The sequence below is a fragment of the Bacillus crepusculi genome (assembly GCF_014764715.1).
GTDB lineage: Bacteria > Bacillota > Bacilli > Bacillales > Bacillaceae > Bacillus.
The window spans coordinates 1-115,343 of sequence record NZ_JACXXE010000005.1 but is presented as its reverse complement, the minus strand read 5'-3'; the positions used below and the strand labels follow the sequence as shown (position 1 = coordinate 115,343).

Annotated in this window: 118 protein-coding genes, 1 pseudogene, 1 riboswitch and 2 other annotated features; of the genes and pseudogenes, 41 read left to right on the top strand and 78 right to left on the bottom strand. The window is 41.6% G+C overall.

Going from position 1 to position 115,343, the window contains the following annotated elements:
• Positions 1-325: 325 nt before the first annotated feature.
• Complete coding sequence (gene hisJ, locus IEE86_RS10970; protein WP_191097263.1) at positions 326-1,141, top strand: histidinol-phosphatase HisJ; 816 nt, start codon at positions 326-328, stop codon at positions 1,139-1,141.
• On the opposite strand, the gene refZ is transcribed toward hisJ, so the two are convergent.
• Complete coding sequence (refZ, locus tag IEE86_RS10965) at positions 1,111-1,776, bottom strand: forespore capture DNA-binding protein RefZ (RefSeq protein ID WP_191097262.1); 666 nt, start codon at positions 1,774-1,776, stop codon at positions 1,111-1,113. The genes hisJ and refZ overlap by 31 nt on opposite strands.
• Positions 1,777-1,902: 126 nt before the next feature.
• On the opposite strand from refZ, the gene IEE86_RS10960 reads away from it, so the two are divergent.
• The 3 genes from IEE86_RS10960 (at position 1,903) to IEE86_RS10950 (ending at position 4,107) form a co-directional block, all read left to right on the top strand.
• Positions 1,903-2,403, top strand: coding sequence for a GAF domain-containing protein (locus IEE86_RS10960; protein ID WP_191097261.1), 501 nt, complete (start codon positions 1,903-1,905; stop codon positions 2,401-2,403).
• A gap of 293 nt (positions 2,404-2,696) precedes the next feature.
• Positions 2,697-3,299: a 30S ribosomal protein S4 gene (gene rpsD / locus IEE86_RS10955; protein WP_099726852.1), complete on the top strand. Its 603-nt coding sequence runs from the start codon at positions 2,697-2,699 to the stop codon at positions 3,297-3,299.
• Between the two features lie 244 nt (positions 3,300-3,543).
• A complete protein-coding gene (locus IEE86_RS10950) occupies positions 3,544-4,107 on the top strand; it encodes a hypothetical protein (RefSeq protein ID WP_191097260.1) in 564 nt (187 codons plus the stop codon).
• An 8-nt stretch (positions 4,108-4,115) separates the two neighbouring features.
• On the opposite strand, the gene IEE86_RS10945 is transcribed toward IEE86_RS10950, so the two are convergent.
• The 8 genes from IEE86_RS10945 to acsA all read right to left on the bottom strand — a co-directional run bounded on the left by IEE86_RS10945 (position 4,116) and on the right by acsA (position 16,016).
• The gene (locus IEE86_RS10945) at positions 4,116-4,685 is read right to left on the bottom strand and encodes a cysteine hydrolase family protein (RefSeq protein ID WP_191097259.1); all 570 of its coding nucleotides are present in this window, start codon (positions 4,683-4,685) and stop codon (positions 4,116-4,118) included.
• 309 nt (positions 4,686-4,994) lie between these two features.
• Entirely contained in the window at positions 4,995-8,153 is a 3,159-nt protein-coding gene (locus tag IEE86_RS10940) for a type I restriction endonuclease subunit R (RefSeq protein WP_191097258.1), read from the bottom strand.
• 18 nt (positions 8,154-8,171) lie between these two features.
• Positions 8,172-9,386, bottom strand: a complete 1,215-nt coding sequence (locus IEE86_RS19615; protein WP_191097257.1) for a restriction endonuclease subunit S — start codon at positions 9,384-9,386, stop codon at positions 8,172-8,174.
• The gene (locus IEE86_RS10930; RefSeq protein ID WP_191097256.1) at positions 9,376-10,968 is read right to left on the bottom strand and encodes a type I restriction-modification system subunit M; all 1,593 of its coding nucleotides are present in this window, start codon (positions 10,966-10,968) and stop codon (positions 9,376-9,378) included. Before IEE86_RS10930 ends, IEE86_RS19615 begins: the two co-directional genes overlap by 11 nt.
• A gap of 20 nt (positions 10,969-10,988) precedes the next feature.
• The gene (locus tag IEE86_RS10925) at positions 10,989-11,555 is read right to left on the bottom strand and encodes a restriction endonuclease subunit S (RefSeq protein WP_191097255.1); all 567 of its coding nucleotides are present in this window, start codon (positions 11,553-11,555) and stop codon (positions 10,989-10,991) included.
• Positions 11,556-11,772: 217 nt separating this feature from the next.
• Entirely contained in the window at positions 11,773-12,351 is a 579-nt protein-coding gene (locus IEE86_RS10920) for an esterase/lipase family protein (RefSeq protein ID WP_224740945.1), read from the bottom strand.
• 320 nt (positions 12,352-12,671) lie between these two features.
• Positions 12,672-13,940: a tyrosine--tRNA ligase gene (gene tyrS / locus IEE86_RS10915; protein WP_191097253.1), complete on the bottom strand. Its 1,269-nt coding sequence runs from the start codon at positions 13,938-13,940 to the stop codon at positions 12,672-12,674.
• A 53-nt stretch (positions 13,941-13,993) separates the two neighbouring features.
• Positions 13,994-14,232 (bottom strand) — a binding site (T-box leader).
• Between the two features lie 59 nt (positions 14,233-14,291).
• Positions 14,292-16,016, bottom strand: coding sequence for an acetate--CoA ligase (acsA, locus tag IEE86_RS10910; RefSeq protein ID WP_191097252.1), 1,725 nt, complete (start codon positions 16,014-16,016; stop codon positions 14,292-14,294).
• 155 nt (positions 16,017-16,171) lie between these two features.
• On the opposite strand from acsA, the gene IEE86_RS10905 reads away from it, so the two are divergent.
• The 3 genes from IEE86_RS10905 to IEE86_RS10895 are packed head-to-tail and all read left to right on the top strand — an operon-like array spanning position 16,172 to position 18,642.
• Positions 16,172-16,804, top strand: a complete 633-nt coding sequence (locus IEE86_RS10905; protein ID WP_191097251.1) for a GNAT family N-acetyltransferase — start codon at positions 16,172-16,174, stop codon at positions 16,802-16,804.
• Between the two features lie 39 nt (positions 16,805-16,843).
• Positions 16,844-17,485, top strand: coding sequence for a CBS and ACT domain-containing protein (locus IEE86_RS10900; RefSeq protein WP_191097250.1), 642 nt, complete (start codon positions 16,844-16,846; stop codon positions 17,483-17,485).
• On the top strand, positions 17,482-18,642 hold the full coding sequence (locus IEE86_RS10895) for an acetoin utilization protein AcuC (protein WP_191097249.1): 1,161 nt from the start codon (positions 17,482-17,484) through the stop codon (positions 18,640-18,642). Before IEE86_RS10900 ends, IEE86_RS10895 begins: the two co-directional genes overlap by 4 nt.
• Before the next feature lie 44 nt (positions 18,643-18,686).
• Here the strand turns inward: IEE86_RS10895 and ccpA are convergent, their stop codons facing one another.
• From ccpA to IEE86_RS10840, 11 genes are all read right to left on the bottom strand, one after another.
• Entirely contained in the window at positions 18,687-19,688 is a 1,002-nt protein-coding gene (gene ccpA / locus IEE86_RS10890; RefSeq protein WP_191097248.1) for a catabolite control protein A, read from the bottom strand.
• Positions 19,689-20,135: 447 nt separating this feature from the next.
• Entirely contained in the window at positions 20,136-21,212 is a 1,077-nt protein-coding gene (locus tag IEE86_RS10885; RefSeq protein WP_191097247.1) for a bifunctional 3-deoxy-7-phosphoheptulonate synthase/chorismate mutase, read from the bottom strand.
• 217 nt (positions 21,213-21,429) lie between these two features.
• Positions 21,430-21,753 (bottom strand): bacillithiol system redox-active protein YtxJ, encoded by a 324-nt coding sequence (ytxJ, locus tag IEE86_RS10880; protein WP_191097246.1) that lies wholly within the window; start codon positions 21,751-21,753, stop codon positions 21,430-21,432.
• A gap of 30 nt (positions 21,754-21,783) precedes the next feature.
• Positions 21,784-22,254 carry a YtxH domain-containing protein gene (locus tag IEE86_RS10875; protein ID WP_191097245.1) on the bottom strand — a complete coding sequence of 157 codons (471 nt, stop codon included), beginning with the start codon at positions 22,252-22,254 and terminating at the stop codon, positions 21,784-21,786.
• 26 nt (positions 22,255-22,280) lie between these two features.
• Positions 22,281-22,700 carry a DUF948 domain-containing protein gene (locus IEE86_RS10870; protein ID WP_191097244.1) on the bottom strand — a complete coding sequence of 140 codons (420 nt, stop codon included), beginning with the start codon at positions 22,698-22,700 and terminating at the stop codon, positions 22,281-22,283.
• 224 nt (positions 22,701-22,924) lie between these two features.
• Positions 22,925-24,223 carry a UDP-N-acetylmuramate--L-alanine ligase gene (gene murC / locus IEE86_RS10865; protein ID WP_191097243.1) on the bottom strand — a complete coding sequence of 433 codons (1,299 nt, stop codon included), beginning with the start codon at positions 24,221-24,223 and terminating at the stop codon, positions 22,925-22,927.
• 304 nt (positions 24,224-24,527) lie between these two features.
• Complete coding sequence (locus IEE86_RS10860) at positions 24,528-27,278, bottom strand: DNA translocase FtsK (RefSeq protein ID WP_191097242.1); 2,751 nt, start codon at positions 27,276-27,278, stop codon at positions 24,528-24,530.
• Between the two features lie 198 nt (positions 27,279-27,476).
• Positions 27,477-28,082 carry a YtpR family tRNA-binding protein gene (gene ytpR, locus IEE86_RS10855; RefSeq protein ID WP_191097241.1) on the bottom strand — a complete coding sequence of 202 codons (606 nt, stop codon included), beginning with the start codon at positions 28,080-28,082 and terminating at the stop codon, positions 27,477-27,479.
• 19 nt (positions 28,083-28,101) lie between these two features.
• Positions 28,102-28,911, bottom strand: a complete 810-nt coding sequence (locus IEE86_RS10850; protein WP_191097240.1) for a DUF1444 domain-containing protein — start codon at positions 28,909-28,911, stop codon at positions 28,102-28,104.
• Positions 28,912-28,930: 19 nt separating this feature from the next.
• On the bottom strand, positions 28,931-29,251 hold the full coding sequence (locus tag IEE86_RS10845) for a thioredoxin family protein (protein ID WP_191097239.1): 321 nt from the start codon (positions 29,249-29,251) through the stop codon (positions 28,931-28,933).
• Entirely contained in the window at positions 29,238-30,266 is a 1,029-nt protein-coding gene (locus IEE86_RS10840) for a PTS sugar transporter subunit IIC (protein ID WP_191097238.1), read from the bottom strand. Before IEE86_RS10840 ends, IEE86_RS10845 begins: the two co-directional genes overlap by 14 nt.
• A 200-nt stretch (positions 30,267-30,466) precedes the next feature.
• Between IEE86_RS10840 and IEE86_RS10835 the strand changes: the two genes are divergently transcribed.
• Positions 30,467-30,913: a YtoQ family protein gene (locus tag IEE86_RS10835; RefSeq protein WP_191097237.1), complete on the top strand. Its 447-nt coding sequence runs from the start codon at positions 30,467-30,469 to the stop codon at positions 30,911-30,913.
• Positions 30,914-30,958: 45 nt separating this feature from the next.
• On the opposite strand, the gene IEE86_RS10830 is transcribed toward IEE86_RS10835, so the two are convergent.
• Entirely contained in the window at positions 30,959-32,032 is a 1,074-nt protein-coding gene (locus IEE86_RS10830) for a M42 family metallopeptidase (RefSeq protein WP_191097236.1), read from the bottom strand.
• Between the two features lie 199 nt (positions 32,033-32,231).
• Between IEE86_RS10830 and IEE86_RS10825 the strand changes: the two genes are divergently transcribed.
• Positions 32,232-32,546: a PepSY domain-containing protein gene (locus tag IEE86_RS10825; RefSeq protein WP_099726831.1), complete on the top strand. Its 315-nt coding sequence runs from the start codon at positions 32,232-32,234 to the stop codon at positions 32,544-32,546.
• A gap of 45 nt (positions 32,547-32,591) precedes the next feature.
• Here the strand turns inward: IEE86_RS10825 and IEE86_RS10820 are convergent, their stop codons facing one another.
• The 3 genes from IEE86_RS10820 to trmB form a co-directional block, all read right to left on the bottom strand.
• Positions 32,592-34,289 carry an NAD-dependent malic enzyme gene (locus tag IEE86_RS10820; RefSeq protein ID WP_191097235.1) on the bottom strand — a complete coding sequence of 566 codons (1,698 nt, stop codon included), beginning with the start codon at positions 34,287-34,289 and terminating at the stop codon, positions 32,592-32,594.
• 73 nt (positions 34,290-34,362) lie between these two features.
• A complete protein-coding gene (locus tag IEE86_RS10815) occupies positions 34,363-35,211 on the bottom strand; it encodes a YtnP family quorum-quenching lactonase (RefSeq protein WP_191097234.1) in 849 nt (282 codons plus the stop codon).
• Positions 35,212-35,328: 117 nt separating this feature from the next.
• Positions 35,329-35,970: a tRNA (guanosine(46)-N7)-methyltransferase TrmB gene (trmB, locus tag IEE86_RS10810; protein ID WP_191097233.1), complete on the bottom strand. Its 642-nt coding sequence runs from the start codon at positions 35,968-35,970 to the stop codon at positions 35,329-35,331.
• 188 nt (positions 35,971-36,158) lie between these two features.
• On the opposite strand from trmB, the gene IEE86_RS10805 reads away from it, so the two are divergent.
• Positions 36,159-36,434 (top strand): YtzH-like family protein, encoded by a 276-nt coding sequence (locus IEE86_RS10805; RefSeq protein ID WP_034322465.1) that lies wholly within the window; start codon positions 36,159-36,161, stop codon positions 36,432-36,434.
• Here the strand turns inward: IEE86_RS10805 and IEE86_RS10800 are convergent.
• From IEE86_RS10800 to thpR, 4 genes are all read right to left on the bottom strand, one after another.
• Complete coding sequence (locus IEE86_RS10800) at positions 36,431-37,231, bottom strand: phosphotransferase family protein (RefSeq protein ID WP_191097232.1); 801 nt, start codon at positions 37,229-37,231, stop codon at positions 36,431-36,433. The two genes, IEE86_RS10805 and IEE86_RS10800, sit on opposite strands and share 4 nt — an antisense overlap.
• A gap of 286 nt (positions 37,232-37,517) precedes the next feature.
• The gene (locus IEE86_RS10795) at positions 37,518-38,447 is read right to left on the bottom strand and encodes a YegS/Rv2252/BmrU family lipid kinase (RefSeq protein WP_191097231.1); all 930 of its coding nucleotides are present in this window, start codon (positions 38,445-38,447) and stop codon (positions 37,518-37,520) included.
• A gap of 48 nt (positions 38,448-38,495) precedes the next feature.
• Entirely contained in the window at positions 38,496-39,431 is a 936-nt protein-coding gene (locus IEE86_RS10790) for a hypothetical protein (protein ID WP_191097230.1), read from the bottom strand.
• 29 nt (positions 39,432-39,460) lie between these two features.
• Complete coding sequence (gene thpR / locus IEE86_RS10785; RefSeq protein ID WP_191097229.1) at positions 39,461-40,012, bottom strand: RNA 2',3'-cyclic phosphodiesterase; 552 nt, start codon at positions 40,010-40,012, stop codon at positions 39,461-39,463.
• A gap of 94 nt (positions 40,013-40,106) precedes the next feature.
• On the opposite strand from thpR, the gene cysK reads away from it, so the two are divergent.
• The gene (gene cysK / locus IEE86_RS10780) at positions 40,107-41,036 is read left to right on the top strand and encodes a cysteine synthase A (protein ID WP_411955695.1); all 930 of its coding nucleotides are present in this window, start codon (positions 40,107-40,109) and stop codon (positions 41,034-41,036) included.
• 54 nt (positions 41,037-41,090) lie between these two features.
• On the opposite strand, the gene IEE86_RS10775 is transcribed toward cysK, so the two are convergent.
• Both IEE86_RS10775 and pepV read right to left on the bottom strand, forming a co-directional pair.
• On the bottom strand, positions 41,091-41,711 hold the full coding sequence (locus IEE86_RS10775) for a Type 1 glutamine amidotransferase-like domain-containing protein (protein ID WP_191097227.1): 621 nt from the start codon (positions 41,709-41,711) through the stop codon (positions 41,091-41,093).
• 24 nt (positions 41,712-41,735) lie between these two features.
• Positions 41,736-43,136 (bottom strand): dipeptidase PepV, encoded by a 1,401-nt coding sequence (pepV, locus tag IEE86_RS10770; RefSeq protein ID WP_191097226.1) that lies wholly within the window; start codon positions 43,134-43,136, stop codon positions 41,736-41,738.
• A 94-nt stretch (positions 43,137-43,230) separates the two neighbouring features.
• Here pepV and IEE86_RS10765 point away from each other — a divergent pair, with 94 nt between their 5' ends.
• Together IEE86_RS10765 and IEE86_RS10760 are read left to right on the top strand one after the other, a co-directional pair.
• Positions 43,231-44,529, top strand: coding sequence for an NCS2 family permease (locus IEE86_RS10765; RefSeq protein WP_191097225.1), 1,299 nt, complete (start codon positions 43,231-43,233; stop codon positions 44,527-44,529).
• A 369-nt stretch (positions 44,530-44,898) separates the two neighbouring features.
• A complete protein-coding gene (locus IEE86_RS10760; protein ID WP_008356419.1) occupies positions 44,899-45,120 on the top strand; it encodes a DeoR family transcriptional regulator in 222 nt (73 codons plus the stop codon).
• 69 nt (positions 45,121-45,189) lie between these two features.
• Here IEE86_RS10760 and IEE86_RS10755 read toward each other — a convergent pair whose 3' ends face one another.
• Both IEE86_RS10755 and IEE86_RS10750 read right to left on the bottom strand, forming a co-directional pair.
• The gene (locus tag IEE86_RS10755; protein WP_191097224.1) at positions 45,190-45,906 is read right to left on the bottom strand and encodes a pseudouridine synthase; all 717 of its coding nucleotides are present in this window, start codon (positions 45,904-45,906) and stop codon (positions 45,190-45,192) included.
• 16 nt (positions 45,907-45,922) lie between these two features.
• A complete protein-coding gene (locus IEE86_RS10750; protein ID WP_191097223.1) occupies positions 45,923-47,545 on the bottom strand; it encodes a putative polysaccharide biosynthesis protein in 1,623 nt (540 codons plus the stop codon).
• Between the two features lie 175 nt (positions 47,546-47,720).
• Here IEE86_RS10750 and IEE86_RS10745 point away from each other — a divergent pair, with 175 nt between their 5' ends.
• The 4 genes from IEE86_RS10745 (at position 47,721) to IEE86_RS10730 (ending at position 51,514) form a co-directional block, all read left to right on the top strand.
• Entirely contained in the window at positions 47,721-48,992 is a 1,272-nt protein-coding gene (locus IEE86_RS10745; protein WP_191097222.1) for a BaiN/RdsA family NAD(P)/FAD-dependent oxidoreductase, read from the top strand.
• Positions 48,989-49,186: a hypothetical protein gene (locus tag IEE86_RS10740; RefSeq protein ID WP_191097221.1), complete on the top strand. Its 198-nt coding sequence runs from the start codon at positions 48,989-48,991 to the stop codon at positions 49,184-49,186. Before IEE86_RS10745 ends, IEE86_RS10740 begins: the two co-directional genes overlap by 4 nt.
• A 140-nt stretch (positions 49,187-49,326) precedes the next feature.
• Positions 49,327-50,859 carry a glycine betaine transporter OpuD gene (opuD, locus tag IEE86_RS10735; protein ID WP_191097220.1) on the top strand — a complete coding sequence of 511 codons (1,533 nt, stop codon included), beginning with the start codon at positions 49,327-49,329 and terminating at the stop codon, positions 50,857-50,859.
• A 130-nt stretch (positions 50,860-50,989) separates the two neighbouring features.
• Complete coding sequence (locus IEE86_RS10730) at positions 50,990-51,514, top strand: CbrC family protein (RefSeq protein WP_191097219.1); 525 nt, start codon at positions 50,990-50,992, stop codon at positions 51,512-51,514.
• A gap of 44 nt (positions 51,515-51,558) precedes the next feature.
• Here IEE86_RS10730 and IEE86_RS10725 read toward each other — a convergent pair whose 3' ends face one another.
• The 7 genes from IEE86_RS10725 to IEE86_RS10695 all read right to left on the bottom strand — a co-directional run bounded on the left by IEE86_RS10725 (position 51,559) and on the right by IEE86_RS10695 (position 56,842).
• A complete protein-coding gene (locus IEE86_RS10725) occupies positions 51,559-51,741 on the bottom strand; it encodes a sporulation protein Cse60 (protein WP_003217582.1) in 183 nt (60 codons plus the stop codon).
• 101 nt (positions 51,742-51,842) lie between these two features.
• Positions 51,843-52,154, bottom strand: coding sequence for a rhodanese-like domain-containing protein (locus IEE86_RS10720; RefSeq protein WP_191097218.1), 312 nt, complete (start codon positions 52,152-52,154; stop codon positions 51,843-51,845).
• Between the two features lie 56 nt (positions 52,155-52,210).
• A complete protein-coding gene (locus IEE86_RS10715; RefSeq protein ID WP_191097217.1) occupies positions 52,211-52,894 on the bottom strand; it encodes a YesL family protein in 684 nt (227 codons plus the stop codon).
• A gap of 23 nt (positions 52,895-52,917) precedes the next feature.
• Positions 52,918-54,207, bottom strand: a complete 1,290-nt coding sequence (locus IEE86_RS10710; protein WP_191097216.1) for a Gfo/Idh/MocA family protein — start codon at positions 54,205-54,207, stop codon at positions 52,918-52,920.
• 17 nt (positions 54,208-54,224) lie between these two features.
• Positions 54,225-54,749, bottom strand: a complete 525-nt coding sequence (locus IEE86_RS10705) for a lipoprotein YteS (RefSeq protein ID WP_191097215.1) — start codon at positions 54,747-54,749, stop codon at positions 54,225-54,227.
• Positions 54,746-55,858, bottom strand: coding sequence for a glycoside hydrolase family 88/105 protein (locus IEE86_RS10700; RefSeq protein WP_191097214.1), 1,113 nt, complete (start codon positions 55,856-55,858; stop codon positions 54,746-54,748). The genes IEE86_RS10705 and IEE86_RS10700 overlap by 4 nt, the downstream gene beginning before the upstream one ends.
• 18 nt (positions 55,859-55,876) lie before the next feature.
• Positions 55,877-56,842, bottom strand: a complete 966-nt coding sequence (locus IEE86_RS10695; RefSeq protein WP_191097213.1) for an ABC transporter permease — start codon at positions 56,840-56,842, stop codon at positions 55,877-55,879.
• Positions 56,843-57,073: 231 nt separating this feature from the next.
• Here IEE86_RS10695 and IEE86_RS10690 point away from each other — a divergent pair, with 231 nt between their 5' ends.
• Positions 57,074-59,374 carry a helix-turn-helix domain-containing protein gene (locus IEE86_RS10690; RefSeq protein WP_191097212.1) on the top strand — a complete coding sequence of 767 codons (2,301 nt, stop codon included), beginning with the start codon at positions 57,074-57,076 and terminating at the stop codon, positions 59,372-59,374.
• 38 nt (positions 59,375-59,412) lie between these two features.
• Here the strand turns inward: IEE86_RS10690 and IEE86_RS10685 are convergent, their stop codons facing one another.
• Positions 59,413-59,784, bottom strand: coding sequence for a winged helix-turn-helix transcriptional regulator (locus IEE86_RS10685; protein ID WP_003217763.1), 372 nt, complete (start codon positions 59,782-59,784; stop codon positions 59,413-59,415).
• Positions 59,785-59,939: 155 nt separating this feature from the next.
• On the opposite strand from IEE86_RS10685, the gene IEE86_RS10680 reads away from it, so the two are divergent.
• A complete protein-coding gene (locus IEE86_RS10680; RefSeq protein ID WP_411955694.1) occupies positions 59,940-61,127 on the top strand; it encodes an MFS transporter in 1,188 nt (395 codons plus the stop codon).
• Positions 61,128-61,140: 13 nt separating this feature from the next.
• Positions 61,141-61,980 carry an aldo/keto reductase gene (locus IEE86_RS10675; RefSeq protein WP_191097210.1) on the top strand — a complete coding sequence of 280 codons (840 nt, stop codon included), beginning with the start codon at positions 61,141-61,143 and terminating at the stop codon, positions 61,978-61,980.
• Positions 61,981-62,031: 51 nt separating this feature from the next.
• Here the strand turns inward: IEE86_RS10675 and IEE86_RS10670 are convergent, their stop codons facing one another.
• The 6 genes from IEE86_RS10670 to IEE86_RS10645 form a co-directional block, all read right to left on the bottom strand.
• Positions 62,032-63,531 (bottom strand): extracellular solute-binding protein, encoded by a 1,500-nt coding sequence (locus IEE86_RS10670; RefSeq protein ID WP_191097209.1) that lies wholly within the window; start codon positions 63,529-63,531, stop codon positions 62,032-62,034.
• Positions 63,532-63,556: 25 nt separating this feature from the next.
• Positions 63,557-64,417: a carbohydrate ABC transporter permease gene (locus IEE86_RS10665; RefSeq protein ID WP_191097372.1), complete on the bottom strand. Its 861-nt coding sequence runs from the start codon at positions 64,415-64,417 to the stop codon at positions 63,557-63,559.
• A 219-nt stretch (positions 64,418-64,636) separates the two neighbouring features.
• Positions 64,637-65,389 (bottom strand): NAD-dependent epimerase/dehydratase family protein, encoded by a 753-nt coding sequence (locus IEE86_RS10660; RefSeq protein ID WP_191097208.1) that lies wholly within the window; start codon positions 65,387-65,389, stop codon positions 64,637-64,639.
• Between the two features lie 46 nt (positions 65,390-65,435).
• Positions 65,436-66,338 carry an alpha/beta hydrolase family protein gene (locus IEE86_RS10655; protein WP_191097207.1) on the bottom strand — a complete coding sequence of 301 codons (903 nt, stop codon included), beginning with the start codon at positions 66,336-66,338 and terminating at the stop codon, positions 65,436-65,438.
• Between the two features lie 130 nt (positions 66,339-66,468).
• Positions 66,469-68,883 carry a leucine--tRNA ligase gene (leuS, locus tag IEE86_RS10650; protein ID WP_191097206.1) on the bottom strand — a complete coding sequence of 805 codons (2,415 nt, stop codon included), beginning with the start codon at positions 68,881-68,883 and terminating at the stop codon, positions 66,469-66,471.
• Between the two features lie 97 nt (positions 68,884-68,980).
• Positions 68,981-69,204 (bottom strand) — a binding site (T-box leader).
• A 103-nt stretch (positions 69,205-69,307) separates the two neighbouring features.
• Positions 69,308-69,637, bottom strand: coding sequence for a DUF4257 domain-containing protein (locus IEE86_RS10645; RefSeq protein WP_223249904.1), 330 nt, complete (start codon positions 69,635-69,637; stop codon positions 69,308-69,310).
• Between the two features lie 421 nt (positions 69,638-70,058).
• On the opposite strand from IEE86_RS10645, the gene ytvA reads away from it, so the two are divergent.
• Both ytvA and IEE86_RS10635 read left to right on the top strand, forming a co-directional pair.
• The gene (gene ytvA, locus IEE86_RS10640) at positions 70,059-70,862 is read left to right on the top strand and encodes a YtvA family blue-light photoreceptor (RefSeq protein ID WP_191097205.1); all 804 of its coding nucleotides are present in this window, start codon (positions 70,059-70,061) and stop codon (positions 70,860-70,862) included.
• Between the two features lie 84 nt (positions 70,863-70,946).
• Positions 70,947-71,648 (top strand): sunset domain-containing protein, encoded by a 702-nt coding sequence (locus IEE86_RS10635; protein WP_191097204.1) that lies wholly within the window; start codon positions 70,947-70,949, stop codon positions 71,646-71,648.
• A 63-nt stretch (positions 71,649-71,711) separates the two neighbouring features.
• Here the strand turns inward: IEE86_RS10635 and IEE86_RS10630 are convergent, their stop codons facing one another.
• The 7 genes from IEE86_RS10630 to IEE86_RS10600 all read right to left on the bottom strand — a co-directional run bounded on the left by IEE86_RS10630 (position 71,712) and on the right by IEE86_RS10600 (position 76,588).
• Positions 71,712-73,022: an ABC transporter permease gene (locus tag IEE86_RS10630; protein WP_191097203.1), complete on the bottom strand. Its 1,311-nt coding sequence runs from the start codon at positions 73,020-73,022 to the stop codon at positions 71,712-71,714.
• Positions 73,012-73,710: an ABC transporter ATP-binding protein gene (locus tag IEE86_RS10625; protein ID WP_191097202.1), complete on the bottom strand. Its 699-nt coding sequence runs from the start codon at positions 73,708-73,710 to the stop codon at positions 73,012-73,014. The genes IEE86_RS10630 and IEE86_RS10625 overlap by 11 nt, the downstream gene beginning before the upstream one ends.
• Before the next feature lie 21 nt (positions 73,711-73,731).
• Entirely contained in the window at positions 73,732-74,715 is a 984-nt protein-coding gene (locus tag IEE86_RS10620) for an ABC-2 transporter permease (protein ID WP_191097201.1), read from the bottom strand.
• Complete coding sequence (locus IEE86_RS10615; protein WP_191097200.1) at positions 74,709-75,587, bottom strand: ATP-binding cassette domain-containing protein; 879 nt, start codon at positions 75,585-75,587, stop codon at positions 74,709-74,711. The genes IEE86_RS10620 and IEE86_RS10615 overlap by 7 nt, the downstream gene beginning before the upstream one ends.
• Positions 75,580-75,972 carry a GntR family transcriptional regulator gene (locus tag IEE86_RS10610; protein ID WP_019743690.1) on the bottom strand — a complete coding sequence of 131 codons (393 nt, stop codon included), beginning with the start codon at positions 75,970-75,972 and terminating at the stop codon, positions 75,580-75,582. Before IEE86_RS10610 ends, IEE86_RS10615 begins: the two co-directional genes overlap by 8 nt.
• 17 nt (positions 75,973-75,989) lie before the next feature.
• Entirely contained in the window at positions 75,990-76,169 is a 180-nt protein-coding gene (locus IEE86_RS10605) for a hypothetical protein (RefSeq protein WP_008342991.1), read from the bottom strand.
• A gap of 143 nt (positions 76,170-76,312) precedes the next feature.
• Positions 76,313-76,588, bottom strand: coding sequence for a YtzC family protein (locus tag IEE86_RS10600; protein WP_191097199.1), 276 nt, complete (start codon positions 76,586-76,588; stop codon positions 76,313-76,315).
• A gap of 152 nt (positions 76,589-76,740) precedes the next feature.
• On the opposite strand from IEE86_RS10600, the gene mnmL reads away from it, so the two are divergent.
• Together mnmL and mnmM are read left to right on the top strand one after the other, a co-directional pair.
• Entirely contained in the window at positions 76,741-77,706 is a 966-nt protein-coding gene (gene mnmL, locus IEE86_RS10595) for a tRNA modification radical SAM protein MnmL/YtqA (RefSeq protein ID WP_034322567.1), read from the top strand.
• Positions 77,703-78,278, top strand: a complete 576-nt coding sequence (gene mnmM, locus IEE86_RS10590; protein WP_191097198.1) for a tRNA 5-(aminomethyl)-2-thiouridylate-methyltransferase MnmM — start codon at positions 77,703-77,705, stop codon at positions 78,276-78,278. The genes mnmL and mnmM overlap by 4 nt, the downstream gene beginning before the upstream one ends.
• Positions 78,279-78,293: 15 nt before the next feature.
• Here mnmM and IEE86_RS10585 read toward each other — a convergent pair whose 3' ends face one another.
• On the bottom strand, positions 78,294-79,373 hold the full coding sequence (locus IEE86_RS10585; RefSeq protein WP_191097197.1) for a tetraprenyl-beta-curcumene synthase family protein: 1,080 nt from the start codon (positions 79,371-79,373) through the stop codon (positions 78,294-78,296).
• 29 nt (positions 79,374-79,402) lie between these two features.
• Positions 79,403-80,182, bottom strand: a complete 780-nt coding sequence (locus IEE86_RS10580) for an alpha/beta hydrolase (RefSeq protein ID WP_191097196.1) — start codon at positions 80,180-80,182, stop codon at positions 79,403-79,405.
• Positions 80,183-80,227: 45 nt separating this feature from the next.
• Here IEE86_RS10580 and IEE86_RS10575 point away from each other — a divergent pair, with 45 nt between their 5' ends.
• Positions 80,228-80,743 carry a gamma carbonic anhydrase gene (locus tag IEE86_RS10575; RefSeq protein ID WP_191097195.1) on the top strand — a complete coding sequence of 172 codons (516 nt, stop codon included), beginning with the start codon at positions 80,228-80,230 and terminating at the stop codon, positions 80,741-80,743.
• A gap of 142 nt (positions 80,744-80,885) precedes the next feature.
• On the opposite strand, the gene asnB is transcribed toward IEE86_RS10575, so the two are convergent.
• Both asnB and metK read right to left on the bottom strand, forming a co-directional pair.
• Positions 80,886-82,784 carry an asparagine synthase (glutamine-hydrolyzing) gene (asnB, locus tag IEE86_RS10570; RefSeq protein ID WP_191097194.1) on the bottom strand — a complete coding sequence of 633 codons (1,899 nt, stop codon included), beginning with the start codon at positions 82,782-82,784 and terminating at the stop codon, positions 80,886-80,888.
• A gap of 148 nt (positions 82,785-82,932) precedes the next feature.
• Positions 82,933-84,135 carry a methionine adenosyltransferase gene (gene metK / locus IEE86_RS10565; protein ID WP_191097193.1) on the bottom strand — a complete coding sequence of 401 codons (1,203 nt, stop codon included), beginning with the start codon at positions 84,133-84,135 and terminating at the stop codon, positions 82,933-82,935.
• 193 nt (positions 84,136-84,328) lie between these two features.
• A riboswitch (SAM riboswitch) is annotated at positions 84,329-84,464 on the bottom strand.
• Between the two features lie 226 nt (positions 84,465-84,690).
• Here metK and pckA point away from each other — a divergent pair.
• Positions 84,691-86,277, top strand: a complete 1,587-nt coding sequence (gene pckA, locus IEE86_RS10560; protein ID WP_191097192.1) for a phosphoenolpyruvate carboxykinase (ATP) — start codon at positions 84,691-84,693, stop codon at positions 86,275-86,277.
• A 45-nt stretch (positions 86,278-86,322) separates the two neighbouring features.
• On the opposite strand, the gene IEE86_RS10555 is transcribed toward pckA, so the two are convergent.
• The 6 genes from IEE86_RS10555 to IEE86_RS10530 are packed head-to-tail and all read right to left on the bottom strand — an operon-like array spanning position 86,323 to position 91,459.
• Complete coding sequence (locus IEE86_RS10555) at positions 86,323-86,565, bottom strand: DUF2584 domain-containing protein (protein WP_003217584.1); 243 nt, start codon at positions 86,563-86,565, stop codon at positions 86,323-86,325.
• A 39-nt stretch (positions 86,566-86,604) separates the two neighbouring features.
• On the bottom strand, positions 86,605-87,399 hold the full coding sequence (locus tag IEE86_RS10550) for an alpha/beta hydrolase family protein (protein WP_191097191.1): 795 nt from the start codon (positions 87,397-87,399) through the stop codon (positions 86,605-86,607).
• Positions 87,400-87,425: 26 nt separating this feature from the next.
• Positions 87,426-88,907, bottom strand: coding sequence for a phytoene desaturase family protein (locus tag IEE86_RS10545; RefSeq protein ID WP_191097190.1), 1,482 nt, complete (start codon positions 88,905-88,907; stop codon positions 87,426-87,428).
• The gene (locus IEE86_RS10540; protein WP_191097189.1) at positions 88,904-90,031 is read right to left on the bottom strand and encodes a glycosyltransferase family 2 protein; all 1,128 of its coding nucleotides are present in this window, start codon (positions 90,029-90,031) and stop codon (positions 88,904-88,906) included. The genes IEE86_RS10545 and IEE86_RS10540 overlap by 4 nt, the downstream gene beginning before the upstream one ends.
• On the bottom strand, positions 90,016-90,762 hold the full coding sequence (locus IEE86_RS10535) for a lysophospholipid acyltransferase family protein (RefSeq protein WP_191097188.1): 747 nt from the start codon (positions 90,760-90,762) through the stop codon (positions 90,016-90,018). Before IEE86_RS10535 ends, IEE86_RS10540 begins: the two co-directional genes overlap by 16 nt.
• A complete protein-coding gene (locus IEE86_RS10530) occupies positions 90,731-91,459 on the bottom strand; it encodes a carotenoid biosynthesis protein (RefSeq protein WP_191097187.1) in 729 nt (242 codons plus the stop codon). Before IEE86_RS10530 ends, IEE86_RS10535 begins: the two co-directional genes overlap by 32 nt.
• A 174-nt stretch (positions 91,460-91,633) precedes the next feature.
• Here IEE86_RS10530 and IEE86_RS10525 point away from each other — a divergent pair, with 174 nt between their 5' ends.
• From IEE86_RS10525 to IEE86_RS10515, 3 genes are read left to right on the top strand one after another with little or no spacing between them, the layout of a single operon-like run.
• The gene (locus tag IEE86_RS10525) at positions 91,634-92,635 is read left to right on the top strand and encodes an ABC transporter substrate-binding protein (RefSeq protein ID WP_191097186.1); all 1,002 of its coding nucleotides are present in this window, start codon (positions 91,634-91,636) and stop codon (positions 92,633-92,635) included.
• 15 nt (positions 92,636-92,650) lie between these two features.
• Positions 92,651-93,421, top strand: a complete 771-nt coding sequence (locus IEE86_RS10520; RefSeq protein ID WP_191097185.1) for an ABC transporter ATP-binding protein — start codon at positions 92,651-92,653, stop codon at positions 93,419-93,421.
• Between the two features lie 34 nt (positions 93,422-93,455).
• Positions 93,456-94,202: an ABC transporter permease gene (locus IEE86_RS10515; protein ID WP_411955697.1), complete on the top strand. Its 747-nt coding sequence runs from the start codon at positions 93,456-93,458 to the stop codon at positions 94,200-94,202.
• 30 nt (positions 94,203-94,232) lie between these two features.
• Here the strand turns inward: IEE86_RS10515 and ytkD are convergent, their stop codons facing one another.
• Entirely contained in the window at positions 94,233-94,709 is a 477-nt protein-coding gene (gene ytkD, locus IEE86_RS10510) for an RNA deprotection pyrophosphohydrolase (protein WP_191097183.1), read from the bottom strand.
• A gap of 249 nt (positions 94,710-94,958) precedes the next feature.
• Between ytkD and IEE86_RS10505 the strand changes: the two genes are divergently transcribed.
• A complete protein-coding gene (locus IEE86_RS10505) occupies positions 94,959-95,612 on the top strand; it encodes a TerD family protein (RefSeq protein ID WP_191097182.1) in 654 nt (217 codons plus the stop codon).
• A gap of 21 nt (positions 95,613-95,633) precedes the next feature.
• Positions 95,634-96,425, top strand: coding sequence for an AIM24 family protein (locus IEE86_RS10500; protein ID WP_191097181.1), 792 nt, complete (start codon positions 95,634-95,636; stop codon positions 96,423-96,425).
• Between the two features lie 150 nt (positions 96,426-96,575).
• Here IEE86_RS10500 and IEE86_RS10495 read toward each other — a convergent pair whose 3' ends face one another.
• The 4 genes and pseudogenes from IEE86_RS10495 to IEE86_RS10480 form a co-directional block, all read right to left on the bottom strand.
• A complete protein-coding gene (locus IEE86_RS10495; protein ID WP_191097180.1) occupies positions 96,576-96,884 on the bottom strand; it encodes a hydrolase in 309 nt (102 codons plus the stop codon).
• Between the two features lie 44 nt (positions 96,885-96,928).
• Positions 96,929-97,330 (bottom strand): annotated as a pseudogene (locus tag IEE86_RS10490) (phage holin family protein).
• A gap of 153 nt (positions 97,331-97,483) precedes the next feature.
• Positions 97,484-97,675 (bottom strand): hypothetical protein, encoded by a 192-nt coding sequence (locus tag IEE86_RS10485; protein WP_099681569.1) that lies wholly within the window; start codon positions 97,673-97,675, stop codon positions 97,484-97,486.
• Between the two features lie 126 nt (positions 97,676-97,801).
• Positions 97,802-98,239 carry a Dps family protein gene (locus IEE86_RS10480; protein ID WP_191097179.1) on the bottom strand — a complete coding sequence of 146 codons (438 nt, stop codon included), beginning with the start codon at positions 98,237-98,239 and terminating at the stop codon, positions 97,802-97,804.
• Positions 98,240-98,370: 131 nt separating this feature from the next.
• On the opposite strand from IEE86_RS10480, the gene ytzI reads away from it, so the two are divergent.
• Positions 98,371-98,517, top strand: coding sequence for a YtzI protein (ytzI, locus tag IEE86_RS10475; protein ID WP_191097178.1), 147 nt, complete (start codon positions 98,371-98,373; stop codon positions 98,515-98,517).
• Between the two features lie 8 nt (positions 98,518-98,525).
• Here ytzI and IEE86_RS10470 read toward each other — a convergent pair whose 3' ends face one another.
• The gene (locus IEE86_RS10470) at positions 98,526-98,963 is read right to left on the bottom strand and encodes a FixH family protein (protein ID WP_191097177.1); all 438 of its coding nucleotides are present in this window, start codon (positions 98,961-98,963) and stop codon (positions 98,526-98,528) included.
• Positions 98,964-99,085: 122 nt separating this feature from the next.
• Complete coding sequence (locus IEE86_RS10465; RefSeq protein ID WP_003217624.1) at positions 99,086-99,559, bottom strand: S-ribosylhomocysteine lyase; 474 nt, start codon at positions 99,557-99,559, stop codon at positions 99,086-99,088.
• 126 nt (positions 99,560-99,685) lie between these two features.
• Between IEE86_RS10465 and yidD the strand changes: the two genes are divergently transcribed.
• Positions 99,686-99,910: a membrane protein insertion efficiency factor YidD gene (yidD, locus tag IEE86_RS10460; protein ID WP_191097176.1), complete on the top strand. Its 225-nt coding sequence runs from the start codon at positions 99,686-99,688 to the stop codon at positions 99,908-99,910.
• A 1-nt stretch (position 99,911) separates the two neighbouring features.
• On the opposite strand, the gene IEE86_RS10455 is transcribed toward yidD, so the two are convergent.
• Positions 99,912-100,478 (bottom strand): beta-class carbonic anhydrase, encoded by a 567-nt coding sequence (locus IEE86_RS10455; RefSeq protein ID WP_191097175.1) that lies wholly within the window; start codon positions 100,476-100,478, stop codon positions 99,912-99,914.
• A 215-nt stretch (positions 100,479-100,693) separates the two neighbouring features.
• On the opposite strand from IEE86_RS10455, the gene IEE86_RS10450 reads away from it, so the two are divergent.
• On the top strand, positions 100,694-101,656 hold the full coding sequence (locus tag IEE86_RS10450) for a metal ABC transporter solute-binding protein, Zn/Mn family (RefSeq protein WP_191097174.1): 963 nt from the start codon (positions 100,694-100,696) through the stop codon (positions 101,654-101,656).
• Positions 101,657-101,777: 121 nt separating this feature from the next.
• Here the strand turns inward: IEE86_RS10450 and IEE86_RS10445 are convergent, their stop codons facing one another.
• Positions 101,778-102,020: a type B 50S ribosomal protein L31 gene (locus tag IEE86_RS10445; protein ID WP_191097173.1), complete on the bottom strand. Its 243-nt coding sequence runs from the start codon at positions 102,018-102,020 to the stop codon at positions 101,778-101,780.
• A 176-nt stretch (positions 102,021-102,196) separates the two neighbouring features.
• On the opposite strand from IEE86_RS10445, the gene IEE86_RS10440 reads away from it, so the two are divergent.
• The 4 genes from IEE86_RS10440 to IEE86_RS10425 all read left to right on the top strand — a co-directional run bounded on the left by IEE86_RS10440 (position 102,197) and on the right by IEE86_RS10425 (position 105,039).
• Positions 102,197-103,528 (top strand): cytochrome ubiquinol oxidase subunit I, encoded by a 1,332-nt coding sequence (locus IEE86_RS10440; RefSeq protein WP_191097172.1) that lies wholly within the window; start codon positions 102,197-102,199, stop codon positions 103,526-103,528.
• A 22-nt stretch (positions 103,529-103,550) separates the two neighbouring features.
• On the top strand, positions 103,551-104,597 hold the full coding sequence (locus IEE86_RS10435) for a cytochrome d ubiquinol oxidase subunit II (RefSeq protein ID WP_191097371.1): 1,047 nt from the start codon (positions 103,551-103,553) through the stop codon (positions 104,595-104,597).
• A 66-nt stretch (positions 104,598-104,663) separates the two neighbouring features.
• On the top strand, positions 104,664-104,822 hold the full coding sequence (locus IEE86_RS10430; RefSeq protein ID WP_008360682.1) for a DUF1540 domain-containing protein: 159 nt from the start codon (positions 104,664-104,666) through the stop codon (positions 104,820-104,822).
• 25 nt (positions 104,823-104,847) lie between these two features.
• Positions 104,848-105,039, top strand: a complete 192-nt coding sequence (locus IEE86_RS10425; protein WP_191097171.1) for a hypothetical protein — start codon at positions 104,848-104,850, stop codon at positions 105,037-105,039.
• Between the two features lie 106 nt (positions 105,040-105,145).
• Here the strand turns inward: IEE86_RS10425 and menC are convergent, their stop codons facing one another.
• From menC to IEE86_RS10395, 6 genes are all read right to left on the bottom strand, one after another.
• Entirely contained in the window at positions 105,146-106,270 is a 1,125-nt protein-coding gene (gene menC / locus IEE86_RS10420) for an o-succinylbenzoate synthase (RefSeq protein ID WP_191097170.1), read from the bottom strand.
• Positions 106,267-107,718, bottom strand: a complete 1,452-nt coding sequence (locus IEE86_RS10415) for an o-succinylbenzoate--CoA ligase (protein WP_191097169.1) — start codon at positions 107,716-107,718, stop codon at positions 106,267-106,269. The genes menC and IEE86_RS10415 overlap by 4 nt, the downstream gene beginning before the upstream one ends.
• A gap of 70 nt (positions 107,719-107,788) precedes the next feature.
• A complete protein-coding gene (menB, locus tag IEE86_RS10410; protein ID WP_191097168.1) occupies positions 107,789-108,607 on the bottom strand; it encodes a 1,4-dihydroxy-2-naphthoyl-CoA synthase in 819 nt (272 codons plus the stop codon).
• A gap of 14 nt (positions 108,608-108,621) precedes the next feature.
• Complete coding sequence (gene menH / locus IEE86_RS10405; RefSeq protein WP_191097167.1) at positions 108,622-109,449, bottom strand: 2-succinyl-6-hydroxy-2,4-cyclohexadiene-1-carboxylate synthase; 828 nt, start codon at positions 109,447-109,449, stop codon at positions 108,622-108,624.
• Positions 109,434-111,176, bottom strand: a complete 1,743-nt coding sequence (menD, locus tag IEE86_RS10400; protein WP_191097166.1) for a 2-succinyl-5-enolpyruvyl-6-hydroxy-3-cyclohexene-1-carboxylic-acid synthase — start codon at positions 111,174-111,176, stop codon at positions 109,434-109,436. The genes menH and menD overlap by 16 nt, the downstream gene beginning before the upstream one ends.
• Positions 111,169-112,587 carry an isochorismate synthase gene (locus IEE86_RS10395; protein ID WP_191097165.1) on the bottom strand — a complete coding sequence of 473 codons (1,419 nt, stop codon included), beginning with the start codon at positions 112,585-112,587 and terminating at the stop codon, positions 111,169-111,171. The genes menD and IEE86_RS10395 overlap by 8 nt, the downstream gene beginning before the upstream one ends.
• Positions 112,588-112,968: 381 nt before the next feature.
• Between IEE86_RS10395 and IEE86_RS10390 the strand changes: the two genes are divergently transcribed.
• The 3 genes from IEE86_RS10390 (at position 112,969) to IEE86_RS10380 (ending at position 115,327) form a co-directional block, all read left to right on the top strand.
• Positions 112,969-113,907, top strand: coding sequence for a 1,4-dihydroxy-2-naphthoate polyprenyltransferase (locus tag IEE86_RS10390; RefSeq protein ID WP_191097164.1), 939 nt, complete (start codon positions 112,969-112,971; stop codon positions 113,905-113,907).
• Between the two features lie 117 nt (positions 113,908-114,024).
• A complete protein-coding gene (locus tag IEE86_RS10385; RefSeq protein ID WP_191097163.1) occupies positions 114,025-114,759 on the top strand; it encodes a TraR/DksA C4-type zinc finger protein in 735 nt (244 codons plus the stop codon).
• 91 nt (positions 114,760-114,850) lie between these two features.
• Complete coding sequence (locus tag IEE86_RS10380) at positions 114,851-115,327, top strand: TspO/MBR family protein (protein ID WP_191097162.1); 477 nt, start codon at positions 114,851-114,853, stop codon at positions 115,325-115,327.
• The last annotated feature ends 16 nt before the right edge of the window (positions 115,328-115,343 follow it).

The window sequence follows — 115,343 nt, the reverse complement described above, 5'->3', positions numbered from 1 at the left end:
TGTGATCTAAGTGATGTCAGGGTAAATGTGTCCCGAGTAGACCTGAGAACCCTTTCGTGTCCGCTTTGCATTTGTTTTTTTATAGCAGGATTGTATATTTCCCAATACCATCCATTCACGGTTTTATGTATGTTTTTTCAAGAAAGTGTTTGAGCGCTTTCTATCATTTGATCACACGTATCGATGTGACCTGCTTTTATGTATGCGGAAGCTGTCGTTTTCATTGTTATTATGATACCATGTAACCAGCATTTTTGGTCATGATTTTTCATTATTTTCGCTCATACACATCACGTTTTTCAAAATATCGACAAGAGGTGACGACATGTTGAAACAAGATGCACATTTACATACACCGTTTTGCCCGCATGGCTCGCTTGATCCTTTTCATTCTTATATTGAAAAAGCCATCAAAAAGGGATTTGATTCCATCACCTTTACCGAGCATGCCCCGCTGCCTCCTTCGTTTCGAGATCCAACGCCTGAGCAGGATAGTGCCATGAAGCTCCAAGATCTTGAAGCGTATTTGACAAAGCTGGATCAGCTGAAACAAGAGTACAAAGGACAATTAATAGTAAAAACTGGGCTTGAGGTTGACTATATCAAAGAGTATGAAGAGGAAACAAGTGCCTTTTTAGACTGCTACGGTCCAGAACTAGACGATGGTATTTTATCTGTTCACTTTCTCCCTGCTGGCGATGATTATATTTGTCTTGATTTTGATGAACATGCCTTCCAGCAGCTAATGAACATCTATGGCAGCATTGAACAGGTCTATCGCAGCTACTACGACCAAGTCTATTCTTCTATTCTATCATCTTTAGGCGACTATAAGCCAAAGAGAATCGGTCATATCACCCTTGTCCAGAAATTCAAACAGCTTTTCCCATATGAGATGTCGCCTGAACTCTGTCAAATGGTCACCCTTTGCCTTGAAGAAACGGAAAAAAAAGGCATGTCCTTAGATTTTAATACATCGGGTCTTCGTAAAACATATGCCAGAAGTATCTATTTAGATCAATGGATGATTGATCTTGCAAAACAGAAAAAAATCCCGCTCATATTCGGGTCTGATGCCCATCAAGCGGAAGATCTCGGGTATGCGTATGATCAATTTGAAGACATCATGAGTTTCAGATGAGGATCTAATGTCGGTTCTTTTGGTTCTAGTAAATGATGAAGCGAGCGGCTTAGCTCCTTGAAATACATCTGATAGAAGTACGGCTCACTTGGATTCAAATAAAGCACCTCTGTTAAATATTGCGGCTGCAAATATGGCATCATCAGAAGTGATTTCAGCTGAATCATAAAGGATGAGAGCGATAGCTGCTCACAAATGACGTGGGTGTTTTTCCCTTTTTCAATGATGAGCTGAAACAAATATTTTTCCTTTGTTAAATAGGTCGACATAATTTCTCTAATGAGCGTCGAATCAATCGTCACCTCTCGATACACGAAACGGGTTAATTGACGGTGCTTGTGCTGATAAGATAAAATATCAAAAACCACATCAAGTAAACATTCTTTTGCGTGACGGGTTTCCATGTGATGGATGTGCGATTCAATCATGTGAATGTAGCCTTCATAAAAATCAGAGACGAGCTGCTCAAGCAGCCCTCCTTTTCCTTGAAAGTAATAAGATATGTGGGCAACATTGACTTTTGCTTCCTTCGCAATCTCACGGACAGAGGTTCCAGAAAATCCTTTTTGGTTAAAAAGTCTGATGGCAGCTTCAATAATACGGTCTTTTGTTTGCATGCTTGTTGATGTTTTCATCCGCTCACCCCTCTTCATGTGTACATACTTCAAGATGAAGGCGGAAGTTCCTTTTACAATTGCTCGACAAATCCCACATGTGAGACGCAAGTTATGTATTTTTAAGATAGAAAGTAGGAGATTTTCATGATTCATGTCGAAAAACAGTCTGGCGACCCATCAAAAGACTATCAATTGCTTGTCAAACAGGTAGAAGCCATTACAGATGGTGAACCTGATCTCATTGCCAACCTAGCAAATGCTGCGGCGTTATTGTATCATTCCCTTCCTGAAGTCAATTGGGCAGGATTTTATTTGGCAAAGGACGGAGAGCTCGTGCTTGGACCATTTAATGGACTGCCTGCTTGTGTACGCATCCCTTCTGGAAAAGGTGTTTGCGGCACAGCATTTGCAACAGGTGATGTGCAGCGTATCGCTGATGTGCATGCATTCCCTGGACATATTGCATGTGATGCAGCATCGCAATCTGAAATTGTCATCCCGCTTAAAGTAAATGGGCAAATCATTGGGGTTCTTGATATCGACAGTCCAGTGAAAGACCGCTTTAGTGAAGTAGATGAGACCTACTTAATTCAATTTACAGAGGTTCTCCAACAGGCGTTATCCGTCTCTACGGATGCGGAATGATGCAGAAAAAGTAGGCAGATTGTCTGCTTTTTCTCTTTTTCTTCGTCTGAATAGGATTGTCTTCCTCTAAATAGGTTGACTTCTCCTATTCAGCGTCATATAATAGAGTTTGTGTGAAATATGGCAGCCTTTTTGTTCGGCTTTTTTGTATCATTTTGTTCCTTCTATATGGAGGTGCATCTTGTAACTCCCTGCTGCTGGAGCGAGGATGCATGAAAACATAATGACGAAAAAGAGGAAGAACAGACGGTTTTTATTTTTCACAAATAAAAACAATAAGGAGGAGTCACATTATGGCTCGCTATACAGGTCCAAGTTGGAAGATTTCCCGCCGTTTAGGCATTTCATTAAGCGGAACAGGTAAGGAACTTGAAAAACGCCCTTACGCTCCAGGCCCACATGGTCCAGGACAACGCAAAAAACTATCTGAATATGGTTTACAATTGCAAGAGAAGCAAAAGCTTCGTCACATGTACGGTGTCAACGAACGTCAATTCCGTACACTATTTGACAGAGCTGCTAAACTTCCTGGTAAACAAGGTGAAAACTTCATGATCCTTCTTGAAACTCGCCTTGACAACCTAGTATACCGTCTTGGCCTTGCACGTACTCGCCGCCAAGCTCGTCAGCTAGTAAACCATGGCCACATCCTTGTTGATGGAAGCCGTGTAGACATCCCATCTTTCTCTGTGAAACCAGGTCAAACGATTGCTCTTCGTGAGAAATCTCAAAACCTTACAGTTGTGAAAGAATCAGTTGAAGTAAACAACTTCGTTCCTGAATACCTTTCTTTCGATGCTGAAAAGCTTGAAGGAACTTTCACTCGTCTTCCAGAGCGTTCTGAATTAGCGCCTGAAATCAGCGAACAACTAATCGTTGAGTTCTACTCTCGTTAATTTCATGACTCTCTAAGAGAGTGATCAAACAAACCCTAGAGACCTTGATTATTCAAGGATTTCTAGGGTTTTTTGTTTGGTCTTTTGTACGATACTCTCTAGCTGCAAATACCTTATTCGCACCAAAAGAAAAATAGAATAACGATTACTCTTTACCCTTTTTCATTTTTTCCTTATAATTACATATACTGAAGAATTCACAACTTAAAACAATGATTCAAGGAACGATAGGGAGGTAAGCAATTTGTCTATTATCTCATTTATGTTAGCACTTATGCTCATTTCAATTGTTATCTATGTGATTTTGAGAAAGACAAAAGTTGTCGATGAAGCGCCTGGAGCTATCACTGAAATTCTCCTCATTTTACTCATCTTTTTTTCGATTAGTTTTGTAATCATCATTCCAAGTTCCGTACTTTATGTCGTTTCATTAGGAGTGAATTTTCTTTTTGGAGAATATATTACCTATGAATCATTTCTTTCATTGTTGACCTTCTGTCTATTAGTCAGTGGGATTGTTCTTTTTTGGTCGATCTTTTTAGTATTCATTGGTAAAGGGATTTCCTCTTTGCTAAAATTTTCTGAATGGGTCAAGTTTATCTTTGAATTTCTACTCTCATGGATCGTTGTGCATTTCTCAATCAAGTTTGTACTTTATATGAACATAGTAAACGTCTCCATTTGGGAGCACGGCACATTCATTTTATCTTTCTTTGTCAGCTTCTTATTTATTGGAATAGATCTCATATACTCAAATATTGAACAACGAAAACAGCCGCTGGATGAACAGGCAAGCGAAAGCTCCTAGATATGATTCTAGGAGCTTTCGCTTGCCCAATTTGTCATTAGCTGCTCAGTTGTCAGGACAGTCGCAAATTCGTCATGCAGTGTGGCAAGTGAGAGGCGATGGATCGTTTCGGGATCATAATATGTACCGATTTGATCTGTTAGTCCAAAGGCGGCGGTTGCATCTGAAATGAGATACGTGTCAAAGCCAAGATTCCCGCTCATTCTTGTTGTTGTTGATACGCAGTGAGGGGTTGTTAATCCTACGATCACAACAGTGTCTATGTGGTTTGATCTTAACTGTTCCTCTAAGTTTGTACCAATAAAGCTGCTATTGACTTTCTTTCGTATCACCATTTCTCCCTCTAGCGGTTTGGCGATCTCTTTAAAAAGATGCCCTTCATTTGCCGGATGAAATAAGGAGTCCGGCTTGTCAGAGGTATGCTGAATATGAATGACTTTCCAGCCTTTCTCTCTCCAAAACGTCAATAAACGTGTGATATGTTTCTCTGCATCTAGATTATTTCGTTCTCCCCATTTTTCATGCTCGAACGCCTTTTGTACATCTACAATGATCAAGGCCTTTTGATGATTTTGCACAAATACCCACCTCCGAAGAATCTCTTACACTACATGTAGTGTAAGGAATAGTGGTCGATTTGTACATGTTTTTATTTGGCTATGTACGATGTTTTGTCTGTTTTTGCAGTAAAAAGACAACACACACTGGCTATGATGTAATAGATGCCAATGATTGATGTACAGTTAGATATGACTCCTTCGCATTGCACTGATTTGACGATTGTCATCCAGATCATATAGATGATCAGAAATGAACATAGGAAATAGAGAAAGTAGCCTAAGAAATCATGTTTGAGTTTTTGCGTCAATTTAAACTCCTTATCAAGATTATCTTAATTCATCATCCAAAGGAACAATCACTTCGTCTAACAATGTTCTCCACGCCCGTTTCATTTCAGGACCGTATTTTAATGGTTTAGCATCTGGATGAATTGCTTTGTATTGATCAAACTGTTTACTATCAATGATATTCCCAATATTCGGAATAGGATCAGTTCCTATCATATATTGAATAGATGATAAATGGAGTTCGTTCTCATCCACAAACCATGTTTCAGCAAATTCTTGTATATGGAGATTTTTCTTTTTTGTAAAGAATGTTCGTTTGACCACTAATATATCTTCATCTGGATTCACCTGTTTATTGTCCATTTCATTGAGGATCGCACGATATACCTCTTTGACTACTTCAGCTTTTTTCAATTTTTGAAGTGCCTTTTCGATTTCTTGACGGATATCATGATTATTGGCAGAGTAATTGCCTAACAGTTGATCAATAAAAGCAGAGTCAATGTCGTATAGCTTAACAGAATTTTCACCATAAAATTCAATATCCGAGAAGTTTGGTGTTTCCTCTTCTTTCGTTCCTTCTTCTATGAGTGAGCCTTTGATCGTATTGTATATCCCGATGGTCTCCTCTATCGTCATCACCTGTTCTTGCAGGGCTTTCGATGTTTCCATATCATCATTATAATTGTCATACGTCACGAGAGCTTCATAAGCATTACTCAACTCTTGGAATGCTTTGACAAATTCCACACGTTCCTCTACTGGAGAATGCTCGTCCAATTCAGAAGGATCGATATCCAGTGCTTTTAATGTTTTATGTGCCTTTTTAAACCGTTTCAACGATTCTTCATATGTTGGGTACACAAGATTCGTTTCTTCCTGCTCGTTAGAATATAACTTAGTCGCCTGCTCAACATTTCTTTCCATTGTCCAAGGTTTTCTAAACGTCATGATGAGTCCTTTTGTTTTACCAGGATATGTACGATTTGTTCGCGAGAAAGCTTGGATTAAACCCGCATAATCTAGGAGTCGATCAACAAAAAGAGTTTGTATGGTAGGCGCATCAAATCCAGTTAAAAGGCGATCAACCACAATCACTAAATCTATATGCTTTCCAAATTGTTTGAACTCCGCTTTTTTTCGGGCTAATCTGTTGTTAATGTCCCCATTATACCGCTCAATATCTTGAATCGACCAAGCGGTACCATAGGATTGGTTATAGTCTTTGATGATATTTAGCATATCTTCTTGATCTAGTTTTGAAGTTTCTTCATTATCATTTAATGAGTAGGTGATGGCGATTCTAGGAAAATCATCATCCTCCATCGTTCGCCCTTTACGAATTGGATGACCTTCAAACTCTTTTGCCATCCAATCAGGATCTTTCGTCATCCTTTTTATCGCATCATAATATCGTTTAGCCATCGCAATAGAGTTTGTTGTTAAAATGGCGGATTTTTGCGGTCGTCCGTTTTTGAAATCAAACTTTGTATACGCATTATCAGGCCGGAACATCTTATGAATGACCTTCTGAATATGCTCATCACTTTCATAGATAGTGGATGACAAATGGGATTCTTTTTCAATCCCATCCATTTGATCAATATACGTATTTAATTCATCATCACTGAGATGAGCGTATTTGTCATTTTGACGAAGTTGCGAAAAAATATGATTGCTAAGAGAGTTTGGTTCAATCGTATCTTCATGTTCTACTTGAAACCCTAGAACTGCACCGTCATCTAATGCGTTTTTAATCGTATATGTATGAAGTACTTCACCGTATTGATCACGAGTCGTACGTGCTAACTTTCCTTTTGCTTGTTTTTTATTGACATCGAAAATGGGTGTTCCAGTAAAGCCAAACCAAGTAGAGTTAGGGAACGTTTTCTTGACAGATTCCATGCCCTCCGCACTTAATGCTCGGTGGCATTCGTCAACGACAAAGACAATATGTTGTCCGATCAGTTTTTGAAATTGGTTCTTTCCCTCTTGCTCTTCTTGATCTTTTGCATATTTGATGGCATTCTCTAACTTTTGACGAGTCGTAATAATAATGGTATTAGAATTGGCATCCGCTAATAATGTTTCACTCAGTTCTCTTGCACTGCCTGTTCCAACAATTAAACTATTAGACTTTGCCTTACCTGAAGAGATACCTGTATTAAATTCAGACGCAAACCTTGTAAATTCTGTGGTGGTTTGATTATCTAAATCTTTTCGATCAATGAGCATAATCGTCCGGTCAACGCCAGGTTTTCTTGCTAATAATTTGGTCGCAACGAAACTCGTTAATGTCTTCCCTGAACCTGTTGCATGCCATACATATCCAGATTCATGTTTCATCGCTGCCGTGAACAATGCTTCAATTGCGTGTATTTGATATGGATGTAAAACCATTAACGCTTTTTGATCATTTTCTTCGCTCACAACGGTATATTGAGCGATCAGTCGATGTGCATTTGGGATTCTAAGTACTTGTTTCACAAATTCATAGAGGTCGTTCACTTTTCGGTTATCTTTTGTCCGCCAACTAAAAACAAACTTCTTATGCATATCTTTTGGCAGAGCATTGGCAAAATAACGAGTCGTTTGTTCATTCGAAATAACAAATAACTGAAGAGTAGAAAAAATATTATTACGAAATAACCCTTCCTCTGCATACTTCTTCACTTGATTGTAGGCTTGAAACACACCATCTTTTGCCGTAACTTTTTTTAATTCAATTTGCACAATGGGTAACCCATTGATTAATAACGTCACATCAAAACGTCGATCACGTCCGTCAATGTTCTCTCTTTTTTTCGCAATTTGATGAACGACTTCATATGTAGAAATGCCTCCACCGATATCATGATTTGAATAAAGAACGAGTGACATCGAACCTAGAGACACATCATCTCGTTCAATCGTAATGCGAGCAATCCCATTTTCACCTTTTAACCATCTTGCTGCATCAAAGGGTGTTTGGGTTTTATTTAAAATTTCCGTTTTAATCTTATCAAATTCCTTATCAGAAATCGGATGTTCCCCAATTTCTGATAAGTTGTTTTGGGTGATGATCTTTCGTAAGTTCTGCCATAGGTCGGCTTCTGATTTTAAATCTGGACGATAGTTCCATTGATTACTCTCTTCACCTAGAATGTCAATTAACTGACGTTCTATTTCTGATTCATCTCTATGTTCAATCTTGATCATCTTATTTCCCCCTTTTGCTTAGACAAACATCTTTTGTAAAAAGGCTTTTTTGGTTTGTTGGAGTATATCCAATGTTTTTTTCTTTAGAGTAATTTTCTCATCAAAACTTTTAAAAAAAAGACCAATTTTGTTTTGTTCTTCAATAGAAGGTAACGGAATATTTAATTTAGTAAAATCTTTTAAATTATAATTGCTTCGTCCGTCTCCTGTCGACATTTTAATAGCATATTTTTTGTGTCTTTGAGTGTTTAAAAATGTTGCTAAATAGTTAGAATCAAGCAAATTTGAATTAGGCCTTGAATTTATTGTTGCAAAACCTATAGAGCCACACTCTCTTTTAGTAATAACTGCAGAGGTCCCTATATCGCCAGTGTGTACTGTTACTACATCACCGACAATCAACCGTCTTGTATGATGTTGTTCTGCAAAAGATTCATCTAGATGAATTGGCTCATTTGAGAATTCAAATCTATTTTCCTTGATGTCTGAGTTTCTAATTAGTAGTGTTCCTGATTTACGATAATTTTCAGTCATCGTTGTTACTAAACCTATGAACACTTTACTAACTTCTAAAATGTTGCGATGTATCCACTTCTCATTAAACCCAGGAAAACGAATTTCAGGTAAGGACTCTCCTTCTTTTGGAAACATTTTTTGTAAGAATCCTTGTTTCGTTTGTTTTAAGGTGTCTAGTTCTTGTTGTTGAATAGTAATTGTTTCGTCTAATTGTTTGAAAAAGTTGCCGATTTGAGTTTGTTCAACTTCTTTTTTGGGAACCTTAATCTCAATTTGCGCTAAATCATTAGAGTTAATTGCAGGATAGCTTGTGCCGGTACTTCTATCAAGTACATTTGAAACAAATCTACTTTCTTGAAGTCTACTTAATAGAAAGTAGCTATTTCCATAAGGTCGCAATTGTGCATAGCCTGTTGAAAAAACAAAATCAGCATAAGGCAAGTCAAAAAGAAAATTATTTTTCTGATATGGTCTAACCATTTGATAAAACACATCTCCGCGTTTTGCTAATCTCTGAGCTCTTGAGGGAGCCGTTTTCTTTAGCTCTGTTCGATATGATATCAAATTTGTACCTACAACCGAACCTAAATCAACATACCTAAATTGCTCTGGCAAACTCGATCTTGGATTAAATTCAGCAACCTCGAACAATTTACACACTTGCCATTCCTCACTAAACCCATTAAACCTCACTTCCGGCACTCTCTTACTTCCCACGTTTAAACACCTCTAAAGCACCTTTCATCCATTCTGCATTTTTCTCATCAAACTGCATGGAAGAAATCATGTCATATAAATTAGACTCTAGCTCTTCTTTTTCTTTTCGAATTTCTTGAATTTTTGCTCCTATGGCGGCCATGTCGACAGGCTCTTCTTCTTCAAATGTATCGACATATCTTGGGATATTTAAATTGAAGTCATTTTCTTTGATTTCCTCAAAGCTTGCCACATGTGCATACTTTTCTACATCTTCTCGTTTTTGATATGTCTCTACTACTTTATCAATGTTGTCAGTTGATAATTTGTTTTGATTTTTTCCTTTGGTAAATTCTTTACTCGCATCAATAAATAGTACATCACGCGTTGTACGGTTTTTCTTTAAAATGATGACAGTGGTTGGAATGCTTGTTCCAAAAAATAAATTTGCTGGTAAACCAATCACCGCATCAATGTGTCCATCTTCTAGTAATTTCTTACGGATGACACCTTCTGCTGCACCTCTAAAAAGAACACCATGTGGCAGGACAATCGCCATGGTTCCAGAATCTTTTAAGTGATATAGGCCATGCAAAAGAAAAGCAAAGTCTGCTTTTGATTTCGGTGCTAGTTTCCCATAGCGATTAAAACGTGAATCATCTAAAAATGTATCATCTGCTGACCATTTGGCTGAATATGGCGGATTCATTAGAACTGAATCAAATGTATACGGCTCATCGGTCGGCCAGTCTTTATTTAATGTATCCCCGTTACGTAGACGCATATCTTCATAATCAACACCGTGCAAGATCAAGTTCATTTTTGCTAAATTAAAAGTCGTCGTATTTAATTCTTGCCCGTGATATTTTACACTTTCTGGATAGTTAATGTAATTTCGCACATTTAACATTAAAGAACCGGAACCCATTGTAGGGTCATAGACACTAAATAATTTTTTCTCCTCTTGTCCAATTGCCACAATACGAGCCATCATGATAGACACCTCATGTGGTGTATAGAATTCACCGGCTTTTTTTCCTGCTTCTGAGGCAAATTGACTAATTAAATATTCATAGGCATCTCCAATGACATCTCCATTATGGCCAATGACATCTACATCATTTAATTTTTTTAATACCTCTGTAATGGTGATATTTCTCTGTTGATCATCTGACCCCAGTTTTTTCGATTTCAAATCCACATCATCAAACAAGCCACTAAATTGAAGATATTTCGTCGATAAATCAATGAATGCTTTATTTAAATCATTTAATTGAAAGATATTTTGTTTTGCCTGACTCGCTAACTCACTAAATAAATACGTTGGTTCGATATCATATCCTATCGTATCAACTAATGTTTCAAGTAAATCTTTATGAATATCCTCATCTGATAATAACTCTTTGTATAATTGTGCTTGTTTATCCTGCGTGTCGTATTCTTCCAACGATTCATCTGCGACTTCGACGACTTTTTCTAATAATCGATCAGATAAATATTTATAAAAGATCAATCCTAATAAATAGTTTTTATACTCTGAAGCATCCATTTTGCTTCTAAGGTCATCTGCGGCACTAAATAATTTTGTATGTAACACAGCCATTGTTATTTCCTCGCTTTTCTTTATTGATCATGTTGTTTTAATACTTCTAAAAATAGTTGTTCTTCTAATTTTGCTTGTTTCTTCATGAGCGCTTGACGCTTTCTAAAATGAAAATAGGCTCTTCCTATCATTTGTTGTTTTTCAATAGAAGGAAGATGCACTTCTAACGCACGAAAAATTCCTGGTGTTAGTTTTGGAACCGTACTTCCTTGCATAGAAATCGCCATTTGTTTTTTCATAAATTGAGATTCATTTAAAACATAACATAAATACTGCTTATCTAGTTCTTCAGTTTCTAGGATCAGCTTGGCAAAGTTTTGGTTCATGACTTTACCTTGAGTCTCAATACTGACAATCCCTGCAATCGAACTAACAAAGCTGAAGACAACATCACAAACATTTGTTAAGTACGGATCAATCGTTAATAATGTGCTTTCTTTTTCATTTACAATGGAGTCTAAATAAGCGCCATCTAAATCTTTCATTAAATCTTCATAAGAATATGTAGATAAGCTATTGTCGGCTTTTTCATTTCTTCTTGATTGGTTTTTTCCCATTTTGATCGTTATGATTTGTTCAAGCTTCATATCCCGCCCTCATTTAGTAATTCGTACGAATTACTTTATAACATATACATTCATCGTACCATAGTCTGATTTCATCGACAATCATTTCAAGTATTCACACAGATTACTTTTAATTTATAGACTAATCAATAGTTACTCCATGTTTCTTCATTAATAATAATTACTGGTAAAAATACAGAAAGCCAACTTCCATGATTGGAAGCTGGCCATTTTTATATTAATTCGTATTCTGTCCCCCGCCGTTCAGCCCTTCTTTAATATAGCCATTGACTTGGCTTGAGGCTAATAGACCGATATGACCAACGCCGTGGATGAGGACGTTTCTTGCGCCAATTAAGCGTGAGAGACTGTTGACGACAATGAGGTCGGCTGAGCTATAGACGGATGTGTAAAGAATTTTTTGATTTGGATCAGTGCCTGGTAATGCTCTGAGTGAAACGAGTCCGTTCGCTCCACCTAGTGTGACGACATTTTCAATTTTATCTCCGCCGTCTAGGTTCTTAATATAATATAACGTGTTGGCTCCGCCCATGCTATGTGCCACAATATCTACTTTTTTGGCGCCCGTTTTGGCTAACACATCTTTGACGTATCTGGATAGACGCGGGCCATTGTTCAGGTTATTACCTGTTTTGTCTATGAAATCAATTGCATATAATTGGTTTCGGTCCCAGCCCTGTGACACCAGGTATCTTTTGATCGCCGCAAAGTTATAAGAAGCACCACCCATGCCATGTACCATCACGACCGGATTATGCTCAGCCGCGTTGACCTCTTTCGGCTGGATAAAAACCATTGAACCAACCACCAATGCAAATGCAACGAGAATCTGCAAACTCCTTTTCATCAATAGTGACACGTTCATTCCCCCTTATTTATCTTGTTCGTCTTTATTTTAAACAAGAAAAATATGACAGAAAAGTGAACAAGGCACTGTTTGTCCAATCATTTTAAAGACATTAAATAATAAAAAAGCACCTTTGACTTTCGCAGCGGCCAATGCTAAAAGACTAGACAACCACTCATCTAACAGTCTATTAGGCTCTATGAGGGCTCTCATCTCTCAATTTGCATAAAAATAGCAGCCGGTTTTTCGCAGACCGGCTGCACACATTCTTACTTGTAAGTCACAAGGAAGTATTTCTTTTTGCCTCTTCTTAAGACGGTAAATTGGTTTTCAATTCGGTCTTCAGCTGAAAGAACATAGTCTTTATCGGTTTGTCTCTCTCCGTTGATGTAGACGGCACCGTTTGTGATATCTTCACGTGCTTGACGTTTTGATGGAGACAGTTTTGATTCGACAAGAACATCAACAAGTGTTAATTCTTCTGCACTGTCTTTCTCCATTGATGGCACATCTTTAAAGCCTACTTTAACTTCTTCTGCTGTAAGAGATTTGATCTCGCCTTTGAATAGCGCATTTGAGATGTTGACAGCCTGTTCTAGTGATTCACGGCCATGCACAAGTGTTGTGACTTCCTCTGCTAAACGGCGCTGTGCTTCACGTTTTTCAGGAGCTGTTTGCACTTTTTCTTCGTACGATGCGATCTCTTCTTTTGATAGGAACGTAAAGTATTTTAAGTATTTCACGACATCACGGTCATCTGTGTTGATCCAGAATTGGTAGAATTCATATGGTGATGTTTTTTCTTTATCTAACCAGATGGCGCCGCCTTCTGTTTTACCAAACTTCGTGCCGTCTGCCTTTGTGACAAGCGGCATTGTGAGACCGAATGCTTTTGCGCCTTCTGCCTCGGACTTACGGATCAATTCAAGTCCAGATGTGATATTTCCCCACTGATCACTTCCACCGATTTGCAGCTTACAGTTTTCATTTCTGTAAAGGTTTAAGAAATCTAAAGATTGCAGAATCACGTAGCTGAACTCTGTGTAAGAAATCCCTGTCTCGATACGGGAGCTGACGATATCTTTTGCGAGCATGAAGTTCACACCGAAGTTTTTTCCAATATCACGAAGGAATGTAATGACATTCATTTGGCTGATCCAGTCATAGTTGTTTACGATGATGGCTGGGTTTTCAACTGCTTCAAAATCAAGAAATTGAGACAGCTGTCCTTTGATTTTCTCTGACCACTGCTCTACGATTTCCGCTGGGTTTAGTGAGCGTTCTGCTTTTTTGAAGCTAGGATCACCGATCAGTCCAGTCGCGCCGCCAACAAGTGCAATCGGGTGATGGCCTGCTTCCTGGAATCTACGTAATGTTAAAATCGGCAATAGGTGACCAATGTGCAAGCTGTCAGCTGTTGGATCGAAGCCGGAGTATAGCTTGATTTTTTCTTCTGCTAATAATTTTGTTAAACCTTCTTCATCTGTTTGTTGCTGAATTAATCCTCTGAACGATAACTCTTCCATCAATTGACTCATATCCAAATCTCCTTTTTTTACAATTCAACATAAAAAACGCCCCTTCGAATGAACGAAGGGACGATATATATCGCGGTACCACCCTGCTTAAAAGACAAAACATCACGTCTTTTCACTTACACTGATAACGGACAGATCCGTTCTTTCACTAATTAGGACAGCATGCATGCTCCTTTTCGTAAAAGCGGTTCGTGAGGGTAATTCGAATATCTCTTTGTACTGACTCGCACCAACCGTCAGCTCTCTTGGACAGGGAAAGATGATTCTACTGAATCTCAGTCAAAACCTTTTCATATTCAACTAAAGTCATTTTTAACATACTTTTGATATCAAGTCAACTGACGGAAAAGATTAATCTTCCATTGTCGAAAGGTCGCCAGCCGGTAAATTCAGCTCCCACGCCTTTAGCACACGTCTCATAATTTTTCCGCTTCGCGTTTTTGGCAGCTTGTCTTTAAACTCGATTTCTCGCGGTGCTGCATGTGCAGCGAGTCCTTTTTTCACAAACGTACGAATCTCTTCTTTCAGCTCATCTGTCGGCTCATATCCGCTCCTAAGCGCAATGAATGCTTTAATAATTTCGCCGCGGACCGGATCAGGTTTTCCGATGACACCAGCCTCTGCAATGGCCGGATGTTCTACTAGTTTACTTTCCACTTCAAATGGACCGACCCGCTCTCCTGACGTCATGATGACATCATCGACACGTCCCTGGAACCAAAAGTATCCGTCTTCGTCCATATATGCTGAATCTCCTGAAACATACCAATCTCCCGGCATAAAGTAAGATTCATATTTTTCAGGATTGTTCCAGATCGTATGCATCATGGAAGGCCAGCCCTTTTTGATCGCAAGGTTGCCCATTCGGTATGGTGGAAGTTCATTTCCTGCATTATCTACAATCGCCGCTTCTACACCTGGGATTGGTTTCCCCATCGAGCCCGGTTTGATGTCCATACATGGATAATTACAAATCAGCTGTGCACCCGTTTCTGTCATCCACCATGTATCATGAATTCGTTTGCCAAATACAGCGTCTCCCCAGCGGATCACTTCCGGATTGAGAGGCTCTCCTACACTTAAGACATGTCGAAGCGAGCTGAGGTCATATTTTTGAATGAGGTCGTCCCCTGCCCCCATCAGCATTCTAAAGGCTGTAGGTGCACTGTACCAAACAGTCACACCAAGTGATTCAATGGTTTCATACCACGTATCAGGATTAAACCGGCCGCCTAAAATGACATTCGTCGCCCCATTTAACCATGGTGAAAAAATACCGTACACTGTCCCTGTGACCCAGCCTGGATCAGCTGTACACCAGTAGACGTCGTCATCTTTCAGGTCAAGCACCCATTTACCGGTCTGGTCTTGTTGCACCATAGCACCATGGACATGCAGCACACCCTTTGGCGTACCAGTGGACCCTGATGTGTAATGGAGCAGGAATCCGTCTTTTTCATCCATCCACTCGATTTCAAGTTCCTTCGCTGCCTGCTCAAATGCCTCTTCATAGTGAATCGTCCGCACACCACCTGCATCCTCCTTTTCACCACCGACAATGATGACGGATTCAAGCTTTGGAAGCTCTGCAAATGGAATTCGCTCAAGCAGGTCAGGCGTTGTCACAATCACTTTTGCCTCACTATTTTCTAAACGGTCTTTGACGGCCCCTTCCATAAATGCCTCAAATAACGGGCCAACAATCGCACCAATTTTAACCGCGCCAAGCAGAAGAAAATAGAGCTCAGGTGATCTTGGCATAAAGATAAACACACGATCCCCTTTTTGCACATGCGCCTTTTCTCTGAATAGATTTCCCGCTTTATTTGTATTGATTTTCATATCCCTGAACGTATACTTTTCATCCCGCTGTGAATCTTTGTAATGAAGCGCCACCTTGTTCTTACGAAACGAATCCGCATGTCTGTCAATCGCTTCATAGGCTGCATTGATATTGCCTGTTTCATACCAGGAGAAGTTTTTTCTCGCTTCCTCCCATGAAAATTCTTTGTATGCCTGCTCATAATCATTTAAATGATAGTTCCCTTTTACTGATGGTAGCGTTTCTACCTTCATCAAACAGTCCCCCTTTGCATACGTTTACAATGACCATTATAGTATAGATGACTTTTTTTCTCAATTTTTAAAAAACTTATGGTGAAACCGTTTTAATTTTTAAGAGATTTAAGCTAAAATAGAGACGACTCACTAGAATTTGAGGCGGTGGATACGTGGAGCATCCTAAAACTTATTATTCAAAAACCATTGAGCGAGAAACAGGTTCCATCCTAATTGAAGGACCAGTACCTGCATCAGAGCTTGCGATCTATACGTTTCATGAAGGACTAACGGCATTTCGCACGCCTGAGGAACAGAAACAAGCACTTGTTGAAATAGCAGATCTTCCAGAAGGACGTATTATCATTGCAAGAGTGGATGAGCTTGTCGTAGGTTATGTCACGTATTTGTATCCTGATCCGCTTGAGCGCTGGTCAGAAGGCGACATGGACAATTTAATCGAGCTAGGTGCCATTGAAGTGGCTCCTCCGTTTAGAGGATGTTCGCTCGGCAAGCATTTACTTGATGTGAGCATGATGGATGAGCAAATGGAGAATTACATCATCATTACAACTGAATATTACTGGCATTGGGATTTAAAGGGGACAAAGAAAAACGTTTGGGAGTACCGCAAAATGATGGAGAAAATGATGAACGCAGGCGGTCTTGTCTGGTTTGCAACAGACGAGCCAGAGATCAGCTCACATCCAGCCAATTGTTTAATGGCGAGAATCGGAAAAAACGTGAGCCCTGATTCGATCGAGCGTTTCGATCGTCTTCGCTTCCATCAGCGCTTTATGTATTAACGTTCAATTCGTTTTTTTGGCAAAGGGGATTGGTAAACAATGATGATTGAACAAATTATGGAGCGTGATGTCATCACGCTGCGAAAAACCGATACGATCGAAGAAGCCATTCAAAAAATGAGTGCACATCACATTCGGCATATTCCCATCGTATCTGAGCAAGGATCTGTCATTGGGATGGTGACAGATCGGGATATTAAAAATGCCAGTCCAAGTATTTTCGAAACAGAAAAAAGGCAGCTTTTTATTCAGCGGCCTGTTGAAGAGATCATGGTGTTAGAGACGATCACTGCCCATCCGCTTGATTTCGTTGAGGAGATTTCAAGTGTCTTTTTTGAGCATGGAATTGGCTGTCTTCCAGTGGTGAAACGCGGCAAGCTTGTAGGCATTATCACAAAGACAGATTTACTTCGTACGTTTGTCAGACTGACAGGTGCAGATCAACCGGGCTCACACTTAGAGGTTGAAGTGGAGCAGATGACAGAGGGGCTCGCAGACATCACAGCCATTTTAAAGGAGCAGCATATTCAAATGCTAAGTGTGCTTGTGTACCCGCATGCAAATGAAGCCTCTAAGGTGCTCGTCTTCCGCCTTCAAACCATTCATGCAGATCATGTGACGAAGCTGATTCGTGCAAAAGGCTACAAGGTGCTCTGGCCTATGGAGCAGACGATCAAATGAAGGAAGCGACCTTTGTTTTTTCACCATCTTTTCAAACGTACCAGTTTCACCAGGACCATCCCTTCAATCAGCTTCGCGTCTACTTAACATACGATCTTCTTCACAAAATGAAGGCGTTAACTGATGATGACATTGTCGCACCGCGGATGGCTACGCTGGAGGAATTAAAGCTCGTTCATACAGCAGACTATATTCAAGCTGTGCAGCGGGCAAGTGAAGGAAAACTGTCTACAGCAGAGGGTGAACGCTACGGTCTTGGCACCGAGGATACACCGATGTTTGCAGGCATGCATGAGGCAGCTTCTCTTCTTGTTGGCGGGACATTAACAGCGGTTGATGAAGTGATGCTGGGTCATTCGCAGCATGCACTCAACCTTGGCGGCGGACTTCACCACGGATTTAAAGGACGTGCATCCGGCTTTTGTATTTATAATGACAGCTCTGTGGCGATCCAATATATTCAAAAGACATATGGCGCAAGAATTTTATATATTGATACAGATGCTCATCACGGAGATGGTGTACAGTTCAGCTTCTATGACGATCCAGAGGTATGTACAGTCTCCATCCATGAAACGGGACGCTACTTATTCCCTGGAACTGGACAAGTACAGGAAAGAGGCCATGATAAAGGCTATGGCTATGCATTTAACATTCCGCTTGATGCATTTACTGAAGACGATTCGTTCCTCGAGGCATACAGAACAGCCGTGACTGAGATTGCTGCTTTTTTTAAACCAGATGTGATTTTGACGCAAAATGGGGCAGATGCTCACTATTACGATCCTTTAACCCATTTATCTGCCACCATGAAAATATATGAAGAAATTCCTAGACTTGCTCATAAGCTTGCACATCAATATTGTGATGGTAAATGGATTGCTGTTGGCGGAGGTGGTTATGATATTTGGCGCGTGGTCCCAAGAGCGTGGAGCCGCATTTGGCTTGAGATGAAAGGCATCACACCGCCAGATGAGCTTCCTCAGGACTGGATTCAGGCATGGAGTAAGCAATCGCCTGTCACCCTTCCAACCACATGGTTCGATCCTGACGATTTATATCCACCGATCCCAAGAAAAGCAGAAATCACAGAAAAAAATGCACAAACAGTAGAAAAAGCACTCATGCCTGTTAGAAGAGAAAAGAAAAAGGCATAAAAAAGCAGGCATTCACTGAAAAGGTGAGCCTGCTTTTTTCGTTTTTATTTTGTTGATTGTCTTTCTTCAATTCTGTGCGGAAGCTCTACGATTTGATCATCCACTTGTTCTTTGTTCATCAGCTTTGTCAGCAGTCTCATTGCGACAGCACCAATATCATATGTCGGCTGAACAACCGTTGTCAGCTGAGGGCGCACCATGAGAGAAAGTCTTGTGTTATCAAAGCCAATTACTTCTAAATCCTCAGGAATTGATACACCTCTGTCCTGCGCTCCGTGAATGACTCCTAGTGCCATTTCATCTGTAGCCGCAATGACTGCTGTCGGCTTGTCAGACTGCTCAAGCAGATTAGCCAGCGCTTCAATACCAGAGTCATATGAGTAGTCTCCTTCAGCAACAAGCGCTTCGTCAAACACGATACCTGCTTCTTCAAGCGCACGCTTATAACCAGCAAGCTTTCTCACAGAGTTAATTGGTTCTGACATCGGGCCAGATACGAAGGCAATTCGTTTATGTCCTTTTTCAACTAATAGCTGGACTGAATCATAAATGGCCTGCTCATAGTTAATGTTGACAGATGGTGTTTGAGCTTGCTCTTCAACAGAAGCTGCAAGAACAATCGGTACAGGAGAGCGCTTAAATTCTTCGACTAGCACATCAGTAATGTTCCCGCCCATAAAGACGATCCCATCCACCTGTTTGCCTAACATCGTATTTAACAGATGAAGCTCTTTATCTGTATTTTGATCTGAGTTGCTTAAAATGATGTTGTACTTGTACATCGTGGCGATATCTTCAATACCGCGTGCAAGCTCAGAATAAAAGATACTTGAAATATCAGGGATGATGACCCCGACCGTCGTTGTTTTTTTACTTGCAAGACCACGTGCCACTGCGTTTGGACGGTAGCCAAGACGGTCAATCGCTTCAAGCACCTTTTTTCTTGTTGTTGGTTTTACGTTCGGATTTCCATTCACAACGCGTGATACCGTTGCCATACTTACATTTGCTTCTCTTGCTACATCATATATTGTAACATTATTCACATAAATCACTCCTTCAAATACACTTCATATCTATAGCATTCACCAAATAGGTAGAGACATATCAGATACGAGAAAAATAATATCCTATTTGTCATTAAAACGATGAAAAGAGACACATAATTTTTCAATCTACATCAAAATGACATTCTTTTAAGAAATTATACACGTTTTTTTGTCATATGAAAACGTTCCCTTTCTTTTTATAACTAAATTAAACAAACTTTAATGAGCTTGTTACCTGTAAATTGAATCATATTTCATCAAAAGTCGTCGTAAACGTCAGCTATGACAATGATCTTAGCAGATTCTGTCGAATTTTAAAAATGAAAACATTGTGAACAAACGCTTTTGACGCTTGTCATGTGCTTTCTTCCTTTCATCCCTAATTTTCATTTTTTTCCATGAAAAAGCCGCCGGGCTGTTATCCGGCGGCTTTATTATCTATGATTACGCATGAATGTTGACAAGTGGTCTTAACGCATCTAACCATTTTTCGAATTGAGGAATGTCCATTTGCTGCGCTGAATCAGATAGGGCAACAGATGGGTCAGGATGCACTTCAGCCATAACACCGTCCGCTCCAATCGCAAGAGCTGCTTTCGCTGTTGGAAGAAGAAGATCTCTACGTCCAGTTGAGTGCGTCACATCAACGAAGACTGGTAAATGTGTCTCTTGTTTCAAGATCGGCACAGCAGAGATATCAAGTGTATTTCTTGTTGCTGTTTCGTATGTGCGGATACCGCGCTCACAAAGGATGATTTGGTCATTTCCTTGTGCGATGATGTATTCAGCTGCATTGATGAATTCTGAAATGGTTGCTGCTAGACCTCGTTTTAAAAGAACTGGTTTCTTCACAGATCCGGCTTCTTTTAAAAGCTCGAAGTTTTGCATGTTACGAGCACCAATTTGAATCACATCAATATGCTCGATCGCTTCTTCGATATGAGCAGGATTGACGATTTCACTAATGACAGCAAGATCGTATTCATCAGCTACACGCTTTAAAATCTTTAGACCGTCTATACCAAGGCCTTGGAAGTCGTATGGGCTTGTGCGTGGTTTAAATGCGCCCCCGCGAAGAAGTTTTATTCCCTGTTGCTTCGCTGCTGCTGCAACTTCTGCCACTTGCTCGTAGCTCTCAACGGCACACGGTCCAACGATGAAGCGTTGTTTTCCATCACCGATCGCTTCCCCATTGATATTCACAATTGTATTGTCTGGTTTTTTCTTACGAGAAACAAGAAGTGCTTTGCTATGATCATCTTCTTGAAGCTCTAGACCAGCTTTGAAAATTTCTTTGAAAATATGCTGAATTGTTGAATTTTCAAAAGGGCCATCATTTTCTTCAAGAATTTGGTTTAGCATTGTGCGCTCTCTGACAGGATCATAACGGTTGACACCTTGCGCTTCTTTCGCTTTCCCAATTTCTTTTACAATGTTTCCTCTTTCATTGATCAGTTTTAAGATTTGAAGATTTAATTCATCTGCCTGCTGTCTCAATTGTTCTAGTTCATTGTTGCTCATTTTTGTCATCCTTTCCTCTGCCTGCTCTCGCTTTTTATTTTTTCATTCACTCAGGATAGGGTTTATTATAAACAAAGATTTCGGAATTGTCACGAAAAAATTCTTTATTACCCAAACGCTTTTAAGCGATAAAGTATTATGTGTAAGATTATAGCATACTTTTGGTTCAAGTAAACCTTTTTTATCAAAAAAACGTCAGCAGCTGCTGACGTTTCTTCTACATATTATGTTCAAGCGCTTCTTTTGTAATGCTCGAGTGAGATGCATGCCATTTTACTTTTCCACCGCTAAAAATAAGTGCCTGTGGACTTTCGTGCTTTACACCCGACTGTTCAGTCACATAGGATGAAAGCTCTCTTGTGTTTTGAATTTGCAAGAAATAAGTAGGCACGTCTTCATGTGCAGACGCAAATGCTTCAAACTCTTGAAAAGCAGCTTGGCTGATTGGGCATGTCAAGCTGTGCTTAAAAAAGACAAAGGTTCCGTCTTGATTCGTTAGTTGATCAAATTGTTCTTCTGTTTCAATGAGTTGTTTTGCCATGATGTGCTCCTTCCTCACTTCAGCAGCGAGTTAGCCTTTAGTCGATTGTTCTACTTTTTCTTTGACATCTTTAATGCCGTCTTCAATTTCTGATTTTGCTTCTTGTGCTCTAACCTTTGCTTCGTCTGCTACATCTGACGCTTCGCTCGCAAGATCAGCTGCAGCGTCTTCTGCTTCACTTTTTACTTGATTAGCTTTTCCAGCTGCACGCTCTTTTATGTCTTTCACTTTGTCTAAAATCTGGTTTGACTGCTCTGCCACCAGCTGAGACAATTCAGACGTTTTATCTTTCGCAATTGTCACATATTCAGTGCCTTTTTCCTTTGCATCTGTTGTGAGTCGATCTGTTTTATCTTTTAAAGCATTCGCTTGGGTGTTCAAATCATCGCGAAGCTCTTTCCCTGACTTCGGTGCTAAGAATAATGCTGTTGTTGCACCAACAATGCCACCAATAAGTGTACCGATCAAAAAGTCTTTGCTATTGATTCCGTCTTTGCTCATGATTATTCCTCCTATGCGAATATGGTTTATTTTTGGTGTTTACGTTGTTTCCATTTTTTATAAATTTCAAGTGCTGCGTTACTCCAGCTTACCACATCCGTGACCTTTTCTTGATTCCTTTCAACGGATGAAGAAACCGCACCAGCTGCCTGCTTTATGCTTGTATTAAATTGGTTGATCGAGCCGCCAATTCCCTGCACCGCATCCACAACTGTGCCTAGTTTTGCCGATTTGTCTTGAAGATCTTCTGCAAGCTGATTTGTCTTATGTAGCAATTGTGCTGTCTCTGTGGTGATGCCTTGCATCTGTCCTTCAAGACCTTCTAAAGTTGATGCAACATTCTTTAATGTCAGCTGTAAGGATTTTAATGTTTTCGACATGTAGATGACAAGAATGAGGAAAGCAATTGCGATCAGTGCAACGCTTAGATATAGAATAATAATCATCTGATACCTCCTTTGTTGCGGGCATATTTCATTCATTACCCTCTCGTTGTATCATTCAAACATCGCCTAGAATGACCGATTGAATAATAATTCTACACTTATTCGCTGATTCCTGTCCACAGCGAACGAAAAAAAGCGGCAGATCTTGACACATTTAGCTCCTTTGTCACATTTTATTCAAAATAAAAAAGCGCCGATTGAAACGGCACTTTTCGTTTAAGTATTTATACAGCGACTTTCTCATAAGCACGCAGATATTTTTGAATGTCTCCTGCTCCCATAAAGATCAAAATCGCATCCTCATGCGCTTTCAGCACAGATGTATCGTCTTCCTCAATCAATTGGGCCTGCGGGATTTTCTCTCGTAAATCCTCGATGCTCAGTTTCCCAATGTTTTCACGAGCTGAACCGAAAATATCACAAAGATATACATAGTCGGCTTTCTTTAGACTGTCAGCGAATTCAGTTAAGAATTGCTGTGTACGTGTGAAAGTATGCGGCTGGAAGACAGCAACAATATCACGGTCTGGATATTTTTGACGAGCTGCTTCAATGGTTACCTCAATTTCAGTTGGATGATGCGCATAATCATCAATTAAGACCTGGGCACCGACTACTTTTTCATTAAAGCGTCGTTTCACACCACCAAATGTCGTTAACGCGCCTTTGATGAGTTCTACATCAATGGCTTCGTAGTGACATAACGCAATCACAGCTAACGAGTTAAGGACATTATGATTTCCGTAGGCAGGAATGTAGAAGGTATCATAAAACGTATTACGTACAAATACATCAAATGTGGTACCTTCCGTATTTTTTACAACATTACGTGCTTGGAAATCATTTTCTTCATTGAATCCGTAGTACACAACAGGTACTTTCGCTTGAATCTTCAGCAAATGCTCATCGTCTCCGCAAGCGATAATGGCTTTTTTCACTTGAAGCGCCATGTTTTGAAACGCATCAAACACGTCATCAATGTCCGAGAAATAATCAGGATGATCAAAATCAATATTGGTCATGATCGCATAGTCTGGATGATAGCTGAGGAAGTGTCTGCGGTATTCGCATGCTTCAAAAACAAAATACTCACTGTTTTCTTTCCCCATTCCAGATCCATCACCGATTAAGTACGAGGTTGGCTTTGCGGATTGCATCACATGAGCAAGCAGTCCTGTTGTCGATGTTTTACCATGAGCACCAGTAATGGCAACGTTTGTGAATGAATCCATGTATTCTCCAAGGAATTTATGGTACCGAATCACAGGAATCCCTTGAGAAAGGGCACGTTCAATTTCAGGGTGTGTATCAGGAAATGCATTTCCTGCAATGACCGTCATCCCCGGTTGAATATTATCTGGGTCAAATGGAAGGATTTTAATGTTTCTTTCTTCTAATGCTTTTTGTGTAAAGATATGTTTTTCGATATCCGATCCTTGGACAGTATACCCAGTATCATGAAGAATTTGGGCCAGTGGACTCATACCTGTCCCTTTTATTCCAACAAAATGATAAACAGTCATAATTGTACCTCCAACAAACGTCTATCTGACTTACAGTATATGACGCTCATTTCAATTTGCAACTTGTGATTTTCGTCTTTAGCGGATCACAGATCGCAGCTCCAAATAAAGATTTTTTTCCGATCTTCCTATTCTAATCAATAATAACTATGATTAGTATCCGACAACTTTCCCATTTCTAACACCTGTTTCCGCTCATTTTACATAAAAAGCGTTCAGACAGGCATGCAAAAAGTGTCCAATTCCAAAATTGCACCTATGTGCTATCATACCATGTTTATGAAAAAAATGAAGTGGTTTTTGCTTAGGTCAATTGTTCTAAATCACTAAGTGTCATGAGGACTTCTCTTGGCTTACTGCCTTTCGCACCAGAGATCATGCCCTCGCGTTCCATCATGTCAATCAATCTAGCTGCACGATTGTAGCCAATTCTAAATCTGCGTTGCAGACTCGATGTACTAGCACTATTCTGCTCAATGGCAAATCGGCAAGCATCTATAAACAATTCGTCTTCGTCTGTAATTGCAGAGCCTTGGAGCATCAATTCCTCCTGTTCGAAAAGAAACACAGGCTTTTGTTGTTTCCTCACATGTGCCACCACTTGATCAATCTCGCGGTCTGATACGAAGTTCCCTTGTAGCCTTGTTGGCTTACCGGAGCCATTTTCTAAGAAGAGCATGTCTCCTTTTCCGAGAAGCTTTTCTGCACCTGCCATGTCAATAATGGTTCTAGAATCTACCTGGCTTGAGACAGAGAAAGCAATTCTTGTTGGGATATTGGCTTTTATGAGACCTGTGATGACATCAACGGATGGTCTTTGAGTCGCAATCAGTAAGTGAATACCGCACGCTCTTGCTTTTTGGGCAATCCGGCAAATGCTTTCTTCGACTTCATTTGGTGCGACCATCATTAAATCAGCCAGCTCATCAATCACAACAACGAGATACGGGAGTTTTTCGCCCATTTGTTTTTCTTTCACCAGTTCATTGAATCGTTTAATTTCTCTCACACCAGAGTGAGCAAACAGTTCATAGCGTCTTTCCATTTCATCGACTACCCATTTCAGAGCAGCTGTTGCTGTCTTTGCATCGGTAATGACAGGACTCACGAGATGCGGAATGTGATTATACGGCGCTAATTCAACCATTTTAGGGTCGATTAAGAGCATTTTCACTTCATCTGGTGATGCTTTAAACATTAAGCTTACTAAAATGGTATTAATGCAGACACTTTTTCCTGAACCTGTTGCTCCGGCAATTAAGCCGTGCGGCATTTTTTGTAGATCAACCACGACGGGCTGACCTGAGATATCTAATCCGAGCGCTGCCGTTAAAGGAGATGGATTGTCTCTAAATGCACTGCTTCTGATCATTTCTCGTAAGAAAACCATTTTACTGTGCAGGTTCGGCACTTCGATTCCGATCGTGTTCTTGCCTGGGATCGGCGCTTCGATTCGAATATCCTTTGCAGACAAACTAAGTTTAATATCATCTGACAGGTTCGTGATTTTGTTCACTTTCACACCTGGTTCTGGATGCACCTCAAATCTTGTGACAGAAGGGCCCTGCGTGACATGGACGACACTTGCTCTTACATTGAAATTTTTCAGTGTGGCATTGAGCAGCTCTGCCCGCTCTTTCACCCATGTCCCGTCCTCTTCTTTTTGAGCTGGAGGTACGTCTAGAAGGGCTAAGCTTGGAAAAACATATCCTTGTGCAGCTGCTGCTTTCTTTTGTCCTTGCATGCGCTGATCACTTTTTAACATCATCACGTTAAATGGAACCGTTGAGGTTTGTCCGCTTGAGCGCTTCGGCTGAGGAGATGCCTGTTTCGGTTTTTCTTCCATCACTTCATGCACTTGTTCTTGCTTTTCTTGCTGCTCTATGACAGGTTCTGCTGGTTCAGTAGCATTCTGTTCATCTGCTACTTGTTCTATTGGCAACACTTGATCTTCTACTAATTCCGCTTCTTCTAACAATTGATCTTCTTGCAGATCATGCTCTGCAACTGGCTCAGTTTCTTCCAATGCATGCGGTGGTGGCACTTCTTCTTGATGATCTTCGGTGGAATCAACTTCTATTTCCTCGACCGGTTCTGCTGAGATGTCGTCTAGTACCTCTACTTCTTCTGCCGGCATGTCTACTTCCATTTCAATAGCGGAATGCGTGTCTTCCGCTGTTTCGAATGTCAATGGTTCTATTTCCTGAGTATGATCGACAAACTGCTCTACCGGCTCGTCTTGTATTTCTTCGTTTTCACTGGAAACATCCTGTACAGGCTCAGAATCTACCGGCGGTTCGTGATATACTTCGGCTTGCTGATGATGTAAGTCAGCTTCAATATGTTCTTCAGGCTGCAAAAAGGCTGGCTCTTGTTCCTCTGTTTGGATGAAAGGCTCGTCATTTAAGCGCTCCATCGTCGATTGAACATGATCCTGATAAGCGAGTTCATCTTGCAATGCATGAGACGCTGCGGCTTCTTGCATATCCGCTTTCTCTTCTGCAGGAGCTAAAGCAGCTTCCTCCAGGCGAGTTTCTTTCCGTATAGACGGTATGTTCATTTGCTGCCTGACATTCCGTTCACGCTCTGCCTCTTCTGATAACAGCGTGACGCGCTGTGCTGTTTCTTCTGTGCCCTTCATTTGAACAGAGGATGCTTCCTCTTTGCCTTCTTTTCGTTTTGGACGCATATCCTGATGATAGCCATAGATCGGTGAAGGGATTTGCTCTGGTTTGAATGGCTTTTTATTGATATCAGGTTGCACAGTTTGTTTAGGCTGATAGGTCTGCTTTGCATTTGGCTGGCTGGACCTCGGGCGCCTTCTCTCCTGCTGCTTCATTCCGTTACGAGCGGGTTCATCTGGCACGAGAGGAAAGCGGAAGTTGCCTTTCGGATATTCATAATAGACTTTCGTGTCTTCCATTTTTTTATATTCTTTATGCTGTTCAAAAGCTGTCTGCTTTCGTGCAGCCGGACCTTCAACGGGTCTTTCAGCTTTTTCTTCTTTCTTCTCTTCTCCTAAAAATACATTGAAAAATTTATCTATCCAACTCATCGTTTATCACTCACTTTAACTCCCCTTACGTTTTCTTGGGCGATTTTTAGTATACCACTGCTTTTTCATGCAGAAAAGCGAGAAAAGTGCCGCTTTTGCTGTTCGGACTGTATGTAGATGAAAAAAAGTCACTAAGTACGTACTTAGTGACTTTTGGTATAACACATTCTTCGCTCATAGGTGCCCGTTTATGGGAGGTTAAGCTTCAAAGGGTTCGCCAGGTTGGTGGCTTCCTTCTAAAACAAGAATCCCTTTTTCAGCAGGCGCATCTGGAAGGTCTAATTCTTTTGCTGAACAAATCATTCCGCTTGAAGGTACCCCTCTTAGTTCAGCATCTTTGATGACCAAACCGCTCGGCATCACCGCACCGACCTTAGCAACAACGACATATTGACCTTGATCGACGTTTGGTGCACCGCACACGATTTGTAATGTTTCTTCGCCAACATCTACTTGGCAAATGTTTAATTTATCTGCATTCGGATGCTTTTCCTTTTCCTTTACATAACCGACAACAAATTTTGGTGATAGATCGACAGTCAACGTTTCACTAACACCGTTGCGGTTTAAAATTTCATTGATATCTTGAACAAGCGTTTCAGAAAGCGGTACAGATCCGTTTTCTTCAATCTTCATGTAAGTGGATGCGTTGAAGATATTAAAGCCTGTTGTTTCTTTTGTGTCTTGATTGTAGATTCTCACGACATCTCCAAACGTCTCATGAGCTACTTCTTCTCTAGTCACATCTTTCAATGAAATAAGGAGTGTGTCGCCTACACCTTCTGCATTATAAAAAACGTTCATTCTTCAAAATTCCCTTCTACTACTGTTTTGGTCTGCTTTTTGCAAGAATAAAGATCGGTTCAAGCTTGCCCTCGTCGTATAAAAATGACAATGCGGTAATTGGAACCGTGCCGCTGGCGAAGAAGCTCATCGACATCTGTCCTAAAATATCATAGCCTGATTCATTGCGAACATCTGCAATGATGAATACATCTTGATGGGGAACAGAAATGGCCATCTGTCCTTCTATTTTTTGCGCATAATCTTGTAAAATCGATTCATTTAAAAGTCTGCTGGCATCATACCCGTCATTCGCACGGAAGAAATAAAACCGGTTGCCTGCGACCTCATCCATTTTCACCACGGTTTCAAGTGAACGGACGTTGAAGCTTGCGGTTTCTCTGATGCGCTCTTTTGTCCAATTTTCCTTTTGAAGCATCTTTTCATCAATTAATCTGTAGGTGCTTCCAAGGTCAAGCGCATAGTAAATTCTCGTTTCAGCTGTATGCTCATCAAACACGAGCGGAATCCCATCACTTGATGTCTCCGGAAAGGAAGTGGAACGAATAACCGGATAAATTTGCTTTTCTTTTCCTGAGATGTGCTGCGCTTCACCTTTCATGGCACTTAGCGCCTCTTTCACATAATAGACAATCTCATCTAGGGTTTCATCAGGCTTTACTTCCCACTTTGCAATGATTGGCGGGAGCTCTAGTAGGATGCCTTTACCTGTTTGTTTATCTTCAATACGAAGCGTGTCTTTTTCCCGGTCAAACTGATGTGACCAGCTGTCATTCGTCAGACGGCTTTTGAGTTCGTTCGCAAGCTGTCTTGATGTCATTTTCGCCATGGTTTAGACTCTCCTTTCATTATTTAGAAAGAGAATCTGTTAAAAATGCTTCAATCTCTTCCTTTGTCTTCCGATCCTTGCTGACAAAGCGGTTAATCTCTTGTCCGTTTTTAAAGACTAAAAAGCTTGGAATGCCGTAAATTTCCCATTCTGCGCAAGTGTCAATGAACTGATCTCTATCGACATAGAAGTATTCAAATTCTGGGTAGTCTGCTTCAAGCTCTGGCAAGAATGGTTCAATAAATGTACAGTCCGGACACCAGTCAGCTGAAAATAGTAATACCGTTAAGTCTTGTTGAATGACCTTTTGTAATTCTTCGTTTGATTCAATTTTTTTCATGTTTCATTCCTCCAGTTTGTATGGTTAAATCTCCGAATTGTATATAGCCTTTCTTTCTCATCCATTCTGATACTACCAAACTAATCAGTGCCGGGCCAACAATATGCAAGAGAGCAATCGCTAGGAATACGGATGGATGAAACCCCATGACTGTCAGGGTCATGAGCTGTCCAACAAGGCCGCTCGTTCCCATACCCGCCCCTGCCGCATTATTGACCATCCCAAACCCAATAATACCAATTGGCGCAAGTATCAGGCCCGCAATCGTCGGTGGAATGAGGATGAGGGGATTTTTCACAATATTCGGCAGCTGCAATTTTGACGTCCCAATACCGACAGCCGCAAGACCGCCAAATCGGTTTTCTCTAAAGCCTGCAGCGGCAAAGCCGATCATCTGCGCACAGCAGCCGATCGTTGCAGCACCGGCCGCTGTCCCGCTTAAATCAAGCATGAGTGCAAGTGCCGCACTTGAGATCGGTGAGCTGAGGGCAAGTCCAACAATGGTGGCAACTAGCATACCCATGATCAGCGGGCTTTGGTCTGTCCCCCACATGATGAGCCTGCCAAGCCCTGTCATCATAGCTTCAATCCCAGGTCCGATCAAAGCGGCGGTGAAAAAGCCTGTGATAATGGTGACAAGCGGCGTGAAGATAATATCAATTCTTGTCTCACCACTGACAAGTTTGCCGACTTCCACACCAATTAATGCTGCGACAAAGCTGCCAGCAGGTCCCCCAAGCTCTGCTCCGGCAGCGCCTGAGACTACACTTGCAAAAATGATCAAAGGAGATGCATGTAAGCGGTATGCAACCGCTACGCCAATCGCAGGGCCCATAAGCCCCATGGCGAGCGTCCCCATTTTGATCACAAGTGGAAGTGATAACAGGCCGCCTGCTGTTTTTAAGATCAGCCCTACCACTAATGTAGCAAATAGACCTAAAGCCATATAAGAGAGTGCATCAATGAAATACACCTTCGGCGAAAGGGAAATGCCCTTTCTTTTCAAATAAGTCATCAACGTCGTCTTCCCGCTTTCTCATAGGAAAGACGAAGAGGCCTGTCCTTCCCATTATATGTAGTCTTCTTACGATGAAAAATAGTCTCTACCATGAATATCATAATCATATTTTTTTTGCTTTATCAAGCACTTCTTGTGTAACATGAAAAGAAACAGGGCAAACCTTTACTAAGTTTGTGCAAAAGGAGGAGAACGTTATGCAATTAACCATCTATTTAGCTGGAGAAATTCATAGCCAGTGGCGTGATGAAATCAAGGAGAAAAGCCAATCTTTGAAGCTGCCGGTGACATTTGTTGGCCCAATGGAGAATCATGACCGCTCCGATCACATAGGTGAAGACATTTTAGGCGAGCAACCGAATGCCATTTTCAAAGACGATGCTGCTTCTGATTTGAACAATTTTCGTACTGAGATTTTATTAAACAAGGCAGATGTTGTCATTGCCCGCTTTGGTGAGAAATATAAACAGTGGAACACGGCAATGGATGCATCTGCTGCTATTGTAAAAGGAAAACCTCTTATTTTGATCCGTCCAAAAGAGCTGCACCATCCGTTAAAGGAACTATCAAACAAGGCAAATATCACTGTAGAGACAGTGAATCAAGCGATCAAGGCGTTATCTTACGTGTTTGAACAGCAATAAGAAAGAAGGCTGCCGTGATTGAAGAGGCAGCCTTTTTTATGACCTTTACACCTGTTGATAAATAGAATCCACTGTACTTTGATCACATCTTTTCACAAGACGAACAATTAATTCCTTTGCCGCAGCGTAATCATCCACATGTAAGACAGAATGACTTGTATGAATGTAGCGAGCGCAAACTCCAATGACAGCAGACGGTACACCTTGATTCGAAATATGAACACGCCCAGCATCCGTACCACCCGGTGATACGAAGTATTGGTATGGGATGTGATTTGTTTCAGCAGTATCGAGCACAAAGTCTCTCATGCCTCGGTGCGTAATCATCGTTCGATCAAAAATACGAAGAAGTGCACCTTTTCCAAGCTGACCAAATTGTGTTTTGTCACCCGTCACATCATTTGCAGGACTCGCATCTAGAGCAAAGAATAGATCTGGCTGAATCATATTAGCTGCTACCTCTGCCCCTCTAAGCCCTACTTCTTCCTGAACTGTTGCACCTGAATACAGCTGACATGAAAGAGACTCGTCTTTTAATTCTTTTAATAATTCAATGGCAAGTCCGCAGCCATAGCGGTTATCCCAAGCCTTTGCTAAGATCTTTTTTGGATTCGCCATTGGGGTGAAGACCGTTGCAGGGACAATTTGCTGCCCTGGGCGAACGCCAAGCTCTTTTGCCTCTTCTTCGCTGTCTGCACCAATATCAATCAGCATATCTGCCGGCTTTACAGGTTTGCTTTTTTGTTCTGGCGTGAGAAGGTGAGGTGGTGTACTAGAGACGACACCCGGAATTGGCCCATGATCGGTATGAACGTCCACACGCTGCGCCAGCATCACTTGACTCCACCAGCCGCCAAGTGTTTGAAAACGAATCATCCCGTTTTTCGTAATCGATGAGACCATGAAGCCCACTTCATCCATATGACCTGCCACCATAATCTTAGGTGCCTTATCCGGACCCTTGCGCACGCCAAACACTCCGCCGAGACGATCCTGAATGAGTTCATCAGAATATTTCTCAAGTTCTTTCTTCATAAAAGCACGCACATGGTGCTCATTACCTGGAGTTCCCTGTAATTCTGTTAAATTTCGAAAAAGCGACAATGTTTCTTCGTTCATTCTACAGTTTCCCTCGTTTCTATGTAATCACCATATAAATTCCTATAAAAATAACACTCACTTTATACTATAAGAATTCTTTCGGTTTTCCAAGTATCTCTCCTGAAATTTTGAATATGCTTTCAAGTATTCGGATTCCTTAACATCAATGGACAAGTTTTGTATAATGGAAAAAACAGCAATACGGAGGTGCAGCTCGTTGAAGTTAAAACATGTTCTAATTGGTGCGAGTATTGGCGTAGCCGCTGCAATGATTGCAAAGAAAGTATTTTTCCCTACGTATATCTCGTCTGAAAAAGCGTTAAAAATTGTGAAATCTGCTTTTAAACAGCGCGGTCCGATTGATGGTTCTTGGATTTATACTGTACCAGAGCCGTATACCGTAAATGGTGAAACGATTGATGTGTACAAATCTGGCATTACTCGCTCTGCCTTTGGTGAGCTTGAACAGTATGAAGTGATGATTGATGCCAAAACAGGCATGATCGTTGATGTCATTGATTCTGTTGCTTGATCAAGAAAGCTTCGCAAAGACGTGTCCTTGCGAAGCTTTCTTTTTTTATATGGCTTTGATTTTTTTGTACACAGGATGCCACATGGCGTCCTGTACAGCCTGAATGAGATCATCAGGCGTTTCTTCAGCAATCCCTTCGTCAATCGCTGCTTGTGCCACACGGACAGCCACTGTCGCTGAAACGGTTCGAAGCTGATCCACACTTGGCAGCATCGCAGCACCCGGTTTTCCAACATTGACCATGCTCGCAATGGCTTCAGCACTTGCAACAAACATGCTGTCTGTCATCAGACGGGCTTTACACACAATGGTTCCAAGACCTAGCCCTGGAAAAACGAGCGCATTATTCGCCTGTCCAATCTCATATGTCACACCGTTGTATTCGACAGGATCAAATGGACTTCCTGTTGTCACAAGAGCGCGTCCTTCCGTCCACTCGATAAGGTCATCCGGCTTTGCTTCTGAAAGAGGTGTCGGATTCGACATCGGTAAAATCGCTGGGCGCTCGACGTGTGACGCCATTTCTTTCACAATTTCCTCCGTAAATGCCCCTCCTACTGTCGAGGTGCCAATTAAAATGGTTGGTTTCGCCTGCTTGACGACCTCTAACAAATCAATGGAATGCTTTGGACCATTACGCGCATAATCCTTTACTTCATCAGAACGTCTTGCATACGGCTTTTGGAATGGCTGAATGTCTGGTGAATCATCTGTGAGCAATCCCGTTTTATCAATACACCAGAAATGATCATAAGATTCCTCTTCTTTAACACCATCTCGCACGATGGCATCACGAATTTGCTCAGCTATGCCAATACCTGCTGTACCGGCTCCAAAGATAACAATTCGGTGATCTTTCAGCGGAACCTTCGATGCTTTCGCACATGCAAGAACCGCCGCAAGTGAAACCGCCCCTGTCCCTTGAATATCATCGTTAAATGTACAAATGCGGTCCTTATATTTTTCCAAAATGGCACGTGCATTCTTTGTACCAAAATCTTCCCAGTGGAGAAGTGCATTTGGAAAAGTTGCGCGGGCAAGCTCTACATATTGATCAATGAACTGATCATAGCGCTCACCTCGAACGCGAGAGTGCTGATTCCCCACATAAAGCGGATCATTTAAAAGGCTCTCTTGGTTCGTCCCAGCATCAAGCACCACTGCCAGCACGCGGCTTGGATCAATACCTGCTGCTGCTGTATAAACAGCGAGTTTCCCAACTGAAATGGCAATCCCGCCAACACCCCAGTCTCCAATGCCTAAAATGCCTTCTGCATCAGTTGCAACAATTAAATCAATCGATTCATCAACACCATAAGCGGCGAAAATCTCTTCCATGCCTTCTAGGTCATCAATGGATAAATAAAGCCCTCTTGGCTTTCGATACTCATGACTATAACGCTGAATCGCCGTTCCTACGGTCGGCGTGTAGACAATCGGAAGCATTTCCGCCAGGTGCTCATTTAGTAATTTATAAAACAGCACTTCGTTTCTGTCATGAAGCGCTGTTAAATACACATTTTTCCCAAGCTCATCTGGCTGCGCTTGGAACTGCTCATACGCACGCTTTGCCTGGTCCTCTAACGTTAAAACCTTAGGCGGGAGAAATCCCTTTAAACCAAGCTCTTCCCGCTCTTCCTTTGTAAATGCCACCCCTTTGTTTAAATAAGGAACCGACATGACTTCCATTCCTCTTAATGTCGTCTCAATAACATCACCATGTACACGATAAAATTGGTTCACCTGCACTCTTCCTTTCACAAGTTCATTTTGTCGTTATTTTGTGTGAAAGGAGAAAAAACATACAGATGATCTCTTATCTTCCTGTTTCTCTTTTGACTTCATGTGTCATTTGCCCGTCTTCATCCCACTTTACAGCGCGGTAAATGGCATCATGATAAAACAAGTACCACGCATTGTTTTCTTCTGCAAATGCCTGCCACTTTTGCTTGGCGGGAATCGAAGTCATCGGATAATCATCATACGCCAGCACCCAAAGTGGGTTTTTATGGGCGTGTGTTGGCATAATATCAGCTAAATGAACCGCTGTTTCGCCCTGACTTGTGAGCGTTAAAATGCTATGCCCATTGCTATGACCGCCTGTGTGATGAAGGTGAATTCCCTCTGTCACTTCGATGCTTTTGTCAAAAGTGACCACTTGATCAGCTATCGGCTCCCAATTTTCTTTCCAATATGTATTTCTTGAGCGAATGTTCGGCTCTCTCATCTCATCCCATTCGATTTTGGATGTTATGATTTTTGCCTGCTGAAAAACAGACACAAGCTGATCGCCCTCGTGTTTTGTTAATCCGCTGGCATGATCGAAGTGCAAGTGAGTCATCAATACGTAATCAATGTCTGATGGGCGCAGGCCAAGGGCCGCTAGAGATTCTTCTATTTTGGTCTCTTCTGTCACGCCATAATTGCGTTTTTGTTTATCTGTCAGCTTCCCAGATCCGATGCCGGAATCCACTAACAGATGAAGACCATTCCACCGGATAAGAATTGGATCACACCGTAATTCAATTTGATTGCGATCGTTTACCGGGTATTTTTTTGACCATAATGGCTTTGGCACCACACCAAACATCGCACCGCCGTCCATGTGAGTATCTCCCCCGTTTAACCAGAACAGTTCCATTTCACCTATTTTCATTGTCTCCATTGCTGTCATCCCTCCTTTTTCTATCGTAGCAAATACAGCCGAAATTCGCATGCACCAATCTTTTCATGAAAAAAAAGCTGACTGCAATCATCCGTTGCAGCCAGCTTTTTTCTCTTGTTACTCTGGGAATTTCACTTCTGATCGATAAATGGGCTGTCCCATAGATGAGAATTTCTCTTCATATTCTGTCATCACATTTCCTTCTAGACCATCCTCATGTAAATCAAGGCTTACATACGTTAAAAGAAGACCGTAAGCAGAAAAGCTCTTTAAGGAATATTCAAATAACCCGCGGTTATCTGTTTTGAAATGTAATTCACCGCCTGGACGGAGAATATGTTCATAGCGCTCTAAAAAGGCTTTAAACGTCAATCTGCGCTTTTCGTGCCGTGCTTTTGGCCACGGATCGGAGAAATTCAAATACACCCGGTCAATCTCATTTTCCGCAAACACATCTGTCAGCGTCTCAGCGTTGATGTTTAACAGCTTTACATTTTCAACATCTGTTTCTTTGATTTTATCTACTGCTGTCACAATGACACTTTTAAACAATTCAATTCCAATATAGTTGATGCCAGGATGAAGCTTGCCCATTCCAGCAATAAAGCTCCCTTTTCCTGTCCCAACTTCGATATGGATTGGATGATCATTTCCAAACAGCTCATGCCATTTCCCTTTATATTGCTCGGGACTTGCTAAAGCAATATGAGCATTTTCAGCTAAGTAATCATCAGCCCATGGTTTATGTCGCATTCTCAATTTGATACACCTCTATTTTCTTTACATTTTATCAAGATACCATGAAACATAAAGACCCGCAAGACAGCATCTCATCAGCACATAGGAAAAAGACCAGCCCTTGCTTGAGCTGGTCTGCCGCATGTATAAATTGGGCGCTGAATGCACAGTTTAACCTCATAAATGACACGCAAGAAAGGAGCATACGTATGGGATTAAACCGCCAACATCAGCTTCAATTAATCAAAGATATCTTAACCGATCACCAGCTGGATTGCTGCGGGACTGTGGCAGAATATGAACAGGTGGGACGCGTGATTCAATTAATGCTGGCAAAAGAAGACCTTGATGCCGACGTTCGTCAGCTATTGACAGATATTTATGATTACAGCCAAAAGGGCACCTCTGTCAGTTCAATTGATGCACATATCGAGGAGCATCAATCTCACCTGTCTGAGTGGGTCGAAAACATTCCACTGTCTTAATGGACGTTTAACCGTTTTAGCAGTGCGTTTAGCTCTGCTTGCACTTCTTTTTGCGCCTTTTCATTCCCTTTTCTTTTATGCCAAACGACAAACGATACCGTTTCAGCGAGCACATACCACGCCATGCGTTTCCGCAAATTGTCTGTCAGCGGGGCGCCGTACATAGAGAGCCAGCTTTCCCAGTTTTCTTCATCCACATAATGGTATAAAAGCGGTCCAAGATCAATCGCTGGGTCCGCAATCATCGCCCCATCCCAATCGATTAAATAGAGCTGGTTTTCATCTGTCAGCAGCCAATTATTATGATTGAGGTCGCAATGACATACGACCTTATCCTCAAAATGGACAGCCTCCACATGCTTCTCTAAATACTGGATGGCACGCGTGATATCAGGTGAATCAATCTGCTCTTTTAAAATCGACTGCTTCAGATGCATCAGAATGGATTCTGGGTCTAGCGAATGCTTCTCTAATCGTTTCAGCATATCAAGCAATTCTTTAGATGTATGAATTTTTCTTAGCTGCTCCGCAACAGGACGGTCATTCATGTCCTTTGGCTTCAGCTCTCTGCCGCTCAGCCAGTGCTGCGCAGTAATGACATCCCCGTTCTCCATTCGTTTTGTCCAGACAAGCTTCGGCACAATGCCTTCAGCTGACAAAACCGCAAGAAACGGTGACGTATTGCGTTTTAAAAATAGCTTTTGGTCATTGTGTGTTGCGAAGTACGCATCTCCCGTAGCGCCTCCAGCAGGAGAGATGTGCCATTCGCTACCTAATATTTGTCCCAACCAGTTCATATCAATTTTCAACCCATCATTTCTTAAAATATTTTAAAATCTTGCTTTTTTAGTCGACAAAATTCAGCCGATTGAAGGTCAATTGGCTGTTTCTTTTTTTATTTATATGATCATAAAAACAAAAAGGACAGCTATTGAGAATGAGATGCTAAACAATAGCCGTCCTATAGATTTTATCGCTACCTTCTTATACTCGTCAAGCAAAACTAAAAAATCAGGACAAGAACCTTATGAAAAGGAAGGCTTTTTTCATGGTTCTTTTGCTGTCGCATACGACAGGAGTTATTTAAGCTCGTAATTTGAGGGACCGGTCGCTAGCCTTCACAAAGACAGGCGTTGCGCCGATTACTTCTCCATCTGCGTGAAATAAGATTTTTTCATCTGCCTCCAAGTACACTTCCTCATGCTGAAAAAGGGTGACACCCTCCATCGTCAGGTGCTTTCGAAACACCATCGCACTTAGAAACAAAAGGACTTTGAATGGATTCAAATCCGTGACTACGATCGTTTGAAAGCCTGGCTGCCTTGCACTTGCTTCTGGCGCTGCTTCCAGACCTCCCCCGTAATACGGATGATTGCATACGATCACAAACCACACTTGGCGAAAGACCTTCTTCTCATTTTCAATAAAAAGCGCAAGGTCGAACGGCTTAAATGACCATAAAGAATGGAGAAATGACAGCGGGTAGATGATAAACCCAAGCTTGAGCCTTTTCAGCCACTTTTTCCCTCTGAAATGCACCGTTTTCCTCAGGACATGCGCGTCAAACCCAGCACCAATATGATTTAGAAAGAGAACAGATTGCGGGCTTTCTGCATGGTCCTGAAAGGAACCGAGAGAAAAGGTCTTGGTAAGCATTCTCTTTTGCTTTCTCACTTCTTTTAATACATCATGACGCTGGATACCAAGGCCCTTCGCTGCGTCATTCCAATGACCAGCCGGGACAAAGCTTAGCTGCACATGATCGATTTCTTTTAAGCCATTCAGTACTTCATGAATGGTGCCGTCACCGCCAATGACGATCAGGCGCTTCAGTCTGTCATCTTGCATGGCGCTAATCTGTCTCGCCAAAACTTCTGCATGGCCTTCATGCTGTGTGAGAAATGACCGGTATGAGATCTCCACCTTTTGTAATTCTTTCTCGATGCTCCTCCAAGTGCGTAGTCCTTTTCCATGTCCTGCTGCTGGATTGACGATAAAGTACCATTCATTCATATATTAGCTCCACTCAGGTCTCATTTTACGTGACCTTTCATCATGCTTTTAATCGAGCCATTCCTGCCTTCTTTTGCTGTCTGATTCACCATAAGCAAGCAGTGCCTTTGTCGCCTTAAATTGCTGGTGCTTTGTCGGCGCCGCATTTTTCCGCTGCTTTTCAAACCATTCCTCAGCCTTTTTCTTATCGACAACCTCCATTCCATATGGCACTTCAGGCAAGTCAATATATGAGGTTCGGCTGATCAGGATTTTTTTCACAGGAAGGTCTACACCACTTTGCTGTAAAATCTTTGACACGACGGTGCCAGAGCGCAGAAGGCTTGCGCAAGGGTTCAAGACGGACTGAACAGCTTTCCCAGTCGCCCGCTTTTCCCAAAAACGTTCTTTCGTTCCAATATATACGCTGTCTGGCTCGGCCTCTAAGAAGGATAAACAGATCACTTCGAGCGGCGTAATGAGTACCGGACATAATTCCATCTCCGCTTTTTGAATGAGCAGCACCGGCTTGTACATCACAAAATAAGAATCTGGCAGCTGCCTTGCAAGCATACGCAGCTTTTCGTCATACCGAATATGATGGGATACGGTTGAAATGTGAGATAGCGTCGAGCTGGCCCATTTTAATTGAACATCGTAGAGATGATCCTTAAAAAAGTGAATCAGCTTCGTTTCATCAGTAGGAACGTTTGTAAAGACACCCTGCTCTATATCTGTAGGCTCGTTAAAAAGACTGAGGTCCCGTTCCTTTTTCATATCGGCTTCTTTTTGCTTTCTCTTTAAGGAGAATTTCTTTCTCTTTTCCTCCTCTTGTTCAGGCGTTTGTTCAGAGATTTGGTCAAACTGATGCTGCGCCTTTTCTTTAGAAGCCTTTTTTAACTCTTCCCACCTTTGTTTTTTCAATCGAATAAACTGATTGATGTAGTGATGTGGGTCTTGTTCATATCGAGATATATAATCTTGGATTTTGATAATTTGCGCCATCTGCTACTCACTCCAACTTCTAAAATCATTTATTTATGTAGTGCAAATTGTCTTATTGCGTGATAACGCGGGGTTTCTTTCGGGCGTATTTCAAATAAAGCAATACGAGAAACCTCCATCAAATATGGTTCTTTGCGTAAAGGCGCTTGTTCTGTATAAGGGTCATCCGCATTCCATTTGCGTGCGATCGTCATATGCGGATGAAAGGGTCTTTTTTCGACAGGATGACCTGCTGACAGTACGTATTCTTTCACCTTTTCTCTTACATGCATGAGAGGTGCACTATCATTTGGCTTTGCAAAAAAGACTCTCGGGCGCTCCTTCGTACCAAATTGCCCTAACTCATTCAGTTCTAGCGGAAATGCGGATGCTTCATTCGAAAGGTTTTCAAGCAACTGGATGATCTTTTCCAAACGTTCTTCTGGAATAGCGCCTAAAAATACAAGGGTCACATGATAATCATGTGGTGCTGTCCATTTTTGAAAGGACAGTCCGATTCTTTGATCAATGTCTTTTTTGATTTGATGTGCAAGTTGTTCGGGGATGTGAATCCCAATAAAATAATGACGGCTTTCTGACACGATATCACCTGTCCTTTTTTAACAAACTTTACGAATCCCCATTGATGATAGTATAACTAAAGAAATGCGGAATGAGAAGAAAGGGTGTTATATGATGAAGGTTGCACAAAATATGGCTGAACTGATTGGCGATACACCACTTGTCAAATTACAGCGACTTCAGCCAGACAATGCAGCGGCTGTTTATTTAAAGCTAGAATCATTTAATCCTAGCGGAAGTGTGAAGGACCGCGCTGCTTACAATATGATCGTTGAGGCAGAAAGACAGGGGAAGCTTACAAAAGGGGCGACCATTATTGAGCCAACTAGCGGAAATACTGGGATTGGTTTAGCGATGAACGCTGCAGCAAGAGGCTATAAAGCCATCCTTGTCATGCCTGATACGATGACAAAGGAAAGAGTGAATATTTTAAAGGCATACGGTGCGCAGGTCGTCTTAACCCCAGGAGAAGAGAAAATGCCAGGCTGTATTCGCAAGGCAGAAGAATTAGCTGCGCAAATTCCTCATAGTTTCATTCCTATGCAATTTGACAATGGGGCGAACCCAGATGCGCATAGAGGGACAACAGCTACCGAAATCATGGAAGCTGTGAAGCAACTTGGACAGCCCCTTGGAGCCTTTGTCGCAACAGCTGGGACTGGTGGAACCATTACAGGCACTGGAGAGGAATTAAAGAAGGCATTCCCCGACTTAAAGATACGTGTGGCAGAACCGAAGGGATCTCCAGTTTTATCTGGCGGAAAACCTGGTAAACATAAGCTCGTTGGCACAAGCCCAGGATTTATCCCCAATATTTTAAACGAACAGGTGTATGATGATATTGTGCAAGTAAGCGATGAAGATGCTTACGACATCACACGGCAGCTTGCCCGGCTTGAAGGAATTTTAGTCGGTCCATCGTCTGGTGCAGCTTGCTATGCTGCCATTGAAACGGCTAAACAAATGCCAAAGGATCATCTCGTCATCTGTATGACAGCAGATACGGGGGAACGATATTTATCAAGTGATGTTTTTCAAGATTAAAAAAGGAACAGGGCGATGAATCCCTGTTCCTTTTTCTTCGTTTCATGATCACGTCTATTTGACCGACTTTACCTCAGTCTGCTCTCCTGTCACGAATAAAACTTGTTCATCAGTGAGCGGGCATAAATCAAGCGTCTGCTGATACTTCTCCATGATTTGCTTAGCAGCCTCGCCTAAATAGGCATTGTGCATATGCGGAACCGGATAGCGACTCATTTCATTGAACCCTTGAAATGATGAAAGCTCTGGCGCCTTCTCCTGATCATCCATCAGGGAAATATATTCAATGCTTGGCGCCATGATGATACTCCCAGCAGATTCTCCAATGTACAGCTTGCCGTTGTTGATTTCTTCTTTCAACACAGTATCGAGACGGTTTCTTCTTAATTCCTGCAACAAATAGAAGGTGTTGCCACCTGATACATAGATTACATCATTTTGTTTTATCATCTGTGTGATCTCTTCGGCAGTCTGCTCAGCTATTTGAACAGTCTCTAGCTGCATACCTAATTGATGAAAGGCTTCTTTCGCTGCCTCCACATAATGCGTGACTTCTTCTACTGCACTGGCTGTTGGAAAAAATGTCACACGTTTTCCTTTTAATGATTCCCCTGCAAAGTCAGACAAGAGAGAATAGCTGTCTTTGAATGAAGAGCATAAGAACATGTTTTTCATTGTGAATCCTCTCTTTACCTTTTTCTATTTTGCTAATTCATACATCGCTTGTGCATATAGGGCTGTTGCTCTCAGTAAGTCATCAATTTCAATATATTCATCCTTTTGATGAGCACAATCTGGTCTGCCAGGGAATAAAGGGCCAAAGGCAACGCCTGCTTCTAAAGATCTCGCATACGTTCCTCCCCCAATAGCAATAAGAGTTGCTGGATCTCCAGTTTGTTCCTCATATACTCGCTGCAACGTTTTCACAAGTGGATGATCTTTTGAGACATGATGCGGAGGGCTGTCGTCAAATTTCTCAATAGATGCCCCTTTGATGCTTTCAATCCCTTTTTTGACGTCCTTGCCGTCTGCTGTCACTGGATAGCGGACGTTTAACCCAAGCTTTGCTTCCTCGTTTTGCGTATAGCGGATCGTTCCAACATTCAAGGTTAAGTCTCCGCTAATGTCATCTTGGCAAGCAATTCCCAGCTTGTGTCCTCGGGTGTCCTGATCAAATAAAGCGTTGATTTGGGAAGTAAAAGCAAGTCCTTGTTCATCTAATTCATGTCCACATAAGAAAGTCGCCATATGAATGCCCGCATTTGTACCATGCGACGGCTCCATTGCATGGACTGATACACCTTTTAATGTGAAATGCAGTCCATCTGCTGTGTTCTTTACCTCACCGGATAATTGATTGTCAGCAAGATAGGCTTCAAAAGCTGTTTTTAACACTTCTGCATCCTGCTCCTGTTCAGCTATCACAGTAGCAGCGGCTTCATCTGGTACCATATTGAGCCGCATACCTGATGTGAATTGCTTGAGTGTATAGCGCTTATCGTCCTCTATTGGTTGATATGTAAATGACACAATGGCATCTATGATCCCCTTTTCAGCATGAATAATTGGAAAATCAGCATCTGGTGCAAAGCCAATTTGCGGCATCGCCTCATGCTTGAAATAATGGTCCACACAGCGCCAATCGCTTTCTTCATCTGTTCCAATGATCATCCGAATCTTTTTCGATAGCTGAATTCCCGCATCTTTTAACATCTTAAGTGCGTAGAAAGCGGCCATGGTTGGGCCTTTATCATCAATAGCCCCCCTTGCAAAGATTCTATTTTCTCTGATATCCGCTGAAAATGGTGGGGTTGTCCAGCCATCACCAGCAGGCACAACGTCCACATGACATAGCACACCTACAATGTCTTCACCTTGTCCATATTCAATATGACCTGCATAGCCATCAACATTCTTTACTGTGAATCCTTCGTCTTCCCCTTTTTTCAGCATATACTGAAGGGCCTCATCGACTTTTTCACCAAATGGCTTTCCTTCTTTTCCACCTTCTTCATCAAGAACACTTTCAATTTGTAAAAAAGATTGTGTATCCTTGATCAAGTCTTCTTTTTTTCGAATCACTTCAGCTTCCCAATTCATTTTTCCATTCCTCCTTGAAAAAAGGTTGCAATCCACCCTTAAAACGAATATTATATTAATTGTTTTGTAATAATGTTCGTAAATGGAGGATTTTATGTTTCAGTTAAAAGAAAACCAAACCAACATAAAAAAAGAATTAATCGCAGGTATGACGACATTCTTTACTATGGTATATATTGTAGCCGTCAATCCAGGAATTCTTTCAAAAGCAGGTATTCCTTTTGACCAAGTTTTTACTGCAACAATTATCGCTGCTGTCGTCGGTACGCTTTGGATGGCGCTATTTGCAAACTATCCGATTGCCATTGCACCGGGGATGGGGCTGAATGTCTATTTCACCTTTACAGTCGTCGGCGGTGGCGGCATTAGCTATCAAACAGCGTTTAGTGCGGTATTTGTTGCTGGTATACTCTTTGTTATTTTATCGTTAACATCCCTTAGAAAACAACTGATTCAAGCCATTCCAGATAATTTAAAGTACGGCATTACAGCAGGAATCGGCCTTTTCATTGCGTTCATCGGCCTCCGTCAGTCTGGTATCATCACGGCTGATCCGGAAAACCTTGTGAAGCTTGGCAACTTAAGCTCGCCTGTTGTCATTTTAACGCTTATCGGCTTAATGATTTCCGTTATTTTAATGGTTCTTCAAATAAATGGCGCGCTGTTTATCGGCATGCTTGCGACCACATTGATTGCGCTCGTGACAGGTCAGCTTCATTTCCCTAAAATGCTGATGGACGTCCCTGCACTGCCTGAAGGCATGCTGATTACAAATCCAATCGCTGCCTTTGGTGATGTATTCTCTCATCATTTGTATGCAGTCGTCTTCTCCTTCTTACTGGTGACGATTTTTGATACAACCGGCACAATGATTGGGGTTGCGGAACAAGCTGGATTAATGAAAAATGGCCAGCTACCAAAGGTGCGCAGAGCCCTGCTCGCTGATTCTGTGGCAACGACGGTTGGTTCTATGTTTGGAACAAGCCCAACCACTGCTTATATTGAATCATCATCAGGGGTTGCTGCTGGCGGAAGAACTGGACTGACTTCTTTAACGGTCGCTGCACTGTTTATTGTGGCATTATTTTTTGGACCACTCGTTCAAGCCATTTCTTCTTTACCATCCATCACATCACCTGTTTTAATTATTGTCGGCTGCTTAATGATGAACTCAGTGTCACGCATTCGCTGGAACGAGCTAGACGAAGCATTCCCTGCTTTTCTTGTGATTCTTTCCATGCCGCTGACATCTAGTATTTCTACAGGGATTTCACTTGGATTTATTTCATATCCACTTGTGAAGCTGGCAAAAGGGAAATGGAAAGACGTGCATATCCTTGTTCTTATCTTTGCCGTCTTATTTTTCATTCAACTCTTTTTCTTAGATGCATAACAGAAACAAAAAAGGCACATTCTAATGAGGAATGTGTCTTTTTGAAATGATTATTTTTTATTTTGTAAATTTTCTGTGTTTATTTTTCGGATGTTCTAGCGTAGCATTCCTTATCTGATCCCTTGTGTTGATTGGGTTGTAACCGGATTCAAATCATGGTATATAACATAGTTTATTTCATGAAGACAAGTTAAAAAGCACGTAAATTTGACTTTTTGGTGGAACTAGATGCATAATAACGTGTATAATAGAATAAAACAATAAGAAACACGAACATTTACCATTGTTGCATGTCCTTATTTCGCAGTTTTAGTGTAGTAAGTTGTGGTTAGTCAAGTCCATCCGATCTTATTGATAGGGAGTGGTTTTTTGAAACCTTCAACAAACCGTATGATGACTCGAATTAAATCAGTCTATATGTTCATTCAAGAGAAAGGTCTTGTGACGACACAAGAGCTGGTTGATGAATTCGGGATCACACCTAGAACCATTCAAAGAGACTTAAACGTGCTTGCCTATAACGATCTTGTTCATAGTCCAAGCAGAGGCAAATGGGAAACAACGAGAAAAAAAGTAAAAATATCATCTTAAGCGTATAATGAATTGTCCATATAACAAAAAGAACCGGCGATATGCCGGTTCTTTTCTTTTATTCTTATGTTATTCACGATTCATTAAGCTGTCTAATTCTTCATCCGTCAATTCACGGTACTCTCCAGGTGCTAGGTCTTCATCTAATGGGACAGATCCCATCGACAGCCTTTTTAAAAAGATCACTTCATTTCCCACCGCTTGCGCCATAAGCTTTACCTGATGGTATTTCCCTTCAAAAATCGTTAAACGGATGCGTGTATCTTCGTCTTCATTTACATCTACTTCAACCTTTGCCGGCTTCGTCCGGTAGTCATCTAAAATCACGACCCCCTCTTCAAGACGCTTGATGTCTTGCTCACCGAGCGGGTATTTCAGATGAACTTCATACGTTTTTGGGACATGCTTTTTCGGAGAAAGCAATTGATGAGCAAGCTGTCCATCATTTGTGAGGAGGAGGAGACCGACTGTATCCTTATCCAGTCTCCCCACAGGGAATGGCTCCCTTGCGATATCCTCCGGCTCGAGTAAATCGACGACCGTTTCATCTCGCAGATCCTCTGTTGCCGAAATGACGCCATCTGGCTTGTTCATCATTAAATAAATAAATTCTTTATACTCAACACGCTCTCCGTGTACGAGCACTTCATCATTTGATGGATCGACATGATCTTTCACCTGCTTCGCCACTTCCCCATTCACTGTGACAGCCCGGGCCTTAACCAGCTTCTTCACATCTTTTCTTGAACCAAAGCCGCTACTTGCAAGCAATTTATCAAGCCTCATGAATATCCACCTCTTCTTAACTCTTTTTTCTTAAAAATGTCGGCAAACGGTTGCCAAGTATACGCTCTAGTAACCCAACCTTGTAAGATAAGAACATATACACACCGCCACCAGTGATCATTGAAATCAAAATAACAATACCAGCTTGTACAATTCCGCCTTCATACGAGATGAACTGATTCACAAACTGACATGTCACATAAGCCACTACAGCCATGATCGCTGTTAAAATACTTATGAGAATAAAACGCTTGAAAATCCTGCGGAACGAATAGCCTGCATGGCGCTTAATCATGATGAACATATATAAGATCGACGCACTGTAGCCTAGTGCAGTTGCAAGCACAGAACCATTTCCTTGCAGCCAGCTGATCAGCGGGATATTTAGAACCGTTTTAATGATGATCCCTAACAAAAGACTGACGATAGCAAATTTTTGTTTATTAATCCCCTGCAAAATCGCTGCGTTAATGGTGAATAAAGAAAATAGTAACGCAACAGGTGCATACCAGAACAAGATAGAGATCCCAATCTCAGGATGAACAGACGGATAGAAAAACCAATAAACCGGTCCAGCCAATGCCGATATACCAAATGAAGCAGGCAGTACGAAAAATAATATGACCTGCATCGTCTGATCAATTTGTCTATTGAGCAGTTTGTAGTTACGAGCTGTAAAGGATTCTGTAATCGTCGGAATCAATGTTAAGCCAAACGCTGTTGCAAGTGACACAGGAATCATGACGAGTTTCGGTAAATACAGCGTCACAATGGACAGGACCGCTGTACTAATGTCCTGATGTCCTGATGCAATCATGGCTCTGTTAATTGTATTTGTATCGATATAAGAATAAATTGGAATCGCAAGTCCAACAAACACATACGGTGCTGCATAGCTAAACAGCTCTGTGAACATTTGCTTATAAGACAAATCAGAGTATGCGCCTGTATTCGGCTGCATAGACAGAAGACGGTCTTTCCGCTTCAGCCAATATAAATAAAGTGTAAATAATCCGCCAAATGCGCCGATAAGCGCGGCAAATGTAGCATATCCGACAGCAATCACAAGCCCGCCGTCAAGCACCTTTAAAATAATAAACGTTGCTGTTAATAGGAAGATGATTCTGACAAGTTGTTCGATGACTTGGGAAACAGCTGTCGGCCCCATCATGGAGTGTCCTTGGAAAAACCCTCGCACAAGACTCATGATTGGTACAACCAAAAGACCTAAACTGACCATCCGAATCACATAGACCACTTGATCGACGGTCAACCCGCCTGTTTCATTCGATCCGCCAAGCTGAATCTTGGCAAAAATCGGTGCAGTCAAATATAAAAGAGAAAAGGCGATAATACCGGTGACAAGCATGACCGACATACCCGCCCTGAACATTTTTCTAGTTGTTTCATAATCGCCAATTGCATTATATTTGGAGACAAATTTCGATACCGCTGTTGGAAAACCAAGTGTAGCAATACTTAAAAAGATCGTATACTGATTGTATCCATATTGGAATAGCGCACCACCAGTCGCTCCGACCATTGCGCTAAATGGAATTAAGTAAATCATACCAAGAATACGAGAGAGATAAGTCCCAATCGTTAAAACCAACGTACCACGAAGCAGTTTATTAGACATGCGCTTAACCACCATTTTTCTAATGAATATTCAACTTAATTATTTTACCACATCATTTCATCGCACAGGTAACAATTCCAATACAGAAGTCACAAAACCAATCAATTCATATTTCAGCCTTGTCCAATCTTCGTTATAATAGAGAAATGACTGAAAGCAGAAAGAGGAATGTAACATGAAACATTATGATGTCATTGTCATTGGCGGTGGACCTTCTGGACTGATGGCCGCGATTGCATCAGCAGAGCACGGCGCAACTGTTCTGTTAATTGACAAAGGAAACAAACTTGGCAGAAAGCTGGCCATTTCTGGCGGTGGACGCTGTAACGTCACCAATCGCCTTCCAGTAGAAGAAATTATTCAGCATATTCCCGGAAACGGCCGTTTTCTATATAGTGCATTTTCTGAGTTCAATAACGAGGATATTATTCGATTTTTTGAAAACCTAGGCATCGAACTAAAAGAAGAAGACCATGGACGTATGTTCCCTGTCTCAAACAAAGCACAATCTGTTGTGGATGCCCTATTAGATAGGCTCCGCGCGCTCAATGTCACCATTCGAACGAATGAAAAGATTAAAACAGTTCTGTATCAAGACGGACAAGCAGCTGGAATTGTTACAAATAATGATGAAAAAATTTCAAGTAACGCTGTCGTCATTGCTGTTGGCGGAAAAAGTGTACCGCATACCGGCTCAACTGGTGACGGATATGCATGGGCAGAAGCCGCTGGTCATACCATTACAGAGCTCTTTCCAACAGAAGTACCGGTCACGTCAGATGAGCGTTTTATAAAAGAAAAAGTGCTTCAGGGGCTTTCATTAAGAAGTGTGGCTGTGAGTGTTTTAAATAAAAAAGGAAAACCGGTCGTCACACATGTCATGGATATGATTTTCACTCACTTTGGGTTATCAGGTCCTGCTGTTCTTAGATGTAGCGGATTTGTTGTGAAGGAACTGAAAAAGCAACAGACCGTCCGTCTACAAATTGACTTATACCCGAATTTGAATGACGAGGAGCTGTTTCAAAAGCTTCATCGTGACCTAAAGGACGAACCAAAAAAGGCGATTAAAAATGTATTAAAGTCTTGGATGCAGGAACGCTATTTATTATTCCTTTTAGAACGAAATGGTATTGATCCGCAGGACACATTTTCTGGCCTTGCCAAGGATAAGCTGCGAGCGTTTGCCCATGATTGTAAACATTTCATCGTTCATGCAAATGGTACGTTATCCTTAGACAAAGCGTTTGTCACAGGGGGCGGTGTTTCCGTGAAAGAAATTGAACCGAAAAAAATGGCATCTAAAAAAATGGCCGGTCTTTATTTCTGCGGAGAAATTCTAGACATTCACGGTTATACAGGTGGATACAATATCACGTCAGCCCTTGTGACAGGCAGACTTGCTGGTATGAATGCTGCACTTGAAGTAAAGGAGAGAGAGCAATGATCAGACGCGCACTTCCAATTGTACTTGCAGTTGTGATTAGTTTGACAGCCGCTGTTTTTATGAAGCTGTCAATTACCCCGTTAAAAGTCGCCATTATTTTGGCGTTTACCATTTTCGCAGTTTGTTTAAAAGAATATGTCTACCGTCTTCGCAAACGAATTGAAGAAAAATCATCTTCACATATCGATGGTTGATAAATGGAAGGGAATCATGTTACGGTAAAATGGAGGACGAGTGAGAAGCTCGCCTCTTTTTGTTTGAAAATAGTTGAGATAGGGGATATTAAACAAAATCCTCTGCTTAAACGTGTAGAACAACAGGAGAGTGAGATGGTGTGAAAAACGTATCAAGTGTATTTTGGATTGTGATTGCAATCACATTTGTTGCCGTTCTATGGGGAGCCTTTTCTCCAGAATCACTGCAACAAGTGACGGATCAAATTCAAACATACATTACAAATGACTTTGGCTGGTATTACTTATTAGTGGTATCACTGCTAGTCGGATTTTGTCTATTCTTTATCTTTAGCCCAATCGGCAAAATTACGCTAGGAAAGCCCGGCGAAGAGCCTGAATTCGGTCTATTTTCTTGGTTTGCTATGCTATTTAGTGCCGGTATGGGAATTGGTCTTGTTTTTTACGGAGCAGCTGAACCGATCAGCCACTATGCCATTCAGTCACCAACAGGTGATACTGAAACCGCCCAAGCCTTCCGCGATTCCCTTCGTTATACCTTTTTCCACTGGGGGCTTCATGCATGGGCTATTTATGCCATTGTTGCACTTTGCATCGCGTACTTTAAATTTAGAAAAGATGCACCTGGATTAATCAGTGCGACATTGCAGCCAGTTTTAGGAGATAAAATTGACGGATGGATCGGAAAAACCATCGATTGTATCGCTGTCTTTGCAACAGTCGTTGGGGTTGCAACGAGCCTTGGATTAGGCGCAGCCCAAATAAATGGTGGATTAGATTACCTATTTCAAATCCCGAATACTTTTAGCACACAATTGATCATTATTGCGATTGTGACGGTGCTCTTCCTTGCATCTGCACTAAGCGGTATTGGAAAAGGGATTAAATATTTAAGTAATATCAACATGGTATTAGCAGCTGTTCTGATGTTTTTCTTACTTTTGGCAGGTCCAACGGTTTTCATTTTAAATTCATTTACTGACTCGATTGGACAATACTTATCCAACATCGTTCAAATGAGCTTTCGCTTATCTCCAAATGATCCTGAAAAGAGAGAATGGATTAACGGATGGACGATCTTTTATTGGGCATGGTGGATCTCTTGGGCACCATTTGTCGGGATCTTTATCGCAAGGGTGTCACGCGGACGGACGATTCGGGAGTTTTTAGTTGGTGTCTTAGTCGCTCCTTCTATCCTTGTTTTCCTTTGGTTCTCCATTTTTGGCGTATCTGCTATGGACTTACAGCAAAAGAATATTGTCGATGTTGCGGGTTTATCAACAGAAACAATGCTCTTTGGTGTACTAAATGAATACCCACTAGCGATGGTAACATCCATTCTAGCACTCATTTTAATCGCAATATTCTTTATTACATCGGCTGATTCGGCCACATTTGTGCTTGGAATGCAGACAACCTACGGATCATTGAACCCTTCTGGCAGTGTTAAAGTGAGCTGGGGCATCATCCAATCAGCTGTTGCTGCAGTCCTATTATTTTCAGGCGGGCTGGAAGCCTTGCAAAATACCGCTAAACTCGCAGCTTTACCGTTCTCCGTCGTCATTATTTTGATGATTATATCACTGTATAAATCATTAAATGATGAACGAAGAGCAATCAAACAAGCAAACAAAGTCAATAAACCACGAAGTCCAAGAGTAAAAAAAGCATAATCTCAAGGTAAGAAAAGCCGTTCCTCATCGAACGGCTTTTTTCTATATAGACAAATGAAGATTGTCCTCACATTGAGGGTTCCGATAAAATAGTGATGAATCATCACTACTTTTCATAATGGAGGTATATATGACGTTACCTACGTTCAAGTACAACCCAGACCCAGTTGCATTAAACGTGATCAAAAAAGAGCCTACGACATGTCCTGTTTGTGAGAAAGAAAGAGATTATGTGTATCATGGTCCATTTTATACGGTTGAAGATGTGGAAGGGATTTGCCCTTGGTGCATTCAAGATGGATCAGCCGCTAAAAAATACGATGGAATGTTTCAAGACGATGTGAGCTGTGATGACGTCGATCAAGAAGAATATATAGAAGAACTGATCTTCAGAACGCCAGGCTATCGCGGGTGGCAGCAGGAATATTGGTTAAGCCATTGCGGAGATTTTTGCGCAATTGTCCAATATGTCGGATGGAAAGAGATTGAACATTTAGAAGAAGAACTCAGAGAGGATATCAATGACATTTGTAGCGGCGGAGGGTTAACGAAAGAGAACCTGAAACAATGGCTCGTCAACGGAGGAGACTTACAGGGCTATCTCTTTCAATGTGTTCACTGCAAAAAGCATCGTTTATATATTGACGCTAGTTAGTCAAAGAAAAAGGACCCTTCAAGCAGGTCCTTTTTTGATGCGATCTATTTTTTATATAAAATAAGTGCAGAAAAACAGTAGAGCTGTTCCCCTCCTTGCTCACAGATCACCGCTACATTGTACTTGATGTCAATAATTTGGTCGTCATCCATTCCTTTTAAAAAAAGATTGATTTCGCTTTGTAAATCTTTTTCGTGTTCTTCATCAAACACAGCTACCTTCAGCACATATGCCACTCTCCCTTCTCTCGCTACTCTATCTTTATGCACATAGAGAAAGGCATATGAACAAAAAAAGCCTTTCATCTCAGCGATGAAAGACCTTCTGTTTACAGCTTCGGTTTTGTTTCTCCTGTCCAAGCAAGCATCCCACCAACGACATTTGTCGCTTGGTAGCCCTGGTCCTCTAGGTAATAGCAGACATTTTCACTACGTTTACCAGAACGGCAAATGATATAATACTCCTGCGTTTGATCGAACGCATCCAGTTTCTCAGGGATATCTCCCATTCGAATATGGACAGCTTCTGGGATCATACCTTCTGCTACCTCTTCATCCTCACGTACATCGACTAGCTGAATGGCTTCTTCTTGCTCTAGTTTTTGTTTTAATTCTTCGATTGAAATTTCTTTTACTGACACGACGCTCATCTCTCCTTTTGTTCATGCGGTGACACCATTATAACAAATCATTCACATCACTGCGTATTCACCCGCTTTGATTGAAGGAAAGACGGCAATCGTTTCTTTACATCTACTGCTTCCTGCTCACTCTCAAACTCTACCTTTTTAAAGACCTGATAGGCCAGCCACATATGCCCATACGCGAGTATGCTCACGCTAAAAAATGGCACGATCCCTGGCAAATAAGCAAATAGGACAAACAGCACAGCCGAGAAAGCGAGCATAGAGAGCGTATATTGCAAATAAGAGATACCAAGCAGGAGGGAGAATTTCAAATAGAGCCGCTTTTTCCAATCGTAATGAGCAAGCAGCGGAAAAATATAAAACAAGCTGACAAGAAACAGAAAACCAAAGATATAAATGGCAAAGCGAAGCACATGTAAAAACCAGCTCGTCGGATAAATATAAGCAAGGTCTACATAAATAATGGTCCCAATCATAAGCAGCACCATGCCTATTAGATTAGAGCGTACAAACTCCTCGCGGTATACCTTCCAAAAGATGCGGAATACTTTGATTTGCTCGTGCCCTTGTATCCACTTTCTCATCACGGAAAATAACGCAGTGGTCGCTGGCATGAACCCAAAGATCCCAAGCCCCAAGATTGTGAACAAAAGCCATAGCAAATTCGTATAGGCGAGCCGCATCACCCACTCACACATCCGCAGCATTCTGCTCATTGATCCATCATGGTCCATTCTCATCCCTCCTCTCTTTCTCGTTACACCGTCTCTTTTTGAAACAATTCCTCTATTTCAATTGGGCGTTTTTCTGCGACAGAGCGCCACATGCCTTCCCCAAGTGCAATTGAATAAGCACCAGCCTCTGCTCCTGCTGAAATATCATAGGGAATCAAGGGATCTTTTCCTAAAAATAAATCTGCCAACAGCAGTGGATCTCCGCCTCCATGTCCGCCAGGCTGTTTCACGACTTCTATCGTTTCCTTTGAGCCAAACATCGGGTAGTAAGAAATGGTTTGCTCCGGGAATTGAAAAGGAATTCTAGATGGTACATGAAATTCATTTGTTTCAATGCGTCCCTTCGTCCCGTTTATCGCAAGACGGTAACCCTCATATGGTGCTGAAAATTGAATCGAATAGCTGAGCAGAGCCCCTTGGTCATATGCCACTGATGCCACATATGTATCCTCAATGTCAATGTCCTGATCAAAAATACAGGCATCTGGGCGATAATTTGAGTACTGCTGCGTTTGCTCCTGACCGGATTCGATATGGTCGTCCTCCACCTTTGAGCGTTCTACTCTCGGGTTCCACCTTGCTTCATAATGACATGTATCTTTCACATGACATGTTCCGCAATACCGGTTTTCCTTATCCTGCAATGGATTCCAAGGACTTTCGTTTCCGTAATAATTCAGCGCCCCGTAGGCAAATACTTGCTTTGGTTTTTGGTCTATCCACCAGTTGACCAAATCAAAATGGTGGGTCGACTTATGAATGGACAGTCCGCCAGAGTATTGACGCGTGCGATTCCACCTTTTGAAATAACTAGCGCCATGATACGTATCAATCAGCCAGCTCAGTTCAACAGATGTGACCCTTCCAATCTTTCCTTCTAAAATGAGTTCCTTCACCTTTCGATGAAATGGATTGTAGCGATAATTAAAGGTGACCGTCACCTTCCCTTTGCTCTCTGCCTCTTTATCCATTACTTTTTTGGCGTCTTTTGCTGTTGTTACCATTGGTTTTTCTGTGATGACATCGAGATCATGGTCAAGCGCCTGTATGATATACGTGACATGCGTATCATCCCGCCCTGCCACAATGACAATATCTGGATTTGCTTCCTTCACCATCTGATGAAATGCATCCTCATGAAAAAATGAGACCCCTCTCAGTGATGGAAAACGCTCCTGACAGAGTGTATACCGCTGCTCATCTATATCTAGAAGCCCCGTGATTCTGTAATCCTCATTGAAATCCTCTGTGAGCGGCTTGATAAACATATTGAAAGCCCGATGACTGAGCCCACAAATCACGACCCGTTTCACATTCCCCACCCCTTTTCCTATCGATTTTCACGAAGCTGTTTCATAAGAGACAGCGCCTCTTTGGACTTGTCAGCATACACGGGAATGAAAGCGACCATATCGCGGTGCAATCGAAAGGTATAGCCGTTTAGCTTTTTCGTCCCTTTCTTAATTTGTACCGCATAATCAACCGTTTTCCCTGTCTTTTGGTCCTCGACTGTATATGGTCCCGCAGCTTCATCATCTACTTTCATCTCTTCAAGCGGCTGAAAGCTTTCTGGATCATCATAAGTTCTAAACATTTCTTCTGGGACAAGCATCACATCCCCCTCTTTTGCGGTGATTTCAACAAGAAGCTTTTCAGGAATCGCCGGGAAGATATGGACGTTGTATGTCTCTTTTTCTGGCTGAAAAGCCTTCTCCACTAATTGATCTTTCATCCCCTTTGACATGTCCGAAAAAATCAGCACATCGATACCGTTTGTTTTTCCCTGACAGGCTGACAAACAAAAGACAGCGATGAAACTGATGAGACATGCCGCAGCTCTTTGATGCCTCTTCATGCCTTTTGAAAAACGGACAGCTTCTCTAGCTCAGTCAACGCCATAATAAAAGCGCCTGCCCCGTGCAAGTCATTTGTACTCCGCTCTCTTCCAACGTAGTAATCATAAAATCCCGCAGATGTTCCGATACAAATATCATTGATCGTAAAATCACCATTTTCCTTCTCCGCCGTCTTATGCTGAATCAAGCCTTGATATGCTTTGACCACATGATCGACATAACGAAGGCTTACATACCCTTCATTCATCGCTTTTGCCATAGCATACATGAATAAACACGATCCGGAGCTTTCAAGCCAATTATCGCTATGATTTCCTTTATCAATGATTTGATGCCATAGTCCTGTCTCATCATCCTGATACTTGGCCACACTTTCAAGCATGTCTGTCAGTGTTTCCTTCCACACCTTCCGCCCTTGATGCTGCTCTGGCAGATCCTCGATCATATCTGCTAATGCAAGGACATACCAGCCAAACGATCTTGCCCAAAACTCCGGGGAACAGCCGGTTTTTTGATCTGCCCATGGCATCGCTTTACGCTCATCCCAGGCGTGATAGTACAGACCTGTTTTTTCATCTTTTGTATGCTTTCTCATGAGGTGCTCTTGGTGGATGACCATATCCACGAGTGCCTCTTCACCTTTGAGCTGGGCATATTTCAAGGCAAAAGGACCGCCCATATAGAGACCATCCAGCCACATTTGATAAGCATAATTGTCTTTATGCCAAAATCCGCCCTCAGACGTTCGATTGAGCGTACGATAAAGTCCCCGTAGCTTCTCCGCAGCCAGCACATACCGTTTCTCTCCCGTTCTTTCGTAAAGAGGGAATAAAATGAGTCCTGCCTGAATCGCATCAAGCTCATCTCTGCGGAATAACAGATTTCCATGCTCATCAATGAGCGCGTCTGCATAGTCTTTCACGTAATCAAAATACGCCTCATTCCCCGTTGCCGCGTATAGCTTCATCACACCGCAAAGGAAAACGCCTTGATGATAATGCCATCTTCCAGCTGGTGGCAGCTCAATTGGTGTATGCGCTTTCATAATCGTTTGTGCTAATTTCTCTGCATGCTCAAGTGGTGATCCCTTTTCAGTCGATAATGTCATTCTTCTCATCTCCCCTTTTTAGTAAATACCTTCTTCCCCGAATTTCTTCGCTAAACGGTTCGCCAGCATGACCAAAATGAGTCCTACGGCTGCTTTAAATAAACCAACAGCGGTACTATAGCTGAATTGGCCCTGCTTGAGTCCAGCTGTATAGACATACGTATCAAAAATCTCCGCTACTTCCCGGTTCGTTGCGTTCAGTAATAGATAGACATGTTCAAAGCCAAGCTCTAACGTATCACCGATTTTCAAAATAAGCAGGACAACAATGACACTTTTAATCGCTGGCAGGGTGATATGCCACATCTGTCTCAGTCTGCCGGCTCCATCCATTTTCGCTGCTTCGTATAGCTGCGGATCTACTGCTGTAATCGCCGCAAGATAAATAATGGTTGACCAACCCGCTTCTCTCCAGATTACCTGCAAAATGTACATGGGTCTAAACCATTCTTGACTAAGAAGGAAGTTAATCTTTTCTCCTCCAAAGAAAGCAATCAATTCATTAATTAATCCACCATCTACCGTTAACAAAACAAAAGATAAGGACACGACAATCACCCATGACATGAAGTGAGGAATATAAATCATCGTCTGAACAAATTTCTTAAACAATGCCAACCTGACCTCGTTTAAAAGAAGGGCTAATAGGATTGGAATCGGAAAGAAAATCACGACATTCATGGCAAATAAAATGAGCGTATTTTTTAATAAGATGAAAAAGGTTGGTTCTGTAAACAATCGAATAAAGTGTTTGAAGCCAACCCACTCACTGCCAAGAATACCGAGAAACGGCTGGTAATCTTGAAAGGCAATAATGAGTCCCCACATTGGCACGTATTTAAACACTATGAAATAAATGAACCCTGGCAAAATCATTAAATACAAAAACTTTTGACTAAGCAATTGATTAAGTAAGCGCTTTCTATTTTCCTTTTTCAAAGCTGCCGCAGGCACACCCTTGGCAGTGACATCCTCTGTTTTCATTGATAAAGCCTCCCCTCATGCTGATGCATGTGTTAACTGTATCTTAAGGATGAAAAATCCGTCTACAATCATATCATCAGATCATATTTCCTTAGGGGAAGCTACTCAAAACGTTACATAAAACATGAGAAAATGATCCTAATCTCAGAAAATGATTATTGACAAACCTACCAGATTTTTGGATTAATAAATAAAGGGGGAAAGATTGTTTCGTTTGAAATGGGGGGTTTTATGAAAAGAAGGCAATATAAATTTTATTACAAGCTTGTGACGTTTTTTTTCATGCTTAGTACGATTCCTGTTATCATAGTCGGTATTTTTTCTTATCAGCATTCGCAAAAAGCAGCACTTGAAAATATCTCAAATGAAAAGCTGGACAGCGTCAAACAAACGCAATCCAATATTGAGCATATTTTAAAAACAGTTGATCATTCTCTCACTCACTATGTCAGTTCACCGCCTCTCCTTCAAACACTGACAGAACCTTTAAATCCAGACCAATTCCAGCTTTATAATCAAGTACAGCAGGAACTGAACTACCTGCAAACCTTTGACACCGATCTCTCCAATATCACACTTGTTAGTAAAATAGAGGATTGGTACATGAACAATTCCGGGCTTTATCATGTCACAAGCGGAGAGCAAGAAAAAGCGTTAGCCTCTTACCTCAATATTCCGAGTCATTCCAGCTGGGCACTTGAAGAGAATAACCCACTTGTTGCGACTAAAGAAGGAAAAGCGTCCTTTTGCAAGTATAATGTGAACTTAATCAAACAACTGCCCATGAACAGTGTGCAAAAAAAGGGGATCGCCGTCGCCAGCATTCCAAGCTGCGTGATTGCTGACAACATGCCTGACTTCTCTCAATCTGATAGTATGTTTGTCATTGATACAAACGGAAAAGTGCTGCTACATAATCGCAAAGAACAAATCGGTGAATCCTTGAAAAATCAAGATTTCGTCAAGCGTGTGCTGTCACTTGAAGATCAATCAGGGCAATTTGACATGAAAATTGATGAACTGAACTATCAAATTACGTTTCAGAAATCAGACTATAATCAGTGGACGTACCTATCCTTTGTCTCTATTCCAGAACTCAAGCAACAAACGAAATCAATTGGGTGGATCACCTTTATTATTTGCTTTATTTTGTTAGCGCTTTCATTACTGTTTTCATGGTTTGGGTCCAGGCACTTTTATAAACCAATCCGCTTATTATATGAGTCATTTGCCCGCAATGAATCATTTTTGCATAAACAGCCCTTCCAAAATGAATTCGAGTTAATCGAGTCGAGTATTAAACAAATGAAAGATCAAAACAATGATTTAGAGGAACGCATTGAGCAGCAAGTGACCCACTTACAGCAATACTTTATGGTGCGCCTGCTCCTTGGAAAGCTGACGGAAGAAGAGATTAACAACCGATTCCAAAGTTTAGGCTTCCCTCGTGACTGGTCTCATTTATCCATGCTTGTCACCCAAATCGATACGCTCAAAGGAACACCATATGAAAAAAAGGACGCTGACTTGCTTTTATTTGCCATCAATGGACTGATTGAGCAGATTATTCCGCAAGATGAGCACCTTCAACCAACTGTTGTTAATCAACATCAAACGACGATTGTCCTTAACCAATCGAAGTCAGACGAGGAATTCACTGAATATTTAAATCAATTAGCAGAAATCATTCAACAGCGCATCGAGGAAGAGCTTGGCTTGTCTATCAGTATCGGCATTAGCCGCCAGTTTAAGGAGCTCACGATGGCAAAACAAGCTTATATAGAAGGGAAAGAAGCCTTAAAATACAGACTCAAAGCAGAGAAAAAATCCATCATCTTATATGAACATATCAAGCAAGGAAAGACCTTTAAAACCCATTTCCCCAAACAGCTACAGCATGATTTATTTGATGCCATTAAGGCCGGAGATCAAGGAAAGGCGGATCACTATTTACATGTGCTCCTGCAATCCATTTTCTCTAAAAATGCGGGACCGCACGAATACCATATCGCCCTAGCCCGTTTTTTAAACAACTTAATTGAGCTGATGCATTTGCTTGGCATTGAATTATTTGAGGTCGAGGATAACAAAATGCTCTATGATACGATCTTTGAGTTTAAAACCTTTGAAGATACAGAGGCATGGCTAAAACATGAGATCATTCGGCCGATGATTGACCAGCTTGCCGCACGTGAGGACTCTCAATACAAAAATATTTCAGAGAAAATCATTCATATCATTCACCAAGAATTTGACTCAGATCTCACCTTGGATGAAATCGCTTCACGTCTGCATTACAATCCGAATTATTTAAGCAGTATTTTCAGAAAGGAAATGGATATCTCCTTTAGTGAATATCTCTCATCTTACAGGCATCATGTCGCCAAAAACTGGCTTGTAGAAACCGATATGTCCGTCAAAGAAATTTCGGAGAAGCTGAAATATAAAAACCCACAAAATTTCATCCGTTCCTTTAAAAAGCTCGAAGGCACGACCCCTGGGAAATACCGTGATCAGAAAAAAGGCATTTAATATAAAAGAGTCCCGCTCTTACAAGCAGCGGGACTCTTTTATTTAAACTGTTCATTTAAGATGCTGTCTTCCAGCACAGATAGCGGTTCTCCATACACACGTTCAATATGAGCTGCTCCCCAATCACATAACGCATTGAGAATTCTTTCAAGCGATTGTCCGTATTCACTTAATTCATACTCCACTTTAGGCGGCACCTGTTCATACACAATCCGGTTAATCACCCCGTCACTTTCAAGCTCTCTTAGTTGCTGTGTGAGCATTTTTTGGGTGATATTTGGCATGAGCCGCTTCAATTCACTCGTGCGTTTTTTTCCATGTGTCAAATGACATAAAATCACACACTTCCACTTCCCGCCAATGACCTCAAGCGTTGCTTCTACAGAGATATTATACTTTTTCTTTTCCATCGAATTTCACTCCTATTTGTACGGGACAGGCACTTTTTAGTACCTATATTACAAAAAAGTACGTACTTTTTTTTTCGTCATCTATGTTAGATAATAACTCATGCCGATCGGCTTCGTCTATCAACAAGTCATCACAGAAGGATGTGAACCTATTTATGAAGAACCGACAAAACCACTTTGCCCTTCTCGCACTAGCGATAAGTGCTTTTGCTATAGGAACAACTGAGTTCATTAGTGTCGGGCTTTTGCCGATGATCTCAGAGGACTTTGAGGTGAGTGTCAGTCAGGCGGGCTGGACCGTCTCCTTATATGCGCTTGGCGTGACCTTTGGTGCACCTATTCTGACCTCACTTACTTCAACCATGAAGAGAAAGACATTACTTTTGCTCATTATGCTCGTCTTTTTAATAGGAAATACACTCGCCACCATTGCCCCAACTTTTTCAGTGCTGTTAGTCGGGCGAGTGATTTCAGCCTTATCCCATGGAGTCTTTATGTCCATTGGCTCTACGATTGCTGCAAGCCTTGTGGTGAAAGAAAAGCGGGCAAGCGCCATTGCAACTATGTTCACTGGTTTAACAGTAGCGACTGTAACAGGAGTGCCATTTGGGACATTTATCGGACATGAGCTCGGCTGGCGGACATCATTTGGGGTCATTGTCATCATTGGCCTGATCGCACTCATTGCCAACTATTTTCTCGTACCCTCTCAATTAAAGCAGGGCACGAAAACAACGTTTAAGGATCAAGCTGTTTTATTAAAAACAAAAAGAATCTTGCTTCTATTTGTTATTACAGCAACAGGATACGGAGGAACCTTTGTCGTCTTTACGTATTTATCCCCTCTCTTGCAGCATGTGACAGGTCTTGCGCCTGGGACGGTTGCCTTGATCCTGCTTTTATACGGGATGACCATCGCAGCTGGGAATGTCATTGGTGGAAAAGCTGCGAATAAACAGCCAATCAAAGCACTGATCTATATGTTTGTCATCCAAAGCATCATCTTGTTTATCCTTAGCTTCACTGCTGGATTGATGATGCTTGGGATTGGAACCGTGATGCTAATGGGGCTGTTTGCTTTCATGAATGTACCTGGCCTCCAAGTAGCCGTCGTTGATTTTGCAGAAAGGTACACACCCGGAGCAGTCGATGTCGCATCCGCTATGAATATTGCTGCATTTAATGCTGGTATCGCCATCGGCTCATTTTTAGGCGGCATCGTGACAGATACACTTGGGCTTGTGCATACAGGCTGGGTCGGCGGCATCATGGTGCTCACGGCAGCATTTCTCACGATGATCAGTTTTCAAATGGAACAAAAAGAACACAATCAAACCATCTAAAGGAGTTGTCAATATGAATCATTTACAAAGTACAAAAACATTAAACAATGGGGTCCACATGCCAATCTTCGGCCTTGGTGTATTCAAGGTTGAAGATGGAGCTGAATTAATTGAAGCTGTCAAAACAGCCATTCAATTGGGCTATCGCAGTATTGATACAGCGGCTATTTATGACAATGAGGAAGGTGTTGGACGAGGCATACAACTTGGTCTAGCAGAAGCAGGACTGCGCCGTGAGGACATCTTTGTGACATCAAAAGTGTGGAATGCCGATTTAGGATATGAAGCCACACGAAAAGCGTACGAAGAAAGCTTGAAAAAACTTCAGCTCGACTACCTTGATCTATATTTGATTCATTGGCCGGTTGAAGGGAAATACAAGGAAGCTTGGCGTGCGCTAGAAGCATTGTATCGTGAAGGAAAGGTAAGAGCCATCGGTGTGAGCAACTTCCAGCCGCATCATCTAGACGAGCTAATAAAAGATGCGGACATAATACCAGCTGTCAATCAAGTGGAGTTTCATCCAAAGCTCACGCAGGAAACACTCTACACGTATTTGAACACACGCGGCATTCAAATGGAAGCCTGGTCACCACTGATGCAGGGAGAGCTGCTGCATCATCCGCTCATTACGGAGCTGGCAGACACATACAGCAAAACACCTGCCCAAATTATTTTGCGCTGGGATGTGCAAATGGGTGTCATCACCATTCCAAAATCAACGAAAGCACATCGCTTAAAAGAAAATGCCGATATATTTAATTTTGCTTTATCTGATGAGGATATGAGGCGCCTTTCTGACTTAAATGAAAACAAACGTATTGGGCCAGACCCAGATCACTTCGACTTTTAATCATAATGAAAACACCCCTGCTTTTTAATAGTGCGGGGGTGTTCATATTGATCATTTTGATTTCTTAAAAGAAGCTTCATATTCCTCAATGATTTTATTTCCACCATTTGATTTCCACTTCTCTACATCTTTCTTAAATTGCTCTTCGTTTATATCACCAAGAATGAACTTATAGGTCGCATCATCGATGATTTTCTTCAATTCATTTCCTCGCTCTGATGCCGTTTCTGAATACAGGCTTTCAGCAGGATTTGCGACAATGATCTTCTTATTATCCTCTTCTAGCTCTTCATATTTTGTACGAACCGCATCCCCTTTATTTTTTAAGTAGCGTTTATCAATCGCTACTAGGCTGACAAGCGGCTGTACATCTGTCTGCCAGCTTTTCACTTGGCTTTCTTCTCGGACAAATGTATTTCCTTCTTCTTTCTTATAATGCTGACCATCTATACCGTAAGTCATTAGACCATATACATCTTCTTCGGCAATGCGATCAAAGAAGGCCAAAATCCGCTTTAACTCCGCCTCAGATTTCACGCTTGTTTTAGGGAATGCGAAGATGCCATTATGACCACCTGATGCCCACACACGCTCTTTGCCGTCTGGTCCTTTGATTCGGTTGAGAATATCCACTTCCATGTTTTTATCTGTCGCATCATCTCTCAGGTTCACCGCATCTACCATATTTCCAACATAGATGCCTGCTTTACCTTGTGAGAATAATTCCTGCTGCTGCGTTTTGCTTGTCACTGGGAAGTCTTTGTTGATATAGCCATTGTCACGCAGCTTTTTCATGTATTTCATTGTATTCATATACTCATCTGTCATAAAGTCTGGCGTGAATTTGCCGTTTTCTTCTTTCCAGTCTGTTGGCATTCCTTCATATGAACCAAGTGTTTTAAATGCCCCGTAAATCAAATCGTTTCGATCCGTAAAGCCAATTGTATCAGCTTTTCCATTTTGATTCGGGTCTTTTTCCGTAAAGGCTTTGGCTACTTCATATAGATCATCCAATGTTTTTGGTGTATCCAAATTTAAATTTTCAAGCCAATCCTTTCGAATGACAATCCCTTGTCTTGAAAGTGGTCTCTCTCTATAAATACCATATAGCTTCCCATCTATAGAGGCGTTTTTATTAATCAGTTCGTTCATCTTACTTAAATTTGGATAATCCTTTAAATACGGACCAACTTCCCAGAACATGCCTGATCTGAACGCATTAATAGCAGACGAATTTTTAATGTCTTGAATCGTGACAATTTGCGGGAGGTTCCCTGCGGCAAGTGCGGAATTTAAACGATCTTCCTTCACAGCATCAGGCACCCACGTAATATCAAGCTCTGTATTTGTGAGCTTCTCAATCTCTTTTAACACTGAATCCTTCGGCGGCTGCTGATGATACAAAATGGCCATCCATGTCAGCTTTACCTTTTTGTCTAAATCAACCTTCTCATCTGATGAGTTTGCTCCTTTACTTGAGCATGCTGACAGAATACCGCTTGCTGCAAATAACAGCACAAACGCAATCAACCATAATTTCTTTCTCCCCATAAGATCCCTCCGTTGTTCCATCTTTTTAACCCTTTACAGAACCTAGTAATGCCCCTTTGTTGAAATGCTTTTGAATAAATGGATAGACAAGCAGAACTGGTATGGTCGCCACGACAATGACAGCCATTTTAATCGTTTGGTCTGGCGGTGGTGTGGATGAGCCCATATCTGACATATCTCCCTGCATTCCGCTTGATACAATCACGATCTGCCTCAGCAATACCTGGATCGGCCATTTCACTGAATCATTTAAATACAGGATAGCAGTCATGTACGTATTCCAATACGTCACGGCATAAAAAAGTGAAATCGTCGCAATGGCTGGTAAAGAGAGGGGAAGCACAATTTTAAAGAAGATCCCTAAATCGTTACAGCCATCCATCTTCGCTGATTCCTCAAGGCTTGCTGGGATGTTTTGAAAGAAGTTTTTCAAAATGATCAAATTGAACGCATTGATGGCGACAGGTAGAATTAGTGACCAATACGTATCAAGCAGCCCAAGTGTTTTCACAACAATAAACGTCGGGATCATCCCTCCGCTAAACAGCATCGTGAAGACAACGAGAAACATGAGTGTTCTCCGGCCTTTTAACTCCTGGCGACTCAGCCCATACGCCATGAGTGAGGACAAAAACATGCTGACAGCTGTTCCAACGAGCGTCACGAGAATGGACACAATGAGGCTGCGATACACAATATCTGTAGAAAAAATATATCGATAGGCCTCAAGAGAAAACGTCGTCGGGAACAAAATAAACTTCTTTGAGATGACCTCCTCTACCGTAGCAAACGAGGCGGCAATGACATGGATGAACGGGAGCACACATATTAATGCGAACATGAGTAGAAAAGAGTAATTAAGTAAATTGAACAATCGGCCTTTAATAGAACGATCTATGTTCATCACGCCCTTTCTTTGTAAGCGTTATCATTTCGTCCGAAAATAAGCTGCAGCCTGTGACGATATCGTGATTAAAATGTAACAAACGGGGAGAGAAAGCGTCTATAATCATCTTGACAGACCAACCGGATGGATCATGCCGGTCGTGCTTTTATGCTCATGAAACAAAAGAATAGGATCATGAGCTAATGAGATGATTATGCCCTAAGCCTGATCATTTTCTTCAAGGATTTCCGACGTATTGACATCTGGTCTGTAGCCTAACTCCTGCTTCGTTTTTTCAGTAGACCATGGCTTTTCTTCGTTTTCTGATACGGCATAATATGTCCCAAAGGGAACTTCTGTTTCAATCGCTGCCTTTGTCATGCCAACAAGATCTTCATGTGAAAGCAGCGTTCTTTTTGTTCTTTTATTCTTGTGTAATGCCTCCATTTCATCTGTTACAACCGTTCCAATCCGCAAATTGATGACAGATATCCCCGTTTGATCGTGGAATAAACGCCCAAGCTGTTCGGAAGCAAATTTCAAAATGCCATACACATTTTTTGTCGCAGGCACATCATTAGTCGTAATATCTCGCCCAAGAATGGAGTGACCGTCCCTTTCATAACGATCTGTCACATGGTTACTGCTTGCAAAAATGACCTTTGATATGCTGAGCCGTGCAGCTGAACGAAACATATGATAAGTGCTCCTCCAAAACACATCATTCATTTTTGAAAATTCCTCATGATTCATCACGTCATGCGTCATGCCCATGTTGAGAAGGTGGATGATGACATCTGTATCTCGCGGAATCGCCTCATATAATTGTTGCTCATTCGTTGCATCCGCTAAAATGACTTTTTCTACACAGCTTGTCTGATCAATGATGTGGATGCTGTACTCAGAAGAAAGCGCCTTTGTTAAAATACGTCCAATCACACCGCACCCGCCAATGATGGTGATGTTTTTCATCTGTCTCCCCCTTCCTTTTGGCGTAGTATGTCCAAGCATTTAATGATTACAGCCACTTTTTCATAAATCGTATGGCTTCGTGACGCATTGCGGCTGTTTCAAAATGACCTGCATGAAAACCAACAAGCTGATACCGTTCTTTCAATGAAGCAGCTTGATAGGTTTGACTCAATCCCTTTTGAATTCGTCCAACGCCTTCAGCAGGCGTGAGCTGATCGAGTTTTCCAACTAGGCTTAAATGCGGTCTTGGAAAAATCATTTCCTGGATATCCGTTGCTGTAAAATGCTTGGCTAAGCTTGGTACATAGTAGTAATAGCCATGCCGGTCTAAATTGTTCGTTTCAATCAATGTGTGATGATCGACCTGCGCGCAAAGATCGATACACACACTGACCCTCTCATCAAGTGCTGCTGTCCACCATGAAAGAAGACCACCCATTGACATCCCAAAAACGGCTAACCGGTCTGGCAATACATCGGATCGAGACAGCAAATAATCGACTGCACACATGCTTTCATACAGCATCATGCCCCACATCACTTTTCCTGTTAAAAGCATTTCCTTAAAAATTTCACTTTCCGTTCTACCTCTTCTTTCACCAAAACCTGCATGATCAATGGCCAGGACACTATATCCTTTTGACGTGAACTCTTTTGCATATGAAGGCGTTTGCAAATAATGAGCACCCTTTAACAGCTCTTCCTTTCCATCCACGTAATTTGCGCCATGCGAGTGCTGAAACAGCACAACAGGTCTTTTTTTCACTGTATCCTTTGGCTTCACAAAATAAGCAGGCACTTCCTCTACACCATGAATAGAGAGAATGAGTGTTTCGACTAAATAAGATTCACGTTCCTCAATCTTTAACGTATAAGCCTCCACGCGATGACGTTCTGGCATTTCTCCTAACAGACTGAGCAGCTGTTCACGTTTGCTTTCCTTTTCCATTGACGTCACTCCTCATTTTCTTGATCACCTGTTAAAATACGAGATCGATAGGAGAATCACCTTGTTTTCGACAAAATTATGTCCCGGGAAATAACAAACACCCACCGGTTGATACCGATGGGTGTGGTCATTAATTCGCAACAATATTGACAAGCTTACCAGGAACTGCAATCACTTTACGAATGGTTTTTCCTTCAAGCTGTTCTTTTACTCGTGCGTCATTTTTTGCAAGCTCTTCTAACTGCTCTCTTGTTGCATCAGCAGGAACGATTAATTTCGCTTTCACTTTACCATTTAGCTGTACGACAATTTCTACTTCATCGTCAATAAGCTTTGATTCGTCATATTGCGGCCATGCTTCATAAGAAATCGATCCTTCATGACCAAGTTTACTCCAAAGCTCTTCCGCTAAATGCGGTGCAATTGGAGAAAGCAGCTTCACAAAGCCTTCCGCATATTCTTTCGGCAGTGTATCAGCCTTGTAGGCATCATTGATAAACACCATTAATTGTGAAATTCCTGTATTGAAACGTAAGCCTTCATAATGATCTGTTACCTTCATCACCGTTTCATGGTAACTGCGTTCTAATGCGCCGCCAGATTGCTCTGTCACTTTGTCGCTAATTGAGCCATCTTCATTTGTGAATAGACGCCATACACGGTCAAGGAAACGGCGAGCGCCATCAAGTCCTGTTTCAGACCAAGCGATGGACGCATCTAAAGGTCCCATGAACATTTCATAAAGTCGTAATGTATCCGCACCATGAGATTCTACGATATCGTCTGGGTTGACAACGTTCCCTTTTGATTTACTCATTTTTTCATTATTTTCACCAAGAATCATTCCTTGGTTGAACAATTTCATGAAAGGTTCTTTTGTTGGAACAACACCGATATCATACAAGAATTTATGCCAGAAGCGCGCATATAAAAGATGCAGTACGGCATGTTCTGCTCCGCCAATATACACATCAACCGGAAGCCATTTCTTTAGCTTTTCAGGGGATGCAAGCTCTTCTGTGTTATGTGGATCAATATAACGCAAGAAGTACCAGCAGCTGCCGGCCCATTGCGGCATTGTATTGGTTTCACGGCGTCCTTTTTTACCTGTGACAGGATCTACAACCTCAACCCACTCTTTTATATTGGCTAAAGGTGATTCACCTGTTCCACTTGGCTTAATTTCAGTCGTCTTAGGCAGGATCAGTGGAAGCTCTTCCTCTGAAACAGCTGAAGATGTTCCGTCCTCCCAATGAATGATTGGAATTGGTTCACCCCAATAGCGCTGACGGCTAAACAGCCAGTCTCTTAAGCGATATGTGACTTTCTTTTCACCTTTTTGATGTTCTTCAAGCCATGCAATGGTTTTTTCAATCGCTTCTTCTTTTCCTAAGCCATTTAAGAAATCAGAGTTGATGTGCTTTCCATCACCTGTATAAGCTTCTTTTTGAATGTCTCCGCCTTCTACAACCTCTTTGATTGGAAGTTCAAAGGTTTTAGCGAATTCATAGTCACGTTCATCGTGTGCAGGTACTGCCATAATCGCTCCCGTGCCATATGTAGCTAACACGTAATCTGCAATCCAGATTGGCATCTTTTCCCCATTTAATGGATTGAGGGCATACGCACCTGTAAAAATGCCCGTCTTCGTTTTCGCAAGATCTGTCCGCTCTAAATCACTCTTAGATTGAATTTCTTTGATATATGCTTCAACTGCTTCTTTTTGAGCGGCAGATGTAATTTTCTCAACAAGTGCATGTTCTGGAGCAAGCACTGCATACGTTGCACCAAAAAGAGTATCAGGGCGTGTTGTAAAAACTGTAAACTGTTCGTTATGTCCATCTACTTCAAAGTGAACATGCGCACCTTCAGAACGTCCGATCCAATTACGCTGCATATCTTTAATGCTTTCAGGCCAATCAATGTCTTCTAAATCTTCTAACAGCCTGTCCGCATATGCCGTAATCCTTAGCATCCATTGCTTCATAGGACGTCTTTCAACAGGATGCCCTCCGCGTTCACTTTTTCCATCAATGACTTCTTCGTTTGCAAGGACCGTGCCGAGCGCTGGGCACCAGTTCACTGGTACTTCATCGATATACGCTAATCCTTTTTCATACAATTTCAAGAAAATCCATTGTGTCCATTTGTAATAATTAGGATCTGTCGTATTGATTTCTCGATCCCAGTCATATGAGAATCCTAAAGATTGAATTTGACGGCGGAAGTTATTGATGTTCTCTTCTGTAAAGACCGCCGGATCATTTCCTGTATCCAGTGCATATTGCTCCGCTGGAAGACCAAATGCATCCCAACCCATTGGATGAAGAACATCATATCCCTGCATCCGTTTCATACGTGATAAAATATCCGTTGCTGTGTAGCCCTCAGGGTGCCCGACATGAAGCCCTGCTCCTGATGGATATGGAAACATATCAAGCGCATAAAACTTTGGTTTATCTTCCGAGTCAGATGTGGCGAATGTTTTATGTGTCAGCCAATAATCCTGCCACTTCTTTTCAATTTCCCGATGCTGAAAACTCAATATGAAAACCTCCTTTAATATGTACGGCTTTATCTGCTCAGATGACCACAGCAAGAATTCAGATTTTTCTAAAATCAACAAAAAACCCTCATCCCTGGAAAGGGACGAGAGATTTTTTGGTTCCCGCGGTACCACCCTTGTTAGCGTAACTTGCTGTTCGTGTACGCTCACTTAATATCTTTAACGCAGACATGCGACAGAAGCTTTAACGCAACTGCAACTCTGAGGCGAGTTCAGAAGCAGATTTGATTGACTTTCACCAGCCGTCAATTCTCTAAAGACAAATACTGCTTTCCTACTACTCCTCTTCACTGTTCTTATCGTAACCGTCATCTAAGTAGTATTTTATAGAATTATGATCATAAGTGCAAGCAGGTTTGTATACAATGGGAATGTACCCTAGATCAGGGTAAAGTAGAGGATATTATTCATGTGGAGATCGGTTATGACGGTTGGAGTCTGCATCCTGTGAACGCTGTTCTCTCACAAAATCAAAGCTTCGCAGAACTGCTTCTCCTCCGTAACCTGAAATAATTGATAAGATGACCAAGTGCAGACTAGAATCGGGATTTGAGGATAAGACAAGCAGTGTAGCGGCAATCATCCCAACGAGCCAATCTTCAATAAACCCTAGATAAATAAACTTTTTTGTCATTCTGGGCTTCTCTAGCCTGCCTTTTTTCTTTACGTGACCGAGAATGCCCATGACCCCTCCAATGGCGCAAGCAATAATGACTTGTTGCAGCATTTTCATCACCTTCCTAAAGCCCTTAGAATAGTAAAGCGACTTCAGGCTGTCCAGCCCCCTGTAATGCCATTCTGCTGTTCCGTCATAATCAATGTAAAAGGTCTATTCTCTCTAACGAAGAAAAAAAGCTTGTTTCTTCCATTATATGTGAATGACCCAAAAACAATCTTGATGCATTGGAATCATTTTGACCTAATTCATATTAACTATTTTTGTCATTTTATGAATAATGATCAATTGATTCCTTCTTTTTCTAAGGAAAAGTCTCCTTACTTATTCTATTCTAATGGAGGACAAACTATGATGACAAATTTAACAAAGCGTTTGCAATCATTGAAACAGAACATATGTTATGTTACGTTTATAAAGAATAATTTTTGGTTGAAAAAACCGCTTTAAATGTCTGATAGTAGCAAAGGAGGGTAATATGGTCAGCTCGAACATCTTCGGCTTGCAAGAACAGCTTGAACTCATAAAAAAAGCGCTAGATCATGCGCGGATTGGTGTTGTCATTACAGACCCTTCTTTAGAGGATAACCCTATCGTTTATGTGAATCATGGCTTTACACAAATGACTGGATACAAACCAGATGAGATTCTTGGGCGTAATTGTCGATTCCTCCAAGGAAAAGACACAGATCAAGAGCAGCTTGCGTTCATACGTCAAGGAATACAAAATGGAACACCTATTACCACACAGCTCAAAAATTATAAAAAAGACGGCACTTTTTTTTGGAATGAACTCAATATAGATCCTCTATACATTGAACAAGATGACAAAACATTTTTCATTGGCTTTCAAAAGGATATTACAAAACAGAAAGAATACGAACAGCTCCTAGAAGATTCCTTAAAGGAAGTCACCTCTCTTTCGACGCCAATCGTCCCGATCAAAAATGGTGTATCAGCTCTCCCGCTCATCGGAAAACTATCTGAAGAACGCTTTGACGCCATTGTCGCTAAGTTAACTTGTATATTAGATGATTCAAAGGATGATTATTTAATTGTCGATCTTTCTGGTTTAATCGATGTAGATGATTCCGTCGCAGCACGAATTTTCAAACTGCACCATCTCCTCAATTTAACTGGAACAGAGTTGATCATCACTGGAATCAACCCGCAGCTTGCGATGAAGATGAAGGACTTGGATACAGATTTCCAACAGACCATCACATATTTAACGGTAAAAGAAGCAATCAAAGGATTGCCATTAGCTGAAAACCCTGTGTAAACAGGGTTTTTTAATTGAAATCACTCCACAAAATGGAAAAATGAGGTATGATAGGTGTAAATAGCGATTTAGGGGGGCTACTAGATGATGATGTTACTCATCATAGGTCTTTTATGTGTTTGTTTCGCCTTAGGGTATGCCGCTAATTTCTTATTACTCAAACACCAGAACCAAAGGATTTTTTCAAAGGGGCTCTTTTATCCTTTTTTGATCATTGGTCTCGCTTTTTCCATCATGTCGTTACCATTTGTGGCAACAAGTGCCCCGAAGGCACAGGCAGATCCATCTTCTGAACAGCTGTTAAAGGATCAAAAACAATTAGCATCTGAAAATTCTCGCCTGAAGGAAGAGAAAGAGGCTCTTACATCCTCTTTAGAAGATGCGACAAAAGAAAAAGAAAAACTGTCAAAAAAGCTAGAAAACATGACATCAGAAAAAGAAACGGTCAAACAGCAAGAGGAGACCATCCAAGAGCTTGAAAAGAAAATAGACAAGCTGACTGCTAGCAACGAAACACTCAAAAAAGAAAATAAGAAAAGAAATAAAGAAACTCAGTCCTCAACCGTCCAGCGCTCCGCTCCTAAGGATGAAGGAACAAAGACAGGCGGGCATGAGTCACAAAAGGAAACAAAAAAAGAATCGGCCGCCTGTAACATCAAAGGAAGTGTGAATGGCATTTATCACACGCCGAGCAGCAGGTACTACTCTAGAACAAAGAATGTAACCAAAATGTTCTGCTCCGTAGAGGAGGCAGAGCGTGCAGGGTACCGGGCACCTAAGCAATAGCGATGTTTGAAGATGAAAAAGAACCTCCTATGAGCCCACTCGGGTTTCTAGGAGGTTCTTTTTTTAGATTTCTCTTCTTAATGCTGCTAATACATTCGTTTTTGTTGCCTTACGTGCTGGGTTCAGACCAGAGATTATCGCTACCCCTGCACTAATCAATGTTGCTGTGATCACAAGGCTGAGCGGAATATAGGAGAAGGTAATCGAGAATTGATCACTCGATCCTCCCTCAGACATGGAAGACAATATGGCAGGAATGATTAGATTGACGGCGAAGCTAATGATATACGAGATGATAATACCGATGATCGATCCAATCACCCCAATATAAGCACTTTCCATTAGGAACATTCGCTTGATAATAGATGGATTCGCGCCAATGGCTTTCATAATACCAATCTCTTGTGTTCGCTCTGTTACCGCCATGGTCATTGTATTAAATATACCGATCGCAGAAATAATGACCGCAATACATCCGACAAAAATGAGTCCAATTTTGAAAACCGTAAAGAACATATCCATTCCTTGGAGCTGGTTCGTCACGGAGATCACTTGGTAGCCCTCATCTGTCAGCTTATCCGTGAGCGCACCGACATTGTCGAATTTGTCTGCATAAACAGAGGTCATTTTATCGACATTTCCGGCTTCAGGAGACAGGTCGAGTATTTGGCCAAATTCTTTTTCATAAGCATTCGGAATGAGAATTTTATGATCCTCCTGCCACTCCAAATTCGGCTTTTTCAAAACACCTACTACACGGAAATCAAATGTTTTTTCTTTGACGACTTCATTTTCTTCATTTAGTTTTGGCACTTTGATTTGAATTACTTTATTTAAAATATCCTTCGTGTAGCCTTTAGGCTCCTTCGGTGTTTCTTCACCATTGGACGTCTGATTCATTTCTTTTTCATAGGCTTTGCGTTCTTTTTCCGTCCACAGTTGTTCTGCCATATGATACCCGACAACAATTTCATTCGCTGATGTTGGGACTTTTCCTCGGTCTAGCTCAAGCCCTGCTTCTTTTTCTTCCTTCATATCCGTCAGAGCAGTTTGCGTTTCACTTGAGCGGTCATCAAGCTCTACTTTTAACAATGGATTAATGGCCGTTCTTGAGACGACAGATTTTACATGATCATATTTCTTTAAATCAGCAACCTTGACGTCTCCTTTTTCTTTGCCTAACACTTTAATCTCTGTGATGATTTGCTGCTTCATGATTTCATCTTGAGCCGATTTTTGCAGACCAAAACCGACAGACGCTAGAACGATTAAGAAAGAGCATGCCATTGTCGTAGCAAGAATGGTCATAAACACACGCAGTCTATTTTTCTTCATGTTTCTTCTAATGAATTTGACCTGATCTCTAAATTTCAATGGACTGTTCCCCTTTCTTTAATACACCATCATGAAGCTGGAACGTTGTGTCTGCAATTGAAGCGACTTCATCGTCATGTGTAATGATGACAAATGTAATGCCTTTTTCACGATTGAGCTGTTGGATAAACGCTAGAATTTCTGCTTCCGTTTCTGAATCTAGACTGCCTGTTGGTTCATCCGCTAAAATAATAGATGGATTTAAAATCAAGGCTCTTGCAATACTCACACGCTGCTGCTGACCACCCGACAGCTCATTTGGATAATGCCCTGCGTGATGCTCAAGGCCTACTCGTTTGAGCATTTCTTTTACTTTCGCCTTTCGCTCAGACAGCTTCACACCTTTTAAAGTGAGCGGAAGTTCAACATTCTCAAACGTTGTTAAGCTCCCGATCAATTGAAAGCTTTGAAAGATAAAGCCAAAATGATCTAAGCGAAAGTCTGCCCATTCTTTTTCATTAAATCCGGTCACATTGGTACCATCAATCACAATTTGTCCACTCGTTGGCGTAATATAGCCTGAAATTAAATTTAATAAGGTCGACTTCCCCGAGCCACTTCGACCGACAATACAAGCAATGTCACCTCTTTTAATAGAAAGGTCAATGCCTTTCAGCACAGGAATTTCATTCTCCCTGCCCTTTTTGCCAATTTTAAATACATGATCTAACGCTTGAACTTGAATCATCTCTGCTCCCCTGCTCTCTGTTTATCTTTTTCGATAGATTAAGAAATAACTCGTCAGTGCGCCTACAGCTCCACCGATGCACATACCAACAAAATATCCAATTAATGAATCTGAGGAAAAACCAACCCAGCCAAACCCTAAGACTCCGAACACGATCACCATAATTTGAATTGGGCGATCCATTATTGAATAAAGGAAGAATCGGCCATTTCGTTCAATTGGATGTTTAATAAAGCTAAACAAGCCAATAAGGTAAAATAGCAACATCATGACAATTGGAACGATGTATTCTTCACCATTGAACCAAAGCGGATATTCCTGATAAAAACGGTTAGCTGTAATATAAGTAATGGGGGAAATGGGCGTGATCAAATAATTAAAGATTTTATCCAGCCACATCCCGCTTGTTTTAAAGATAAAATCTAAATGAAGGATTGGTAAACCAATCACTAAGTAAGGTAAAATAGCTGTACTGAATCCAACGATCGCTTGAGAAATAGCACTCCCTGTTAAAGTACCTGCTGCAAAAAATAAACTATAGATCATCAAGGCTGACAACAACGCAGAGAAATAATGACTGTTAAATCCAGATGTCTCTATTGGACCAAGACCTAATTTTAATAAATAAATGATCAGGTATGAAACAGCGTGAACACTTGCAATGATTCCTGCACCTAAGAAAAACTTTGTATGAAAGATGGAACTTCTACTAAACGGCAAGGATACGGTAAAGTCCATCTGCCCTTTATTTCTTTCAAATCCTAGCTGAATCACAGCAAAAAATATTCCCATAACCCATGAAAGTGAGAGAAATGCGTCCGTCTTAAAAATATAAGTGAATGTTGTTGTATCCATTAGACAGTCTCGGTTATTCAAACAATCTTGAAAGGTTGAGTAATCCATTAAGAGGGATAATGGCGTCGCAAAGACCGCAACAAGCATCACTAAAATGAATGTCAGCTCAGACTGCTTCCACTCCTTATATAATAATTGCCGCTTTACCATCTGCGTTTCCCTCCAAACTTTGCAATGAATACTTCTTCTAAATTCACAGGCAGTTCATGCCATACTTTTGGCTGCAGCGATTTCAGATACTCTTTTGCCTCAACATCCGTTTTGAGCACAAGTGCTGTATAGAAAATACCCGCTTGATCCAAAATGGCAACGCCTTTTTTTCTAATGCTTAAATTCATATCCTCTTCAAATGCCATTTGGATTTTGACGTAGTCGTTCTTTAATTCATCTAAATCCATGACACTTGTGAGCTGATTTCCTTCTAAGAAACCAATTCGATTACACATACGCTCAATATCCTCTAAGCGGTGAGAGGTAATTAAGATCGTCGTTTGTCGTTCTGCCACCTCATCAATCATCAGCTGAAGCACGTCGTTTCTTGTGACCGCATCAATCCCATCCGTCGGCTCATCTAACAAAATGACCGCTGGTTTGATGGCAAAGCTTAAAATTAATGACAGCTGTTTCTTTAAACCTGTCGACAATTCACGATATTTCACTTTTTCAGGAATTTCATACCGGTTCACAAGCTCATTGGCATATGTCACGTCAAACTTTGGATACAGTTGTTTTAACAGCTTCACAAGCTGTCCATAATTGTACCGGTCAAAGTATGGATTTACGACTGGCATATACACAATATTTTGCTTCACTAACGGGTGGTCTTTCACAAGTACCCCTTTAAAATAAATCTCACCTTCATCTGGAAGAAGAATTTGCTGAATCAATCGGAGAAGTGTTGTTTTCCCGGAGCCGTTCCGGCCAAGCAGACCGAAGATCTCACCTTCACCTATCTTGAAGGAAATGTCGCTGAGTACTTCGCGTCCATTTAATTTCTTTGATACATTTCTGACCTCAATCAACTTGTTTTCCTCCTTTTAGACTTGAGCCGATCTCTTCTAGCCACTCTTTAAGTTGATGAATGTCAATACCGGCATAATGAGCTTCTATGATGAGTTGTCTTAATTGCTCCTTCATCTCGAGCACCTTCCCTTCGTTCAGCTTTAACTGTGCACCTTCTGTCACATACGTTCCGCGGCCTCTTAGTGTTTCAATAATTCCTTCCCGTTCAAGCTCTTTATACGCTTTGCTGACGGTGTTTGGGTTGGCGATGATAATGGTGGCCAGCTCTCTTACAGAAGGCAGTTTGTCACCAGGTTTCATCACACCTTTTAGGCACAAAATCTTCAACTGCTCAATGATTTGTTCATAGATTGGCGCAGCGCTTCTTGGATCTATTTGAATCATGATGGCTCCCTCTTTCCTCATTCATGCTTTTGCAATCCTATCGCTTGATCATGTCCTTGCATTAAAGGGACCGAATTTGGAATAAAATCTTTTTGAACTTCAAAACCAATGAAAACGAGAACGAAAAAAAATGTACATGCTAACGCAACAGCCAGCACCATCCACTTTAAATTGATTGGTTTTTTTTCTTTTTTCATGGTTGAACACCTTTCTTCACTTTTTAAGTGTCTGTAGTGTATTAGTTGATGTAGTACACTTAATACAATAAAGACACACAACAGAAAAGTCAATCACTTTTCAAAAAAATAAAAAACAGACCCCTAAAAGAAGGATCTGTTCATCATTCGTTATCGTAAGAAATACCTAAAATCATTTGATTTTGCAAGCTTTGAATTTGCACACGTGCCCTGTCTAACCGTTCTCTTTGTTGGTCATTGGCGACATCTTTTAATTTTTCTAATTCATTTACCGCATCCTCAAGCATGAGCTGCGCTTTTGAAAATTCATCCTCATTATAGTGCTCTTGGCGTGAGCTTAAATCAAATTGTTCACTTGCAAACTCAACGGTTTCGGTACTTTTTTGTATAAAATCATCAATCGACTTTCTTGTTGCCATCTTGCATTCCCTCCATTTCATCATCGCTCCCATCTATTTTGCCCACGTAAAGCTTTTTCACTAAAGAAAATGTTGGACAGATTCAATTGTCCTCCTTCGTAATTTTTGTTAAACTTTAAGGATGCCTATTATTATGCAAGGAGGTTACTGACTTGGATCAGCATAACCCTTTTTTATATTCAAACAGTGAAAAACGTTACCACACATGGAACTATCATTTACGTGAACACTTTGGTCATAAAGTATTTAAAGTTGCCTTAGACGGCGGCTTTGACTGCCCAAACCGTGATGGTACTGTAGCCCATGGAGGCTGTACATTTTGCAGTGCAGCTGGGTCTGGTGATTTTGCAGGAAACCGTGCTGATGACCTCATCACTCAATTTAATGAAATCAAAGACCGGATGCATACAAAATGGAAAGACGGAAAATACATGGCGTATTTTCAGGCGTATACAAACACACACGCACCGCTTTCTGTCTTGAAAGAAAAATACGAAACCGTCATGAACCTAGATGGAGTGGTTGGTTTATCTATTGCGACAAGACCTGACTGTCTGCCAGATGATGTTGTCGAATATTTGGCTGAATTAAACGAACGTACTTATCTCTGGGTAGAGCTTGGCCTTCAAACCGTACATGAACGGACAGCTATGCTCATTAACCGTGCCCATGATTATGAATGCTACGTAGAAGGTGTAGAAAAGCTGCGAAAACATGGAATTCGTGTCTGCTCGCATATCATCAATGGCTTGCCTCTTGAAAACCGGGACATGATGATGGAAACAGCCAAGGCTGTCGCTGATCTAGATGTACAAGGAATCAAAATTCATTTGCTTCACCTTTTAAAAGGAACCCCAATGGTCAAGCAATACGAAAAAGGGAAGCTTGAGTTTTTAAGCCAGGAAGAATATGTTCAGCTTGTTTGTGATCAGCTAGAGATCCTGCCGCCAGAGATGATTATTCATCGGATTACAGGCGATGGTCCCATTGAATTAATGGTTGGTCCAATGTGGAGTGTAAATAAGTGGGAAGTACTCAATGCCATTAATGCTGAGCTTGAAAGACGAAACAGCTATCAGGGGAAACGCTTCGTCAGATTGGAAGAAGCGGCCAAATGATTTTAAAACGCATGCTCCCTTTTAGTAAAGAGCTGTTAGAGCGCGCATGTCAAAAGGGCGACATCGTCATTGATGCAACGATGGGAAACGGACACGATACACTCTATTTAGCTGATCTTGTAGGGAAAGATGGACAAATTTTCGCATTCGATGTTCAGGAGGAAGCCTTACAGCAGACAAGCAAAAGGCTTGGTGAACAATATTCTCACGTTCACCTCATCCACGATGGACATGAAAAACTGGCGGATCATCTGCCAAAGGATGTTTATGGACATATATCTGGCGCGGTGTTTAACCTTGGGTACCTGCCTGGAGGCGATAAAGCCATCACCACTCAGGCTCATACGACCATTGAAGCGATCAAACAGCTCATTGACTGGCTAAAGCCCGGCGGTCTGATCGTTCTTGTCATTTACCACGGTCACCCCGAAGGAAAAAGAGAAAAGGAAGTGCTTCTCGACTATTGCAGATCACTTCCTCATGAAGAAGTACAAGTTTTGTCCTATCAATACATGAATATTCAAAACGATCCGCCCTTTGTGGTTGCGATTGAAAAAAAGCTCAAATCCTAGTGGATTTGAGCTTTTTTATGAGGATTTCATCCAAAGCATTTTCTGATACGTCCGATAGGCTCTTCCATTAATATAGAAAAAGAACGACGTTTTCCCACTGGATTTGATCAGCCGTTTTGCCAGCTTGTTCATCTCTTTTTGTTCTGTCACTTTTTCATCGGACAAATAGACCGCGAGTAATCCTCTGTTAATCAGCTTGTGAAAATTTTCGTGCGGGATGCCTTTCAGCTGCTCATCCGCTTTTTCAATAAAATGCTGAAGTCTGTCCATCATCTCTTGATGTGAGTCATAGTATGAGCAAAAATTCAGATCCCCTCCAAGCCGGTCCTCTTCTTGATCAATTAAGTAATCAAGTAAAATGTGCAAACCTTGGATATAAGGGAAATAGCTTTCATAAATTTGCTTCGCCTGCTTCTCAGTAAAATCAGGCTGAAGTGCATACGCCACAAGACAGAAAATGCCTAATGTTGAGCCTGCACAAGCTGAAAATTCATACCATTCCATCTTTGGCAAATCCTTTTCGTATTGGCGGAACCACGACTCTAGCCGAGGCACACGCTCATGAGGAACGACGTGCTTATGTACTTGCAAATCACTATAATAATCACACAGCGTATGTAAATACGGCTGAATGATCGAATAATGCTCTAGGCGCGTAAGCACGTCTTGACATGTGCGGACAAGCGCATGTAAATACCCATGATCCTCTTGATCATCACGGAATTGATAATATGGCTTGAGCTCAGCATGAATATCAAGCGCATCTCTCATCGCTTGATGCAGCATATGAAAATCTTTTGGATCAAGTGACGTGCTGCGGTCACATAGATTATCTAAGTAATCACTGATGGTTTGATACGCCACAATGAATTCAATACACGTTTCTTTCTCTTCACCTGCGAGGAGAGATAAAATTCCTCCGCCTTCACAGTGAAAGGTTTTAGTGGAGATGCTTGCTAATGCTTGCGTTCTCAGTTCTTCATTTTCAATCATTTCTGCCTGAGCCCGCCACTTTTTCAGCTCCTGATGAACAAGCGGAAAAATATCTTTATACACCTTTGTCATCAGTGCAAAAGGACGCTCTGGTACTGACAAATCAATCCACCCCCAACTTAAGCTCACAATCAAATATATTGATCTGTAAAGGCTCTCGCCGCCTTAAACACATCTTCTCTTTCTGGTTCATTAAAAATTTCGTGATACAGCCCTTCCCATTCACGATAAGATTTATTGTATGATTCAATGCCATTGAACCATTTGACCACCCTCGTTTTATCTACGATCTTGTCATCCCCCGCCTGCATTAAGAGAAGCGGAATCGACCGAAAGACATTCGTTGGCTGCATCGCCGCATCAATATTTTTGATCAGCTCTCGATACCAGCGAACGGATACCTTTGTCACATACAGTGAATCATTTGAGTCTGCTTCAATCACAGCCTGATTCCGTGTGGCAAGTTCAATAGAAAGTCCTGATTCTACTTTAAAAGACGGAGCCAGCACATTTAGACCTTTTGATGCAAAATCCATCAGCTTCTTCGGTTTAAATTGCAGACCTAAACAAGGTGATGATAAAATAAGGCCATCAATCTTCGTATGGGTATACTGCTTGAACCACTCAATTGAAATGAGTCCACCCATGCTGTGTCCAAGTAAAAATGTTGGAAGCCTGAACGACTTCGCATGTTCGATCCATTCATCAACTGTATCAATGTATTCTTGAAAAGAGCGAATATGGCCGCGCGCACGCGTTGATGTCCCTTGCCCAGGCAGATCACCCATCACGACATGATAGCCTGCAGTTCGCCACATTTCAATCAGCCATTTATATCGGCCATGATATTCACTAGCACCATGTACAATCACAATTGTACCAACTGGTCTTTCAGCATGCCAAGTCCACAAAGTAAACACCTCACAAATGTTGTATTAAGAAAGGAAGTCGAAAAAGTGATTTATCCATATCATCAGTTTACACCTGAGATTCATGAATCAGTCTTTGTTGCAGATAACGCCACCATTACTGGCGATGTCACAATTGGAGAATATTCGAGCGTTTGGTTCCAAACCGTCATTAGAGGCGATGTCGCTCCAGTGAGAATTGGAAAAAACGTCAACATTCAAGACTTATCCTGTCTGCATCAAAGTCCTGGAAAAACACTTCTTATTGAAGATGGTGCTACCATTGGACACCAAGTCACATTACATAGCTCAATCATTCGAAAAAATGCCCTCATTGGCATGGGGTCCATCATTCTCGATGGTGCAGAAATTGGCGAGGGCGCCTTTATCGGTGCAGGTAGTCTTGTCCCGCAAGGAAAGGTCATTCCAAAGGGAGCACTTGCTTTTGGCCGTCCAGCCAAGGTCGTCCGGCAGTTAACAGATGAAGATATCCAAGACATGGACCGAATCCGCAGAGAATATGTAGAAAAAGGACAATACTATCGTTCCCTTTTATCCCGTTAACATCGTACGAGTATCTTCACTTTATCATGTTTTTTTCCGGATATTAAGCAATAACTATGAACCGCTTGTTATTTTACCCTTTTCCGCCGCTTTCTATCATGACAAAAAAGGTTTTCAGCACAAAGCTGAAAACCTTTTTTCATTAGCTAAAGATGACTTCTTTCGGTTGATGATTCAACTGCTCTGGATCAATGCTGCGCTCCACATAAATGCTATGCCAGATCATAAAGATCAGGACAGTCCAAATCTTACGGCTATGATCTGCTTTGCCAGCACAATGCTCATTTAATAAATCAAGTACATATGCCTTGTTAATATATTCTTCTGTTTGACTGTTTTTGATGATATCTTTCGCCCAAGCGTTCATCTCATTTTTCAGCCAATGACGAATTGGCACAGGGAAACCTAGCTTTTTGCGATTCAACACATGGTCTGGCACAATACCTTCTGCTGCTTTACGCAGTAAATATTTCGTTGTGCCATCTTTTGTTTTCAGCTCTTCTGGAATTTTAGAAGCCGCTTCAAATACAACCTTATCAAGGAATGGAACACGAAGCTCAAGAGAGTTCGCCATCGTCATCTTATCTGCTTTCAGCAGGATGTCCCCGCGCATCCACGTATGAATATCAACATATTGCATCTTGTTAATATCACTGTAGCCTGCACTTTCCTCGAAGTATGTTTTCGTCACGTCACGATATGTGATGCTTGGATCATACTGCTTTAAGAGGTTTTTCTTCACTGGCTCTTCAAAGATTTTCGCATTGCCGATATAGCGCTCCTCTAATGGCGTACAGCCGCGAACGATAAAGCTTTTCCCCTTCATTCCTTCTGGCATTAAACGCGCCAGACGAAGAAGAAGCTTTTTCAGCATGGATGGAACAGATTCAAATGGCTTTAGCGAAAGAGGCTCGCGGTAAATATTATATCCACCAAACAGCTCGTCTGCTCCCTCACCAGAAAGAACAACAGTAACTTGTTTCTTCGCTTCTTTTGCGACGAAATATAATGGAATCGCTGCCGGATCAGCTAAAGGATCGTCTAAATGCCAAACAATCTTCGGAAGCTCATTCATATATTCCTCAGGGGAAATGACGGCACTAAAGTTTTGTAAGCCTAGTTTATCAGCTGTTTCCTTTGCCACATCCACTTCACTAAAACCGTCCTGCTGGAAGCCAACTGAGAACGTCTTCAGCTCAGGATGAAATTCCTTTGCGACAGACACGATGAAAGAAGAATCAATACCACCAGAAAGGAATGAACCAACAGGTACATCACTTCTCATGTGCACTTTCACAGAATCATAGATTGCATCGCGCACTTCTTCCATTAGCTTCTGTTCTTGTGTTTGTTCAGGCTTAAATTGAACCTTCCAGTAAGTCTTAAATTCAATATCCTTGCCCGGGCGGAGTGTGAACTGATGACCAGGCTCCACTTTATGCACCTTTTGATCAAGTGTATTTGGCTCAGGAACGAACTGGAAAGACATGTATTGCTGCAAAGAGGTCTCATCAAATAAAATGTTCTCATTTACAGCCATCAAGCTTTTGCGTTCAGAAGCAAAGTACACTTGATCATCCATTTGTGTAAAATAAAGCGGTTTGATGCCAAAAGGATCTCTTGCGCCATATAATAACTGCGCTTCTTTATCCCAAATTAAAAAGGCAAACATGCCGCGAAGCTTAGAAGCCGCTTCTTCTTTATAATGACGATATGTGGCAAGAAGGACTTCGGTATCAGAATCTGTGCTGAACGTATAGCCCTTTTTCACAAGCTCTTCCTTTAGCTCCACATAGTTATAAATTTCTCCATTGAAAATAATCCAATACTTCTCATCTTCATAAGAAAGCGGCTGCTTTCCATGTTCAACATCTATAATACTTAAACGTCTAAATCCAAATCCTACATGCTCATCATGAAAGTACCCCTCATCATCCGGACCGCGATGAACGATGAGACGATTCATTTGTTTAATTAACTCTTCCTGCTCAGTAGTTTCGGACAATGGACGGTGATTAAAAACACCAACAAACCCACACATATTATTGCCTCCACGTTATGTTATTTCTTAAAAGTAGACCTATAATTAGACAGTATTTTGCCCGATTTTGTTTCACATTTTTACGTTTTTTGTAGAATTTTTTTTAATCAAAAGGAAAACCGCTTAAAATAAGCGGTTTTATATGTTGTTATTGTCCTAATGCTTCCTTACGAAGCGTATCGGCCTTATCCGTTTTTTCCCATGGTAGATCTAAATCATGACGGCCAAAGTGTCCATATGCAGCTGTTTGTTTATAGATCGGACGACGCAGATCAAGCATTTTAATAATGCCAGCCGGACGTAGATCAAAGTTCGCACGAACCACTTCAATTAATTTTTCTTCAGAAGCTTTTCCTGTTCCAAATGTATCAATTGAAATTGATACTGGCTGTGCCACACCAATTGCATAAGCAAGTTGTACTTCACAAGAATCTGCAAGGCCAGCGGCTACAATATTTTTCGCTACGTAACGAGCAGCGTATGCCGCAGAACGGTCAACCTTCGTTGCGTCCTTACCTGAGAATGCACCGCCGCCATGACGAGCGTATCCGCCATACGTATCAACGATGATTTTACGTCCAGTTAAACCCGCATCCCCTTGAGGTCCACCGATAACAAAACGGCCTGTTGGGTTGATAAAGTATTTTGTCTCTTCATCAATTAGTTCACTTGGAACCACAGGGTGGATGACATGCTCTTTTAAATCGCTTTGAATTTGTTCAAGCGTCATTTCTGGTGCATGCTGCGTGGAAATAACCACTGTGTCAATACGAACTGGTTTGTTTTGTTCATCATATTCAACTGTTACTTGTGTTTTTCCGTCTGGGCGAAGGTAGGCAAGTGTTTGATCCTTGCGCACTTCTGTTAAACGGCGAGATAATTTATGCGCTAGTGAAATCGGCAGTGGCATTAGCTCTTCAGTTTCGTTGTTTGCAAAACCAAACATAAGCCCTTGGTCACCTGCACCGATTGCATCAATTTCTTCTTCGGTCATTGTTCCTTCACGTGCTTCAAGCGCTTTGTCTACACCTTGCGCAATATCAGCAGACTGTTCATCAATTGATGTAAGCACCGCACATGTTTCCGCATCAAAACCATATTTCGCACGTGTGTAGCCAATTTCCTTAATCGTGTCACGTACCGTCTTTGGAATATCGACATAAGTAGACGTTGTAATCTCACCGCTTACTAATACGAGACCGGTTGTGACAGAAGTCTCACAGGCAACACGTGCATTTGGATCTTTCTTTAAAATTTCATCCAAAATACTATCTGAAATTTGATCACAGATTTTATCTGGATGTCCTTCTGTCACTGATTCTGAAGTAAATAAACGACGATTTTGACTCATAATGGCTATTTCCTCCTGTACAAGACCCCATCATCCCAAGATGAGGCCTCCAATATGATACGGAACTCGTTCCCTCTTATATCAAAACGTTTATATTAGAGATGTTATTGGCAATTTGTTCATATGATATCCCAAAAATAAAAAAACCATTTCCATCATTGCGAGGAAAGGGTCTGAGATCGCATGCCTTTCACTCTTATCGCTCAAGGTGTTGTTTGTACCTTGCATCAGGTTAGCACCTTGGTTTCTCAGCATGTTCATGCCTTTTTCATAAGAAACCGGTTGCTGGGCTTCATCGGGCCTGTCCCTCCGCCAACTCGGGATAAGAGTATCCGTTCAATAAGATATCTTATCTTAAACCCTTGCGTCATGTCAATGCTTCATCGGAATTATCTCGCCTCTTTTTTCACCACATGATGAGCATCACCAAAAAGCATATTTTCTCGAAAAAATGAAAAAACACACACAAAAATATTTAATTAGTATAGACTATTATTATCAATGTGTTATACTAATCAAAACAAACAAATTCAACGGTAAAGGAAGGGTTTTTTTATGAACTCAGTGGATTTAAAAGAAGATTTGCAGTCATTGCTCTCATTAGAAAATACGCACCAAAATTTATCTGTTCCGAAACTTGTTGAAAAGATTTTGGCACGTAATGAAGGCGTTTTAACATCAACAGGAGCTGTCCGGGCTACAACTGGTGCTTACACTGGACGTTCGCCTAAAGATAAATTTATCGTCAAAGAAGAAAGCTCTGAGCATAAAATCGATTGGGGTCATGTAAACCAGCCGATCTCTAAAGACGCATTTGATCGTTTATATACAAAGGTTGTCTCATACTTAAAAGAACGTGATGAACTATTTGTCTTTGATGGGTTTGCCGGCGCTGATGAAAGATACCGTATGCCGATTACAGTTGTAAACGAATTTGCATGGCACAATCTCTTTGCAAAGCAGTTATTCATCAGACCTGATGGTTCAGCACCATCATCAAACGAAAAACCTTTCACCATCTTATCTGCACCTCACTTTAAAGCAGATCCTGAAACAGATGGAACAAACTCTGAAACATTCATTATCGTTTCTTTTGAAAAACGGACGATTCTTATTGGTGGAACAGAATATGCCGGAGAGATGAAAAAATCCATTTTCTCTGTCATGAACTACCTGCTGCCTGAGCAAGATATTTTATCAATGCACTGCTCAGCAAACGTTGGTCAAGAAGGTGATGTCGCATTATTCTTCGGTCTTTCTGGGACTGGGAAAACGACGCTTTCTGCAAGCGCAAGCCGTAAGCTGATCGGAGACGACGAACACGGCTGGTCTGGCACAGGTGTCTTCAATATCGAGGGCGGATGCTATGCGAAATGTGTGAATTTAAGTGAAGAAAAAGAACCACAAATCTACAAAGCCATCAGCTTCGGATCAGTTCTTGAGAATGTTGTGCTTGATGAAGAAACACGTGAAGCAGATTATGATGACACATTCTTTACTGAAAACACACGTGCGGCTTACCCAATCGAAATGATTGATAACATCGTGAAACCAAGTATCGCAGGACATCCATCTGCCATTGTCTTCTTAACAGCTGATGCATTTGGCGTTTTACCTCCAATCAGCCGTTTAACAAAGGAACAGGCGATGTACCATTTCTTGAGCGGTTATACAAGTAAATTAGCAGGAACTGAGCGCGGCGTTACATCACCAGAAACGACATTCTCTACTTGCTTCGGTTCACCATTCTTGCCACTTCCAGCTCATGTCTATGCTGAAATGCTTGGCAAAAAAATTGATGAGCACGGCGCAAAAGTATTCCTTGTGAACACAGGCTGGACTGGCGGCGGCTATGGTACAGGCAAACGAATGAATCTTGCTCATACAAGAGCAATGGTGCAGGCAGCGATCGAAGGGGATCTTGACAATGCCGAAATGATTACGGATGACATCTTTGGACTGCACATCCCGCTTCATATTCCTGGCGTGCCAGATGAAGTACTTCAACCTGCTAAAACGTGGGCGGACCAAGAGGCTTATCAAGAAAAAGCACACTTCCTTGCCAATGAATTTAAAAAGAACTTCAAAAAATTCAGCCATGCGGCAAGTGACATTGAAGCCAAAGGCGGACCACTCGTATAAATAAACTAACAAAAGCTGAGGAGATTCAATCCCTCAGCTTTTTTGTTAGTTCGTTGAATGTAATGACACAAGACGGTACGTCACCTTCGTGACATTGTCTGTAAGTTCCAGCTTTTCAACATGTGCTGTCCCTGTTTTTTCTCCGTCTTTCGTTTTACGCACCTCAAGCGGAATATTTAATGGATAAATGCGGTACCCTTCCTTCATGAGCTCAAACACATTTTCTTCAATTCTTGTCTCTTTTCCCTTCGTGACAATCATTGTATTAAATTCAACAGGCATTCCCATAATGAAAATCCCCCTACTTTCTATATTTCGTTATACTGTTTATTTTACCACATTTCCGCTTTTACGGCTGTGCATCCATGTCGTGAGGCGTCTGACAATCTCTCTGTTGTGCTGCGGCGGAAAGTAATGGTTGTATCCGTGAAAATACCATGTTTCCACTGACTTCCTGTGCTTGCGCAGCGCTTCTTCTAATAAATACGCATGCTCAATCGATACATTCTCGTCCTGCTCTCCATGGATGATTAAAACAGGCGCTTCAATTTGATCTACGTCATTTAAAGGCGTTCTGTCCTCATATGCCTCAGGCACCTTGTGCGGTGGACCGCCAATCACACGCTTCATCATTCTTCTCATATCTACGCGCTCTTCATAGGTAAGCTTCATATCACTGACGCCTCCCCATGTTACAAAGGAAGCGGCCTCCTGCTTCATTTCAACAGCCGTCCAAATGCCCATAATACCGCCTCGCGAAAAACCAAAGATATGAATACGATCCTGCTTTACCTTTTGATGAAGCTTCAACAGCTGAAAGGCAGCGAATGCATCTTTCCGATCCTCTCCGGCAAAATCCTCGTTCCCTTCGCCTCCTTGATTTCCTCGGTAAAAGGGAGCAAAGACGACAAAGCCCTGCGCTGCAAATTGCACGATTCGGCCAGGTCTGACCATTCCCACATTTTTAATGCCGCCTCGTAAATACAAAAAGCCGTCATAGAGACCTTCTCCGGCCGGTTCAGCGAGCAGCCCTTTGATCCGAAGTCCATCTGCCTCATAGGTCACTGTATATAAGTGAATAGAGGGATGGGGCGACGGGAATCTTCTTTTTTCCACAATCACTTGATTTCTCTCCTTTTCATCCGGTATTACGTCAATTGCTTCATGATCGCTTCTGCGACAAGCTGGCCTGATTTTGTCACCATCGGCGTGCCGCCGCCTGGATGACTTGTTCCTCCAACAAACCAAAGGCCTTCAATATCCTTCGACCGATTATTGATACGAAAGAACGCCTGCTTGAACGAATTTGAAGACATGCCATAAATGGCTCCCTGAAATGCCCCCGTTTTCTGCTGCAAATCAAGCGGGGTTTGAACCGCTTCATATTCGACAAGCTGATCCATATGAAAGAGCCCCTTTTCCTTTAATTTGGTTTTGATATGCTTTCGATACGTTTCCTTTAGCATGTCCCAATTTTGCTCTTTTGTCACATAAGGTGCATTGGCCAAGACAAAAAGGTTGCTTCTTCCTGGTCCTCCGCTTAAGGCTGGCTCTGAATGACCTGAATAACATATGTAAAGTGTCGGATCCTGCGGCAACTCTTTTTTCTGAAAAATATCCTTGAATTCTTGTTCATAATCCTCAGGAAAAAACACATTGTGATGAGACAGCTGTTCATAGACTTTAGGTACTCCTAACAAAAGAACAAAGCCAGATAACGACGGTTCAATGTTTGACAGCTTTGGATTTAAAAAGCTAGGGCGGTCTTTTTCATCAATCAAATGACGATATACAGTCAGTGCATCCGCACCTGCAATGACCTGATCTGCCTCATACATCTGCTGAGCTGTCTCCACACCTTTGATCCGCCGATCCTTCACATGAATCTTGCTTACTCGTTCATTGAGATGAATGTGGACGCCTAGTTCCTTTGCGAGTGTTTCAAATGCCTCGACTAAACGATACGTACCGCCCTTTATTCCATAAATCCCTTTTTCCCCTTCTAAATAAGCCATCATATTAAAAATAGCGGGCGCCTCGTAGGGAGATGAGCCAATGTATGTGGCATATCTCCCAAACATCGCCAACGTATGAGGATGACGGAAATATTGACGCAGCAGACGCTGAACAGATGTGAACGGTTTGACCGCAAGAAGTGCTTTTATCAGCTTTAGGTCCGCCTTATCCTTCCAAGTCAATAACAAACGATTTAAAAACTGCTCCTCTGCCATTTGAAAAAGCTTTTTCGATTCCTGTAAAAATGCACGATATTGCTTTGCATCCTGAGGACTGAACGCCGCAATTTGTGATTCCATTTGCTCAATATTCGGCGTAAACTCGACCGTATGACCATCTGAAAAAACGTTTTTGGTAAGCGGAGAAATCGGATAAAATGTCACATAATCCTCCATCCGTCTATGACAGGATGTAAACACTTCTTCAAAATACGCCTTCATTGTGATCGTACTCGGCCCTAGATCAAAAGAGTAGCCTGCTCCTTGATGACGCTGTAATTTTCCGCCTAAAGCCGCTTCTTTCTCAAGAATGGTGACCTGGACTCCGCGTGATTGCAGGCGAATTGCAGCTGATAATCCGCCAAGTCCACCGCCAATAATGATCGCTTTTTTCATTCGTACCTTCTCCCTTTCCATTCATACCCTTCTTTTTTCAGCCCAATTTTCATCGAAGCAAAGCCAATGGCAATGAGGCTCAAAATGCTCACCGGCAATAAAAAGGCCATAGCAGATGTTCTTCCATTTTCGATATCAATTGCCGCTTTGATCGACACACCGAGCCCATAGCAAAGAATGGCTAAACAGAGACTTAGGGCATCAAGCCGAATGAGTGCGATCATGAAACAAATGACGGGAACCAAATAAAGCATCGTGTATAAACAAAAGACACTGCTTAACAAAGCAATGCTTCGATTCACACCTGGGAACAAATTTTTCCGGTAGCCTTCCCAAACCTCCTGTCCATTCTCATACATTCTCATGTAGACAAACGGATGAATACTTGCGAGTGTGAACGGAAAGCCCTTTTCTTTCACCCATTTAGCCAGGGCCATATCATCAACTAGCGAATCCTTGATTGCTTCATGACCACCGATGTCTTGATAGCAATTTTTTTCAATTGCGATAAAGCCGCCATGAGCTGCGGCAAAAGCAGGGTTAGAGGATTTTCTTACCCATTTCACTGGCAGATGACAGCCAATCGTAAACATCATCATGGGCACCACAAGATGCTCCAAGGGTGTGCCTGTTTTTTGCTCTGGAAAGCCTGAAAGCATTCCCGTTTTTTGCGTGCATAACTGCTTGTACACCGCTTCAATGGCCCCTCGTTTTAGCCTGACATCAGCGTCTAAAAATAGCAGCCAATCAGAAGCTGCTGCCTCAGCAAGCTGAGAACAAGCATAGGATTTGCCAAGCCAGCCTTGCTTTAACGTCCGACCTGACTGCACGCGAATCCACGGATAGGTCTCTGCAAAGCGCTCCACAATCGCTCTTGTCTGATCTGTCGAATGATCATCTAGTACAATCAGCTCTTTCGGATAAAGACGCTGCTCAACAATCGACTGAAGACATGCTTCGATCCGTTTTTCCTCATTTCTTGCTGGAATCAGTATTGATAACGAAATGGGTTCATCTCCCGAAAAAGAGGCGGGTGTTAACACAGGAAACTGCTTCATATTCCATACAGTAAAAATAAACTGGCAGAGCAGCAGAACACTGATCACACTTAAGAGGATCGCCATGTTTTCACCCACTTTTTAAAGGAATCAAACGCATCACTAGTTGACTGGCTTGTCCTTGTCATCTGTCTAAATGCTTCGTTTGTTGAAAAATCAGGATCAGCGATGATCTGCGCTTGATGTCGGTTTAACTGCGTTTCAAGCAGGTCTCCGAGCATACGTGTCATGTCCTTGCTTCGAAGTGCGCCGCCGGATACCAAGGCATCTTCTCCGAACACAACCGATACTGTCGGCTTTTGAAATTGATTAAATGTATATTGCAAGGTCACGGGCTTCACCACGACCTGCTCAAACTGCCTCACTAAAAAAGAAGCCCCGCCTTCGAGTTCAAGCGGCCGCGTATCCTGATGCATGATTTTCCCCTGCGGAAACAGCCATACCGCCCTGCCAGCCTGCATGCTCTCTTTTGCCGTCATTAATGCTTGTTTGACACTTTTCAGATTCTCTTTATGAACTGGAAATGCCCCAAGCTTACGAAAAAAAGCATACTGCTTCAGCTGCTTCTCTTCCATCATCATGTAATGATCTAACTTAGACGTTTTTTCTGTTAAAAGAAAGATGATCAGTCCATCCCACCACGAGCTGTGATTGGCGAGATAAAGAACAGGAAGCTTCTCCTTTGGGTCCACCGAGCCTTTCATCATCACACAGCGAAAATGTTTATGAAGTAAATATCGTTCAAGATAAAGAGAAAATATTCGTCTAAATGATCGGCTTTTGTCGCTTTCTTTCAAATCGAACCCTTCCTTCACACAAGATGACAATGATCAGTGCTAAATAAAAAATGACATTGAGCCCGCCCTTTAATGCCAAAAGGCCAAAAAAGAACACCATTGCCTGATACATACGACTCGTCCAGCGCAGTGCCTTTTGATCAATCGAGACAAGCGGGAAAAGAAATGATAGTCCTGCTCCAATCATACCCCAGCTCACAAAATTCTCAAAAGGAATACCATAAAAGCCACCGCCGTCATACCACACCCAAAATTTCCGCTCAGCCGCTACTGGATCTAATATGAGGTCAAGCAAGACAATCCATATCCCCGTTTCGACGGCTCGTTTCCATTTCGACTGTTGACTGGATAAAAAAAGGCTGTTTAAAAACACGCCCACCCATGCAAAAGCAATGGTTAAAGGCACTCCTGCCACAAGAAAACCTAAAGTCGGATAATAATCATAAGCCCCGAATGGAAATCCGGTTGTGATCCCTATCCATTCAACCGTAAATGTGAGCACTCCCACAATGGCTGCCCTTTTGATCATAAACCCCCATGATCCATCAATGTTTCGGCCAATCTCTATCACGCAGCAGGCGTACAGCACAAGAAAAATCCCATTTGCAAACTGAAGCCATGCCGGCACTTCAAAAAAAACCATTAATATGAGTCCTACCAAATACCATCCAACAAATACCCAACTCACTCTATACACAAAACCGCCCCTTTATTTCTGCCAAATTCAAGTAAGCATTCATGCTTCTAGTATAGAAAAAAAGACACGTTCTATAAATAAACAATGCGCTTCTTATTTTCATCTAGGCACTCACCAAAAATCCCTTTTGACATACTTTAATTAGTGATCTAGAACAAAGGAGGCGAATTACTCTTGAATCGTTCCATCAAAGTCAGACTGGCATTCATATTCGTTGTCCTGCTCTTTATTCCATTTGTTGCCTGTAAAAAAGAACAAGAGCAGACCGTACAAGTAGCCGAGGTGACCCATTCGGTCTTTTACGCTCCCCTTTATGTCGCCCTATCAGAGGAATTCTTTAAAGAAGAAGGCTTAGAGGTAGAATTGAAAACCACTTGGGGCGGCGATAAAACGATGACAGCTCTTTTATCCGGCGGTGCTGATATCGCCCTGACCGGATCTGAATCCTCTATCTATGTGGAGGCTCAAGACACAAAAGACTCTGTCATCAACTTTGCACAGCTGACACAAACAGACGGCACTTTTCTTGTTTCAAGGGAGAAAATAACCCAATTCTCTTGGGATCAGTTGAAAGGAAAAGACTTCCTTGGACAGCGCAAAGGCGGGATGCCGCAAATGGTCGGTGAATACGTCCTGAAAAAGGAAGGCATTGATCTGAAAAAGGATCTTCGCATGATCCAAAATATTGATTTTGCCAACATTTCAGGTGCTTTCTCCTCTGGAACTGGCGATTTTGTGCAGTTATTTGAACCGACAGCTTCCTTAATTGAAAAAGAAGGCAAAGGGTACATTACCGCCTCCTTTGGAGAGGCTTCCGGGAAGGTGCCATATACCACCTTCATGGCAAAGAAGAGTTACTTAGAGGAGAACAAAGCAACAGCCGAAGCCTTTACTCGTGCCATTTACAAAGCACAGAAATGGGTAGAAGCCAAGCACCCAGAAGAAATTGCAAAAACAATCCAATCTCATTTTCCTGATACGGACCTTGATGTCTTATCAACTGCTATCAAGCGCTATAAGCAGCAGCACTCATATGCAACAGATCCCCTTCTGAATGAAGAGGAATGGAACAAACTGCAGGAAATCATGAAGGCGAGCGGTGAATTGCCGGAATTTATCCCGTACAAACAGCTTGTCGATTCATCCATTGCAAAGAAGGTCACAGATGACAAATAGAATAGGAGGTAGCACATGTCTTTCCTTCAAATTGACCATGTGACCCACACATACTTCTCTTTAAAAGAAAAAACAACGGCCATCCAGCACATCAATATGGAGATTGATCAAGGTGAATTCATCTCATTTATTGGTCCTAGCGGCTGCGGAAAAACAACCCTGCTGTCCATCATTGCAGGAATTACGCCGCCCTCTGAAGGTCGAATTTTAATCGAAGGAAAAGAACCGAATCAAAAGGAGCATCAAATCGGCTACATGCTCCAGCAAGATTATTTGTTCCCTTGGAAAACCATCAAGGAAAATGTCATTCTCGGGTTAAAAATTGCGAAACAAGATTCACATGAGGCCATTTCAGCTGCTCTTGGCTTACTGCCAAGGCTTGGGCTTGATGACGTAGAGGAAAAATATCCGAAGGAGCTGTCAGGCGGAATGAGGCAGCGGGCAGCACTCGCCCGAACGCTTGCAGTTGATCCCGGCCTGCTTTTACTAGATGAGCCATTTTCAGCGCTAGACTACCAAACCAAGCTGACATTAGAGGACCTCGTTTTTCACACATTAAAAAACTATCAAAAAACAGCCGTCCTTGTGACGCATGACATCGGCGAAGCCATTGCAATGAGTGATCGTATTTTCTTATTCTCAAAGCATCCTGGCTCTATCCAGCGAATCTTTCCCGTTCCTGATGAACTAAGGACTCTCTCTCCTTTTGAGGCCAGACAGACACCAAGCTTCCAAGAGCTCTTTCAAACGATTTGGAAGGAGCTGAAAACAGTTGAAACACAGTGACCTTTTACATGAAGCCTATCGAAAAAAGGTTCGAATGGAAAAACGCATCACACGAGTCTATCAGCTCATCATTTTCGCCAGCTTCTTTTCTCTTTGGGAGCTTGCTAGTCATTTTAGGCTGATCGATCCGCTGATTTTTAGTTCACCATCTGCGGTCTGCCAATTGTTTGTGCAAAAAATATCAGATGGTTCTTTAATGAATCATATGAGTATTACGTTGTTTGAAACGGTGCTCGGATTTCTCCTTGGAACCTTTTGCGGCATTTTGCTCGCCGCTGCCTTATGGTGGTCCACCCGACTAGCAAACGTTCTTGATCCATATTTAGTCATTTTAAATGCCATGCCGAAGGTGGCTCTCGCCCCGATTTTAATTGTTGCTCTTGGACCTGGCATGATCAGCATTGTCGCCATGGGTGCGATCATTAGTGTGATCATTACAACGCTTGTCATTTACACAGCCTTTCAAGAGGTCGATGAGAACTATTTGAAAGTAATGAAAACCTTTGGTGCAAAAAAAAGTGTGGTCTTTCGTGAGGTCATTTTGCCAGCGAGTATTCCAACGATGATCTCTGCCATTAAGGTCAATGTTGGTCTTTCTTGGGTTGGGGTCATTGTAGGAGAATTCCTTGTTTCCTCAAAAGGACTCGGTTACATGATCATATACGGCTTTCAAGTCTTCAACTTTACACTCGTATTTTTAAGTCTTTTCATTATCGCCGTATTTGCGACCATCATGTACCAGCTCGTTGAGTGGCTCGAACGCCGTTTTCTGCAAAAATAAAAAAGCACAGGGACTCTCTCCCTGCGCTTTTTAACGAATCAAACCGTTCTTTTCTAAATAAGCAAGACTTTGTCTTAAGACATCATCTTTCATAATAAAACTGAAGTTTTTATTTTTTGAGATGGATCTTGGTAAGTCTGCGAAAAGAACGGGTCCTTTCGTTTCAAAATACGTGTCTTGCTTGACAAGCCTTTCAATATCTGCGAAATAAATATTCTTCACAATGACCTTGTCTCTGCCAAGCACCTGGTATTGACCGATATACGTTAATTCACGAACAACAGCACCCGTCTCTTCTTGAATCTCTCGTATAGCGGCTTGATCTGCTTCTTCATTCGGCTCTACTTTCCCTCCTGGAAACTCATAGCCCCGATCCTCATGTTCTGTGAGCAGCCATTTTCCCTGGTAGCGGCAGATGGCCCAAACATGCTTAGGATGACTTGAAAAAGGCTTCTCTTCAAAAGAGAGCTTGACCGTATTGTGATAATAATCTTTAAATACATGCATGTGAAATCCCTCATATCCTGTCCTTGCTTCTTGTAAAACATCATACCACAGATCACATTTCTCTGAAGAATTTTTATCAAAAGTGAAACAAACGAGTGGTTCCATCTCGTCTGTATTTAAAATGAGGTATTCTCGCTAAAACCTTTTTATCATCTCCATTTTCGCCCATTTTTAATCACAAAACCTTTTACCCCTTATGACGTAAATGAATCAGTGTTTGTCCTATAACGAGACGAGGAGGAATCCAGCATGAGCCTAACAAATGGGTCAAAACAGGAAAAGAATCAGCCGCTTTCGCTGAGCAAGCATGAGAAAGAAGACGCACCTCATGAGGCGATTAAGAAACACCTCATCAAAGGGCAAAAGCTAGATTTCACAAAAGACAATCCAAATATCGACCAAATTCATATCGGGCTTGGCTGGGATTTATCTGGTCAGCCGATTGATTTAGATACGCAAGTGTTTCTCTTAAATAAGGAGGACAAGCTTGTGTCCCCGCATCACCTGATTTATTATCATCAGCAGCAAAGCTTAGACGGCGCTGTTCGTCATCTTGGTGATCATCAGTTTGGCGGAGGGTATCGAGACAATGAAATGATCATTATGCAATTAAGCAGAGTTTCACCTGATATTCATAAAATCGTCGTAACAGCGACGATACATGATGCACACAAGCGCACGCATCATTTCGGACAAGTCACCAATGCCTACCTGCGCCTTACTGATCAGGTGACCCAACAAGAGATTTGCACCTTTCAGTTAACAGAGGATTATTCGTATTGCACATCTATCATTTGTGCTGAACTAACGAGAGATCAAAAGGAATGGAAGATCACTGCCACCGGACAAGGTACCACCTTAGATTTAAACGATTTATGCCGCATCTATGGATTTACATCTTGACACAGGAAAGGAGCCGGACCAATGGGATTTCATTTCAACACGATAGAAGAACTCACCTTACAAGCAGAAGGCAATGGGGTCTTTTTTGCCAAAAAAGGCGCAATGATTGCAGACCAAGGAACCTTTCAATATCGCAAGCGATTACTTGGAACGAATAAAGGAAATATGATCAGTCAAGTATTTAACCATATCAGTAGGAAATTAACAGGTGAAAATCTTGAGATGATGGAAGTAAGTGGACAGGGTACTTGTTATTTGGCGGATTCAAGCGAGCACGTAACAGTGATTAATCTTGAGCCAAGCGGTCCTTGGCAGCATGTGAGCGTAGAAAGTGAAGATTTACTTGCCTTTACTGAGGAATGCCACTACGGCGTCACACCAGTAGGCGTTGGGATTTTATCACAGAAAGGACTGTTTACCTCAAAGCTCTCCTATCAAGGTCACGGGGCGCAGGTTGCCATTAAAACGAATGGAAACCCGCTTATTTTAAAAGCACCTTGCCGTGTAGACCCTGACGCCATTGTCGCTTGGACAGGCAAAGCACCGAAAGTCAAATTAGATGTGAATTGGAAAACCTTCATTGGACAAACGTCTGGCGAATCCTACTTATTTGAGTTCCAAGAACAAGACCAGATTGTCATTATCCAGCCATCTGAGCGCACTTCTGGCTTGCGAGTCGGTGTAGATGATAACCGCTACAAGCCTCAGAGCCAAAGCGCCTCTCATGAATTCACCAATTCACAGCAATCGCCGCAGGAAACTAGAGGCGGAATCAGTGATCTCATCGGAGGCATCTTACAGCCACGAAAATAAAAGCATGTAGAAAAATCCCTACATGCTTTCAGATGGTTGACAAGAGAACCTTTGCAGTCTAGGAAGGACAAGTACCGGAGCAAATGTGATAATCGTGAGCACCAGCACGCAGAACGACGAACAAATGCAAAGGTTTGTCTACATGCTTGTTCAATTCATTAACCCATTTGTCTCAATAAAGTTCTTTGTCTCTTCATTCCCGAGCTCGTAAATCATTGAGTAAATCTCTTTTCTTTTTCTATCCATTTCATCATTTGGGCTATCATAGTGATATTCAAGAAATGGAACATGCGCTCGAAAAAAACCTTTCCAATCTGTCATATACTGTTCATCGAAATAGTCTCTTAACTGCAAAATTTGATCATCATCTGCTTCTATTTGAAATTGCCAAGCAGCCGCATCTCTATGCTGCGATATTGACCCGTCTTGGACGGATACATAGTAGGTGTGTCTCGCCATCTGATTCATCCTTTTTTCCTTTAGTATGACCAGATCTGGACAAATTACGGCTTTTTGCGCAATTTATTTTTCATCATGTCTAACACATCAATGAATAACTGTGGAATGGGAATTCCGAGGGCTCTGGCTGTCGAGACGATTTGATAAGATTCATACGTGATATAAAAGATAATCGCTACATCCTTAATCTTCCCACTTGTTCAGCATGACATCGAAGAAATGTGCCATGGATATTAAGGAGATCGTCACAACCTTTCGAACTAGCCGAGTAAAAAATGCTTCATTGTGAGCTGTCCAGTCAAAGATTCTCTTAGGCTTGAACAAATGATTTCAATGGTCATCAATGTTATTAATATCATCAGTAAATATTCTGCTCCACCAAACAGAAAGCCCATTGCCGACAAACTGACTGTAAACAACGAAAAGATGCCTAAATCCTTGCTCACTATCAACATCCTTTCACAGTGGAACTCTTTACGTAAATAGTATATGCCAGACATCATCAATAGCTTGGACAACGAAAAATAAAGGCGAAGTCAGCTGCTGAAAATAACCGATGACATCGTAAAAAAGCCGCCTGAGCGCGGCGGCTTTCCTTGTTAGACTCTGACATCAATAAACGTAGCGTCTGAATCTTTAGGCTGAACAGCTTGAGGCTGCTGCTGAACCTGATCCAGCATCACCATGGCTTGTGCCGTGTTCGTAGCAAGCTGTGAATTTAACAAGCTCATATTGAGTGTTTTTTGAATACTCGCCACTTGCTGACTCATCATTCCTGCGATTGAGGACATGTTCTCCCCTCCCTTCTCTTTTCTCTTCGGCTTAAAGCCCTATGATTTCAATGGGCTGTCAGTCACAATTCCATCAAAAAAAAGAATGCCGATCTATTCATGATCGACATTCCTTTCACATCCTTATTATCCTAAAAATGCTTTTAGCATCCAGTTGTGTTTTTCAATGGATTGGTGAATGGCAAGCAACATATCGCCAGTTGTTTCATCGCCAACCTCTGCAGCCAGATCCATTCCTCGTTTTAATTCTTCTGCAATATTGGAGAAGTCATCATATAGATTTTTCACCATTTGCTCCGCTGACTCGTTTCCTTCAGCTTCTTGAATGCTAGAGATTTCTAAACACTCTTTCATTGTCGCTACAGGCTTTCCATTTAATGCAAGCATACGTTCAGCCAAATCATCAATATATGTGGCAGTTTCTGTATATAACTCCTCGAATTTCTCATGGAGTGTAAAGAAGTCTTTTCCCTTTACATACCAGTGATAGTTATGTAATTTCACATAAAGCACAGTCCAATCAGCTACTTGTTTATTGACAACGTTTAATAATTTTTCTGACATGTTGATTCCTCCTTATGTAATTGCGTTTAGTATGAGAATACCCTATTTTTATTATACTGAAACCTGCCATCAATTTCTTCTATTTTGACCGCATGAAATATATGTTAATATGGAAATAAGGAGGGAGTTCTATGCTGCTACTTGGGATTGTCAGCTTTATCATTATCTCAATCGTTGTCTTTTTATCACTGTTTACGACAGCGAAGGCTTATGAATATAAGCATAAAGTCGATTCACCACAGGATGCTGAACCAAACCAACGTCCTAACTCAAAATAAAACCGCTTTCAATGATGTGAAGTTTCTTTTTCTTCAGTAGATGAACGTTCTTTTTTCACATCACCTACGTGGATCTTTGTCTTCGGCATATTATGCTGCTGTTTAGCTGTCACATGGACTTGTATGATATAAAGGCCATCTTTTTTGAAGGCTGTATGTAATTCATATACACCTTGATTCTCCTTCTTTGGCTGAATCATTTTGCTGTTATCCTTGTTGCCATCTTTCCACACTTCAAATTGAACATCATCTGCATCATCAACAGGCGTATCACCATATGTGACAGCTGCTTTTACTATAACGCTTTCATTTTTCTCCACTTGCTCAGGTCCTGTTAGCTTCACTTCTAATAACTCAGGCACTTCCCCTTTGTCACTATTGGCTGCGGAGTTTCCACATGCACTAAGTAACGCGAGCATCAGAATGATTCCCATCATTTTTCGCATCCGAGATTCCCCCTTCTTTTACTAACATGTCCATTTTAACAAATATCCCCTGTTTTTACATCTCATGATCAATTTCATCAAAAAAACCGGACATCTGATATGCCCGGTTTATCATCATCCTATTAACCAAATACTTTTAAAAGCTCTTCTTGATCCTGTGAAAGCCAGAAACGCATTAAACGTTTTGCGCCTTCAAGATCATGTAGTTTCGCTTGACCGCATTGCTCTTCATTTGCAGCAGGAATTTCTGTTACCTCTACTGCATCCTTGAAGGTTGCATCAAGCAGTTCAACGATTTCTTTTGGGGTTGGTGCACCACTGACGACTAAATAATAGCCTGTCTGGCAGCCCATTGGAGAAATATCAATGATATCAAAATGATCATATTTCTCTGAGTGTGTTCTAATATTAAACGCAAGTAAATGCTCTAATGTATGAATCGTATCAGGTTTCATCGCCTGCTTGTTTGGCTGACAAAAACGAATATCAAATTTATTCACTTCACCATCTGATCCCACTTTATGAACGCCGCAATGACGAACGTATGGCGCTTTTACAGCATTATGATCAAGTTCAAAGCTTTCGACTGAAGGCATAATCACCACTCCTATAATTGCAATTTTCTATATTATAACATATTTCTCCGACCAGTTTAGTTTATAAAACTTCCCTTCCTTGTCCTTTTTTCTTATACTGTGGAAGACAGACAAGGAGGAACCTCTATGAAACCAATTTTTATCGGCATTATTCGCTTTTATCAAAAATGCATTTCCCCTCTTACACCGCCTAGCTGCCGGTTTTATCCAACGTGTTCAAACTATGGACTAGAGGCGATCAAAACGCATGGCGCTTTCAAGGGCGGCTGGCTCACCATCAAACGAATTTTAAAATGTCATCCGCTACATCCCGGCGGCATCGATCCTGTCCCGCCTAAAAAGGAAAAATAAGTTACTTTTCTTCATAACCGTTGACAACTACGTCAAGCTTCCCTGTCCCTGGATCAATCACAAGGCCGTGTACAGGCACATCAGCTGGAAGAAGCGGGTGATTTTTAACAACAGACACGCTGTCCTTCACGCTCTCTTCAACGGAGCTAAAGCTTTTGAGCCACTGTTTAAAATCGATTCCTGAGTATTCCAGTACTTCAATTCTTTTTTCTGGAATACCGCGCTCAACGGCCTTATTTAAAAGTGTTTGGCTATCTATTTTGCTCATGCCGCAATCGTGATGACCAATGACATAAACTTCATCAGCATTTAGTTCATAGACCGCCACTAAAATGCTTCGCATAATACTTCCAAATGGATGAGAAACAAGAGCACCTGCACTTTTGACAATCTTAATATCTCCATTTTTCATGTTCATTGCACGTGGAAGCAGTTCAACAAGTCTTGTATCCATACATGATAGAATGACAGCTTTTTTCTGTGGAAACTTTGTCGTTGTAAATTCTTCGTATTTCTTCTCTTCAATAAATTGTTGATTATATTCGATGATTTCGTCTAAAAGTTTCATACGTTTGTTCATTCCTTTATCTTTTTTTAAAAATAAATATAGCACAATGTTTTAAATTTCGTCACGTTTTGATCATCATTTTTTTAAAGGAAACATCTGCTTGATGAGAAATTTTTATTTTCCTCTTTTCAAATCGTAATTATTACGATACAATAACTCAGGACATTAAATCGTAATCATTTCTATCTAATAGGTTGAGAGGAGACATTTTCTAGATGAAAAAAATCTTTTTTATTTTAATAGCTGCTTTATTTGCGATTGGTCTTTCCGCTTGCTCAAGCAGTGCGGGGACGAATGCTTCAAAAGGAAAGGCAGACGGGAAATTAACCATTTACACCACAATCTTTCCAATTCAAGATTTCACTGAAAAAATTGGCGGCTCTCACGTTCATGCTCAAAGTGTGTACCCTGCCAATGCAGATGCACACAGCTTTGAACCAAGTTCAAAAACGATGGTTGAAATGGCTGAAGGTGACGCCTTCATCTACAGCGGTACAGGTGCTGAAGCATTCGCTGATAAAACAGCTGCTACGCTAAAAAATCAAGGCGTGAAAACAGTCAAAGCGGCTGAAGGCATCAAACTATTATCGACAAAAGAAGAACATGCACATGAAGAAGGCGAAGCTCATGACCATGATGGACACGATCACGGGGATAAAGATCCTCATGCATGGTTAGACCCAGTTTATGCACAGCAAATGGCAAAAAACATTAAAGATACACTTGTTTCATTAGATCCAGATCATAAAGATGACTACACAAAAAACTATGAAAAACTAAAAAAAGATTTACAATCGTTAGATCAGGAATTCAAAACAACGTTATCTAAAGCAAAACATAAAGAAATTCTTGTTTCTCATGCGGCTTACGGTTATTGGGAAAAGCGCTATGGCATTGAGCAGATCAGTGTATTAGGACTCTCAGCTTCTGAAGAGCCTTCACAAAAACAGCTCGAAAACATTGTGCAACAGGCCGAAAAGCATCACATTCAATATGTGATTTTTGAAAATAACGTCAGCAGTAAAGTATCAGATACAATCCGCAGTGAAATTGGGGCAAAAAGTCTCACACTTAAAAATCTAGAATCCATTACTGAAGATGATGCCAAAAATGGCGAAAGCTACGTCAGTTTAATGAAACAAAATTTAAACACCTTAAAAACCGCATTAAATGATTAATTCCATGAACCCCGCGCAATCAGCCGGGGTTTTTTGCTGCGCAAAAAAGACAAAGAGCGAAAAAAAGATTCACTTTCGCCCTTTGTCAAAAATCCATTCCTTGATAGGATTTTCTTCTTTTTTACATTTGGTATTTTTTCTTAAACAGTTCGGCTCTGCCGCCTTTTTCTCCGAATTTCTGGCGTCCTGTATAAAAAGGATGCGTATCAGAGCTTGTTTCTACCTTAATGACAGGATACGTTTTCCCATCCTCCCACTCTACTGTTTCGTTTGATGTCTTTGTTGATTTACTCAAAAAGCAATAACCGCTGTTTACGTCCATAAATACGACTTCGCGTGAGGTTGGATGAATATCTCTTTTCAATGTCAAAACTCCTTCCGGCGTCAAAACGTAATGATTACGCTTTGTAATTATATTCTACTCCCTCTCATACAACTTGTCAAAAAACAAGCTTTCTTAGTCAGGAAGAATAATCTAAAAATGGTGGAGAATAATAAGCATCATGAAAAAGAGAAGCGATAAGAAAGGCGGAGAAAAAATTGACTGATCTCGTTTTAGCTAGAAGCCTGTTCGGCACAACAATGGGCTTTCATATTATTTATGCCTCGCTTGGCGTTGGAATCCCGCTAATGATTTTATTAGCTGAACTCATCTTTCAAAAAACGAAAGACCCGCATTATGCTGTCATGGCAAAGAGATGGACAAAAGCGCAGGCTGTCCTATTAGGCGTCGCCATTCCAACTGGCACCATTGCCGGTACGCAGCTTGCCCTGCTGTGGCCAGGTTTTATGGAGGTTATCGGAAAGGTCATGTCACTTCCATTTCAGATTGAAATCTATGCCTTCTTTATTGAAGCATTATTTATGTCTATTTATGTGTACGCAGCGGATCGGCTTTCACCTGCTATGCGCATCATTACCGTTATTTTTGTCGTGATTGGTGCAGCCGCTTCAGCGATTCTCATTACAAACGTACATGCTTTTGAAGGAACTCCTGCTGGCTTTCAGATGGTCAATGGAGAAATCACAAATATTGAGCCCTGGAAGGCCTTTTTCAATCCAAGTTTTGTTGTGACCGCTACACATGTCGTGCTGTCTGCTTTTACAACAGGTGCTTTTGTCATTGCTTCAGTGGCTGCTTTTAAAATGCTCAAAACACGAAAAAATGAGAAACTGTATACCTTTCATCGAAAAGCCCTTTTTCTTGGACTTATTGTAGGTGGACTTTTCTCTTTTCTTACCGCGTTAAACGGTCACGAATCCGCTCAGCTCCTATATGAATATCAGCCTGAAAAGTTAGCGGGTGCAGAAGGTTTATTTGAAACTCAATCACACGCACCTCTTGCAATAGGTGGTTTTACTGATGCCGATGCGCAGGAAATTAAAGGTGCTATTGAAATCCCCTGGGCTCTTAGTTTTCTGGCGGGAAATAGCTTTGATACGGTAGTCAAAGGCTTAAATGATTTTCCTCGTGACGAGTGGCCGCCTTTATTTATTCACACGTTATTTAACGGAATGGTCATTATTGGATCTGTGCTTATTCTATTTGCTGTGTTAGCACTGCTCTACCGTAAAATTTTAAAACGTGAACATTATCCAAAGTGGCTCCTCTTTCTTTACTTATTCGGCGGTCCTCTTAGTCTTTTGGCCATTGAATTCGGCTGGATCTTTGCGTGTACAGGCCGTCAGCCGTGGGTCATTTATCGAATGCTCAAAACCTCTGAGGTCGTCACATCATCAGGCTCGATCGGGACACTCTTCATCCTTTTTGCCATTGTCTATCTCATCTTAGGCATAGCAACCGTTATCGTACTGACGTACTACTTTAGAAAACATTCGATTGAAGAAGACCTACGATTAACAGAATCTTAAAAAGGGAGCGATCTAGATGCAAATGGATGTTACAACTGATGCGCTCATTGCAATCACCATCTTATGGGGATTCGTTTTTATCTACGCAGTGATGGCATCAATGGATTTCGGCGCAGGATTTTGGTCGATGATTTATATGAATAGAGAACAAACAAAGGCCGCTAATATCGCAAATAAGTATCTTTCGCCAACATGGGAAGTGACAAACGTCTTCATTGTGGCCATCGTCGTCGCATTGTTTAGCCTATTTCCAGGTGCGACCTTTGTGCTTGGCACCGTTTTATTAATACCTGGAAGCATCATACTACTGCTTCTTGCACTGCGAAGCGGATTTCTCGTGTTTTCTCATTCACTGCCTAAAAAATACCGGAAAGCCGTCACATACATTTCAGGAATTAGCGGCTTTATTATTCCGTCCATCCTCATCATGGTTCTCCCGATTACTCATGGTGGATTTATCTTTCAGGAGAACAATGTCTACTCGTTAGATTTAGGACTAGTCTTTACAAGTGCAAATGTCTATTCTTTTGTGGGCTTTGCCATTTTCAGCACCCTTTTTCTCTCGTCCTTGCTTTTAGCGGATTTCTCTAATGTGGCAGATGAAGACGAAGCCTATAGCATTTATAGAAGGGGCGCACTCATTACTGGCCCGCTTTCTCTCATGATGGCCTTCTTTATTATGCTAACATTACGAAGTGAGGCCAATTGGCTGTTCTCAAAAATGATGCAGAACATCCCTATTCTTCTTGTTTCCCTGCTGATGTTTTTGCTTGCGGGATTAGCCCTATTTATACCAAACAGCCGATTTAAGCATCGGAAAGGGAGACCACGTTTAGCTGTCATTGCGATTACCATTCAGTATTTTTTAGCAAGCTATGTGTATGGACGTGCTCATTTGCCTTATATGGCTTATCCAGATATTACAATCATGTCTGGATTTACAGACCCTGCCACATTTAGGGCATTATTTATCACGTATATTGTAGGTTTTATCATCTTATTTCCTGGGTTCTATTTCTTCTGGAAATTGTTTATGAAGGATAAACGCTATATTCGCCAGGAAGATTAATGAATGGACGAGGTTCATTTCGGTTACATTATAAATGAAAGACACACTCAAAAGGAGGTCATCTGTATGAGTCAAAAAATCCTTTGTGAAGTCAATAACTGTTCCTATTGGAATGCAGGAAATCGCTGTGGTGCAGATGCTATCTATGTCGTCAGCCACACAGGAAACACGGCTGAGAAAAGTGAAGAAACAGATTGTAAAACGTTTAAACCACAAGATCTTTAAGTCTCATTAAAGGAGGCGCTTCACTGTGAAACACGATCGGCTACTTGAAACGTTTTTTGACGAAATTCATGACGCGGACGAAGCCGCATTTTATCAGGCAGCTCACTCCTTTTTAAACCTTTGGGATTATGAATATGGGCATGTATCAGATATGCCTAATGAGATGCATCAGTATATCGGACAGCTTGCTTACGAAAGCGAGCTGGTAGAAGAGTAAGAAAGAGCGGTGATCCGCTCTTTCTTTTTTGTTGAGACAGGAAGGAAAAACTTTCCCCCACTATACAACTGTTCTATTGCATGTACAAAAGATGATGATCTCATTTTCATTTCACAAAATCATGTTTTGTAAACACGTCAATTTTATCTGAGAAAGAACGGAGCGCTTGATAATCAACTTCCACACCCATTCCTGGAGAACGTGGTACCTCAATAAATCCATTTTCAACTTTGATTTCAGGAAAAATGATATCTTGCTCCCAATATTTTGACGAAGCTGAAATATCACCCGGAATTGTAAATTGTGGAAGTGACGCAAGTGCCACGTTCTGCGCGCGGGAAATGCCTGTTTCAATCATCCCGCCGCACCACAGCGGAATTTGATGCTCCTTACAAAACGCATGAATTTTAAGTGCCTCTGTCAGCCCGCCAACTCGTGATGGCTTCACATTAATGATTTGACAGCTTCCTAGTTCTACAGCTTTTCTAGCATCGTCTAAAGAACAAATACTTTCATCCAAACAAATGGGTGTTTTTAAATGCTTTTGCAAATGACGATGATCCACAATATCATCTGCAGCTAGAGGCTGTTCAATCATTAATAAACGAATGTCATCGAGCTGCTTTAATTTGCTAATATCCTTTAATTCGTAGGCAGAGTTCGCATCCGCCATTAACGGAAGATCAGGGAAAGACTCTCTTATCTTTTGAAGGAGTCCAATATCTTGTCCCGGCTTAATCTTCACCTTCACACGCTGATAGCCTTGGTCGACATATTGCTGAATTTGCTGAAGCATTTCATCAATAGGTCCTAAACCCGCCACAACACCAGATGGAATTCTCTCTTTCTTGCCGCCTAATACGTCGCGTAAGGACTTATTCTCACGCTTCGCATAAATATCCCAAACAGCCGCTTCAATCCCCGCTTTGGCCATTCTATTGCCCTTAAAGTGGTACAGGCTGTCAGGAATTTCTGAAGGATGTGTAAAAGAACGGGTCAGCATGTTCGGGATAAAGAAAGCCCTTAGCATGTGATAACAGGTTTCGATTGTTTCTTCTGTATACCACGGGGAAGAGAAAGCAGACACCTCTCCCCACCCAGTCAATCCTGTTTGGTCTTTTACCTCGACAATAATAAACTCACGCTCTGAGATGGTTCCTAGACTTGTTGTAAATGGTTGCTTAAGCTTCATCGTCACATGATATAAAATCACTCGTTCAATTTGAATCATCTAAAAACCCCTTTGATCCTGAGTCTGTGCCTCTGTAATTTATTCGACGCATTTCTTGGCAGCTCGTCCACAAAGTGAAAAGCGGCTGGCCATTTATACTTGGCTAAATGCGACTGACATAAAGCATAGAGCTCATTCTCCGGTACCTTATCGTCTGTCACAAGAAAGGCAGCAGGTACCTCTCCCCATCTATCATGATACATACCCGTCACTCCGGCTTCCTTTACATGTGGATGTGTTAAAAGTACCGCTTCAATTTCCGCAGGATAAATATTCTCTCCACCAGAAATAATTAAATCTGAACGTCGGTCAAGCACAAATAAAAACCCTTCCTCATCCACATAGCCAATATCACCTGTTTTCAGCCAGCCTTGATCAAAGGCAGCCGCGGTTTCCTCTTCACGATGCAGGTATCCTTTCATCACATTTGCACCTTTGACCATGATTTCACCATGCTCAAAAGGACGACAAATACGTTCGCCGTCTTGAATCTTCAGTTCACATCCAAATAAAGGTTTCCCCGCAGATCCAAGCTTTTCTACACTAAATTCGGGCGCAAGCGTCACAATTTGTGAGCAGGTTTCGGTCATGCCGTACGATTGAAACACAGGAAAGCCTTTCTCCTTGCTCTCTTGAAGCATTGCATACGGCGCAGGTCCTCCGCCTAATAGAAGACAGCGCAAAGAAGATGGGCATTCTTCCAGACTGCTTAATAAACGGGATAACGTCGTTTGAACGACTGAAATCATCGTCACACGATGCCGTTCAATTGAATCCTTTACCTCATCGACATCAAACTTTTGATGAAGCACGACAGTCATGCCATATATAACAGACTTAAATAAAGCAGATAATCCGCTAATATGAAAAAGGGGCAGCGCAATGAGCCAGCGATCATCCTCTTTGAGGCCCATATTCAGTGCAGAGGCAACAGCACTATGAAAATGATTGCCAAACGTTTGCTCCACTCCCTTAGGCCGTCCTGTCGTCCCGGATGTATACATGATGGTCGCTGTTTCATTCAAATCAAAGTCGTTCTCGATTTCTTTTTCATGACCTTGATCAGCTACAGGTAAAGTCTCCATTGTATAAACCGGTAACTCACCCTCATGATCATTTGCGTAAACAGATTCGGTTAATAATGCCGCTGCTTTTGCATCTTTCAACTGATAGCGCCTTTCAGCTTTTGTTAACTTATTGTTCAATAGCACGATTTTTATGCCTAATAAAAAACAAGCATGAACAAACATCACCATTTGAGGATGATTGTTCATCAGAATCCCTACCGTCTCCCCTTTTTTCAGTGATGTGTGTGCAAGCCTATTTGAAAGCTCGTCTACTTCATGCACTAATTCACGAAATGTCCACTCTTTGTTTTGATAAATGAGCGCGACTCGGTCTGGCGTTAAATAGGCACGGTGCAATAGCCAATTCGGTTGCTTCATCATGACACCTCCTTTTCGTAAAAGAAAACAGCTTAGTCTGATGCACTAAGCTGTTTTCAACCCTATCATTGAATCAAGGGAAACGCGGGAACTGACCGAAGTCCGGCTTCCGTTTTTCCTTAAAGGAATCGCGTCCTTCTTTTGCTTCATCTGTTGTGTAATAAAGAAGTGTCGCATCCCCTGCAAATTGCTGAATCCCAGCTAATCCATCCGTATCTGCATTAAATGCAGCCTTCAAGAATCGTAAAGCAGTTGGGCTCTTTTCTAGCATTTCTCCGCACCACTTCACTGTTTCTTCTTCAAGCTGCTCTAAAGGTACAACTGTGTTGACAAGTCCCATATCAAGCGCTTCTTGTGCATTGTACTGACGGCATAAGTACCAGATTTCTCTCGCTTTCTTATGGCCAACAATACGTGCAAGATAGCCTGAACCATAACCAGCATCAAAGCTGCCTACTTTAGGTCCAGTTTGTCCAAAAATGGCATTGTCTGCTGCAATGGTCAGGTCACAAACGATATGAAGAACATGTCCTCCGCCAATTGCATAACCTGCAACCATTGCAACCACTGGTTTTGGAATGACACGAATCAAACGCTGTAAGTCTAATACGTTTAGACGCGGGATTTGATCGTCTCCTACATATCCGCCATGACCGCGTACTTTTTGGTCTCCACCAGAACAGAATGCTTTACCTCCAGCACCTGCAAGTACAATGACACCAACATCTGAATTATCACGAGCGCGTGAAAATGCATCAATTAATTCACTCACGGTCTTTGGTGTAAATGCGTTATGTACATGCGGACGATTAATGGTGATCTTCGCAATCCCATGATACGTTTCATATAAAATTTCGTCATACTGACGCTCAGTTTGCCATTCAATAGCCATCAATATTTCCTCCTCTAAGCTTGCGCTAAAATAAACTCACTTACTATTTTACCAAAAAAATGTGGTTGTTCCACATGAACTGTATGCCCTGCATGCTCTACCAATATGAGTTGACTGCCTTCAAGCTCACGCTGCATACGTTTGGCAATATTGCAGAACTTTTCATCAAGCGTTCCGCAAACGAACAAAACAGGCAGTTTAATATGCTTTAGTGCCTGCCACATAGACGGCTGTGAACCTGTTCCTATGCCCTCTAAGCTGCGAGCTAGCCCAAGTGGATTGGCTTTTAATCTTCCCTTTCTCAGTTGAGCCAGCCTATCTGCTGGTAAGGATTTCTGCGAAGCAAACAGCGGAATGCTTTCCCAAAAATCCACAAACTGAGTTAAGCCTTCCTGTCTAATCTTTTGAGCCAGCTGCTGATCATGCTTCAGCCTTGCCATCCGCTCCTTGAAAGAGGAAAGCCCTGGAGACGTACTCTCAAGGATCAGCTTGTTTACACGTTCTGGATAACGGGAGGCAAATGATAAAGCAATACGTCCTCCCATAGAATATCCGAGAATATTCACTTTGTGAAGCTTTAATTGATTTAAAATCTCCGCAAGGTCTGCTAGCTGCTGCGACATCGCATATCTTCTCACACTTTCTGGGGAATCCGTGCGGCCATGACCAAGCAAGCTGACCTGAATCAATCTTGTATTCTCCATATATTCATTCAAGAACTCCCAAGAATCTGCACTCCCAGTGAAACCGTGCAAGCATAACGTGGGATTCTCAGCCGTTGGGTTCTGATCAACCACCTCATACGCCACACCATCACGCATTCTTACTATGAAAGGAGACATTCTTTTTTCACTTCTCTCAATATCTCATCCATCATTTGACGGTGCTTGTCTACACGCAAATGCCGGTCTGTTTCAATCTCGATTAAATGAAGACCAGGCTCATGTATATGCGCCTTGTACACATCATGTAATTCTTGTTTCGTTACCGGCTTCGAATAGGTTCCCCCATACAGCTTCGATGCATACTCAAAATTCAGCCCAGTCGGCGTACCGAAGAGTGTCTCATAATACGGTTCATTAGATGCCTGCGGAAGGAAAGAAAAAATACCTCCCCCATCATTGTTTAACAAAACAACCGTCAGCGGAATGTCCATGAGCTTAGCGGCAAGAAGTCCGTTCATATCATGGTAAAAAGACAGATCACCAATGACTAAGGTGACAGGCTGCTTCAAAGCCGCATACGTCCCAAGTGCTGTTGACACAACGCCGTCAATGCCATTTGCTCCTCGATTCGCCATCATCCGAAAAGACTTCGATTGTGTTTCAAAAAATGTATCCACATCACGAATCGGCATACTATTTCCGATAAAAAGGACACTCCCCTTTGGCAAGAGGTGCTGAAGCTGACGGTATACATTCCCCTCAAATGACAGGTCCTCATCAGAATAATGGGCTGCATGTTTTCTGAATGAAGAATTGGCATTCTGCCAGCGGTTTAGGAAACTTGTTTCGTTCCGTTGATCCGCTCTATTTAAGATTTCATCTACAAAAGTAGCTATATGACTTTCAATCACATATGAAGCACTTAGCCCAGGATCTCGAAAGCCTCCGGCAGCATCTACGACAATCTGCTTCACCTCTCTATGTTTTTCCAGCCACTTGAATAAAGGTTTAGACACGGGCATCGGTCCGAAACGAATCACCATGTCAGGCAATAGATGCTGCTGCAATGCTTCATCTTTCAATAAAGAATCATACGCATCGATAATCCACTCTTCATCTTCATGCCCATTTCGCAAATGAGAAAGCGGATCAGCTAAAATAGGGAAATGCAAGGCTTTCGAAAAACGTAACACGGCCTCTTGCTCTTCCTGCGTAAGAAGTTCACCCGCCACAATCAGTCCCTTTGTAGATTGATTCATCATGGTCACTATTTCAGACAGGACATGATCATTTGGGAAAGCCTGACCTTTTGCTAATACTGTTTTCGTATCTTTTTCTTCTCTATGAAAAGGATCAATAGACAGATCAGGAAGCAATGGTTCTCTCAGTGGCACATTAACCTGTACAGGTCCCTTTGGCTCCTGCATGGAGATATGACTCGCTCTAGCGGCGGCAGTCTGTACATACCGGAGCATCATTTGACTTTCTTCAGGCAATGCTAAGTCTGTGAACCATTTAACAAACTTACCGAATAAGAATTGCTGATCAATCGCTTGAGGTGCCCCAACTTCCCTCAATTCGTGCGGCCGATCAGCAGTTAAAACAATGAGTGGTACCCGTGAATAATGTGCTTCTACAATGGCTGGATAAAAGTTAGCAGCTGCCGTACCTGATGTACAAATGAGCAGCACTGGTTTTTGACTCGCTTTCGCAAGACCAAGCGCATAAAAAGCAGCAGATCGTTCATCCACTAACACATGGACATTGATGTCTTCATGTGCAAAAGCCAGCATCGCAAGCGGGGTTGAGCGGGAACCAGGACAGACAACCGCCTCCTTCACACCGCCTTGTACAAATTCATCCATCAATCTGCCAATATATGTTGTCATAATTTGATTATTCAATAGGACGACCTCCAAGTGCTGACAGCATTGGTCTTAATTTCACTTGCGTTTCCTCATACTCCTGCTTTGCAAGGGAATCCTCGACAATTCCGCAACCAGCGAACAAACGAACATGGTCTTCCTCAATAAGGCCTGACCGAATCGCCACGGCAAATTCTCCATTGTCCTGAGAATCAATCCAGCCAACCGGCGCAGCATACCAACCACGTTTCAACGGTTCGATTTCACGGATCACCTCGACTGCCTTTTCCTTCGGATATCCTCCTAATGCTGGCGTTGGATGAAGCTGCTCTATTAATGAAAAGAGAGAACAGCTGCTTTTGATTTCTCCTACAATCGGTGTAAATAAATGCTGAATGTTTTTTGTTTTATAAAGGCTTGGTTGATTTGGTTTATGCACGTGATGACAGTTTGCCTCAAATGCTTGCTCAATCATATTGACGACAATTTGATGTTCAATCAAATTTTTCTCATCGTGAAGCAGTTCCTCACCTAATGCTAGATCTTCAATTTCATCTTTCCCACGTACAATGGAACCTGCTAAGCATGATGAAAAAACTTCTTCACCACTTTTTTTCACTAAACGTTCTGGCGTAGCTCCAACAAACGATTGCTTTCCCTGTTCTATAGCAAATACATAACTCGTCGTTTGGTGCTTTAATAGTTCTGATAATAGTGGAGCAAGTTCAATTTGATTTTTATAGTGAAGCAAGACTTCTCTTGCTAAAACAACCTTTTCATATTCGTTCGCACGAATATGTTCTGTCGCTCCATGAATCGCCTTCATCCATTCCTTTACATCCAGCTCTTCCATATGAACAAGCTCAGCTTGTCCATCAGTTTGTACTGGCAATGTCTCGAAACGAGAGGCTTTCTGTTCTAGCTCTTGAATGAGCTGATGAACATTTCCGTCCACCTGCTTCCATTCGTTGATCGTAAGGAAGCTGCCTTCTGTTGAGACAGTCAGCATCATAGATGGTACAAAAAAATGAGCCTCGCCAAATGCTTCCCAGTGACGCGCCTTTTCTTCATACGGATCAAATGAAAATCCTCCAAATAAAAGCGGACCAACAGCCGCTTGCTTTAACTCCTTCTCATCATGAAAATGGAACATGTGCTGTTTTAGCTGTTCCCATTCATGATGAACTGTATCGAATCGTTCTTTACCTTGCTCAGATGATTTAATGACGGCCGCTCTGCCAAGTCCAGAAAATATCATTTGGCTTTCTGGATCAGACCAAAAAAAACGCTCGCCTAAAAAATCCGCTTCGCCGCTTTGGAAAAAGGCAAGAGGATCCAGATCGTCAACTCTTCTGGAGTAGCTTATCAAAACAGCATGGTTGACGTTATTCGCTTCTTCTAATGTCGCAAGCGCTTCCTGCCGGAAAGTACTTTGCACTGTTGTCACCATGATACATTCCTCCAAAATCCATGAAATAACATAAAAAATAAAACCATCATGTGAAAAATACATGAACATTCGAGTATGTCGAATGACCTGCTTTTCTATTATAAACCTTAACAGATGAACTTAGTAAAGAAAACAGCTTTTAAAACCTCGAATGCTTATTATATCACGCCTTCAAGATTTTTTCGCTCCCGCTTATCAAAACGAGAGCATCTAAAGAAAAATGGCAAGGCCTGCTCTAAGATCACGCTTTCTCTCTATATGGAAACGATTAGCAAACATCTTTTTCAGGTTTCATCGCATCAATATATTGACACCTTTTTGAACTTTGCTAAACTGGAATTTGGAAGTGTACGTATTTTTTTATTTAAAGGAGTATATTTTATGCAGCATCAATCGATAACAGATCAGCTTTCACCGATAAAGCCTGATAAGAACTGGCGGATTTGGTGGAATTTACTACGACCGCATACATTAACAGCGGCATTTATTCCCGTTACTTTAGGAACTGTTCTAGCACTTCCGAGTGGTCAAATACATGTTGGGCTATTTTTAGCTATGCTATTTGCATCTATGTTTATCCAAATCGCAACGAACATGTTTAATGAGTATTTTGACTATATTCGCGGATTGGACAATGAGAAATCTGTCGGTATCGGCGGCGCCATTGTTAGAAATGGTGTGAAGCCTAAAACCGTTCTCAGCCTCGCTTATGCATTATTCGCACTCTCTTTACTACTTGGGGTTTATATTTGCATGATGTCTAGCTGGTGGATTGCTCTGATAGGACTCATTTGTATGGCAGCAGGCTATTTCTATACCGGTGGTCCTGTACCAATTGCTTATACACCATTCGGAGAACTTGTGTCAGGTGCTTTTATGGGATTAGGCATCATCCTCATTAGTTTTTACATTCAAACAGGAACACTGACGTCAAAGGCTGTTTTTGTATCATTGCCGATTTCTATTTTAGTTGGAGCCATCTTACTATCGAACAATATTCGGGATTTAGACGGCGATAAGGAAAATGGACGTAAAACACTTGCTATCCTTGCTGGACGAAAAGCGGCAGTGAACATCCTACTTTCCATGTTTTTGGTATCATATGTACTTATTTTTGTGTATATCTTCACAGATATCGTTGGCCTTTGGAGTCTTCTTGTTTTACTCAGTGTGCCAAAAGCATATACAGCCATTAAAGAATTTAAACAAAAAGAAAAGCCAATTGAATTAATGAATGCCATGAAGTCTACAGCTCAAACCAATACATTTTTCGGTTTCCTGTTAACGATCGCATTGATATTACAATATTATATTGCGTAACATACAACGCCTGCAGCCGCAGGCGTTTTTTGATGAGGAATTGCTTCAAATTGGAACAAGTCTTACATGCAAAATTGCTCATACTAACAATATGTTTGATATGAAAGGATGATCGCTTTGTTGTCTAAAGACGAATTACATCATTTGAAGCAGCGACTTCTCAATGAAAAACAAGAAATAGAAGCCAATAGCCATGACGATGAACAGAAAGTAGCATTTCCTTATGATTCCACCGGAGAACTGTCAGCATATGATAATCACCCGGGTGATCAAGGGACAGAGCTGTTCGAGCGAGGGAAAGATATTGCGTTAAACAGTTTAGAACATGAACATTTGTCAGACATCAATGAAGCTCTTCAAGCCGTCGCAGACGGGTCTTATGGTTTTTGCAAGGTCTGTAAAGCCCCTATTCCAAAGGAACGTTTAGAAGCATTGCCTACTGCTGTCACATGCATAGAGCATTCAAAAGAACAGATCGTTTCACAAAATCGTCCAATTGAAGAGGATTTACTAAGTCCGCCATCAGGGCAATTTGAAAATGAAGAAAGCGCAGCCTACGATGGAGAAGATGCTTATCAGGACGTAGAACGCTACGGCAACTCTGATACCCCGTCCGATATGGAATTTCCTCCTCTGACATACGATGATGTATATACACAATCTGAAGATGAGGATGATGTTGAAGACTATGAAGGGTTCGCAGCTGCTGATATCGAAGGCAAAGCAAGCAAGGTGTATCCAAATAAAGCACACGAAGCCTATGAAGATGCATTAGATGAAAAAGGCGTCATGACGGTATTTGGTGACTTGAAGCCGTACGAAGAAGAACCTTATACAGAAAAAAATCATTAGTCCCCTCATATTGGGGGCTTTATGTTTATATCATGTAATAATTGGGAAATCATTTTAAGAGTGAATTTGATTTGATTGGAGGAGATTTTTGGTGGCTAGAAAAAGTATCATTTGGGCGGTTATCGTCTTCTTTATTACATACGCACTATTCTCTATTGCAGGCTTCTTGTTCCCTATTGACAGAGAATGGTATGATGCATTAAACAAACCGGAATGGACACCTAGTGGAGGTGTGATTGGAGCTGTGTGGGCTGTCTTATTTGCTCTCATCTCATTGTCCGCAGCAATCATTTACGGGAAGTATGGATTTCAAAAAATCACTTTACCTTTTTGGATTCTTTTTCTTTTAAATTATGTCTTCAATCAAGCCTTTAGCTTTTTTCAATTTACACAAAAAGATTTGTTCGCCGCTACCATCGACTGCTTACTTGTTACGCTGACAGCACTCGCACTAGTCATCGTCTCACGAAAGCTCAGTAAAGTCGTTTCAATTTTACTGATCCCTTATGTCTTATGGGGATTCTTTGCGACATACTTGTCTTATATGATCTATTCCATGAATATGTAAAAAAAAGACCGCTATG

What these genes read in the sequence shown, in the direction of transcription:
- mnmM (WP_191097198.1), top strand. Translation starts at nt 77,703, where the DNA reads ATGATTTTAAAACGCATGCTCCCTTTTAGTAAAGAGCTGTTAGAGCGC.
- IEE86_RS10900 (WP_191097250.1), top strand. Translation starts at nt 16,844, where the DNA reads ATGATGATTGAACAAATTATGGAGCGTGATGTCATCACGCTGCGAAAA.
- IEE86_RS10620 (WP_191097201.1), bottom strand. Translation starts at nt 74,715, where the DNA reads ATGGTAAAGCGGCAATTATTATATAAGGAGTGGAAGCAGTCTGAGCTG.
- acsA (WP_191097252.1), bottom strand. Translation starts at nt 16,016, where the DNA reads ATGAAGGTAGAAACGCTACCATCAGTAAAAGGGAACTATCATTTAAAT.
- IEE86_RS10885 (WP_191097247.1), bottom strand. Translation starts at nt 21,212, where the DNA reads ATGAGCAACAATGAACTAGAACAATTGAGACAGCAGGCAGATGAATTA.
- metK (WP_191097193.1), bottom strand. Translation starts at nt 84,135, where the DNA reads ATGAGTCAAAATCGTCGTTTATTTACTTCAGAATCAGTGACAGAAGGA.
- IEE86_RS10470 (WP_191097177.1), bottom strand. Translation starts at nt 98,963, where the DNA reads ATGCGAAAAATGATGGGAATCATTCTGATGCTCGCGTTACTTAGTGCA.
- menB (WP_191097168.1), bottom strand. Translation starts at nt 108,607, where the DNA reads ATGGCTATTGAATGGCAAACTGAGCGTCAGTATGACGAAATTTTATAT.
- refZ (WP_191097262.1), bottom strand. Translation starts at nt 1,776, where the DNA reads ATGAAAACATCAACAAGCATGCAAACAAAAGACCGTATTATTGAAGCT.
- IEE86_RS10685 (WP_003217763.1), bottom strand. Translation starts at nt 59,784, where the DNA reads ATGGAAAAGAAAAAGTATAATATCTCTGTAGAAGCAACGCTTGAGGTC.
- IEE86_RS10925 (WP_191097255.1), bottom strand. Translation starts at nt 11,555, where the DNA reads ATGAAGCTTGAACAAATCATAACGATCAAAATGGGAAAAAACCAATCA.
- IEE86_RS10700 (WP_191097214.1), bottom strand. Translation starts at nt 55,858, where the DNA reads ATGACATTATCGACTGAAAAGGGATCACCACTTGAGCATGCAGAGAAA.
- IEE86_RS10830 (WP_191097236.1), bottom strand. Translation starts at nt 32,032, where the DNA reads ATGAACGAAGAAACATTGTCGCTTTTTCGAAATTTAACAGAATTACAG.
- ytxJ (WP_191097246.1), bottom strand. Translation starts at nt 21,753, where the DNA reads ATGGCAAAACAACTCATTGAAACAGAAGAACAATTTGATCAACTAACG.
- IEE86_RS10645 (WP_223249904.1), bottom strand. Translation starts at nt 69,637, where the DNA reads ATGAAAATGCTGCAACAAGTCATTATTGCTTGCGCCATTGGAGGGGTC.
- menC (WP_191097170.1), bottom strand. Translation starts at nt 106,270, where the DNA reads ATGATTCAAATTGAACGAGTGATTTTATATCATGTGACGATGAAGCTT.
- IEE86_RS10715 (WP_191097217.1), bottom strand. Translation starts at nt 52,894, where the DNA reads ATGGACCATGATGGATCAATGAGCAGAATGCTGCGGATGTGTGAGTGG.
- IEE86_RS10895 (WP_191097249.1), top strand. Translation starts at nt 17,482, where the DNA reads ATGAAGGAAGCGACCTTTGTTTTTTCACCATCTTTTCAAACGTACCAG.
- hisJ (WP_191097263.1), top strand. Translation starts at nt 326, where the DNA reads ATGTTGAAACAAGATGCACATTTACATACACCGTTTTGCCCGCATGGC.
- IEE86_RS10730 (WP_191097219.1), top strand. Translation starts at nt 50,990, where the DNA reads ATGACGTTACCTACGTTCAAGTACAACCCAGACCCAGTTGCATTAAAC.
- IEE86_RS10755 (WP_191097224.1), bottom strand. Translation starts at nt 45,906, where the DNA reads ATGAGGCTTGATAAATTGCTTGCAAGTAGCGGCTTTGGTTCAAGAAAA.
- IEE86_RS10750 (WP_191097223.1), bottom strand. Translation starts at nt 47,545, where the DNA reads ATGTCTAATAAACTGCTTCGTGGTACGTTGGTTTTAACGATTGGGACT.
- IEE86_RS10920 (WP_224740945.1), bottom strand. Translation starts at nt 12,351, where the DNA reads ATGGTTTTTATCCAGCCGAAAGAGGTCAACGCGGCTGAGCATAATCCG.
- IEE86_RS10515 (WP_411955697.1), top strand. Translation starts at nt 93,456, where the DNA reads ATGGAAAAACGCATCACACGAGTCTATCAGCTCATCATTTTCGCCAGC.
- IEE86_RS10430 (WP_008360682.1), top strand. Translation starts at nt 104,664, where the DNA reads ATGAGTCAAAAAATCCTTTGTGAAGTCAATAACTGTTCCTATTGGAAT.
- cysK (WP_411955695.1), top strand. Translation starts at nt 40,107, where the DNA reads ATGAAGGTTGCACAAAATATGGCTGAACTGATTGGCGATACACCACTT.
- IEE86_RS10635 (WP_191097204.1), top strand. Translation starts at nt 70,947, where the DNA reads ATGATGATGTTACTCATCATAGGTCTTTTATGTGTTTGTTTCGCCTTA.
- IEE86_RS10870 (WP_191097244.1), bottom strand. Translation starts at nt 22,700, where the DNA reads ATGATTATTATTCTATATCTAAGCGTTGCACTGATCGCAATTGCTTTC.
- IEE86_RS10940 (WP_191097258.1), bottom strand. Translation starts at nt 8,153, where the DNA reads ATGATCAAGATTGAACATAGAGATGAATCAGAAATAGAACGTCAGTTA.
- IEE86_RS10610 (WP_019743690.1), bottom strand. Translation starts at nt 75,972, where the DNA reads ATGATTCAAATAGATCCAAGAAGCGCTGCGCCAATCTATGAACAAATC.
- IEE86_RS10480 (WP_191097179.1), bottom strand. Translation starts at nt 98,239, where the DNA reads ATGTCAGAAAAATTATTAAACGTTGTCAATAAACAAGTAGCTGATTGG.
- IEE86_RS10835 (WP_191097237.1), top strand. Translation starts at nt 30,467, where the DNA reads ATGCAATTAACCATCTATTTAGCTGGAGAAATTCATAGCCAGTGGCGT.
- IEE86_RS10745 (WP_191097222.1), top strand. Translation starts at nt 47,721, where the DNA reads ATGAAACATTATGATGTCATTGTCATTGGCGGTGGACCTTCTGGACTG.
- murC (WP_191097243.1), bottom strand. Translation starts at nt 24,223, where the DNA reads ATGACTGTTTATCATTTTGTTGGAATAAAAGGGACAGGTATGAGTCCA.
- IEE86_RS10545 (WP_191097190.1), bottom strand. Translation starts at nt 88,907, where the DNA reads ATGAAAAAAGCGATCATTATTGGCGGTGGACTTGGCGGATTATCAGCT.
- IEE86_RS10675 (WP_191097210.1), top strand. Translation starts at nt 61,141, where the DNA reads ATGAATCATTTACAAAGTACAAAAACATTAAACAATGGGGTCCACATG.
- IEE86_RS10805 (WP_034322465.1), top strand. Translation starts at nt 36,159, where the DNA reads ATGGGATTAAACCGCCAACATCAGCTTCAATTAATCAAAGATATCTTA.
- IEE86_RS10605 (WP_008342991.1), bottom strand. Translation starts at nt 76,169, where the DNA reads ATGAAAAAAGAAAAAAAACCAATCAATTTAAAGTGGATGGTGCTGGCT.
- IEE86_RS10540 (WP_191097189.1), bottom strand. Translation starts at nt 90,031, where the DNA reads ATGGCGATCCTCTTAAGTGTGATCAGTGTTCTGCTGCTCTGCCAGTTT.
- IEE86_RS10790 (WP_191097230.1), bottom strand. Translation starts at nt 39,431, where the DNA reads ATGGCGCAAATTATCAAAATCCAAGATTATATATCTCGATATGAACAA.
- IEE86_RS10775 (WP_191097227.1), bottom strand. Translation starts at nt 41,711, where the DNA reads ATGAAAAACATGTTCTTATGCTCTTCATTCAAAGACAGCTATTCTCTC.
- IEE86_RS10625 (WP_191097202.1), bottom strand. Translation starts at nt 73,710, where the DNA reads ATGATTCAAGTTCAAGCGTTAGATCATGTATTTAAAATTGGCAAAAAG.
- IEE86_RS10455 (WP_191097175.1), bottom strand. Translation starts at nt 100,478, where the DNA reads ATGAAACTTTTAGACGAAATCATCGAATATAATCAACAATTTATTGAA.
- IEE86_RS10450 (WP_191097174.1), top strand. Translation starts at nt 100,694, where the DNA reads ATGAAAAAAATCTTTTTTATTTTAATAGCTGCTTTATTTGCGATTGGT.
- IEE86_RS10845 (WP_191097239.1), bottom strand. Translation starts at nt 29,251, where the DNA reads ATGAAAAAAATTGAATCAAACGAAGAATTACAAAAGGTCATTCAACAA.
- pckA (WP_191097192.1), top strand. Translation starts at nt 84,691, where the DNA reads ATGAACTCAGTGGATTTAAAAGAAGATTTGCAGTCATTGCTCTCATTA.
- IEE86_RS10860 (WP_191097242.1), bottom strand. Translation starts at nt 27,278, where the DNA reads ATGAGTTGGATAGATAAATTTTTCAATGTATTTTTAGGAGAAGAGAAG.
- IEE86_RS10485 (WP_099681569.1), bottom strand. Translation starts at nt 97,675, where the DNA reads ATGTCCTCAATCGCAGGAATGATGAGTCAGCAAGTGGCGAGTATTCAA.
- IEE86_RS10705 (WP_191097215.1), bottom strand. Translation starts at nt 54,749, where the DNA reads ATGAAGAGGCATCAAAGAGCTGCGGCATGTCTCATCAGTTTCATCGCT.
- IEE86_RS10395 (WP_191097165.1), bottom strand. Translation starts at nt 112,587, where the DNA reads ATGGTGACAACAGTGCAAAGTACTTTCCGGCAGGAAGCGCTTGCGACA.
- IEE86_RS10655 (WP_191097207.1), bottom strand. Translation starts at nt 66,338, where the DNA reads ATGGAAAAGGAAAGCAAACGTGAACAGCTGCTCAGTCTGTTAGGAGAA.
- IEE86_RS10500 (WP_191097181.1), top strand. Translation starts at nt 95,634, where the DNA reads ATGGGATTTCATTTCAACACGATAGAAGAACTCACCTTACAAGCAGAA.
- IEE86_RS10520 (WP_191097185.1), top strand. Translation starts at nt 92,651, where the DNA reads ATGTCTTTCCTTCAAATTGACCATGTGACCCACACATACTTCTCTTTA.
- asnB (WP_191097194.1), bottom strand. Translation starts at nt 82,784, where the DNA reads ATGTGTGGGTTTGTTGGTGTTTTTAATCACCGTCCATTGTCCGAAACT.
- IEE86_RS10415 (WP_191097169.1), bottom strand. Translation starts at nt 107,718, where the DNA reads ATGATGAAGCAACCGAATTGGCTATTGCACCGTGCCTATTTAACGCCA.
- IEE86_RS10465 (WP_003217624.1), bottom strand. Translation starts at nt 99,559, where the DNA reads ATGCCTTCAGTCGAAAGCTTTGAACTTGATCATAATGCTGTAAAAGCG.
- ytvA (WP_191097205.1), top strand. Translation starts at nt 70,059, where the DNA reads ATGGTCAGCTCGAACATCTTCGGCTTGCAAGAACAGCTTGAACTCATA.
- pepV (WP_191097226.1), bottom strand. Translation starts at nt 43,136, where the DNA reads ATGAATTGGGAAGCTGAAGTGATTCGAAAAAAAGAAGACTTGATCAAG.
- IEE86_RS10660 (WP_191097208.1), bottom strand. Translation starts at nt 65,389, where the DNA reads ATGAAAAACATCACCATCATTGGCGGGTGCGGTGTGATTGGACGTATT.
- ytpR (WP_191097241.1), bottom strand. Translation starts at nt 28,082, where the DNA reads ATGAACGTTTTTTATAATGCAGAAGGTGTAGGCGACACACTCCTTATT.
- IEE86_RS10850 (WP_191097240.1), bottom strand. Translation starts at nt 28,911, where the DNA reads ATGGCGAAAATGACATCAAGACAGCTTGCGAACGAACTCAAAAGCCGT.
- IEE86_RS10765 (WP_191097225.1), top strand. Translation starts at nt 43,231, where the DNA reads ATGTTTCAGTTAAAAGAAAACCAAACCAACATAAAAAAAGAATTAATC.
- IEE86_RS10875 (WP_191097245.1), bottom strand. Translation starts at nt 22,254, where the DNA reads ATGAGCAAAGACGGAATCAATAGCAAAGACTTTTTGATCGGTACACTT.
- ytkD (WP_191097183.1), bottom strand. Translation starts at nt 94,709, where the DNA reads ATGCATGTATTTAAAGATTATTATCACAATACGGTCAAGCTCTCTTTT.
- IEE86_RS10930 (WP_191097256.1), bottom strand. Translation starts at nt 10,968, where the DNA reads ATGGCTGTGTTACATACAAAATTATTTAGTGCCGCAGATGACCTTAGA.
- IEE86_RS10800 (WP_191097232.1), bottom strand. Translation starts at nt 37,231, where the DNA reads ATGAACTGGTTGGGACAAATATTAGGTAGCGAATGGCACATCTCTCCT.
- IEE86_RS10390 (WP_191097164.1), top strand. Translation starts at nt 112,969, where the DNA reads ATGCAGCATCAATCGATAACAGATCAGCTTTCACCGATAAAGCCTGAT.
- tyrS (WP_191097253.1), bottom strand. Translation starts at nt 13,940, where the DNA reads ATGAGTCAATTGATGGAAGAGTTATCGTTCAGAGGATTAATTCAGCAA.
- IEE86_RS10695 (WP_191097213.1), bottom strand. Translation starts at nt 56,842, where the DNA reads ATGAAAACAGAGGATGTCACTGCCAAGGGTGTGCCTGCGGCAGCTTTG.
- menH (WP_191097167.1), bottom strand. Translation starts at nt 109,449, where the DNA reads ATGTCTCCTTTCATAGTAAGAATGCGTGATGGTGTGGCGTATGAGGTG.
- IEE86_RS10960 (WP_191097261.1), top strand. Translation starts at nt 1,903, where the DNA reads ATGATTCATGTCGAAAAACAGTCTGGCGACCCATCAAAAGACTATCAA.
- IEE86_RS10670 (WP_191097209.1), bottom strand. Translation starts at nt 63,531, where the DNA reads ATGGGGAGAAAGAAATTATGGTTGATTGCGTTTGTGCTGTTATTTGCA.
- IEE86_RS10815 (WP_191097234.1), bottom strand. Translation starts at nt 35,211, where the DNA reads ATGGAGACAATGAAAATAGGTGAAATGGAACTGTTCTGGTTAAACGGG.
- IEE86_RS10795 (WP_191097231.1), bottom strand. Translation starts at nt 38,447, where the DNA reads ATGAATGAATGGTACTTTATCGTCAATCCAGCAGCAGGACATGGAAAA.
- IEE86_RS10435 (WP_191097371.1), top strand. Translation starts at nt 103,551, where the DNA reads ATGGATGTTACAACTGATGCGCTCATTGCAATCACCATCTTATGGGGA.
- IEE86_RS10600 (WP_191097199.1), bottom strand. Translation starts at nt 76,588, where the DNA reads ATGGCAACAAGAAAGTCGATTGATGATTTTATACAAAAAAGTACCGAA.
- IEE86_RS10555 (WP_003217584.1), bottom strand. Translation starts at nt 86,565, where the DNA reads ATGGGAATGCCTGTTGAATTTAATACAATGATTGTCACGAAGGGAAAA.
- ytzI (WP_191097178.1), top strand. Translation starts at nt 98,371, where the DNA reads ATGCTGCTACTTGGGATTGTCAGCTTTATCATTATCTCAATCGTTGTC.
- IEE86_RS10505 (WP_191097182.1), top strand. Translation starts at nt 94,959, where the DNA reads ATGAGCCTAACAAATGGGTCAAAACAGGAAAAGAATCAGCCGCTTTCG.
- IEE86_RS10740 (WP_191097221.1), top strand. Translation starts at nt 48,989, where the DNA reads ATGATCAGACGCGCACTTCCAATTGTACTTGCAGTTGTGATTAGTTTG.
- rpsD (WP_099726852.1), top strand. Translation starts at nt 2,697, where the DNA reads ATGGCTCGCTATACAGGTCCAAGTTGGAAGATTTCCCGCCGTTTAGGC.
- IEE86_RS10690 (WP_191097212.1), top strand. Translation starts at nt 57,074, where the DNA reads ATGAAAAGAAGGCAATATAAATTTTATTACAAGCTTGTGACGTTTTTT.
- yidD (WP_191097176.1), top strand. Translation starts at nt 99,686, where the DNA reads ATGAAACCAATTTTTATCGGCATTATTCGCTTTTATCAAAAATGCATT.
- IEE86_RS10680 (WP_411955694.1), top strand. Translation starts at nt 59,940, where the DNA reads ATGAAGAACCGACAAAACCACTTTGCCCTTCTCGCACTAGCGATAAGT.
- IEE86_RS10495 (WP_191097180.1), bottom strand. Translation starts at nt 96,884, where the DNA reads ATGGCGAGACACACCTACTATGTATCCGTCCAAGACGGGTCAATATCG.
- IEE86_RS10840 (WP_191097238.1), bottom strand. Translation starts at nt 30,266, where the DNA reads ATGACTTATTTGAAAAGAAAGGGCATTTCCCTTTCGCCGAAGGTGTAT.